The following is a 114,436-nucleotide window of genomic DNA, read 5'->3' as shown; positions in this document are numbered from 1 at the left end:
CCGCCCGTGCCCCGTGCGCGCCGCCGCGGGCAAGGTCGGCCGCATGCGCGGCGATCCGGTAGGCGATCAGCCCCTGCTTGACGTCCTCCGCGTCGGGGAGCCCGAGATGCTCCTTCGGGGTGACATAACACAGCATCGAGGTCCCGTGCCAGCCCACGACGGCCGCCCCGATCGCCGACGTGATGTGGTCGTAGCCGGGCGCGACGTCCGTGACGAGCGGGCCGAGCGTGTAGAAGGGCGCCTCGCGACACACGCGCTGCTGGCGCTCGACGTTCTCCTGCAGCTGGTGAAGCGGCACGTGACCCGGACCCTCGACCATGCACTGCACGTCGGCGTCCCAGCAGCGGCCGACGAGGTCGCCGAGCGTGTCGAGCTCGGCGAACTGCGCGGCGTCCGAGGCGTCGGCGATCGAGCCGGGGCGCAGGCCGTCGCCGAGGGAGATCGTCACGTCGTGCCGTGCGCAGATCGCCAGCACGGCGTCGAACTGCTCGTGGAGCGGGTTCTGGCGCTCGTGGTGGACCATCCACCGCGCGAGCAACCCGCCGCCGCGGGAGACGATCCCCGTCGTGCGGTGCTGGCAGAGCGCGAGGTGCTCCAGCAGCACGCCGGCGTGGATCGTCATGTAGTCCACGCCCTGCAGCGCCTGCTCCTCGATCACCTCGAGCAGCAGTCCGATCGACAGGTCCTCCGGGCGCTTCACACGCTCGAGCGCCTCGTAGATCGGAACGGTGCCGATCGGCACGGTGGCCGCGGCGAGGATCGCGCCGCGCGTCTGTGCGATCCGCTTGCCGGTCGAGAGGTCCATCACCGTGTCGGCCCCCCAGCGCTGCGCGAGCGCGAGCTTGTCCACCTCGTCCTCCAGCGAGCTGGTCGTCGGGCTCGACCCGATGTTGGCGTTGATCTTGACCCGCGCCCGCAGGCCGATGCCCATCGGGTCGAGCGCCCCGTGGTGGAGGTTGGCGGGCACGACCATGCGGCCGCGGGCCACCTCGGCGCGCACGGTCTCGGGCTCGAGGCCCTCCCGCTCGGCGACGCGCGCCAGCTCCGGCGTCACCGTTCCCTCGCGCGCCGCCCGCAGCTGCGTACGCGGCGCTCCCCCGTCGTCGAAGACGTGGCGTTCCATGGATGCTCCCTCCGCCGGCATGAACCGGATCAGGTCGTCGGGTCGGCGCGGCAGCGCCCTCTCAGCCCCTCCATGGGACTCCCCGGATGTGTGGTGCGGCGACCCTAGCGCAGGACGGGGACGTCGACCAGGGCGTCCGCGACGCCGGCGCCGACGCCGGACTCCGGACGGGCCGTCTCCGGGCCTGCCGCCGTGCGCGGCAGGACCCCGAGGCGGGTGTAGGCCGCCAGCGCCTGCTCGGCGGCCTCGTCCCACGAGAACCGCGCCGCATGGCGGGCGCCGGCGGTCACGAGCCGGTCGCGCAGACGCGGCTCGTCGAGCAGCCGGCGCAGGGCCGCGGCCAGGGCGCGGGCGTCGTCGGGCGGGACGCGGATGCCGGTGCCGTCGACCACGACCTCACGCAGGCCGCCGGTCGCGCCGGCCACGACCGCGCAGCCGCCCCGCATCGCCTCGAGTGCGACGAGGCCGAAGGGCTCGTACAGGGACGGCACCAGGCAGACGTCCGCCGCCCGGTAGAGCGCCGGCAGCGTGCCGTCGTCGCTCCAGCCCAGGAAGGTGACGTCGTCGTCGAGCCCCAGGCGGGTCGTCTGTGCGCGCAGCTCGTCCCCGTGGGGTCCGGAGCCGGCCACGACCATCCGCGCCGGCGGCGCGGCGGGCGCGGTGGCCGCACGGACGCGCGCGAACGCCTCGAGCGCGACCTGGAACCCCTTCTCGTAGACCAGCCGTCCCGCGAGCAGGACGAGCGTCTCGCCCCCGGGCGCCAGGCGGTCGCGCAGGGCGCGCACGCGATCCTCGTCCACCGGCGGCACCGGGTCGATGCCGTTGCGGACCACGAGCACGTCGTCCGGGGCCGCGCCGAACACGTCGAGGACGTGCCGGCGCATGAACGCGGAGCAGACGAGCACCGCGTCCGCGCGGTCCATCATCGCCTGCTCCTCGGCGTGGACGTGCGACTGCGGGTGCTTCTGCACCCACCCGCGGTGCCGGCCGTGCTCCGTGGCGTGGACCGTCGTGACGAACGGGACGCCGAGGGCGTCCGCGAGCGCGGCCGCCGGCCGGGCCACGAGCCAGTCGTGGCCGTGCACGACGTCGGGGCGCCGGGTGCGCGCCGCGACGAGCCCCGCTTCGAGCAGCTCGTCGCCGAGCGCGTCGACCCAGGCGAGGAACGCGTCGAGCCCCGCGGGCGGCGCGGGCCGCGCCACCCGCTGGACGACCACGCCGTCGGCGGCCGGCGTCGGGGGCTCGGCGTCCACGCCCCGCGTGAGGACGTGCACGCCGGCACCGCGGCGGACGAGGCCGGCCGAGAGCCCGGCGACGTGCCGGGCCAGACCGCCCTCGACGACCGGTGGGTACTCCCAGGAGAGCGTGAGAACGCTCGGTGCCGTCACCGGGCGTCGGCGACCCGCTCGAGCAGCGCGATGCCGGACCCGTCCACGACGTCGGCGACCGCGACCGAGCCGTCGAGCCGGACATCGGCCGCGCCCAACACGCTGCGCCACGTGCCGGAGAGCCCGGCCGGCGCGTCGATCCGGGCGTCGGCCCAGTCCCGCACGCCGACCACCACGAGCACGTCGTCGCCGCGGGTGAACGCGCAGACGCCGTCGCCGGCGTCCAGCGGGCGGTACTCGCCGGTGGCGAAGGCCTCCTCGCGCCGGGTCCGGAGGTCCAGCGTGCGCGCGATGAGCGCGAGCTTGCGGGTGTCGGCGTCGTCGAAGGCGTCGAGTCCGGTGGCGTCGGCCCCGCGGACGGTCGTCAGCAGCTCGGCTCGACGGGCCCAGTCGACCGGCCGACGGTTGTCCGGGTCGACGAGGCTGAGCGACTCGAGCTCGTCGCCGTTGTAGATGTCCGGGACGCCGGGGACGGTGAGCTTGAGGAGCGTCTGGGCCAGCGCCGAGCGGCGCCCCTCCGCGGTCACCCGGGCCACGAACGGCTCGAAGTCGTCGAGGAAGGGGCGGTGCGTGAGCAGCGCGGTGGCAAACGCCTTCACGCGCGACTCGTGGGCCTCGTCGGGGTCCGCCCACGTGGTGTTGCGCTTGGCCTCGCGCATCGCCTTCTCGAGGAACTGCTCCAGGCGCTCCCGGTCGATCGGCCAGACGCCGACGAGCGTCTGGTAGATCGTGAGCTCCTCCGTGCCGTCCGGGATGCCGTCCGGGCGCAGCTCGCCGTTCAACTCGCGCCAGCGCAGCACGCGCTCGCGCCACTCGTCGGCGATCGAGGCCAGCGCCCCGATGCGGGCGCGGGCGTCACCGGAGCGCTTCGTGTCGTGGGTCTGCGTCGCGAGCAGGCCGTGCGGCGTGCGCTCGGCGCGCTGCAGGTTGCGGTCGTGGAAGTCGACGACGGAGAGCGAGAAGCGGTCCGGTTCGTGGCCGACCTCGTTCAGCGCCAGCAGCCGGACGTAGCGGTAGAACGCGGTGTCCTCGACGCCCTTCGCGGTGACGGGCGGCGATGTCTGCTGGAACTTGACGACGAAGTCCTCGTGCCCGCCGTCCTGGAGCAGCAGCGCGCGCTGGAGCGCCTCGGGGGCGCCGGACGCCGCGATCACGGCGCGGTCGGCGGCGGAGACGGCGTCCGGACCCGCCGCCGGCTCGACGTAGGTGCGGTAGACGGGCAGCGTCGCGAGTGCGTCGGCGATGCCGGGCACGTCGAGCAGCGTGCGCAGCCGGGCGACCTCGCGGGCGAAGGTCGTCGTGGCCTGCTCGATCTGGGTCTCGAGGGCCACCTCGGGAAACGGCCGGGCCTCGCCCGTGATGTCGGCGGCGAGGTCCGTGAGGACGCCCTCCCCCGCCGGGTCGACGAACAGCGCCGTGGCGTCGCCGAGGAACTCGTAGCCGACGGTGCCCTCCACGGGCCACTCGGGCAGCTCCTCGACGGGGTGCTGCGCGCTCAGGATCTTCTCGACCCAGACGTGCTCTACGCCCTCGTCGCGCAGCCGGCGCAGGTAGCCGGCCGGGTCGGCGAGGCCGTCGGGGTGGTCGATCCGCAGGCCGTCGACCACGCCGTCCTTCACGAGGTCGAGGACCTTGCGGTGCGTGAGCTCGAAGACCTCGGGGTCCTCCACCCGCACGCCGGCGAGGTCGTCGATGTCGAAGAAGCGGCGGTACCAGCCGTCCTCCGGGTCGTAGTCGAAGACGCGCACGCGCTCGTCCTCGTCGGACCACCAGCGGTTCTCGTCGCCCGTCCCCATGTGGTTGGGGACGATGTCCAGCACGATCCCGAGCCCCTGACGCGCCAGCTCGCGCAGCCCCTCCTCGCCGCCGAGCGCCTCGGAGACCGTTGTCGGGTCGACGACGTCGTAACCGTGCGTCGAGCCCGAGCGGGCCGTCAGCGACGGCGACAGGTAGAGGTGCGAGATCCCGAGGTCGCGGAGGTACGGGACGAGGTCCGACACCGCCGTGAAGTCGAGGTCGGGCGTGAGCTGGAGGCGGTAGGTGGCCCGGGGGATGCTCATGGGGTGCGCTTGAGGACCTTGATGGAACGACAGGGGACGACGACCTCGGAGCGGGCCTCGAAGCGGCCCTCTCCCGGCTCGATCGCCGGATCGAACGTGCACAGCTCGTGCGTCCAGGCCTCGCCGTAGGTGGCGTTGGGCAGCACGAACGTGGCGTCCTCGTGGTGGGCGTTGACCAGCAGCACGAACGAGTCGTCCTGCAGCGGCTCGCCCTTCAGGGTGCGGTCGGCGATCGCCTCGCCGTTGAGGAACACGCCGAGCAGGTGGCAGTCGGCGTCGTCCCACTCGCGCTTCGTCATGCGGTGGCCGTCGGGCCGGAACCACCAGACGTCCGGCAGCGTGTCGCCCTCGGGGTCGCGGCCGCGGAGGAACTCCTGGCGGCGGAAGACCGGGTGATCCTTGCGCAGCTGGATCAGCCGACGGGTGAAGGCCAGCTGCTCCGGCTGGTCCTCCTCCTCGGACCACGAGTACCAGGAGATCTCGTTGTCCTGGCACCACGCGTTGTTGGAGCCGTGCTGCGTGCGGCCGATCTCGTCGCCGCCCAGGAGCATCGGGGTGCCCTGGGAGAGCAGGAGCGTCGTCAGCATGTTGCGCTGCTGGCGCCGGCGGAGCTTGTTGATCTCCGGGTCGTCCGTCTCGCCCTCGACGCCGCAGTTCCAGGAGCGGTTGTCGTCCGTCCCGTCGTTGTTGTCCTCGAGGTTGGCCTCGTTGTGCTTCTCGTTGTAGGTGACGAGATCGCGCATCGTGAAGCCGTCGTGCGCCGTGACGAAGTTGATGGACGCGAAGGGATCGCGGCCGTCGTTCTCGTAGAGGTCGGCGGAGCCCGAGAAGCGCTCGGCGAACGCGGCCGCGCCGGCCTCGCCGCGCCAGAAGTCGCGGATGGCGTCGCGGTAGATGCCGTTCCACTCGCTCCACAGCACCGGGAAGTTGCCCACCTGGTAGCCACCGGGACCGACGTCCCACGGCTCGGCGATGAGCTTGACCTGTGAGAGGACCGGGTCCTGGTGGATCGTGTCGAAGAACGCCGAGAGGCGGTCGACGTCGTAGAGCTCGCGGGCCAGGGCCGACGCGAGGTCGAAGCGGAAGCCGTCGACGTGGCACTCGATGACGAAGTACCGCAGCGAGTCCATGATCATCCGCAGCACGGCGGGCTGCCGGGCGTCGAGCGTGTTGCCCGTGCCCGTGTAGTCCATGTAGTGGTGCAGGTCGTCCGGGACGAGGCGGTAGTACGTCTTGTTGTCGACGCCCTTCATGGAGAGCATCGGCCCGAGGTGGTTGCCCTCGGCCGTGTGGTTGTAGACCACGTCGAGGATGACCTCGATACCCGCCTTGTGCAGGGCCTTGACCATGCCCTTGAACTCCGTGACCTGCTGGCCGCGGGTGCCACTGGCGGAGTAGCCCGAGTGCGGGGCCAGGTAGCCGATCGAGGCGTAGCCCCAGTAGTTCGACAGCCCCATGTCGTGGAGGAACGACTCGTCGGCGATGTGGTGCACGGGGAGCAGCTCGACCGCGGTGACGCCGAGGTCCTTGAGGTAGCCCAGAGCCGCGTCGGACGCGAGGCCCGCGTACGTGCCCCGCAGGTCCTCGCGGACCTCGGGGTGGGTCATCGTGAAGCCCTTGACGTGGGTCTCGTAGATGACGGTCTCGTTCCACGGACGCTCGGGACGGCGGTCGCCCTCCCAGTCGAACGCCTCGTCCACCACGACGGACTTCGGGATGGCCGGGGCCGAGTCCTCGTCGTCGATCTCGAGGTCGGCGTCGTCCGTCGTGTCCGGGCCCCCGGGGACGTAGGGCAGCGTGTTGGCGGCGTCCCACTGGACGCTGCCGTCGATCGCCTTGGCGTACGGGTCGATGAGCAGCTTGGCGGGGTTGAACCGCTGGCCGTTCTCGGGGTCGTACGGGCCGTAGACGCGGTAGCCGTAGCGGGTGCCCGGCCGAGCGTCGGGCAGGTAGCAGTGCCACTGGTGGGCGGTGCGCTGCTCGACGGGGACGCGGGTCTCGTTGTCGTCGTCGTCGAAGAGGCAGAGCTCGACGCGATCGGCGTTCAGCGAGTACAGCGAGAAGTTGACGCCCTGCCCGTCCCACATCGCACCAAGTGGGAAGGGTCGGCCGGGCCAGACGGTGACGCTCATCCGAGCAGTATCCCGGCGTGGGCGGCCAGAAGCAGCGCGCCCTCGGGGCCGTCGTCGCCCGCGGGCGAGACCCCTCCGGGCGTGTGCAGGACGACGGAACTGCCCTCCCCCGCGACCGTGGCGGGAGCCGTGCCGAAGTTGGCGACGAGCGTGTAGGTGCCACGCTGCACGCGCAGGAGCCCCGCCTCGTCGTCGTACTCCGCGGCGTCGACGTCGCCCGCCGGCAGATCGCGGCGGACACGCAGGAGGTCGCGGTAGAGCTTGGCGAGCTCGGGGTCCTCCTGCCGGGTGAGCTTGGACCGCACGAACGTCTCCTCGGCCTGGGGATCGGGGACCTCCTCGCCGGCGAACGCGGCGAAGGAGGCGAACTCGCGGCGGCGCCCTTCTCGCGTCGCCGTGGCGATCTCCTCGTCGATGTGGTCCGTGAAGAAGAGGAACGGGGCGTCCTCGCCGTACTCCTCCCCCTGGAACAGCATCGGCACGAACGGCGAGAGCAACGTCACGAACGCGGCGAGCGGGCGGATCTCACGCGGGAGGCGGTCGCCCACGGCGCGGTTGCCGACCTGGTCGTGGTTCATGTCGAAGACGACGAACTGCTCGACCGGGCGGTCGTCGTGCGGCGCGCCGAAGCGCTTGCGACGCAGCGTGGAGTACGTGCCGTCGGGCAGCACCGGGCGGCGGAAGGCCTTCGCGAGGTCGGCCAGCGCGCCGAACTCCTCGTAGTAGCCCTCCTTCTCGCCCGTCAGCAGCACGCGCACGGCGTGGTGGAAGTCGTCGGCCCACACGGCGTCGCAGCCGAGGCCGCCCTGCTCCCGCGGCCGGATCACCTTGGGATCGTTCAGGCCGCTCTCCGCGACCACGAAGGGGGCCTGCGGCGTGCGGCCGGCGGCGTGGGCCCGGGCGGCGACCTCGGCCACGATCGGCCGCGCGGAGTCGTCCGAGATCGCGTGGATCGCGTCGAGGCGCAGGCCGTCGAGGTGGAAGTCGCGGATCCAGCCCTCGGCGCTCTGCAGCACCCACTCGCGGACCGGATCGCAGTCGGCGTCGTCGTAGTTGACGGCCTTGCCCCAGAACGTCTCGTGCTTGTCCGTGAGGTACGGGCCGTAGGCCTCGATGCTCTGCACCCCCGACGCGCCGAGGTGGTTGTAGACCACGTCGAGCACGACGCCGAGGCCGGCCGCGTGGGCCGCGTCGACGAACCGGGCGAACGCCTCGGGCCCGCCGTAGCTCGACTGCGTGGCCGAGAGGAAGACGCCGTCGTAGCCCCAGCCCCGGCTGCCCGGGAACTCGGCGACCGGCATCACCTCGACGGCCGTGACGCCGATCTCGGCCAGGCCGGCCAGGTGCTCGATCGCCGCGTCGAAGGTGCCCTCGGCGGTGAACGTGCCGACGTGCAGCTCGTAGAGCACCATGCCCTGGCGCTCGATCCCGGCCCAGCTCTCGTCCGTCCAGCGGAAGAGGTTCGGGTCGACCACGCGCGACGGTCCGCGGATGCCCTCGGGCTGCCAGCGCGACGACGGGTCCGCGTGCGCCGTGCCCTCCAGGACGAACCGGTAGTCCGTCCCGTGCGGCGCGTCGACCGTGGCGGTGTGGAACCCGAAGCCCTCGGCCTCGAGCGCCTCGGTGCGGCCGTCGACCTGCAGCTCGACGCGCTCGGCCCGTGGCGCCCAGACGCGGAACTCGGTCAGCCCGTCGCCGAGCGGGGTGGCGCCGTGGCGGCGCTCCCACACGTAGCCGCTCACGGGGCGGGGGTCTCCGGCACCAGCCAGAGGACGCCGAGGGGCGGCAGGGTCAACGCGGCGGAGCACGGCTGCCCGTGCCAGGGGGTGTCGTCGGGGATCACGCGGCCACCGTTGCCCATTCCGGAACCGCCGTACTCGGCGGCGTCCGTGTTCAGTGCCTCACGCCACGCACCACCGCGGGGCAGGCCCACGCGGTAGCCCTCGCGCGGGACCGGGGACAGGTTCGCCACGCAGACGACGAGGTCACGGTCCTCGAGCGTCTTGGGATCGTCCGGGTCGAACGCCGCTCCGCGGGCGAACGCGACGATGTTGCGCTCCGCGTCGTTGGGCTCGAGCCACCAGAAGCCGGCCGGGTCGACGTCGCGCTCCCACAGCGCGGGGTGCTCGCGCATCACGTGGTTGAGGTCGCGCACGACGGCCTGGACGCCCGAGTGCGTCGGCGGCGTCGAGGGGTCGTGGCGCTCGTCGAGGAGGTGCCAGTCGAGCGAGCGCTCGTGGCTCCACTCGCGCTCCTGGGCGAACTCCTGGCCCATGAAGAGCAGGTTCTTGCCCGGGTGCGCCCACATGTAGCCGTAGAGCGCGCGGAGGTTGGCGAGCTTCTGCCACGGGTCGCCCGGCATCTTCGTGAGCAGGGAGCCCTTGCCGTGCACGACCTCGTCGTGGCTCAGCGGCAGCACGAAGTTCTCGGAGAACGCGTAGTGCAGGCTGAACGTGAGCCCGTGGTGGTGGTAGCGCCGGTTGACCGGGTCCTGCTGGAAGTACTCCAGCGTGTCGTGCATCCAGCCCATGTTCCACTTGAACCCGAAGCCCAGGCCGCCCAGGTACGTCGGGCGGGAGACGCCGGGCCAGGAGGTCGACTCCTCGGCCGCGGTGATCGTCCCCGGCTCGCGGGCGTAGACGACCTCGTTCATCTCCTTGAGGAACTCGACCGCCTCGAGGTCCTCGCGCCCTCCGTGGACGTTCGGGACCCACTCGCCCTCCTTGCGGGAGTAGTCGAGGTAGAGCATGGACGCCACGGCGTCGACCCGCAGGCCGTCGACGTGGAACTCCTTGACCCAGAAGAGGGCCGAGGCGAGCAGGAAGTTCCGGACCTCGTTGCGCCCGAAGTTGAAGATCAGCGTGCCCCAGTCGGGGTGCGACCCGCGGCGGGGATCGGCGTGCTCGTAGAGCGCCGTGCCGTCGAACTGCGCCAGTGCCCAGGCGTCGCGCGGGAAGTGCGCGGGGACCCAGTCGAGCAGCACGCCGATGCCGCGCTCGTGCATGCGGTCGACGAACGCGCGGAAGTCGTCCGGCGAGCCGTGCCGCGGAGTCGGGGCGAAGTACGAGGTCACCTGGTAGCCCCAGGAGCCCGGGAACGGGTGGCCCATCACGGGCAGCAGCTCGACGTGCGTGAAGCCCATCTCGACGCAGTACTCCGCGAGCTGGTCGGCGAGGTCGGCGTAGCTCAGGAGCTCGTCGCCGGCACCGCGGCGCCACGAGGGCAGGTGCACCTCGTAGGCCGACATCGGCGCGGCGAGGTGGTCCGTCTTGTCCCGCTGCTCCATCCAGGCGTCGTCTTGCCACTCGTGGCGGGACTCGTGGACGACGGAGTCCGTCTCCGGCGGGATCTGCGTCTGGAACGCGAACGGGTCGGCGTGCAGCACGAGGGTGCCGTCGGCGGTGCGGATCTCGTACTTGTACGGGACGCCGTCGCCGACGCCGGGGACGAAGAGCTCCCACACGCCGGACGGCCCGAGGGACCGCATGGGGTGCAGGCGGCCGTCCCAGCCGTCGAACTCGCCGACGACGGACACGGACCGCGCGTTGGGCGCCCACACGGCGAAGGCCGTGCCGCGCTCGCCGTCGAGCTCGGTCACGTGCGCGCCGAGCTTCTCCCACAGCGCCTCGTGGCGGCCCTCTCCCATGAGGTGCAGGTCGAGCTCGCCGACCGTCGGGCTGTGGCGGTACGGGTCCTGGACCGGGAAGCTGCCGTGCTCGCCGTAGTCCACGGCGAGGCCGTATCGCAGGGGCAGCTCGGCGCCGGGGAGCGTGGCCTCGAAGAGACCCGCGTCGTGCACGAGGCGCGCGGTGACGGCGTCGCCCCGCTCGGGGTGGACGGTCACGCCGGCGGCGTCGGGCCGCCAGGCCCGGACGACCACGCCGCCCTCCACGGGGTGCGCGCCGAGCAGGCGGTGCGGGTCCGCGAGGTCGCGGTGCACGAGCGCCTGGACGTCGCGCTCGTAGACGGCGGGGTCGACCGTCGCGGGCGCGGGCGGCGTGGGGGTCGGTGCGGCGAGCTGGGCCAGGGACGCGGGGTCCTCCGGCGTGGCGACGGCGGTGTCGACGGCCTCGGCGGCCGCGGCCCCGCTGCCGTCGGTCTTCGGCGCGCGCTTCGGCTTGCGGTCCTTGGGGCTCATGCGATCGGCTCCTCGAGCAGGCGGGCGATGGCAGCCGCGGGGATCGGCACCCAGTCCGGGCGGTGGTCGAGCTCGTAGCGCAGCTCGTAGACGGCCTTCTCGAGCTCGAGGATCGAGAGCAGCGTCTTCGTGCCCGACGCCGTGGGCGGCATCAGGGACGGCTCGATCTCGGCGAGGTAGTCGTCGAGGAAGGCGGTACGGGCCCGCTCCTCCCAGTCGGCGGGCGCCTCGACGCCGCGCTGCAGGCGGGCGGCGGAGACCGCGTAGGCCAGGGAGCGCAGGAGGCCCGCCACGTCGCGCAGCGGCGAGCGCTTGCGACGGCGGTCCAGGAGCGCCCGGGCGGGCTCACCCTCGAAGTCGAGGATGATCCAGGAGGGGCCGGCGTCGCCGTCGGCGACGCGCAGCGTCTGGCCCAGGTGGAAGTCGCCGTGGTGGCGGATGAGCCGCCCGGCGCCGCCGATGTGGGACACGAGGCGCAGGCGGTCCCGGGCCTCCTCGCCGCGGCCGGCGATCTTGGCGAGGCGCTCGTCGCCCTCGGGCAGGTCGAGGAACAGGCGCTCGATCTGCTCGTCGATCGTGGCGGTCATGATCGCCAGGGCCTCGTCCGTCGGCTCCTCCGGCGCGAAGGCCGGGTCGTTCGCGTCGGACGCCAGCGCGTTGTGCAGGCGGGCGACGACCACGCCGAGCGCGGCGAGCTGCGGGAGCAGGCCCTCGGGGTCCTCGGAGAGCTGGTCGAGCACCATCTCCCAGCCGTCGCGGCCGCCGGGCACGAAGCGCTGGACCACGCCGAGCGTGCCCTCCATGACCTCCCCCGTGTAGTCGTACCAGCCACCGAGCTCCGCGATGTGCGGGAACGCGCGCTCGGAGAGGAAGCGCGTCATCTCGAGCTCGGGGTTCTCGCCCGGCTCGAGGCGGCGGAACGTCTTCAGCACGTACGCGTCGTCGATGACGATGGAGGAGTTGGACTGCTCCGCCCCCATCGGCCGCGCGGTCGGCTGGGCGGCCGGGGGCTCGACGCCCTCGACCCAGTGGAACTCGATCCTCGGATCCTCGCCCGCGACGACCTGGTCGCGGAGCATCCCCGCGATCAGCGCCGCGGACTCCGGGTCGGCGAGCGCGTCGTACACCGTCGCGCCGTCGATCTCCTGCAGGACCTCGGTGTCCCAGCCCTCGGCCGCCGGCCGGATGGCCAGGGGCAGCTGGTAGAGGTCGTGCGTGCCGCCGGGGAAGCGGGCCTCGACGATCGCCACGGCGAGGCCGAGCCGCTCGTCCTCGCGCAGCGTCACGACGTCGACGACGTGCACGTGCGAGAGCTCGCGCGACTTCGCGCCGAACCAGCGGCGACCGGGCAGCCACTCCTCGAGCAGCGCCTCGTCCAGGCGGGTCAGATCAGGCGTCATCGGTGGCCTCCAGGGTGTCGACGGACTCCGTGTCGCGCAGGAGGAACCAGAAGAACCCCCGGGGCGCGAGGGTCAGCAGGTACGGCAGCTCGCCGATGCGCGGGAACAGGGTGCGCCCGAACATCTCCTCCGGGCACCGTCCCTGGAAGGCGGAGAGGTCGAGCTCGACCGCCTGTGCGCTGCGGGCCATGTTGTGCACGCAGACGACGATGTCGTCCTCGTAGCGGCGGATGTGCGCGAACACCTTCGAGTTGGACGGCGAGAGCGGCTCGTACGTGCCGACGCCGAACACCGGGTGCTCCTTGCGCAGCTGGATGAACCGCTTCATCCACCGCAGCAGCGAGGTCGGGGTCCGCAGCTGGGCCTCGACGTTGACGGCCTGGTAGCTGTAGACCGGGTCCATCAGCGGCGGCGCGTAGAGCTGCGCGAAGTCGGCCTTGGAGAACCCGCCGTTGCGGTCGCCCGTCCACTGCATCGGCGTGCGCACGCCGTCGCGGTCGCCCAGGTAGACGTTGTCGCCCATCCCGATCTCATCGCCGTAGTAGAGGACCGGCGAGCCGGGGAGCGAGAACATGATCGCGTTCATCAGCTCGATCTCGTCCCGGCCGTTGTCCAGGAGCGGGGCGAGGCGCCGGCGGATGCCGACGTTGAGCTTCATACGCGGGTCCTTCGCGTACTCCCCGTACATGTAGTCGCGCTCCTCGTCCGTGACCATCTCGAGCGTCAGCTCGTCGTGGTTGCGGAGGAAGATGCCCCACTGGCAGTTCTCCGGGATGTCCGGCGTCTGCTCGAGGATCTCGTACATGGGCGTCGCGTCCTCGCGCCGCACCGACATGAACATGCGCGGCATGACGGGGAAGTGGAACGCCATGTGGCACTCGTCGCCGTCGCCGAAGTACTCCACGACGTCGGCCGGCCACTGGTTGGCCTCGGCCAGCAGGACGCGGTCCTGGTAGCCCTCGTCCACCTCGCGCCGGACCCGCTTGAGGAACTCGTGGGTCTCGGGGAGGTTCTCGCCGTTGGTGCCCGGGCGCTCGAAGAGGTACGGCACGGCGTCGAGCCGGAACCCGTCCAGGCCGAGGTCGAGCCAGAAGCGCAGCGCCTCGAGCATCGCCTCCTGCACGGCCGGGTTGTCGTAGTTGAGGTCCGGCTGGTGGGCGAAGAAGCGGTGCCAGTAGTACTGGCCCGCGACCGGGTCCCACGTCCAGTTCGACGGCTCGGTGTCGATGAAGATGATCCGGGCCTCCTGGTACAGCTCGTCCGTGTCGGACCAGACGTACCAGTCGCGCTCCGGCGACCCCTTCGGGGCGTTGCGCGCCTTCTGGAACCACTCGTGGTCGCTCGAGGTGTGGTTCATCACGAGGTCGGCGATGATCCGGATGCCGCGCTCGTGCGCCGCCTCGATCAGGGACCGGATGTCCTCGATCGTGCCGTAGTCCGGGTGGACCTCGTAGAAGTCGGCGATGTCGTAGCCGCCGTCCTTCAGCGGGGAGGCGTACATCGGCAGCAGCCAGATGCAGTCGACCCCGAGCCACTGCAGGTAGTCGAGCTTCTCCGTCAGACCGCGGATGTCGCCCGAGCCGTCGTTGTTGCCGTCGAAGAAGCCGCGCAGGTGGATCTCGTAGAAGACCGCGGTCTTGAACCAGAGCGGATCGCTCTCGAACCACTGGGTCGGGTGGTACGGCGCGTGCTCCACGACCGCGCCGGCCGAGCCGGGGGTCGGCAGCGAGGTCGTGTCGGAGGCCTTCGTGCCCGGCAGACCCGTGGCCTGGCCGCTGCCCGGCGTGGGCAGATCGCTCATCGGGCTCATCGGGTGTCCACCCGCAGGACGTGGCCGGCGCGTTCGCCCGGCACGAGCCGGACGTAGTTCCCTCCGTGGTGCCAGTCGAAGCGCTCCACGCTCAACAGGTCGGTGACGGTGAAGGACTCGGGGAATCCGAGGTCGTTCGGGATCTCCACGAGACCCTCCTGGGCGTGTTCGAAGTCGATGTTGACCACCGTGATGACGACGTTGTCGCCACGCCGCTTGGCGTACGCGATCAGCGCCTCGTTGTGGGTCTCGAGGAACCGGAGGTCCCCGAGGTGCTGCAGCGCGACGTTGTCACGTCGCGCGCGGTTCAGCGTGCCGATGAGCGGCAGCAGGGGGCCGTCGAGCCGCCGGTCGTGCGCCTCGTACTTCTCCGAGTCGAGGTACTCCTCACTGTGCGGCTTGACCGCCGTGTGCTCGAAGTTCTCGAACCCGGAGTAGACGCCCCAGCTCGGCGAGAGCGTGGCGGCGAGGATCGCGCGGACCGGAAACGCGTTCGGTCCGCCCACCTGCAGGTACTCGGGGAGGATGTCCGGCGTGTTGACGAACGCGTTGGGGCGGAAGTACTCCTCCTCGCCCGAGTGCGCGAGCTCCGAGAAGTACTCCTTGAGGTCCCAGGACGAGTTCTTCCACGTGAAGTACGTGTAGGACTGCTGGAAGCCGACCTTCGCGAGCGCCTGCATCACGCGGCGGCGGGTGAACGCCTCGGCGAGGAAGATCACGTCGGGATCCGTCTTGCGGATCTCGCCGATCATCCACTCCCAGAAGGGGAGCGGCTTCGTGTGCGGGTTGTCGACGCGGAAGACGCGGACCCCGTGGTCGACCCAGAAGCGGACGACGTCGAGGAGCGCCTGCCAGAGCCCCTGCCAGTCCTCGCAGGCGAAGTCGACGTTGTAGATGTCCTGGTACTTCTTGGGCGGGTTCTCCGCGTACTTCAGGGTGCCGTCCGGGCGGCGGTTGAACCACTCGGGGTGCTCCGTGAGCCACGGGTGGTCCGCCGAGCACTGGATCGCGAAGTCCAGCGCGAACTTCATCCCGTACCGGTCGAGCTCCGCGACGAGCGCGTCGACGTCCTCGATCGTGCCGAGCTCGGGGTGCACGGCCGTGTGCCCCCCGTCCTCCGAGCCGATCGCGTACGGGCTGCCGGGGTCGTCCGGGCCCGCGACGAGCGTGTTGTTGCGGCCCTTGCGGTTCTTGAGGCCGATGGGGTGGATCGGCGGCACGTAGAGGACGTCGAACCCGAGCTCGGCGAGCTTCGGGACCTGGTCCTTCGTGCCCTTCAGGCCGCCGAACGAGCGCGGGAACAGCTCGTACCAAGAGCCGAAGCGCGCCAGGACGGGGTCGACCTGGATCCGGAGCACGTCGCCGACGGCCTGCTCCGCGCGGTCGGGGTGGTCCGTCAGGACGGCGGCCAGGTCCGGGTCCAGCGCGACGGTCACGCTCGCGTCGGGCCGCTCGAGCGCGTCCGCGGCCTCCTCGATGCGGCGGCGGGCCTCGCCCTTCGCGTTCTTCGCGGCGTCGCGCAGGACGAGCACGCCCTCGGAGAGCTCGCCCGAGAGGTCCTCCTGGCCCGCCGCGTGCTTGCGGTCGATCTCGTGGCGCCAGGTGGCGAAGCGGTCGACCCAGGCGAGGACCTGCCACTCCCACATCCCGAGGGTGTCGTCGAGGCCGAAGGTGCCCTCCCACCGGACGCCGTCCTCGTGGGCGTCGACCGGGAGCATGGGCACCTCGCGCCACCGGCGGTCGCCCTCGGGGCGGTAGCGGGCGACGGCCCTCAGGGTGTCGTGGCCGTCGCGGAAGACGTCGGCGCCGACGTGGACGACGTCGCCGGCGGTGCGTTTGATGGGGTAGCGCCCGCCGTCCACGACGGGGCCGGGCCGCTCGATGCGGATGCGGGACGGTGGGGATTGCGAAGATGTGGTGCTGGGCACGTGTGCGGTCCACTATCCACGACGCAGCACCCCGAAACGTCAACGACATGCGAATCCCCCGATCCAGCGGCGTACAGCTGCACCTCACCTCGCTCCCCGGCGGGCGGCTCGGCCCGGAGGCGTACTCCTTCGTCGACTGGCTGCAGGCCGCGGGCCAGTCGTGGTGGCAGACGCTGCCGCTCGGTCCCCCCGACGAGTACCGCTCGCCGTACAAGTCCGCCTCCGCCTTCGCCGCCTGGAACGGGTTCCTCGCGGAGCCCGACGCCGAGGTGACGCCCGAGGAGGAGGCCGCGTTCCGCGAGCGCCACGGCTTCTGGGTCGCGGACTGGGAGGCCTACGCCGGAGCGGGCGCCGTGGCCGACCAGGTCCGGTTCGACCGCGAGTGGAGCGCCCTGCGCGCCTACGCGCAGGAACGCGGCGTCCAGCTCATCGGCGACGTCCCGATCTACGTGGCCCCGGACGGCGCCGACCACCGGGCCCACCCCGAGCTCTTCCGCGAGGGCGTCGTCTCGGGAGCCCCGCCGGACGCCTACTCAGAGAAGGGGCAGCTCTGGGCCAACCCGGTCTACGACTGGCCCGCCGTGCGGCGCCGACGCTACCGCTGGTGGACGGAGCGCTTCGGCCGCACCTTCGACCTCTTCGACCTCGCGCGGATCGACCACTTCCGCGGCTTCGTGTCCTACTGGGCCGTCCCGGAGGACGCGCCCGACGCGTCCCACGGCACGTGGGCCCGCGGTCCGGGCAAGGCCGTCTTCGACGCCGCGGCGCGCGACCTGGGCTACGAGGCCGGCGGTCTGCCCCTGATCGCGGAGGACCTCGGGGTCATCACCCCCGCGGTCGAGCGGCTGCGCGACGGGCTCGAGCTGCCCGGGATGGTCGTGCTGCAGTTCGCGTTCGATCCGAACGACCCGGACGGCCCGCACTGGCCGAAGAACCACCACGAGCACCAGGTGCTCTACACCGGCACGCACGACAACGACACGCTGCGCGGCTGGTGGGACTCGATCCCGCAGTCGCACCGGATCAACGCGCAGGCCGCGATCGAGACCGCCGGCGCGGACGAGGACGAGCCGTGGTGGTCGCTCGTGCACCTCGCGCAGAGCTCCCCCGCGGCGCTCTGCATGGTCCAGGTGCAGGACCTGCTCGGACTGGGGAGCGAGTCGCGGATGAACGTCCCCGGCGAGTCGGGCAGCTCGTGGCGGTTTCAGCTGGAGCCCGGCCAGCTCACGGACGAGCACGCCGAGCGGCTGCGGGTCATGACCCGCGAGGCCGGGCGTTGAGCCCCTTCTCCGGGGTGCCGGGCGACGTGCCCGACGTCCCGCCGGTCGGTCCGGACGACACGGTCGACCCCGACGGCCCGGCGACCCCGCCGATCCTGCGCGGGCTCGTGGCGCTCGGCGACTCCATCACGGTCGGCGAGGGCGAGCCGCTGCAGGGCGTCGTGATGCAGTCGTGGGCGCAGTGGACGGCCGAGGCGCTGGACCTGCCGTTCCACAAGCTGGCCCGCAACGGCGCCACCGCGCCCGAGATCCTGCGCGACCTGGCCCCGCGGATGCGCGGCGCCTACGACGTCGCCTGCGTCTACGCGGGCGTGAACGACGTCCGCTCGGACCCGTGGGACGAGGGCGCCTACCGCGCCACGCTGGACGAGCTGCTCGTGCGGGCCGGCGACCATGCCGCCCGCGTCGTGGTCTGCACGCTGCCGGCCGACCTCGGCCGGCCGAGCTCGGGACGGAAGGCCACCGAGGCCTCGGCGGTGGTCCGCGAGCTCGCCGACGCCCGCGGCGCGCTGCTCGTCGAGCTGGACGACCTGGGCGGCCGCCGACTCGTGCTGCCCGACGTCGTCCACCCCACCGCGCTCGGGCAGGTCGAGATGGCGGCGCGCGCCGTCCGCGTGCTCGCGGCGGACGGCCTGACCCCCCGGGAGGACCCGTGGACGGCCGCGGACCCCTACGACTCGCTGCGGGCGAAGTTCGCGAGCGAGCGGCGCTGGGCCCGGGGCCTCGTACGCGACGTGGGTCGTCGCGGGGTCGAGGCGGCCGGGCGGCGGCTGCGGGGCTGAGGGCCGGGCCCGGCGGGCGGGCCGGGCGGTCCGGGCGCGGCGGGCGGGCCGGGCGGGCCGCCCATCCGCCCGCATCGGCCGCCGTGCGCCGAAACCGCCGGCTCAGCCCTGCGGCTTGTGGCGGTGGTGGAGCATGAGGTCGTTGCCGTCGGGGTCCTGGAAGATCGCCATGCGGCAGACACCGGTGTCGAACGGGTCGCCGAGGAACTCGACGCCCTTGGCCTCCAGCTCGGTCCGGGCGGCGTCGACGTCCTCCACCTGCAGGGCCAGGTGGGCGTTCTTCTGCGGCTGGAACGGGCCGCCGCCCATCTCCTCGGGGTTCCAGATGCCGAAGCAGGTCTCCCCCACCCAGAACTCGAAGCGGGCGTGCTCGTCGGGGCGCAGCCCGAGCGTGTCGACGTAGAAGGCGCGGGAGCGCTCGGGGTCGCGGCTGGGGACGCCGACGAAGTCGAGGCCGAGGACGGTGGCAGAGGACATGGTGGGACTCCGGTGATCGGGTGTGCGGAGGCCCGACCCTCCCACCGATCGAGGACACCGACGGTCCGCATGGGGCCCGGCCGGGAGGCGCCCGACCGCGGGGACGCGCGCCCCGCTTGACCTTCCCCTCGGGGGAGGGGTGATGATCGTGGCGATGATGACCGTCGGCGAGTTCGCGAGGTTCACGCGCCTGAGCGCCAAGCAGCTGCGGAGCTACGACGCCCTGGGCCTCCTGGCGCCGGCCGCGACCGACGAGCGGACGGGCTACCGCCGCTACCACCCGGCGCAGGCGCGGACCGCCGTGACGATCGGGCTGCTGCGCAGCCTCGACGTCCCGCTCGCGACGATCCGGGACCTGCTCGTCGCGGGTGACGACGACGCCGAGCGCCTGCTCGAGGCGGAGCGGTCCCGCATGCGTCGGGAGCTCGCGGCGGGCGAGCGGGCCCTGTCCGCGCTCCGCCGCATCCGCGCGGACCGCGACCTCATGCCCCACGCCGTCGACCAGGCCCACGCCGAGCCCTGCGCCCTGCTCGCGCTCCGGGCGACGAGCACGGCCGAGCGGCTCCACACCGACGCGGCCGCGCTCGTCGCGCGCCTGACGGACGCCGTGCCCTGGGCGGCGGCCCCCGACGCCGCCATCGTCGGGCTGTATCCGCTCGACCTCGACGGCCCGATCGGGTTCGCCGTGGGGGCCGAGCGCCCGCCGGGCGCGCCGCCGCCGGCCGCCGGGGACGCCCCGGACCTCGAGCGGGTGCTGCTCCCGGCGGGCCCGGTGGCGCGGGTCCTGCACCGCGGCCCCCACGAGGAGCTCCCCCTTGCGTACTTCCCGCTGCTGGCGTGGGTCCGCGAGCGCGGCCACGCCGTGGCCGGTCCCGTGCGCGAGCGGTACGTGGACGACCCCGCGGTCGTCCCCGGCCCGTCGCTGCGCACGGAGCTGACGATCCCGTTGCCCCACCCCGGAGACCCGACACCATGACCACCCCCAGCGCCCTCTACCCCGTCCTGATGACCGACGACGTCGCCCGCGACGCCGCGTTCTACGGCCGCCTGCTCGGACTCGAGACCACCTTCGCCGCCGACTGGTACGTCAGCCTGGCCGCCCCCGGCGCGCCGGCCGTGCAGCTCGCGTTCGTCGACGGCGCCCATCCGAGCGTGCCGGCCGCGTTCCGCGCCCAGGCCGCGGGCGTGCTCGTCACCGTCGAGGTCCAGGACACCGACGCCGTGCACGCCCGCGCCGCCGCGGACGGGTTGCCGATGCACGTCCCGCTCCGCGACGAGGCCTGGGGCCAGCGTCACTTCGTGACGGAGGACCCCGCCGGCGTGCTCGTCGACGTCGTGACGGTGATCCCCGCCGGGGCGGAGTACGCGGCGCTCTACGCCTCCTGAGGCCCGTCCCCACGCGGACTCCCGAGGCGCGTCCTCGGGAGTCGCGCCCCCGCGCCCTACGCCAGGCGGCCGCGCACGGCCGCCAGCGCGTCGGCCGTCGTGGCCGTCCCGCCCAGGTCGCGCGTGCGCAGGCCGTCGCCCAGGGCGCCGTCGACGGCGGACTCCAGCGCCGTGGCCTCGGACTCGAGGCCCAGGCCGTGGCGGAGCATCATCGCCGCGGAGAGGAACATCGCCAGGGGGTTGGCGACGCCCTGGCCGGCGATGTCGGGGGCCGAGCCGTGCACGGGCTCGAAGAGGCCCGGGCCGTCCGGGTTGCCGACGGAGGCCGAGGGCAGCATGCCGAGCGAGCCGGAGAGCATCGCGGCGGCGTCCGAGAGGATGTCGCCGAACAGGTTCTCCGTGACGATCACGTCGAACTGCGTCGGGCGGGCGATGAGCTCCATCGCGCAGGAGTCGACGAGCTGGTCGCTCAGGCCGACGTCGGAGTACTCCTCCTCGTGCACGCGGTGGACGACCTGCCGCCACTGGCGCGAGGTCTCCATGACGTTGGCCTTGTCGACGGAGGTCACGTGGTTGCGACGCTTGCGGGCCGTCTCGAACGCGGAGCGCGCGATCCGCTCGACCTCGGCGACGGTGTAGTGGCAGAGGTCCGACGCGTCGGTCTCGGTGCGCGTCTTCTTCCCGAAGTAGATGCCGCCCGTGAGCTCGCGGACGACGAGCAGGTCGGTGCCGTCGAGGACCTCGCGCTTGAGCGGCGAGGCGTCGTAGAGCGCCGGCAGCGGGCGGACCGGGCGCAGGTTGGAGAACAGGCCCAGCTCCTTGCGCAGGCCGAGCAGGCCCTGCTCCGGGCGGGGCTTCGCGGGGTCCGTCGTGTCCCACTTGGGGCCGCCGACCGCCGCGAGCAGCACGGCGTCGGCGCCCTTGCACGCCGCGAGGGTCTCGTCGGTCAGCGCGGTGCCGTGCGCGTCGATGGAGGCGCCGCCGAAGGGGTGCTCCTCGAACGTGAAATCGCCGAGCTCGTTCAGGATCTCGAGCGTCGGGGCGGTGATCTCCGGGCCGATCCCGTCTCCGGGCAGCGTGACGATGGCGTGGGGCATGGGGTCCTCGGTGTCGGGTGGTACGGGCGGGACGGCGCCGGTCAGCCGCCGCGCAGGCGGGCGGCGATCGACTCGGGAGTCTCGGCCGGCGGACGGTCGTCGGCCCGCCGGGCGCTCATGTTCAGGCGGACGTAGTCGAGCACGACGCCGTCCGGGCCGTCGAGCTCGCGGCGCACGTCCTCGACGAACTCGTCGTGCGCCTCCTCCGGGAGCCGCTCCAGGTAGCTGCCCAGGACAACGGTGCGCAGGAACGCGTGCGGGTCCTCCAGGCGCACCGGGCGCGGCTCGAGCCAGCAGGAGACGTCGACGAAGCCGGCGTCCTGCAGGCGCCGCGTCGTCTCCTCCGGGCCGGCGAAGTTCCAGTCGTCCTCGAAGCCGACGAACGCGTCGTCCCACGGGGCGCGGGAGCGCAGGCGGGCGATCGCGGCCACCACGGAGGCGATGTTGCCCGCGCCGCCGCACTGCGCCTGCAGCTGCCCGCCGGGCTTCAGCGCCGTGGCGAGCCGGCGGAAGAGCCGCTCGTGGTCGGCGATCCAGTGGAACGTGGCCGTCGAGACGATCGCGTCGACCGGCGCGGCGAGGACGAGCTCGGTCAGGTCCTGGACCTGCAGGTCGACGCCCGGGGGCAGCACGTTGCGGGCCTGCGCGATCATCGACGGCGAGCCGTCGACGCCGATGACCCGCCCGCGCGGCACGAGCGGCACGAGGGTCGCGGTGACGCGCCCCGTCCCGCAGCCGGCGTCGAGCACCGACTCGTGGCCGTGCAGCTCGAGGCGGCCGACGACGTCGGCGCCCCAGGCCTGGTGCGGGACGGCGACGCGGTCGTACGTGCTCGCCTCCCAGTCCCGCGGGCCGTCGGCGTTCTCGGGGGCGGACACGGGCGGCCTCAGCCGACGGGGGTCGTCGCGATCGGCTCCGGCGGGAGGTCGAGCGAGCTCGGCTTCCGCACGCCGGCGGCGTCCTGGCGCTCCTCGAACTGCGCGACCATCTCGACCTGGCGCAGCGTCAGGCCGATGTCGTCCAGGCCGTTGAGCAGGCGGTACTTCGTGTCCGGGTTGATCTCGAACGGGAAGACGTCGCCGCCGGCCGTGACGGTCTGCGCCTCGAGGTCGACCTTCGCCTCGCCGGCCGCCGCGATCTTGCGGACCTGGTCCTCCGGCAGCTCCACCGGCAGCAGGCCGATCTTCGTGGAGTTCGAGTAGAAGATGTCGGCCAGCGAGGTCGCGATGATGCAGCGGAAGCCGGCGTCCTCCAGCGCCCAGGGGGCGTGCTCGCGGCTCGAGCCCGAGCCGAAGTTCGCGCCGGCGGTGAGGATCGGGTTGCCGATCTCGACGTTCCAGTCCGGCGCCTGCTTCGCGTCGTGGAAGAGGTACTCGCCGAAGCCGGTCCGCTCCACGCGCTTCATGAAGCGCGCCGGGATGATCTGGTCGGTGTCGACGTCGTCGCGGGGCAGGTCGGAGACGCGGCCCTCGACGATGTTCACGGGATCCATGGTCTGGTCTCTAGCTCTCGTGGTCTCGGCGCGCGCCTAGACGGCGGCCGGCTCGGGGGACGGGACGTCGGCGGCGGACCACTCGCGGATGTCCACGAAGTGGCCGGCGATCGCCGCGGCGGCGGCCATCTGCGGCGAGACGAGGTGCGTGCGCCCACCCTTGCCCTGACGGCCCTGGAAGTTGCGGTTGGAGGTCGACGCGCAGCGCTCGCCGGGCTGCAGGACGTCGGGGTTCATGCCCAGGCACATGGAGCAGCCCGCGCCGCGCCAGTCGAAGCCCGCCTGCGTGAAGACCTTGTCGAGCCCGAGCTTCTCGGCCTCGATCTTCACCTGCACGGAGCCCGGGACGACCATCGCGTAGACGTCGTCGGCGACCTTGCGGCCCTGGATGACGTCGGCCGCGGCCTGCAGGTCGGCCAGGCGGCCGTTCGTGCAGGAGCCGAGGAAGACGCGGTCGATCTTGATGTCCTCGATCCGCTCGCCGCCCTCCAGGCCCATGTACTCCAGGGCGCGCTGGAACTGGCCGCGCTGGGCCTCGTCCTCGGCGGCGTCGACCGTCGGGACGGCGCCGTCCACGCCGACGACCATGTCCGGGGTCGTGCCCCAGGTCACGCGCGGGGAGAGCGTGGTGACGTCGACGTCGATCTCGCGGTCGAAGGTCGCCCCCTCGTCCGTGTAGAGCTCGCTCCAAGCGGCCACGGCCGCGTCCCACGCCTCGCCGGTCGGCGCGGCGGGCTTGCCCTGCACGTAGTCGAACGTGGTCTGGTCCGGGGCGATCATGCCCGCGCGCCCGCCACCCTCGATGGTCATGTTGCAGATCGTCATGCGGCCCTCCATCGAGAGCGCCTCGATCGCGGGACCCGCGAACTCGACGGCGTGGCCGACGGCGCCGTCGACGCCCATCTGGCCGATCGCGCCGAGGATCATGTCCTTCGCCGTGACACCGAAGGGCAGGTCGCCGACGAAGTTGATCCGCATGGACTTCGGCTTCTTCTGCACGAGGCACTGCGTGGCCAGCACGTGCTCGACCTCGGAGGTGCCGATGCCGAAGGCGAGCGAGCCGAACGCGCCGTGGGTGGCGGTGTGGGAGTCGCCGCAGACGATCGTCATGCCCGGCTGGGTCAGGCCCTGCTCGGGACCGACGACGTGAACGATGCCCTGGCGGTCGGAGCCCAGCGAGAAGACGGGGACGCCGAACTCGGCGCAGTTCCTCTCGAGCGTCTCGACCTGGGTGCGCGAGAGCGCGTCCTTGATCCGCGAGGCGACCGGCGTGCCGTCGGTCGGCACGTTGTGGTCGGCCGTCGCGAGCGTCTTGTCGGGTCGACGGACCGGGCGGCCGGCGAGGCGGAGGCCGTCGAAGGCCTGCGGGCTCGTGACCTCGTGGACCATGTGGAGGTCGATGTAGATCAGGTTGTCGGCCACCTCGTGGCTCTCCCAGATCTTGTCGAACAGCGTCTTCGGCATGGCGTTCTCGTGGCTTCTTCGGGGTGTGCGGGTGCAGGCTGGTGCGGCGGGGGCTCAGGAGCGGCGCAGGCCGGCGTTGACGACGGCGAGCATGACCGCCGGCTCGGGGCCGGGGTTCTCGAAGTGGTGTGGCAGGTCCGCGTCGAACGTGACGCAGTCGCCCTGCTCGAGCGGGTGGTCGACGCCGTCGCAGCAGAGGACGATGCGCCCACGCTCGACGAGCGCGATCTCGCGGGTGCCCGGCTCGTGCATCGGCGGGTCCCCCGGGTTGCCCGTGCGGGCGCCCGCATCGAGCTCGTGCCGGGTCAGCTCGCTGCGCTGGCCCGGGAGCGGCGGGGTGAGGATCTCGACGAGGTGGCCGCGCTCGGGCGAGCCGCCGCTGCGACGCTCGTCCCGACGCACGACGGTGACGGATCCACCCTCGTCCAGGCGCAGGAGCTGGCTCAGCCGCAGGTCCAGGCCCTGGGCGATCCGCGCGGCCACTTGCAACGTCGGCGAGGTCTCCCCCCGCTCGACCTGGCTCAGCGTCGTGGCGGAGACGCCGCAGCGCTCGGCGAGGTCGCGCAGCGAGAGGCCCATGTTGTCCCGCAGAGCCCGGACGCGCGGTCCGATGCGGATCCGCTCGTCCTCGCTCGGCGGGATCTGCGTCCCCTCGGGTGTCACCGTCGCGGCCATCTGGCTCCGTACGGTATCACGTACAAGCGTGCGGTACGACGGACGGCGGGGCGGTGGACGGGTGTCGGGCTCCCGCCGCTGCGGTGGGCGCCAGAGGGCCGAACGGGCACCCCGCCCCCGCCACCAACGGCGGTCGCGCCGCTCAGGGCTTCTCGGGCGGGACCGTGCGGCCCCCGCTGAGCGCGTCGAGCAGCGCGAGCGCCCCACCCGTGTTGCCCGCGGGTGCCGCCACGCCGAGCACCGGGCGCGGGCGCGGGCCGAAGGCGGCGCGGACGGCGAAGACGTCGACGCCCGAGCGCACCGCGTCGAGCGCCTCGGTCTCCCCCCGCTCCTCCGCGTAGGGCTGGAGGTCGTAGAGGCCGCCCTCCGCCGCGAGCGCCGGCACGTCGGCCTCCGGGACCACCACGACGTCGCACTCCTCCGACGCCGCCGCGATCCGGGCCTGCAGCTCGCGCAGCGTGCGTCCCCGGCCCGCCGGGAAGCCGAGGGTCGAGGCCTGCAGGCGCGGGCGCTCCACGTTGAAGCGCGCGATCGCCGGCGCAGCCGCCGCGACGTCCCCGTCGGCGCCGCACAGGGTCACGACCCCGCCGGCCCCCTTCGCCTCGCCCGGGGCCAGCGCCCCGGGCTCGTCCGGCCGCTCGACGACCGTCGTGGTCGGCGGCGCGATCTCCTCGGGGGCCGTGAGCGTCGTGGCCGCGTCCCCGCCCCCGCCGCAGCCGGTCAGCCCGGCGAGCGCGAGGAGGACGAGCGCCGGCGCGGGGCCGGCCGTCAGGCCACGACGGCCGGCCACGGCTCAGACGGTCCCGTTGGCGAAGTACCAGACGAACACGGCAGCGACGGCGGCCAGCAGCGGGTGCACGTCGCGCCAGCGCCCGCGGAGGACGGCGATCAGGACGTAGAGCACCATGCCCGCGCCGACGCCGTTGGCGATGGAGTACGTGAACGGCATGAGCGTCACCGTCGCGAAGACGGGGAGCGCGACGCCGATGTCGTCCCAGTCGATCGTGGCGAGCTGGCTGATCATGAGCGCGCCGACGACCACGAGCACCGGGCCCGTCGCGGCGGACGGGATGACCGCGGCGAGCGGGGCCAGGAACATGGCCAGCAGGAACAGCACGCCGGTCACGACGTTGGCCAGGCCCGTGCGGCCGCCCTGGGCCGCACCGGCGGTGCTCTCCACGAAGATCGTGTTCGACGAGGCCGACGCCGCGCCACCCGCGATCGCACCCGCGGACTCCACGAGCAGCACGCGGCGCATCATGGGCAGGCGCCCCTCGTCGTCCGTCAGGCCCGCGCGGCGACCGACGGCGAGCGCGGTGCCCATGGCGTCGAAGAAGTTCGCCATGAGCGCCGTGAGGACCACGGCCAGCGCGGCCCCGAGGCCGAGCGCCCCGAAGAAGCCGAACGAGACGTCGCCGACGAGGCTGAAGTCCGGCGCGGCCGTGATCGAGCCCGGCAGCTCGGCGCCGGGGACGGGCGTGCCGCCGGAGAGGGCGTTGATCACGATGCCGAGGACGGTGGCGATGGCGATGCCGATCAGCAGCGCGGCGGGGACCCGCCGGGCCATCAGGACCGCGGTGCCGACGAGGCCGACGAGGAACACCAGGGTGCTCCAGCTCGCGAGGTCCGGGCTGATCGCGACGATCGTCCCGCCCCCCTCGGGGTGGACGACGATGCCCGCGTTCGTCAGGCCGATGAGGGCGATGAAGATGCCGATGCCCGCGCCGATCGCGCGGACGAGCGCGTTGGGGATCGCGTTCATGATCGCCTCGCGCAGGCCCGCGAGCACGAGGACGAGCATCACGATGCCCTCGACGACGATGACGCCCATCGCCTCGGGCCAGTCCAGGCCCTTGCCGGCGACGAGGCTGAACGCCACGAAGGCGTTGATGCCCAGGCCGGCGGCCAGCGCCATCGGCACGTTGGCGACGAAGCCCATGGCGATCGTCATGACGCCCGCCACGAGCGCCGTCACCGTGACGAGCTGGGTGTGGTCGAGCTTCAACCCCGACGCATCGGCGACGCCGCCGAGGATCGATGGGTTGACGACGAGGATGTAGGCCATCGTCGCGAAGGTCGCGAGTCCGGCGAGCACTTCCGTGCGCACGGTGCTGCCGCGCTCGGATATGCGGAAGAAGCGGTCCATGGGTCCTCTCGGGCGACGTACGGGACGGCCGCCCGGTGGCGGCCGCGACGGCGCGCCGCGCGCGCCGTGTGCCCCGAAAGGCTAGGGAGGAACGCGGCGGAAGGAGGGGCGCCCGCCCCACGGACGACGACGGGCCCCGGTCGCCGTGGCGACCGGGGCCCGTGGGACCGCGTGCCGGGCCTCCCGCGAGGGGGAGGACCGGCGGTGCGGGGACTAGAACTTGCTGGTGTCGGCCTTCGTGATCAGCGTCTTGCCGCCGCCCTTGAGGCCCGTGACGGCCTTGAGGATCGCGCCCTGGCTCTTGGCCTTGTCGTAGGCCGCCGGGGCCGGGAAGGCCGAGGCCGGGGCACCCGGGGCGCCGCCACCGAGGATGAAGCGGATCCAGGCCGCGTGACGGGCCTCGACGGAGTGGATCGCCAGGGCGACCTTCACGACCGCGCGCTGCTTGAGGTTCGGGCCCTGACCGGCGTACGCCGACACGCCCGTGTCCTCGAGCAGGACGGCCGTCGGACCGAACGCGGCCGGCGCGATGATCGCGGCGACGGCGTCGGGGTTGAGCGTCGGGGGCTTGACCGCGCCCTTGCCGATGGCCTTCTTCAGGTCCTTGACGTGCTGCGCCTCGTGCTGGGCGACGATCGTCGCGAACTGCTTGAGCTCGGGGCTCGCGAACTGGTTCTGCGCCACGGCGGCGGCGTAGAAGCTGGCCTCGAGGTACTCGAGCGTCAGCGCGTAGTTCAGGATCTTGACGTCGTTCTTCGCCGACGGGCGCTTCGTCGAGATCGCGGCGTTGGCGAGGCCCGGCAGACCGAAGACTGCGGCGACGCCGGCGGCGCCCACGGCACCCGTCTTCATGAAGGTGCCGCGATCGAAGCCGGCGGCCTCGGCGGTCTCGCGGACGTCGCCGTCGACGTCGAGCTTGTCCAGGTTGATGAGGTTCGACACGGGGGGCTCCTGAGAATCGTTGGATCGGAAGTCGCCAGCGGCGGGCTTCCGGGGGTCTCGACGTGTAGAACGCCGCGTTGCTCCGATCGGATGCACCCAATGTGCGCGAGCCCGGCCCCGAGCGTCTCGGGGCCGGCCGCTACGGCCCGGGGTCGGTGAGCGGGGCGTCGTCGGGGCGGGCCGCCGCAATCGCCGCCACGCCGGCGTTCAGGGCGCGGAGGTACGCGATCGCCGACGCGCGGATCGTGTCGGTGTCGACGGCCTGGCCCGCCCCCGTGACCCGCTCGCCGCGCTCCACGCCCGGCAGCTGCGTGCGCAACGCCGAGCCCGCCGTGCCGAGCTCCACGACCACGGAGACCTGCGCCAGGGCGTCCTGACCGCCCGTCACGGCCTCGACGCGGTACTCCCGCAGCCGCGCGTCGACGGCCACCGCGGAGTCCAGGGCCCGGAAGAGCGCGTCGACCGGTCCGTCGCCCGTGAACCCGCCGCTCACGCGGCCGCCGTCCGGGCTCTCGATGACGACGCTCGCGTGCGGCGGCCGGTCGTCCGAGCGCACCTCGACGGTGTAGGAGACGAGGGAGAACGCGGCGCCGTCGGCATCCGCGCGCAGCTCGTCGGCGACGAGCGCCTCGAGGTCCATCGCGGTGACCTGCTTCTTGCGGTCCGCGACCTCCTTGAACGTGTCGAACGCCTGGCGCAGCGCCTGGCCGTCGAGGCGGTAGCCGAGCTTCTCGAGCGCGTCCTTCAGCGCCGCGCGACCCGAGTGCTTGCCGAGCACGAGCTGCTCGGCGTCGTCGATCCCGACGGACGCCGGGTCCATGATCTCGAACGTCGAGCGGTCCTTGAGCACCCCGTCCTGGTGGATGCCCGACTCGTGCGAGAACGCGTTGCGGCCGACGATCGCCTTGTTCGGCTGGACCGCGTAGCCCGTCAGGCGGGAGACGAGGCGGCTCGTCCGCGCGATCTCCGTCGTGACCGCGCCCGTGGTGTAGCCGAGCAGGTCGCGACGGGTGTGGAGGAGCATGATGATTTCCTCCAGCGCCGTGTTGCCCGCCCGCTCGCCCAGGCCGTTGACCGCGCACTCGACCTGCCGCGCGCCGGCGCCGAGCCCCGCCAGCGTGTTCGGCACGGCCAGGCCCAGGTCGTCGTGGCAGTGCACGGAGAGCACGACGTCGCGCAGGCCCGGCGTCAGGGCGTAGAGCCGCGTGAGGAACGCCGCGTACTCGTCGGGGGTCGCGTAGCCGACGGTGTCGGGCACGTTGATCGTGGTCGCGCCCTCGTCGATGGCGACCTGCAGCACCTGGGCCGTGAACTCCGGGTCCGACCGGGTGGCGTCCATCGGGGAGAACTCGACGTCGCCGACTAGGGAGCGCGCGTGCGCCACGGCGGCCTTCGCGCCCTCGAGCACGTCCGCGCGGGTGTTGCGCATCTGGTGCTCGATGTGGATGTCGGACGTCGAGATGAAGGTGTGGATCCGCCCGCGGCCTTGGGCCGCGGCGTCGCGGATCGCCTCGCCCGCACGGTCGATGTCGCCGGCCTGCGCCCGGGCGAGCGCGGCCACGACGGGGCCACCCTCCAGGTCGGCCCGGGCGATCGCCTGCACCGCCGCGAAGTCGCCCGGCGAGGCGATGGGGAACCCGGCCTCGATGACGTCGACCCCGAGCCGTCCGAGCTGGTGGGCGATCTCGAGTTTCTCCGCCGTGTTCAGCGCGATGCCCGGCGACTGCTCGCCGTCGCGGAGGGTGGTGTCGAACAGGACGACCCGGTGCGGGTCGGCGGGCACGGTCATGGAGCGGCTCTCTCGGGGCGTGGTCGACGTGGGGAGTCCGCCGCTCCTCCCCGCCCCCGTCCCGCCCACGCAGCGGACGGGACGGCGGGCCGGGGCGGCGGACTCCGTCCTACAGGGAGATGCTGCGCCCGTCGGCGAAGCCCTCCTGGGCCAGGATCTCCTCGAGCGACTCGGCGGAGACCGGCTTGTCCGTGGTGATGACCATGACGGCGTGGCCCCCGCGGGTGCCCTCGGCGTCCTGGTGGTAGCCGACGGCGGCCTGCTCGATGTTCACGCCGCGGTCGCCCAGGAGCGCGCCGATGCGGCCGACCATGCCTGGCTGGTCGACGTAGCGGAGGATCACGAGGTTGCCCTCGAGCTGCAGGTTGAACCGCTGGCCCCACGCCTCGAGCAGGTGCGGGCGGTCGTTGCGGCCGAGCGTCGTGCCGACGACGCGGTGGCGCTCGCCGCCCGAGACGACGGTCACGCGCACGAGGTCCGTGAAGTCGCGCGCCTGGGTGCGCGTCGTCTCGGAGATCTCGATGCCGCGCTCCTTCGCGATGCCCGGGGCGTTGACGTCGTTGACGATCTCCTCCGTGCGGCCCTGCAGCGCGCCGCGCAGGACGGCGAGGGACAGCGGGCGGACGTCGCGCTCGGCGATGCGGCCGAGCGCCTCGACCTCGATCCGCTCGACGGACGAGCCGCCGGCGAGCTCGGTGGCGATGCGGCCCAGGCGGGTGGCGAGCGGGACGAACGGCGTGAGGACCTCGAGGTCCTCCTTGCCGACGGCCGGCGCGTTGACGGCGGACGTGACCGTGCCGCCGGTGAGCGCGGCGACGATCTGCTCGGCGGCCTGGAACCCGGCGCGGTCGTTGGCCTCGGCCGTCGACGCGCCGAGGTGCGGCGTGAGGATGACGTTGTCGTAGCCCTGGAGCACGTGCTCCGTGACCGGCTCGGACGGGAAGACGTCGAGCGCCGCGCCGCCGACCTGGCCAGCGTCGAGGGCGACCTTCAGGGCGTCCTCGTCGATGAGGCCGCCGCGGGCCACGTTGAGGACGCGCACGCCCTTCTTGACCTTCGCGAAGGCGTCCGTGCCGAGCCAGCCCGTGGTCTCCGGGGTCTTCGGCAGGTGGATCGTGATGAAGTCGGCGACGGCGTAGATCGCGTCGGAGTCCTCGGCCTTCTCCACGCCGAGCTCCTTGTAGCGCTCGGCCGAGACGTACGGGTCGTACGCGATGACGTTCATCGCCAGGCCCTGCGCGCGCTCGGCGACGAGCTGGCCGATGCGGCCGAAGCCGATGATGCCGAGCGTCTTGCCGTAGAGCTCGACGCCGGAGAGCTTCGAGCGCTCCCAGCGGCCCTGGTGCATGCCCTCGTTGGCGCGCGGGATGTTGCGAGCCAGCGACATCATGAGCGCGACGGTGTGCTCCGCGGCGGTCACGACGTTGGACTGCGGCGCGTTGACGACGATGATGCCGCGCTTCGTCGCCGCGTCGATGTCCACGTTGTCGACGCCGACGCCGGCGCGGCCGATGACCTTCAGGTTCGTGGCGCGCTCGATCAGCTCGGGCGTGAACGTCGTCGCGGAGCGGATCAGGACGCCGTCGTACTCGGGCAGCTTGGCCAGGAACGTCTCGTCGTCCCAGTCCAGGCCGAGGTCGACCTCGAAGCCCGCGTCGCGCAGCGCCTCGATGCCGGACGGGCCGACCTTCTCCTTGACGAGGACCTTGGGTGTCGTCTCAGTCATGTCTTGGGTCCTTCGGGTTCAGGCGTTCGGGAGGCGCTCGACGACGTACTCGATGCAGGCCGTGAGGCGCTGCACGTCGCTCGTGTCGACGGCGGGGAAGGTCGCCACGCGCAGCTGGTTGCGGCCGAGCTTGCGGTAGGGCTCCGTGTCGACGATGCCGTTGGCGCGCAGCGTCTTGGCCACGGCGGAGGCGTCGACGGCGTCGTCGAAGTCGATCGTCGCGATGACGAGGGAGCGGTTCTGCTCCTCCGTCACGAACGCGCTCGTGTAGTCGGTCTTCGCGGCCCACTCGTAGAGGTGACCCGAGCTCGCGGTGGTGCGCTGGACGGACCAGTCGAGGCCGCCGTTCCCGTTCATCCAGTCGAGCTGCTCGGCCAGGAGGAACAGCGTCGCCACGGCGGGCGTGTTGTACGTCTGGTCCTTCTTCGAGTTGTCCAGCGCGGTGGCGAGCGACAGGAAGTCGGGGATCCAGCGGTCGGAGGCGTCGAGCTCGACGATGCGCTCCTGGGCCTCGGGGCTCAGCAGCGCGAGCCACAGGCCGCCGTCGGAGGCGAAGCTCTTCTGGGGCGCGAAGTAGTACGCGTCGGCGTCCGCCGCGTTCACGGGCAGGCCGCCCGCGCCGGAGGTCGCGTCGATGAGGACGAGGCTGTCCTCGTCCCCCACGCGCTGGACGGGGACCATGACGCCGGTCGACGTCTCGTTGTGGGCCCACGCGACGACGTCGTAGGACTCCGTGGCGCCGGCGACGGCGGCCTGCGGGTCCGGGGCGGTGCCCGGGTCGGCGGAGACGACGATCGGGTCGCCGAGGAACGGCGCGCCCTTCGTGGCGCTCGCGAACTTCGAGGAGAACTCGCCGTAGGTCAGGTGCAGCGCGCGCTCGCGGACGAGGCCGAAGGCCGCGGCGTCCCAGAAGGCGGTCGCGCCGCCGTTGCCGAGGGCGACCTCGTAGCCCTCGGGGAGCGAGAAGAGGTCGCGCAGACCCGTGCGGACACGACCGACGAGGTTCTTGACCGGCTTCTGCCGGTGCGACGTGCCCATCAGGGCGGCGCCGCGCTCGGCGAGCGCCTGGATCTGCTCGGGACGGACCTTGGAGGGTCCGGCGCCGAAGCGCCCGTCGACCGGCTTGAGGTCGTCGGGGATCGTGATCGGCGAATCGGTGCTGGGTCCGGTCATGCTGCTCCTCGGATGTGGGGAGGGATGTCGGGTGCCCAGGCGCGCGGCGATATGAACGCCATCGCTCCCCGGTGGTCTGTTCCACCTGGATGCAACGCCAGTCGCGACGGCCGGGCGAGTCTATCGAAGCACCCCGGGTGGGCTTCGTGACGGACGCGTGAACCTGCACCGGGCGGTGGGCCACCGACGTGGGCGGTGGGGCCGCCGGCCGGGCGCGCTACCGTCGGGGGGATGAGCGATCCGATCCTCGTCGGCATCACCACCGCGGAGCTCTTCACCCCGGAGCAGACGATCCCCGCTCCCGAGTCCGAGCCGCCGCAACGCAAGCTGTCCCTCGGCATGGACTACCCCGCCGCCGTGTCCGCGGCCGGCGGCATCCCCGTCGTGCTGCCGCCGATGAGCGCCGGTGACGACGCGCTCCTCGAGCGTCTCGACGCCCTGGTGCTCTCGGGCGGCCCGGACATCGACCCGGGGCTCTACGGCGCGCACCCCCACCCCCACCTCGGGCCCGTCGAGCGCGACGCAGACCCGCGGGAGCGCGACGTCCTGCGCCGCGCCGAGGAGCGCGGCATGCCGGTCCTCGCGATCTGCCGGGGCATGCAGCTCCTGAACGTCTCGCGCGGCGGCACGCTGTGGCAGGACCTGCCGACGGAGCACCCCTCCGACGTCGACCACCGTCAGACGGCACCGGGGACCCGCACGACCCACGGCGTCGAGGTCGACCCCGAATCGCTGCTCGGGCGGCTGACGGGCGCGGCCGATCACGGCCCCGCGCTCGCGGTGAACACCTTCCACCACCAGGCGGTGCGCGACCTCGGCGAAGGCCTGCGCATCACCGCCCGATCCCCCGACGGCGTGATCGAGGGCGTCGAGGCGACGGACCACCCGTTCCTCGTGGGCGTGCAGTGGCACGCGGAGTCGCTCGTCGCCGACGCCCGCCACGCCGGGCTGTTCGCCGGGCTCGTGGAGGCGGCTCGCGCGGGACGGCCCGCGCCCGTCTGACCGCGTCGGCCGACGGCGTCGATCGACCGCTTCGGCCTGTCTCCTCGCCGGACGGCCGTGCCCGGCCCGCCGGTCACCCGTCCCCCTCCGTCGGGTGGTCCTCCCGATCCGACCGACGGTAGGTGGTTCGCCCCGCCCAGATCGGGCACCCGGGAGCAGCAGCATGCACCTCGACGCTGCCCTGCCCTACGCCCCGACCCCCGGAGCCTGGGACGAGGCCTTCGCCGCGGACGGCACGGTGCGGGAGCCCCACCGCTCCGCCCTCGAGGCCGTCGGGCGGCGCGGGCCACGCGCCGCCGCCGACGAGGCCGCCGCCTCCATCGCGGGGGCCGGCACGACCTTCGGCACGGACGACGCCCCCTACGTGGTCGACCCCGTTCCTCGTGCCATCGGGGCCGGAGACTGGGCGACGCTGGAGCGCGGCCTGGCCCAGCGGGTCCGTGCGCTGGACGCCTGGGTCGCCGACGTCCACGGCGAGCGGCGCGCGATCGCCGACGGGATCGTCCCCGCCGCGGCGCTCGACGGCTGCCGGTTCGTGGAGGACGACCTCGCCGGGCTCGGTGCCGTCGCCCCGGTGCGCATCGCCGTCGCCGGCCTCGACGTCGTCCGCGACGCCGAGGGCGGGTTCCGCGTGCTCGAGGACAACTGCCGGGTCCCCTCCGGTCTGGCGTACCTGCTCGCCGCTCGCGACGCCGTGACCGCCGCCCTCGGCGAGCCGCCCGACGACGTCGTGCCTCTCGCCGACCACGTGGGCCCGGCGCTGCTGCGCGCGGTGCGCGCCACGGCGCCCGCGTCCGCTGGGGAGGGCGCGTGCGTCGTCCTCTCGGACGGCCCGGAGAACACCGCGTGGTGGGAGCACGACGTCCTCGCCCGCCTGATGGGCGTCCCGCTCGTCACCCCCGCGGGTCTGCGGCTGCGCGGCGACCGGCTCGTGCTGGCCGAGACGGGTGAGCCCGTCGTCGCCGTCTACCGCCGCACGGACGTCGCGGCGCTGCGCGGCCCGGACGGTCGCCCCACGCCGCACGGCGAGCTGCTGCTCCCCGCCGTCCGCGCCGGGACCGTCGGCGTCGCCAACGGCTACGGCTGCGGCGTCGCGGACGACAAGGCGGTCTACCCCCACGTTCCCGCGCTCATCCGCTACTTCTGTGGTGAGGAGCCCGTGCTCGACGACGTGCACGTGCACGACCTCTGCGACGAGGAGACCCGTGAGCGCGTGCTCGCCACCCCCGAGACGCTCGTCTTCAAGCCCCGCGACGGGCAGGGCGGCCAGGGCGTGCTCGTCGGCCCCCGGGCCGGCGTCGGCGAGCTACGCGACGCGGTCGAGGCCGCCCGCCGCGACCCCGCCGCGTGGATCGCGCAGGACGCCGTGATGCTCTCGACCCACCCGACGGTGGTGGGCGACGAGCTCGTGCCCCGTCACGTCGACCTGCGCCCGTTCGCGCTCGCGGACGGCGACGGGGGTTGGCGGCTCGTGCCCGGTGGGCTCTCCCGGGTCGCGTTCGAGGAGGGCCAGATGGTCGTGAACTCCTCCCGCGGCGGCGGGGCCAAGGACACGTGGGTGCTGCGATGAGCGGCGAGGTGCACAAGGAGGCGTCCGGGACGGACTGGGCCGCCTGGCCGACCCGGTCGCCGGAGGACGCGTTCACCCTCGGCGTGGAGGAGGAGCTCATGCTGCTCTCCCCCGGCGGCTGGAACCTGGCGCAGGCGGCGGACGAGGTCCTGCCGCGCCTGCCGGAGGCCATCCGCTCGCGCGTCTGCCCCGAGACGCACGCCGCGGCGCTCGAGATCGAGACGGGCGTCGCGCGCACGGTCGCGGACGCGACGAGGGAGCTGCGCGGCCTGCGCGACGGCCTGCGGGAGACCGTGGAGCCGCTCGACCTCGCGGTGGCGTCCTCCGGCACGCACCCGTTCGCGGTGTGGCGCGAGACGGCGCTCGGCGGCGGGGAGCGGCAGGCCGAGGTGTACGGCTCGATGCGCGAGCTCGCCCGGCGCGAGCCGACCTACGCCCTGCACGTGCACGTCGGGATGCCGGACCAGGACGCGGCGGTCGCCGTGTTCAACCGCATGCGGGTGCACCTGCCGCTGCTCCTGGCGCTGTCGGGCAACTCCCCCTTCTGGCAGGGCCGCGACACCGGCCTGGCCTCCGCCCGGACGCCCCTGTTCCAGGCGTTCCCCCGCGTCGGGATCCCACGGCGGTTCGACGACTACGCGGAGTGGGTCGGCGCCGTCGACATGCTCGTCGCCTGCGATGCCTTCCCCGACTCGTCGTACCTCTGGTGGGACGTGCGGATGGTCCCGCGCCACGGCACGCTCGAGGTGCGGATCATGGACGCGCAGATCGACCTGGACGCGACCGCGTCGCTCGTCGCGCTCACCCAGTGCCTGGCGCGCATGGAGCTCGAGGAGGCGTGGGCCGAGGAGGCCTCGCACGCCCCGCAGGAGGTGTGGGAGGAGAACCGCTTCGTCGCCGCGCGCGACGGCATCGACGCCCGCCTCATCGTCGTCACGGAAGGCGTGCGCGTGCCCGTCGCTGACCGGGTCGACGAGCTGCTCCCCCGGCTGCGCCCGCACGCGCAGGACCTGGGGTGCGCGGACGAGCTCGAGGGCATCCTCGACCTCGTGCGGGAGAACGGCGCGAAGCGGCAGCTCGAGATCGCCCGCGACGAGGACCGGCTGCCCGGCCTGGTGCAGGCGCTCGCCGGGGCGTACTGAGCGGCGCCCCGGCGGCCGACCCGTCCCCCCCCCCTGTCGGCCCGCGCGGCGCCGGCCGGTCGGGCGACCGGGCGCCCGTCCGCCCCGACGGGCACGATGCAGGGGTGAACGACGACGCGATCGCGGTCCTCCGTGCCCGGCTGGCCGAGCTCTCCGACCTGGGCCACGCGGCCATGCTCCTGGAGTGGGACCAGCAGACCCAGATGCCGCCGCGGGGCGCCCAGGCGCGCGGCGGCGCTGCGGGCACGATCGAGCGGCTGGCCCACGAGCGGACGGCCGACCCCGCGCTGGCCGACATGCTCACGGCCGCCGAGGCCGCGGGCGAGGACCCCGGCCTGATCCGCGCGGTCCGCGAGGACCACGAGCGTGCCGTGCGCGTGCCCGCCCGGATCCTCGTCGAGATGACGGAGACCGCCGTCGAGGCCCAAGGCGTCTGGGAGCGCGCGAAGGAGGCCTCGGACTTCGCCGCGTTCGCGCCGCTGCTGCAGCGCCACGTCGCGCTGTGCCGGGAGTACGCCGCGTGCTTCCCGGAGGTCGAGCACCCCTACGACGCGCTCATGCAGCGCTACGAGCCGGGTGCGACGACGGCCGAGGTCCGCACCGCGTTCGCCCGCCTGCGCGAGGGCCTCGTCCCGCTCATCGCCGCGATCGCGGAGAAGCCGGACCCGGGCGACCTCGGGGGCCCGTTCCCCGTCGCCGACCAGCGCACGTTGGCACTCGAGATGGCCGCGTCCATGGGCTACGACCCCGAGTCCTGGCGGATCGACGAGGCCGCCCACCCGTTCATGGTCAACATGGGCCGCGAGGACGTGCGGATCACGACGAAGGAGGACGAGTCCCAGCTGGCGATGGGCCTCTTCGGCGTCCTGCACGAGACGGGTCACGGCCTCTACGAGCACGGGATCGACCCGCGCTGGGACCGCACGACCGTCGGCACCGGCACCTCGCTGGCGGTGCACGAGTCGCAGAGCCGGCTGTGGGAGAACATGGTCGGCCGCTCCCGCCCCTTCTGGGCGCACTGGCTGCCGCGGGCGCAGGAGCTCTTCCCGGAGCGCCTGCAGGGTCTCGAGGTCGACGAGGTGCTGCGCCGGATCAACGTCGTACGTCCGTCGCTCATCCGCGTGGACGCCGACGAGGCCACGTACTGCCTGCACGTGCTGCTGCGGTTCGAGCTCGAGCTGGCGCTGCTCGACGGCACGCTCGAGGTCGCCGACCTGCCCGCCGCGTGGAACGCGAAGATGCGCGACCTGCTCGGCGTGGACGTGCCGGACGACGCCCACGGCGTCCTGCAGGACGTCCACTGGGCGGCCGGCATCTTCGGGTACTTCCCGACCTACGCCCTCGGCACGATCGTCGCCGCGCAGCTGTGGGAGGCCGCGCACGTCGCCCTCCCCGACCTCGACCACCAGATCGGCGCGGGCAACCTTTCCGGCCTGCGCGCCTGGCTGCGCGAGCACGTGCACCAGTACGGGCGCACCCGCACCGGCGACGAGCTGCTGCGCGAGGCGACGGGCCACGGCCTCGACCCCGCGCCGCTGCTGCGGTACCTCAACGCGAAGTACGGCGCGCTCTACGACCTGTAGGCGCGCCGTCCGACGCCGGGCGTCGGGCGTCGGGCGTCGGGCGCCAGGCGTCGGCGGGTGCCCGGCCGTGCCGGCGTCCCGGGTGCCCGGCCGTCCCGGCCCCCCACCTCAGGGCGTCGCGGTGCCCTCGCCGGTGTCGCCGCCGGCGGCCGCGGCCGCCTGCTCGAGCGTCCGCACCTGCTGCTGCAGCTCCTGGACGTCGCCCTGGAGCTCGGTCACGGCCTCCGGATTGACCTCGGGGTCGCCGTCGTCCTGCGGTGCCGGCGCCGTCGTGGGCAGGGCGTCCACGCGCTTCGAGAGCGCGGCTAGGTCGCTCGACACCTTCTGGACGTCGCCGTCCGTGGCACGGTCGTCGATCCGGTCCTCGAGCTTCGACACCCGGTCGCGCAGCGCCGAGGTGCCCGAGCGGCTCGTGCGCGTCGTGTCCCCGTCGGAGTCGCCCTGGTCCAGCAGGGCCCAGAACGCGAGCCCGAGGGCGACGATCGAGACGGCCGCGAACGCCCACAGCGCCGTGCGCAGCGAGGAGAGGCGGTCCTCGATCGCCGTCAGCCGGGGGTCCTGCGCCCAGGCCACCGCGGGATCGACGCCCGGGGGCACCTGCCCGGGCGGCACGGCCCCCGCGACGGGCTGCCGCACGCCTGCCGGCGGGTGCGGCACGCGGGGTTGCCCGGCGGGCGGGGTCGGCTGGCCGGCCGGCGGCTGCGGGGCCCGCGGAGACATGCGGGTGGGCTCGTCGTCGAAGCTCATGACGCTTCGCGTACCCCGCCCGGACCCCCGCTAGCCGCCGGGTGGCCGGACGGCGTCGGGCCGAGAACGACGAAGACCCCGCGAGCGGGGCCTTCGGTGCCGCGTCCGGTCGGCGCAGGGCCGTCCGGCAGGGGTTACCCCTGCGCGAAGCCGGAGTCGTCGATCCAGTCCATCTTCGCGCGGAGCTCCTTGCCCGTCTGCTCGATCTGGAGGCCGGCCTGCTCCTTGCGGAGGCGGTCGAAGTTCTCGTTGCCGGCGCGGTGCTCGGCGATGAACTCGCGGGCGAAGGTGCCGTCCTGGATCTCGCCCAGGATCTTCTGCATCTCCTTCTTCGTCTCCGCGTTGACGACGCGCGGGCCACGGGTCAGGTCGCCGTACTCGGCGGTGTTCGAGATGGAGTAGCGCATGCCGGCCAGCCCCTTCTCGTACATCAGGTCCACGATGAGCTTGAGCTCGTGGAGGACCTCGAAGTAGGCCATCTCCGGGGAGTAGCCGGCCTCCGTGAGGACCTCGAAGCCCGTCTGCACGAGGGCGGACGTGCCGCCGCAGAGGACGGCCTGCTCGCCGAACAGATCCGTCTCGGTCTCGTCCTTGAACGTCGTCTCGATGACGCCGCCGCGGGTGCAGCCGATGCCCTTGGCGTAGGCCAGCGTCAGGTCGCGGGCGTTGCCGGTCGCGTCCTGGTGCACGGCGATGAGGCCGGGGACGCCGGAGCCCTCGAGGTACTGGCGGCGGACGAGGTGGCCCGGGCCCTTCGGGGCGGCGAGCGCGACGTCGACGTCGGCCGGCGGCTCGACCTCGCCGTAGAGGATGGAGAAGCCGTGCCCGAAGAGGACGAGGTTGCCCGGGGCGATGCCGTCCTTGGCCTCGGCCCACACGTCGCGGTGCAGCTCGTCCGGGACGAGGAACTGGACGAGGTCGCCCTTCGACGCGGCGTCGACGATCGACAGCACCTCGAGCCCGGCGTCCTTGGCCTTCTGGACCGACGAGGAGCCCTCGCGGAGGCCTACGACGACGTTGACGCCGGAGTCCTTGAGGTTCTGCGCGTGGGCGTGGCCCTGGGAGCCGAACCCGATGATGGCGACGGTCTTGCCGTCGAGCAACGTCAGGTCTGCGTCGTCGTCGTAAAACATGGCTTCGCAGCATACGCGCGCTCGGCGCGTGACGCGGCGCGGTGTCCGGGATACGGTTCGTTCGTCCCGGATCCTGTTCAGCCGATCGGCGTGCCGCCGGATCCTCCGGCGCCCGGACGGCTCGGGGTTTGCGCTCGCCGCGCCTGCACTGCCGCGACGGCCCAGGCCACCCCCGCGAGTCCGAGCTCGGCCGCGAAGACGCGCTTCGCGGCGGGCTGCCCTTCGTATCGGAGCTCTGCGCTCTCCCCGTCGATCAGGCCGGAGAGCAGGCTCCCGGCCTCGAGCGCGAGCACCGCTCCGACGACGAGCCACGGCCAGCTCCCACCGCGTCGGGCCACGGACCCCATGCCGCCGAAGACCGCGCCGACGCCGACGCTCGCCAGGCCCCACACCGCGAGTCGCACCGCGAGGGGCCCGGGAGCGATGTCCCCCTGGAGCACCTGCACGCCGTACTTCGCTCCCACGGCGGCGAGGAGTGCGACGGCGCCTGCGACGGCCGAGCGCGACCGCGCCCACCAGCCGATCACGAACGCCATCACCGCCCAGGGACCGCCGATGTTGACCGTCCAGGGCACCGCCCCCGCGCCGGCGTCGCCGAGCCGGGCCAGCACGCCGAACACCGCCCCGGCCGCAAGCGGAACGACGAGGCCGCCCGCCGGGGCGCGCGTGCGGATCACGTCGACGATCCGGGGATGGTCGCCGACGGGGCGGCGCCACCATCACGGGTGGTGATGCGGCCGCGCAAGCCGACCCCCCCATGACGTTCCTGGTCGGGCGGCCGCCGTCAGGCGTCGGCGGCCGCGACCAGCACCGCGCCCGGCACTGCGACGGCGCCCTCGGGGCCGTCCGGGTCGGGGAACGCGGCCAGCGCCGCCTCGATGTCCGCCTCGACTTCGGCGCGCCTCTCGGCCGGCGCGCCCTTCAGCGCAGTGGTCGCGCGGTCGGAGAGCCCCACGAAGTGCTCCCGCGCCTCCCGGGCACTCGGCGAGCGGAAGCGCACGTCGATGCGGTCGATCTCGGGCAGGATGAACCCCGTGTCGCCCAGGAGCTCGAGGACGCGCTCGCGGGGCAACGAGAACGGGCCCGGCTCGGGGGCGGCGGGGTCGAACGGCTCGGCCAGGCCGTGGCGGACGAGGACCTCGGTCCCGGCCGTCAGCCACGGGTTGTCCTCCGGGCGGTCCCAGACGGCCAGCGCGATGCGGCCGCCGGGGCGCAGCACGCGCCGGGCGTCGCGCAGAGCGGTCTCCGGATCCGGCACGAGCATGTAGCCGAAGCGCACGAGCAGCCCGTCGACCGAGGCGGCCGACATGTCGAGCCACTCGAGCTCCATCGGGGTGACCTCGACGTTGACGATCCCGCGCTCGGCGGCGTGGCGCTTGGCGGCCTCGACCATCCCCTCGGCGCCGTCGCTGATGATCACCTTCCCGCCCGGGTGGACGAGCTCCGCGGCCAGCAGACCGGTGTCGCCCAGCCCCGCGGCGGCCTCGAGGACGACGTGGCCGGGCTGCGGGCCGATCGCGTCGATCATGGCGTGCGAGACCGGGTCGACGGCCTCCTGGAACCACGCGCGCTCCCGCTCCCACGCGGCGGACGACCGCTCCCAGCGCTCGCGGGAGCCGGCCCGCAGGTCGTCGGGCGTCGGGGGCGTGGGATCGGGCGTCGCGCTCACCCGTCCATCGTCGCACGAGGACCGGGCCCGCCCGCAGCGGCCGCGCGGGTCCACCCGCGACGGGCCCACCCCCACGGGCCCACCCGCAGCGCCCCTTCCGGGCTAGGCGGGGCGGACGGCGCCCCGCTAGGCGAGCTCGCGACGCAGGAGCTTGCCCGACGGGGTCCGGGGCAGCACGTCGACGACCTCGATCTCGCGCGGGAGCTGGTGGCGCAGCAGGTGCAGCGCGGCGTGGCGCCGCAGCTCCTCGGGGTCGATCCGCGCGCCCGGGGCGGGGACGATCCGTGCGCACACCCGCTCGCCCCACTCCGGATCCGGCCGGCCGAAGACCGCCGCTTCGACGACGCCGGGCTGCGCCTCGAGTACGCGCTCGACCTCGAGGGGCAGCACGTTCTCGCCGCCGGTGATGATCGTGTCGCTCGAGCGCCCGACGATCGCCAGGTGGCCGCGTTCGTCGAGGACGCCGAGGTCACCCGTGCGCAGGCGGCCGTCCTCGCCCACGACCTCCCGGCAGACCGTTGGGCCGCTCACCAGCACCTCGCCCGTGACGCCCGGCGTCCGCGTCGGGCGCCCGTCGGCGCCGGCGATCTCGACGTGGGTGCAGAACAGCGGCGGCCCGAGCGTCGCGATTTGGCTCGCGGCCTCGCTCATCCCGTAGGTCGGGGCGACGGGGATCCCGGCCACGGCGGCCTCCTCGAGCATCCCTCCGGGGATCGCGGCGCCGCCGAGCAGCACCCACCGCAGCGCCGGGGCCTCCCCCGTGCCGGTCCCCGGTCCGCGCAGGCCCGCGTCGAGCAGCCGCCGCAGGGTCGTGGGCACGAGCGAGACGACGGTCGGCGCGGGGCGGCCGAGCTCACCGCGCAGCTCGGCGAGCACGCGGTCGGTGTCCCAGCCCTCGTGGACCACGGCGGTCGTGCCCGCGATCGCCGAGCGCAGCAGCACGCTGAGCCCGCCGACGTGGTTCAGGGGCAGCGCGCACAGCCACCGCTCGCCGGGCGGGCAGCCCAGCGTGGCGGCGGAGCCCAGGGCGCTCCACAGCCAGTTGCCGTAGGTCAGGGGGATCGCCTTGGCGGGGCCGCTCGTGCCGCTCGTGTGGACGACGATCGCGGCGGCGTCGAGGTCGTGGCGGTCCAACAGCTCCGCATCGGCGGCGGGAGCGAGCGCGCCCAGGTCCGTCCCGGCGTCGACGGCGAGGGTCGCGCCCTGCAGCCGCCGCTCCCGCTCCGCGGCCGGAAGCCGCGGGTCCAGGGGCACGACGACCGCCCCGAGCCGCAGCAGCCCGTGTAGTGCGACGACGAACGGCCGCCCGGGAGGCAACGCCAGGCCCGCGCGGCGACCCGGCCGGGCGCCGGCGGACCACAGGCGGCGGGCCGCGTCGTCCACCTCGGCGGCCAGCGCGCGGTACGTCGTGCCCACGAAGGCCTCGTGGTCGGGCCGACGGCGGGCGGAGCGCAGGAGCCAGGACTCGACGGAACGCACCTCCCGAGGGTAGCCGGCGCGGCGACGGGGCTGGCTGAACGGGCCGCCGCGTGTCGCGCGAGCGTCGCGTGCACCGTCCGCGCCCGGGGCTAGGGTCGGCGCTCCCACCCCGTCCCCGGCGTCCCCGTGAGCACCGACCACCACCCCGCCCTCGGCGGACCAGCAGGCTTCCTGCGCGCCCTCTTCGACCTGAGCTTCCGTCGCCTGATCACGCCGCGGCTGATCAAGGTCCTCTACGTCCTCTGGCTCGCGATCACCGTCGTCGTGCTCATCGCGATCACCGTCTCGATCTTCGACGGACAGGAACGGGCCCGCACCGTCAGCTTCGGGCCCGGCGGGTTCGTCTCGGACTCCGAGGTGGACGAGGGCGGCAGCGTCCTCGGCGGCCTGGCGTTCCTCTTCCTCGGCGCCCCGCTGCTGTTCCTCCTCTCCGCGATCGCCGGGCGCGTGCAGCTCGAGTTCCTCATCGCGCTGTTCCAGGTGGCGGAGAACACCGGGGCCATGCGGCAGGCCCTGGGCGCTCCGGCCGGCGCTCCGACGGGCGGCACCGGGGGGCCGCCGGCCGGAGGCTCCGCGCCCGGGGGCGGGCCGCGCGGTCCCGCACCCGCGGGCCCTGCGATGGGTGGCGGGGGTCCGGCCTCGCCGGGCCACGACGCCGGCCCGGACGACGGACCGCTCTTCGGCGGCCGCGGACCCCAGGGACCCCCGCCCGGCACGGGCCCCGTCGGTCCCGGCGGACCGCCCCGGGGCGCCTGAGCCGTGCCCGGGCCCGGCGTCCGGCGCGTGCCCGCGCCGTCCCGCGCGGCCGGCGCGCCCGGTGCGGGTCGGGCGGGTCGTCCCGCCCCGCACGGCGTGGCGCGGCCGGACGGGACTAGCCTTCCCCGCGCCCACACGGCGACCAAGAGGAGCACCCCGTGAGCGTCACCTGGACCGCACCCGCCGGCAGCGACTACACCGACATCCGCTACGAGCTGGCGGACACCGCCTCCGGCGACGCGGAGCACCCCGTCCGCATCGCGAAGATCACGATCGACCGGCCGGAGGTCAGAAACGCCTTCCGCCCGCAGACGATCATCGAGATCTCCCGGGCGATGGACGTCGCGCGCGAGGACCCGACCGTCGGCGTGATCGTGCTGACCGGCGAGGGTCCGCTGGCCTTCTGCTCCGGCGGCGACCAGCAGGTCCGCGGGGACTCGGGCTACCTCACCGACCCCGACAACCCGGACCGCCAGCCGTCCGGCTCGTCCGTCGGCCGCTTCCACGTCACGGACCTCCAGGTCCAGATGCGGCGCACGCCGAAGCCGATCGTCGCGATGGTCGCCGGCTACGCCATCGGCGGCGGCCACGTGCTGCACCTGCTCTGCGACCTGACGATCGCCGCAGACAACGCGCGCTTCGGCCAGACCGGCCCGAAGGTCGGCTCGTTCGACGGCGGCTTCGGCGCGTCGCTCCTCGCCGACGCGGTCGGCCCGAAGAAGGCGAAGGAGATCTGGTTCCTCTGCCGCCAGTACTCCGCGCAGGAGGCGCTCACGATGGGCCTCGTCAACACCGTCGTCCCGCTCGAGCGGCTCGAGGACGAGACCGTCGCGTGGTGCGAGGAGATGCTGCAGAACTCCCCCTTCGCGCTGCGGCTGCTCAAGGCGAGCTTCCACGCGGCCGAGGACGGCTACGCCGGCCTGCAGCAGCTGGCGCACGACACGAACCTGCTCTTCTACGGCTCGGAGGAGGCGCAGGAGGGCCGCGACGCGTACAAGGAGAAGCGGCGTCCCGACTTCTCCCGCTTCCCGCGGCGCGCCTGAGCGTCCGCTCCACCCCCGCGCCACCCACCCCAGCCCCGAACCGAGCCCATGAGCACCCACGCCGAGTTCACCGGGGGCGAGAGCCCCTCACCCCGCCCGAGCCCCGTCCGGATCTGGTTCCTGGCCGCCCGGCCGAAGACCCTCCCGGTCGGGCTGGCGCCCGTGCTCGTGGGTGCGGCGCTGGCGATCGAGCAGGACGAGTTCAGCCTCGGCCCGTTCCTCGCCGCGCTCTTCGGCGCCCTCTTCATCCAGGTCGGTGCGAACCTCGCCAACGACTACTCCGACGCCCGCCGCGGCGCGGACACGGACGACCGGCTCGGGCCGCTGCGGGTCACCGCCGGGGCGCTCGTGCCCCCGCGCCAGGTGCTGATCGCCACCTACATCACGTTCGGCCTGGCCGTCCTCTGCGGCGTCTACCTGATCGCGGTGGCGGGCTGGGTCATCCTGGCGATCGGCGCCGCGTCCATCGTCGCCGGACTGCTCTACACCGGAGGTCCGCGGCCCTACGGCTACGCGGGGCTCGGCGAGCTCTTCGTGTTCCTCTTCTTCGGGCTCGTGGCCGTCACGGGCACCTACTACGTGCTGACGAAGACGCTCGACGCCACGGCGATCGCGCTGGCCGTGCCCGTCGGACTCATGGCCTCCGCCGTGCTCGTCGTCAACAACGTGCGCGACATCGACACGGACCGCCGCGCCGGCAAGAACACGCTGGCGGTCCGCCTCGGCCGCAGCCGTACCCGCCTGCTCTACGCCGGCATGCTCGCCGCGGCCTACGTCATCACGGCGTTCGTCGGTGCGGTCGATCTCGAGCTGTCGTTGTGGCTGCTGATCGTCCTCGTGACCGTCCCCCTCGCCGTGCGCCTGGCGCGGACCGTCGCGACGCACACGGACGGCCCGACGCTCAACGGCGTGCTGGCCGGCACGGGCCAGCTCGAGCTGGCGTTCTGCGTGCTGCTGTCCGCCGGGATCCTGCTGTCCTGAGCCCCGTCCGCGCGGGGAGTGGCGCCCGCCGTCGCGGTGCGCCGACCCCACGCGACCGCGCCGGGAGCGTGGGCGGCGTACGCGACCGTACGGCCGTCCAGGGGCGCCGCCCGACCGCGCGAGCGCCTTCCGAATACGCTCCGCCGCGTGGATCTGCGCATCGAGGAGGTGGCGCTCCGGCTCGCGCAGCCGGTGCGCGCGGCCTGGGGCGAGATGACGGAGCGTCGCCTGCTCCTCGTCGCGCTCGAGGACGACGACGGGATGATCGGCTACGGCGAGGCCGCCCCGCTCGAGCCCTACGACGGCGTCCCCCTCGAGAGCTGCCGCGCCGCCCTCGAGGCGTGCCGCGCCGCCCTGCGCGACCTGCGCGGCGGCACGGGCGCCGAGGCGCTCGAGCGCTGCCGCGCCACCACCGACGTCCCCCACGCGCTGGCCGCCGTCGACCTGGCGCTCTGGGACCGCGCCTCGCGCCGCGAGGGCCGTTCCGTGTCCTCCATGCTCACGGAGGAGCCCCACCGCTGGGTGCCCGTGAACGCCACGATCGCCGGCCTCGAGCCCGAGGACGCCGCCGAGCTCGCGCGGGAGTGCGCCGACGCCGGCTTCGAGACCGTGAAGCTCAAGGTCGGGCTGCCCGACGACGAGGAGCGCGTCCGGGCCGTCCGCGAGGCGATCGGCCCCGACGTCGCCCTGCGGCTCGACGCGAACGGCGCCTGGACCGTCAACGAGGCGATCGCCGCGATCGCGACCCTCTCCCCCTACGGCGTCGAGCTCGTCGAGGAGCCCGTGCACGGCATTGAGCGCATCCGCACCGTCCGCGACCGCCTGCCCGTGCGGGTGGCGATGGACGAGACCGCCGACGTCCCCGGCGCCATCGCCTCCGGGGCCGCCGACGCCGTCGTCCTGAAGGTCGGGCGCTCCGGCGGGATCGGCGGGCTCCTGGCCCGCGCGACGCTCGCGCGCTCCACCCGCGCCGACGTCATCCTCGCCTCCGCCTGGGACGGCCCGCTGAGCGTCGCCGCCGCCGTCCACGCCGCCGCGGCGCTGCGCCTACGCGACGCGTCGGGCCTGGCCACGCTCACCCTCTTCGAGCCCGCCGCCCTCGATGCGGTGGGCATCGGGAACGAGAGCCTGGGCGACATGGCGGGCAGGCTCACCGCCCGCGACGGCACCATCAGCGTCCCCCGCACGCCCGGCCTCGTCTGAGAGGCGCGGCTCGGTAGGGTCGCCGCCCATGACCGGTCTTCCCCTCCTCGGCCTCCACGTCTCCCCCGCCGGCGGGCTGCCGAAGGCCGTCGAGCGCGGGGTCGAGCGCGGCTGCGAGTCCATCCAGATCTTCACGCAGAGCCCCCGCCGCTGGGCGCCGACGAACCACACGGACGAGTCCATCGCGGAGTTCCGCGAGGCCCTCGCGGCCTCCCCGATCCAGTCCGTCGTCATCCACGCGCTCTACCTCTCCAACGCGGCCACGCCCGACCCGGAGCTGCGGGAGAAGTCGCTCACCGCCATCACCCACTCCCTGCGCGTCGGTGACGCCATCGGCGCGGCCGGGGTCGTGCTCCACCCGGGCTCGGCGAAGGACGGCCACGTCGGCGAGGCGATCGAGCGCTGCGGCGACGTCTTCCAGGAAGCGCTCGCCGAGTCGGAGAACTGCCCGCTGCTGCTCGAGGACACCGCGGGCGCCGGCGGCACCCTCGGGCGGTCCTTCGAGGAGCTCGCCGCGCTCCTCGAGGTCTCGGGCGGCCACGAGCGGATCGGCTTCTGCCTGGACTCCTGCCACCTCCTCGCGTCGGGGTACGACGTGCGGACGGAGGAGGCGCTCGACGGCGTGCTCGCCGACGCCGACGCGCAGTTCGGCCTGGACCGCCTGCGCTGCATCCACGTGAACGACTCCCAGACGCCGCTGGGCTCCAACCGCGACCGCCACGCCCCCCTGGGCACCGGCGAGATCGGCGAGGTCGGCATCGCCGCGGTCGTCTCCGAGCCGCGCTTCGCGGGGCTGCCCGTGATCTTCGAGGGGCCCGGCATCGAGGGCAAGGAGCCGATGCCGGCCGACATGGAGATCATGCGCCGCCTGCGCGACGAGGGCCGCTCCGCCCGCGGCCTGGCGTGAGGCCCGGCGCAGAGATCTGCGCCTCCCGCACGAAGATTTCACCGAGACGGACCATCTCGCATAGGTCGTCTTGAGGATCGCCCGGCAGGATGGTCTCCACAACGGTTTCCGCTCCCAGGAATCGTCGTCCCCATCGTGTCCGCACCGTCCGAAGACCGTCCGCCCCGCACCGCCTCCCGCGCCACCCGGCGCGTGAAGGCCGCCGCCGCCCCGATCGCCGTGGCCGGCGCCGTGGCGCTGTCGGCCACCGGCATCGGCATGTCGGCGTCGCCGGCGGCCGCGGCCGAGCGCGTGCAGCAGCGGCTCGTGTCCGAGGGCTACCTCTCACCGACCGACGTCACCGGCGACTACGACCCGCGCACCGGCGCGGCCGTGGCCCGCTGGCAGGCCGCACGTGGCCTGCGTGCTCACGGGCTCGTCGACACGATTACGGCAGACGAGCTCCTGGGTACAGGCGGGAGCATCCCCCAGCGAAGGACCCCCTCATGAGCAAGGACCAGGAGCTCTCACCGCAGCGCGCCCAGCGCCGCAGCCACCGCGGCCGGCGCCTCGCGCAGCAGGCCATGGCCGGCGTCGGGAACAACGACCTCGCCCGCCGGCTGCGCCGCAAGTCCGAGGACGCGCGCGCCGATCGCTCGGTAGCGACGGTCTCGACCTCCGACGACGACCGTCAGCGGCGTCGCAAGCGTCGCCAGTCGATGCCCCACCGCGGGTACCGCGCCCGCCCCCAGGCCGCGTAGCGCCGCCGCCAGCCCGGCGGCGTCACCGTCGGCGATCGCCGCCCGCTGCGCCGCGCGCACGGCGGGAGGGTCGCCGTCCCACAGCGGCAGGGTCGCCCAGCGATCCGCGAACGCCTCGAGCCCTTCGCGCTCGAGGAACCGCGCCTGCTCCTCGTCCGCCGCCCGCCGCGCCGCCCGCTCCTCCTCGTCCTCCAGGCCCGAGGTCGAGGAGACGAGCACCACGTGCTCGAGCAGCTCGGGCCGCGCGAGCGCCAGGTGCAGCGCCAGCCGCCCGCCGAGCGAGTAGCCCGCCAGCGCGACCCGGCCGCACGGAGCGTCGCGGGCCGCGACCGCGAGCTCGCCCTCGAGGTCCGTCAGGGTCGACCTGAGGTCGACGGGCCGGCGCCCCGCCGCGGTGCCGTGCCCGCGCAGGTCGGGAGCGATCAGCACGACGCCGGCGGGCAGCGCGTCGCGCACCGCGTCCCACGAGCGGCTCGAGCCGCCGAACCCGTGGAGGGCGAGGACCGAGCGGGAGGCCATCGGCGCAGGCTCGCAGAGCGACGCCGGCCCGCGCTCTCTGGCACCCTCGGTGGGTGCCCGCGTCCGCCACCCCGCCCCGTGACGGTCACGGGAGCCGCGTCCTCGTCCAGGCCCTGATCGAGGAGCTCGGTCGCGCCGGCGTCAGCCACGCGGTGACCTCGCCCGGCTCGCGGAACACGCCCATCCTCATCGCGCTCGCCGCCGCCGACGGCCTGCAGGTCCACAGCGTCATCGACGAGCGGACCGCCGGGTTCGTGGCCGTCGGCGCGGCGAAGGCCAGCGGCCGGGCGGTCGTGCTCTGCTGCACGTCGGGGAGCGCCGTCGCCCAGTACCTGCCCGCGGTCGTCGAGGCGCACCACGCGCGCGTGCCGCTCGTGCTGCTCACGGCCGATCGGCCGGCGGAGCTGCGCGAGGTCGGCGCGGGCCAGACGATCGACCAGCTCGCCACGCTGCGGGGCGTGCTGCGCTGGCAGCACGAGGTCGCCGTCGACACGGCCGACATCTCCACCGTCCGCTACGCCCGCAGCCTGGCCGCCCGGGCGCTGCTCGCCGCGGAGGGGGCGGCCGGCGGCGGCGCGGGGCCCGTCCACCTGAACCTGCCGCTGCGCGAGCCGCTCGCCCCCACCGGCGACGTGCCCGCGACGCCCGTGCCCGCCCGCCCGGGCGCCGCGCCGTGGGTGACCCGCACCGGCCGCCTGGGGGCCCCGGACGACGACGCCGTCCGGCGTCTCGGCGGCCTGCTCGCCTCGCGTCCGCGTGCGGTCGTCGTCGCCGGTCGGCACGAGGCCGAGCCGCGGCTCGGCCCGGCGCTCGCGGCCCTCTGCGAGCTCCTGGCGATCCCGCTCCTGGCCGACCCGCTCTCGGGGGCCCGGCGCGGCACGGCCGCGATCGGGCGCTACGACGCGGTCCTCGCCTCGGGCGCGGTGCCGTCCGACGCCGAGCTCGTGGTCCGCGTCGGCGACCTGCCGACGAGCAAGCCGCTGCGCCGCTGGCTGACGGGCCTGCCGGTCGACGTCCCGCAGGTGCACGTCGCCGCGGACGGCGCGTGGCAGGACCCGGACGGCGTCCTCTCCGAGCTCGTCGTCGCCGATCCGCTGCCGCTGCTCGAGGCGCTGGCACCGCGCCTGGCGCACGCGCCCCGCGACCCGGAGTGGCTCGCGACGTGGCGGGCGGCGGAGGAGCGGGTGCGCACCGCACAGGACACGCTGCTGAACGCCGCCGGCGACGCGCGCCCGACGGAGCCGTGGCTCGCCCGCGAGCTGACCGCGCTCCTGCCGCCGGCGGCGACGTTGCTCGTGGCGGCGTCCATGCCGATCCGCGACGTGGAGTCCTTCATGGCCCCGCGCGACGCGGTCCGCGTGGTCTCCAACCGCGGCGCGAACGGCATCGACGGCACGATCGCCACCGCCTGGGGGCTTGCCCTGGGCAAGGCGCCGGGCGACGGCGAGGTCCTCGTCCTCGTGGGCGACGTCGCCCTGCAGCACGACGTCGGCTCGCTCCTGGCCGCCGGTCACGCCGGCGTCGACCTCACCGTGGTGCTCGTGGACAACGACGGCGGGGGCATCTTCCACTTCCTCCCCATCGGCGAGGACCGGGGGCCCGACGTCGAGCGCCTCGTGATGACGCCGACGGGGCTCGACGTGCCCGCGATCGTGGGGGCCGCGGGTGGGCACGTGCACGCCGTCGCCCGCCGGGACGAGCTGGTCCCTGCGCTGCGGGCCGCGACGGCCCAGCGCGGGCTGTCCGTGGTCCACGTGCGGACGGACCGCGACGAGAACCGCGCGCTGCACCGCGCGCTCGCCGAGCGCGCGGCGGCGGCGACCACCGGCGACTGACGTCGCTCGCGGGGAGCGGACGCCCGGGTCGTCGGCTCGGCTCCTCAGGCCTGGGGGCGCTCGGCCACGCGGGTGACCCACGCGGTCAGCCGCGGGTGGCTCTCCGTGTCGAACCCGCCGAGCTCGTGCAGCACCCGGTGGAAGGGGTCCGTGTCCTCGGGCGTCGGGGCCTGCACGCCGTAGCGGAGGAACGGGTAGGCCGTCACGTCGCAGATCCCGAACGCGTCGCCGCCCAGGAAGTCCTGGCCCTCCAGCCGCTCCTCGAAGCGGTCCAGCCAGGTGCGCAGGCGCCCCGTGTCGTCGACGACCGCGCGGGCCTCGGAGTCGCCAAGCCGGCCCCGGTCGAACTCCACGGGGCCGAGCAACGCGGCGATCCGGTTCGGCGGGCCCTTCCACACCTCGTTGAAGCGGTGGCAGAAGACATCGGCCAGGGCCGCGTCGCCCGGGTCCGCGGGCCACAGCGGCGGCGTGGGCCACTGCGCCTCGATCCGCGCGAGGATCCGCGGCGAGTCCGTGATGACCTCGCCGTCCTCGGCGATCAGCACGGGCACGAGGTCCTGGCCGCTGAGCTCGCGGACCTGGCGGCGGTCGTCCGGGTCGACGTCCACCCAGTCCACCGTGAGCCCCTTGTGCCCGGCCGCGAGCGCGATGCGCTCCACGTTCGTCGAATCGGGGATGCGCAGGACGCGGAGATCGGCCATGGGCAGATCCTACGGCGGGTCGTACCGGGACGCCGATCCGCGTCGTTCTGTCTATTCTCGACGCCCCGATCGCCCCGATCGGGGCGAATCGTATGAATTTCGACGGAACGACTTGACGTGGGCCCTTCCAACCGACAGGATGGCGCGGCTTCATGGTGACCGAGCGCACACACCGCCTGGGACGCGGATCGTCCCAGCGCATCGTCGACGCCCTGCGGGCGGAGCCGGAGGTCACCCGTGCGTCGCTCGCCGAGCGCACGGGCCTCTCCCGCGCCACCGTCTCGGCGCTCGTCCGCGACCTCGAGCGCGACGGCCTCGTCGAGGTGGCGATCGGTTCCGCGGAGAACGGCCGCACGGGCCGGCGTCCCGAGGTCGTCCGGCTGACCCGCCGGGCCGGCGCGGTCCTGGGCGTCGACTTCGGCCACGCCCACGTGCGCGTGGGCATCTCCGACCTGGCCGGCCGCATCCTGGCCGCGGAGACGGAGCGGGTCGACGTCGACCGCGGCATGGAGGAGGCGCTCGACGCCGCCCGGCGGCTCACGGACGCCGTCGCGGAGCAGGCGGGCGTCGACCGCTCCGAGCTGCTGGCGTGCGGCGCCGGCGTCCCCGGTCCGGTGGACCGCATCACCGGCCGCATCGGGTCCACGTCGCTGCTCCCGGGCTGGAGCGGCACCACCCTGTCGACCGTGCTCGAGTCGCGGCTGGGCATCCCCGTCGCCATCGACAACGACGCCAACCTCGGCGCCCTCGGCGAGCAGGCCGCCGGTGCCGCCCGCGGGATCGACGACGTCATCTACGTCAAGATCTCGTCGGGCGTCGGCGCCGGCATTATCAGCGGCGGCCGCCTGCTGCAGGGCAACTCGGGCATCGCGGGCGAGGTCGGCCACATCGCCGTCGTCCCCAACGGGGTCCCCTGCCGCTGCGGCGGCCGCGGGTGCCTCGAGACGATCGCCTCCGCTCCCGCCGTCCGTCGACAGCTGCTGCAGACCACCGGTGAGGACCTTCCCGGTGACGATCTGCTGCGCGCGATGACGAGCGGCGACCCCCGCGTCACGCGCCTGCTCGCGGACGCTGGCCGTGGTCTGGGCCGGGTGCTGGCCAACGCCTGCCACCTGCTCGACCCGGCGATGATCGTCCTCGGCGGCGACCCCGCCTTCGCGACGGAGCCGGTCCTCTCGGGCCTGCGCGAGGAGCTCGACCGGCATCGCCTGCCGGGCACGGGAGCCGACGTCCGCGTCGTCCCGGCCCAGCTCGGCAGCCGTGGCCAGGTCGTGGGCGCGTTGCGCCTCGCGGCCCGGTCGCTGGACGGGCACGCACCCCTCACCTTCGATCCCACCACCACCCCATCCCTCCCTGGAGGAGCATCGTGAACAAGACGCTACGCACCGCACTGACGGTCGGCACCCTGCTGCCCGTCACCCTTGGTCTCGCCGCATGCGGCGGCGACGACGACAAGTCTTCGAGCAAGGGCGGCGAGTCCGCCGGCTCTGGGGGCGGCGCCAAGAAGATCGCCCTCCTGCTGCCCGAGTCGAAGACCGCGCGCTACGAGGCGCAGGACCGCCCGGGCTTCGAGAAGGCCCTCAAGGCCCTCTGCTCGGATTGCGAGATCATCTACTCCAACGCCGATCAGGACGCGGCGAAGCAGCAGACGCAGGCCGAGGCCGCCATCACCAACGGCGCCAAGGTGCTCGTGCTCGACCCGGTCGACGCCGCGTCGGCCGGCGCCATGGTCCAGCGTGCCAAGCAGTCCAACATCCCGGTCATCTCGTATGACCGCCTGATCGCGGACGCGCCGGTCGACTACTACATCTCGTTCAACAACGAGAAGGTCGGCCAGCTGCAGGGCGAGTCGCTCGTGAAGGCGCTCGGCGACCCCCAGGGCAAGTCGATCGTGATGATCAACGGCGCCCCGACGGACTCCAACGCCGCGATGTTCAAGAAGGGCGCGCACTCCGTCCTCGACAAGTCCGGCGTGAAGATCGCCAAGGAGTACGACACGCCGGACTGGTCGCCGGACAAGGCCCAGACGCAGATGGAGCAGGCCATCACGGCCGTCGGCAAGGACAACATCGACGGCGTGTACGCGGCGAACGACGGCACGGGCGGCGGCGCGATCGCGGCCATGAAGGGCGGCGGTCTCGACCCGACGAAGGTCCCCGTCACCGGTCAGGACGCCGAGCTCGCCGGCATCCAGCGCATCCTCAAGGGTGAGCAGTACATGACGGTCTACAAGGCCCCGAAGCCCGAGACCGAGGCCGCCGCGAAGCTCGCCTACGCGCTCGTCATGGGCAAGGAGGCCCCCGCCGGCCTCATCAACGGCGAGACCGACAACGGCTCGGGCAAGATCCCGTCCGTCCTGCTGGACCCGGTCGCGGTCACGAAGGAGAACGTGAAGGACACCGTCGTCGCCGACGGCACCTACACGGTGGACCAGCTCTGCAAGGGCTCCTTCGCCTCCGCCTGCGAGTCGGCCGGCCTCACGGGGACCCGCTGACCGACATGGCAACCGAAACGCAGGCCGGCGCCCCCGTGGCGCCGGCCGGCGCCGGTCCGCTCCTGCGCCTGCGCGGCGTTTCGAAGCGGTTCGGTGCCGTCCAGGCACTTGCAGACGTCGACCTCGAGGTGAACGCCGGCGAGGTCGTTGCGCTGGTCGGAGACAACGGCGCGGGCAAGTCCACGCTGATCAAGGCCATCTCCGGCGCATTCCCCGCCGACGAGGGGACCTTCGAGTTCGCGGGTCACAACGTCAAGATCAACACCCCGGGCGACGCCACGCAGCTCGGGATCGCCGTCGTCTACCAGGACCTCGCGCTCTGCGACAACCTGGACGTCGTCGCCAACCTGCACCTCGGCCGCGAGGCGCGCCGGGGCCCCTTCATCGACGAGATCGCCATGGAGCGCGAGGCGCGCAGCCTCCTCGACTCCCTCGCCGTCCGCACGCTGCGCTCCGTGCGCGCCGAGGTCGGCATGCTCTCCGGCGGCCAGCGCCAGACCGTCGCCATCGCGCGTGCGATGACCGGCAACCCGCGCATGGTCATCCTCGACGAGCCGACCGCCGCCCTGGGCGTCGCCCAGACCGAGCAGGTCCTGCAGCTCGTCTCGCGCCTGCGCGAGCGTGGACTCGGCGTCATCCTGATCTCGCACAACCTCGCCGACGTGTTCCAGGTCGCCGACCGCATCGAGGTCCTGCGCCTCGGTCGCAACGGCGGCTCCTACGCCGCCACGGCCGACCAGCGCCAGGCCGTCGTCGCCGCCATCACGGGCGTGGGCCAGGACTCAGAGCCGGCCGCGCCGATCACCACCGACAGCGGGGAGACCGCATGAGCACCGCTGCTCCCGAGTCGGCGCCCGCCGCCGACCAGCCCGACCCGACCGCCTCGGCGGTCTCGCTCGAGGCCCGCGACGGCCGCCAGACCGGCCTGAAGGCCATCTTCGGCGGTGGCGGCGACGTCTCGACGCTTCGCGTCCTGATCGTCCTCGCGTTGATCTGGGCCATCTTCGCGATCGCCAACGATCGGTTCCTCACGGCCGGCAACCTCACGAACCTCACGCTGCAGGTCGCCGCCACCGGCACGATCTCCGTCGGCGTCGTGCTCGTGCTGCTGCTGGGCGAGATCGACCTCTCCGTCGGCGCCGTGTCCGGCGTCGCGGGTGCCGTCGTCGGCGTCCTGTCCGTGCAGCACGAGTGGAACGGCTGGCTGGCGATCCTCGCCGCGCTCGCCGTCGGCGCCTGCATCGGCCTGCTCCAGGGGTCCATCGTGACCTGGCTGGGGATCCCGTCGTTCGTCATCACCCTGGCCGGGCTGTTGACCTGGCAGGGAGTGCAGCTGAAGGTCCTCGGCGAGGCCGGCACCATCAACATGGCCGACCCGACGATCACGAACCTGGCCAACACGTTCCTCGCCGAGGGGCTCTCCTGGATCGTGGCGCTCGCGGCGATCGCGCTGTTCGTCGGCGGCACGATGCTCAGCCGTCGCCGGCGGGCCGCGGCCGAGCTCGAGCTCGAGCCGTTCATCCGCACGGTCGTCCGGCTCGCGTCGGTGTCGATCGCGATCCTCGTCGCGGTCTACGTCGTGAACCAGGACCGCGGCGTGCCCGTCTCGCTGTGCATCCTGATCGCGCTCGTCCTCATCGTCGACACGGTCGTCCGTCGCACCCGCTACGGCCGTCACGTGCTCGCCGCGGGCGGCAACGAGGAGGCCACGCGTCGCGCCGGCATCCCGACCCGCCGCGTGAAGACGATCGTCTTCGTCCTCGCGTCGACGCTCGCCGCTGCCGGCGGCATCCTCGCCGCTTCGCGCCTCCTGGCCGTGAACCAGTCCTCCGGCACGGGTGACGTGCTGCTCCTGGCGATCGCCGGCCCGGTCATCGCCGGCGTCTCGCTGTTCGGCGGTCGCGGCTCGGTCTGGGCGGCCCTCCTCGGCGCCCTGGTCATCGGCTCGATCTCCAACGGCATGGACCTGCTGGCGTTCGAGTCCTCGGTCAAGTTCATCGTCACCGGCTGCGTCCTGGCCGGCGCGGTGATCCTGGACGCCCTGGCGCGCAAGCGCCGCATGGCCCACGGCCGCGGCTAGGGCCCCGGCCGGCTCCCCGGGCGCTCCGGTGCCCGCGGGGCCGGCCGGCCCCGCAGCACCATGAACGACGAAGGGCCCGCGCACGCGGGCCCTTCGTCGTTGTGGGCCGCCGTCGGCGGCAGCGGTGGCCGCGCTCGTAGCGGCCGACGCGGTGGGCGCGGCGACCGGGGCGGGGCGAGCCGAAGACGGCCGCTCAGGCGCTCAGCAGCGGCAGGAGGGCCTGGAGCTTGACCTCGGTCTCCGCGAGCTCCGAGGCGGGATCCGATCCGGCGACGACCCCGACACCCGCGAAGCAGCGGGCGGTCTCCGGCTCGAGCAGGGCCGAGCGCAGGGCGACGGAGAAGTCGCCGTCGCCCGCAGCGTCGATCCAGCCGACCGGGCCGGCGTACCACCCGCGGTCCATGCCCTCCGTGGCGGGGATTCGCGGCAGCGCGGCCTCCTCCGGGAAGCCGCCGACCGCCGGGGTCGGGTGCAGGCGCTCGACGAGGTCGAGCACGCCGACGGAGGAGGCGAGGTGCGCACGGATCGGCGTGGCGAGGTGCTGAGCGCTCGCGGCCTGCACGACCTGCGGTGCCGGCGGGTGGGTCGTCCAGATCGCGACGTCGTCGAGGCGGTCGACGATGCGACGCACGACGATCGCGTGCTCCTCGCGGTCCTTCGCCGAGCGCAGCAGGTGCTCGGCGAGGTGGACCTCGACGGCCGGGTCCGAGCTACGACCCGTGGTGCCCGCGAGCGCGAGCGTCGCGACGCGGTTGCCCGCGCGCCGGACGAGCAGCTCCGGCGTGGCGGCGATGAAGGTGCGCGGGCCGCGGCCGACGGCGAGCACGCAGCAGCCGGCGTAGGCCTCGCGCATCACCCCGAGGACGGCGGCGGGGTCGGGCGTCGGGCGCCCCGTGACCTGCACCTCGCGGGCCAGCACGATCTTCTCGAACTCCCCCGCGCGGATCCGCTCGACGCTGCGCGCGACGGCGTCCTCGTAGTGGGCGGGCGGCAGGGCGGAGTCGACGCGGGCCCGGCGGACGGGCTCGGGGTCCAGGAGCGGCGGCCGGGCGGGCGCCAGCCCGTCGACCCGCGCCAGGGCGGCCTCGACGACGGCCGCCGGGTCCTCCCCCGCGGTCACGCGCACCGCGATCGTCGCGCGGACGCGTCCGGAGCGGCCGGCGAGCGCGAGCAGCGGCACGTGCAGCGAGGCGGGCGCGAACCCGTCCCACGCCGGGGCCGTGGCGCCGTCGTCGGCGAACGCGAAGCCGCCGGTCGCCACGAGGCCCTCGGCCTCCTGGCCCGTGCCGAGGTCGCCCACGGCGTCGCAGGAGCGCGACGCCCACGCCTGCGCCACGGTCGAGAAGCGGTTCGGGCCCGACGCCTCGAGCGCGTCGACGACGCCGAGCGTCGCGAGCACCTGGCCGTCGCGGTCGCGCTGCTCGTAGACGGACCACGGCTCGTCCGCGCGCCGGCCGCAGCCGACGACGGCCATGGGGTCGATGCCCGCCGGCGCGTCGACGGTGATGGACGCCAGCACGGCGGCGAGGTGTCCGCGGCTCGCGCGGCGCGCCGCCGTCCGGGCGTGGCGGTGCAGTCGCTCGCGGTCCGCCGCGGTGAGCGGGACCGCGCGGTCGTCCGGAGAGACGACGGAGGCGCTGGACGGGACGACCGTAGAGGTCACCCGTCCAGTCTCGCAGGGGAGGCGCGCCGCCCGGGTGGGACGGCGCACACGCCGCGCACGGCAGTCACCGTCGCGGCGCCGGTGCGGGAGGCCGCGTGCGGCCACCCCGCCGTGGCGGTTCGGAAGGCCGGCGCCGCGGCACCGCGACCTCCCGCGCGGGGCTCAGGTCTCTTCGCGGCCCCGCGAGATCGCGACCTCGCCGGTGCGGATCATCTCGACCAGGCCGTAGGAGCGCACGAGCTTCTCGAACGCCTCGATCTTGGAGCGCTCGCCCGTGATCTCGACGATGATCGAGCGCTTCCCGATGTCGACGACCTTGCCGCGGAACACCTCGGCGAGCTCGCGGACCTCGGAGCGCGTCTGCGCGTCGACGGAGACCTTGAACAGCGCGAGCTCGCGCGCGACCGTCTCGGCCGGCTCGAGGTCCTTGATCTTCAGGACGTTGATCAGCTTGTGCAGCTGCTTCGTGACCTGGTCGATCGGCTGCGAGGCGCCGTCGAGCGTCAGGGTGATGCGCGAGATCCGCTCGTCGTCCGTCGGGCCGACGGAGAGCGTGTCGATGTTGAACCCGCGCCGGGTGAACAGGCCGGAGACGCGCGTGAGCACGCCCGGCTTGTTCTCCACGAGGACGGAGAGGACGTGCTTGCGACCGGTGCGGATGCTGCCGGCGGCGTGCAGGTCGTCGAGGCTCAGGAGCTCGTTCGTGTCGACCATCGCTCAGCCCACCATGTTCCGCGCGGGCTCGCCCGGCGCGATCATCGGATACACCTTCTCGTCCCGGGTGACCCGGACGTCGATGAACGCCGGGCCCTCGGCCTCGAAGGCGGCCCGCAGGTCGTCCTCGAGCGAGGTCGAGTCCGTCAGGCGCACGCCGCGGATGCCGTAGGCGTCGGCGAGCTTGACGAAGTCGGGGAACGCCTCCTCGCCGCCGAACGTGTTCATGTCGACGCTCGAGTAGCGCTCCTGCCAGAACAACTCCTGCCACTGGCGGACCATGCCGAGGTAGCCGTTGTTCAGGATCACGACCTTGATCGGCAGCCCCTCCTGCCGGATCGTCGCGAGCTCCTGGATGTTCATCTGGATCGAGCCGTCGCCCGTGATGACCACGTTGAGCCGGTCCGGCACGCCCATCTGCGCGCCGATGGCGGCGGGCAGGCCGAAGCCCATGGTGCCGAGGCCGCCGGAGTTGATCCACCGGCGGGGCTCGGGGTAGTGGTAGTACTGCGCGCCCCACATCTGGTGCTGGCCGACGTCGGAGGAGATGATCGCCTCGCCGCCGGTGACGGTGTAGATCGCCTCGACGACGCTCTGGGGCTTGATCTCGGTGCCCTCGGCGGGCTCGTAGCGCAGCGGGTGGCGCTCCTGCCAGGTGCGGATGCGCTGCCACCAGGCGTCGAGCCGGGCCTTGTCGGCGTCGAGGGCGCGGTACTCCTCCAGCAGCTTCGGCAGGACGAGCTTCGCGTCGCCGACGAGCGGGATGTGCGCCGGGATGTTCTTCGAGACCTCGGCCGGGTCCACGTCGATGTGCACGAACTTCGCGCGGGGGGCAAACTCGGAGAGCTTGCCGGTCACGCGGTCGTCGAAGCGGGCGCCGATGACGACGACGAGGTCGGCCTCGTCGATCGAGTAGTTCGCCGTGCGGGTGCCGTGCATGCCGAGCATGCCGAGCCACTGCGGGTCGGGCGCGGGGTACGCGCCGAGGCCCATGAGCGTCGACGTGATCGGGAACCCGCCGTAGCGGACCAGCTCGCGCAGCTCCTCGTGGGCGCCGGCGGAGATGACGCCGCCACCCGTGTAGAAGACGGGGCGCCGGGACGCGGCGAGGGCGCGGGCGGCCTGGCGGATCTGCTTCGCGTTGCCCGTGGTGCGCGGCTGGTAGCCGGGCAGGTGCACGTCGGTGACCGGCTCGTACGGGATGTCGGCCTTCGACAGGTCCATCGGCAGGTCGATGACGACCGGGCCGGGGCGGCCCGTGCCCGCGATGTGGAACGCTTCGTGGATCGTCCGCGGCAACTCGCGCGGGTCCGTGATGAGGAAGGAGTGCTTCACGGCCGGCATCGTGATGCCGATCGTGTCGGCCTCCTGGAAGCCGTCCGTGCCCAGGAGCTCCGTGCGGACCTGGCCCGTGAAGAACACGACGGGGACGGAGTCCATCATCGCGTCCATGATCGGCGTGACGAGGTTCGTCGCCCCGGGGCCGGACGTGCCGAACGCGACGCCGACCTTGCCCGTGGCCTTCGCGTAGCCCTCGGCCGCGTGGCCGGCGCCGGCCTCGTGGCGCACGAGCACGTGGTGGATGCCGGCGTCGTAGAACGCGTCGTACGTCGGGAGGTTGGCACCACCCGGGTAGCCGAATACGACGTCCACGCCCTCTGCTTTCAGGCACTCCATGATCGCGTCGACTGCGCGCATTCGCCCAACCCCCTCCCCGATGTTCTCGGGTTCCCTCGTGGAAGACAGAAGGCCGCCCGGACGGACGGCCTCGAATCCCGATGGTAGCAGTGGGTTCCGGGCCCCCGACGAGGGCCCGGGGGCGGATCGACCGCCGACGGGCCGCGGCGGGCGGCCGGGCTCCCGGGCGTCGACCCGCGGACCTACTCGGCGGTCGGGACCGAGGTGCGGCGGTCGTCGCCGGCCGCCCGGGCCGGGACGGGACCGTCGCCGTCACGCACCGGTCCGTCCTCGGCCGCCGTCAGGTCGTCCCGGGCACGGGAGGCGGCGCCGTCGTCCGGCTGCGCACCGTCCTCGTCGTCATCCTCCTCGGCCACCGGCCGCCTTGCCGGCGGGCGGACGTCGGCGGGCAGGTAGCGGACCTCGGGGAAGTCCAGATCGGTGCCGCAGCCCATGCACATCGTGTCCGTGATCGGCAGGAGCCGGCCGCAGCCGTCGCACTGGCGGCGCAGCTCGGAGCGGTGTCCCGGGTAGACCACGGCGGCGATGAACCCGAACAGCGGCACGCAGGCCGAGATGAAGAACCACAGGACGAACGAGCTGCCCTTGGAGCGCCCCTGGAGCCCGCCCGCGACGCCGAAGAGGGCGAGGATGAGCAGGAAGAAGGCGAAGGAGCCGTCCACCCCTCTAGCCTAGACGGTCCGGTCGCCACCCGGGCGGCCTCCATCGAGCCCGACGTACGGAAGGCATCACCACGTTCCGCTGGGACAGTCTGAGGGAGCCCGCCGCCGCCGTCCTGGACGAGCGGGTGCTGGCCTGTGCGCCGGTGTCGCCCGTCGCCCGCCGCGCCCCCGGCCGTGGTGCCTGGGGGCACGAGCCGCTGCTGGGCGCCCAGGTGCGCCTGCTCGCGGTCACCCCCACGCGGGTCGCGGTGCTGTCCCTGGACCGTGACGTCGGCGGTCCGTACCTCTACCGCATCACCCGGGTCGAGATCGCCACGGAGCGCGACGCGGTGCGCGGCGCCCGGCTCGGCGGCCTGCGCCCCTCGCGGCGGCTCACGATCTTGCTCTCCGGGCGACCCGCCTGGGAGCTCGAGGTCTCCGCACGCGACCGCCGCCTCTGGGGTCCGGTGCTCGGCGAGCTCGGCGACGCCCCGGAGCGCGAGGGCGCGACGGACGGCACCGTCGTCTCGCCCGACGCCTCGGCCTGAGCGCGCCGCTAGAGCTCAGGCGCGGCGGCGTCGGCCTGGAGCGCGACGCTCTGGCGGTGCCGACCCTCCCGCGATTCGGGGAGGGCCGGCCGCGCGCCGCTAGAGCCCGAGAATCTCGCGGGTCAGGCGGGTGACCTCGCCGCCGTCGGCGCGGCCCTTCGTCTCGCGCATCACGTGGCCGACGATCGCGCCGATCGGCTTCATGTTGCCCGTCTTCAGCTTCTCGACCGCGTCGGGGTTCGCGTCGAGCGCGGCCTGGACGACGGGGCGCAGCTCGTCGCCGCCGCCGATGGCCGCAAGACCCTCGCGCTCGACGATCGGGCCCGGCGTGCCTCCTTCGGCGACGAGGACGTCCAGGACCTTCTCGCCCGCCTTGCGGTTGATGGTCTTCGCGCCGACGAGGGCGACGAGCTCGGCCAGCGAGGCCGGCTCCACCTTGGACTCGGCCGGATCCGGATCCGTGTCCTCGCCGGCGTCGAGGCGACGCACGAGGTCGTTGCCGATCCAGTTCGCGATCTGCTGGCGGTCCGCCTCCGGGCCACCGGCCGCGACGGTCGCCTCGAAGTAGTCGCCCAGCGCGCGCCGGAAGGCGAGGAGGCGGGCGGACTCCTCGTGGAGGCCGAGCTCGGTGCGGAACCGCTCCGCGCGCTGCAGCGGCAGCTCCGGGATCGATGCGCGCGCCGACTCGAGCAGCTCGGCGGGGACCTGCACGGGCGGCAGGTCGGGCTCGGGGAAGTACCGGTAGTCGTGCGAGCCCTCCTTGGACCGCAGCGACGTGATCGAGCCCGTGCGCGGGTCGAAGTGCAGCGTCTCCTGCTGGACGCGCTCGCCGGACTCGACGACGCGGATCTGACGGGCGACCTCCGCGTTGATGCCCTGCTCGATGAACCGGAACGAGTTCATGTTCTTCAGCTCGGTCTTCGTGCCGAGCGTCGTGTCGCCGACGGGGCGGATGGAGATGTTGGCGTCGCAGCGCAGCGACCCCTCCTCCATGTTCACGTCGGACACGCCGAGCTGGCGCAGCGTCTCGCGCAGGAGCCGCAGCCACGAGCTGGCCTGCTCGGCCGAGCGGATCTCGGGCAGCGTGACGATCTCGGCCAGCGGCGTGCCGCCGCGGTTGTAGTCCACGACCGAGCTCGTGGAGCCGCCGATGCGGCCGGAGGCGCCGGCGTGCGTGAGCTTCGCGGCGTCCTCCTCGACGTGCACCCGCTCGAGCCCGACGTCACCCAGCCGACCGCCGCTCACGAGCGGTTCGTCGAACTGGGAGATCTGGTAGCCCTTGGGCAGGTCGGGATAGAAGTAGCTCTTGCGGTGGAACACCAGCCGCTCGGCCAGCTCGCCGCCGAACGCCTCGCCGATCATCAGGCCCAGGCGGATCGCCTCGGCGTTGACCACCGGGAGCGTGCCCGGCATGCCGAGGCAGACGGGGCACGTGTGCGTGTTGGGCGGGTCGCCGAAGACGAGCTCGCAGCCGCAGAACATCTTGGTGCGGGTCGCGAGCTGGACGTGGATCTCCAGCCCGATGACGGGCTCGAACGCGGTCATCGGGAGGCCCCCCCGGTCGTGGCGGAGCCCGGCGTGGCGGCACCCGCGCCGCGCGCCGGATCGAAGGCGGCCGTCCCATCGAAGCCCAGCGCGCCCTCGAGCGCGTGGGCGGCGTCGAGCAGCGACTGCTCGGCGAACGCCGGGCCCGAGAGCTGCAGGCCGACGGGCAGGCCGTCGGAGAGCCCGCACGGGATCGAGATCGCCGGGACGCCCGCCAGCGACTGCGGCAGGGTCGTCACGTCGGCCTGGTACATCGCGATGGGGTCGTCCGTGCGCTCGCCGAGGCCCCACGCGACGGTCGGGCTCGTGGGCGTCGCGATCAGGTGCACGTCCTGGTGGACGGCCCGGAAGTCCTCCACGATCTTCGTGCGCACCTGCTGCGCGCGCCGGTAGTACGCGTCGTAGAAGCCGCTGGAGAGTGCGTAGGTGCCCAGCATGATGCGGCGCTTGACCTCGGGACCGAAGCCGTCGTGGCGGGTCTTCGTGTAGAGCTCGACCAGGCCGCCGTCGCCGATGTCGGCGCGGTTGCCGTAGCGCACGCCGTCGAAGCGGGCCAGGTTGGACGAGGCCTCGGCCGGGGCGAGCAGGTAGTAGGCGGAGAGCGCGTGGCGCGCGTGCGGGAGCGTCACCTCGACGATCTCGGCGCCGAGCGACTCGGCGAGCTTCAGCGCGGCGTCGAAGGACGCGCGGACCCCGGGCTCGATGCCCTCGCCGAGCAGGTCGGTCGGCACGCCGATGCGCACCCCGTCGAGGCGCACGGCCGTCGGCAGGTCGATCGCGCTGGCGCTCCCGGAGCCGCCGTCGCCGGCCCAGCCGATGGAGGTCGCGTCGTTGCGGTCCGCCGGGCCGGTCATCTGCCGGAACAGCAGCGCGGCGTCGGCCACGTTGCGGGTGATCGGGCCCGCCTGGTCCAGGGACGACGCGAACGCGATCATCCCGTAGCGCGAGACGGAGCCGTAGGTCGGCTTGAGCCCGACGACGCCGCAGAGCGCGGCGGGCTGGCGGACGGACCCTCCCGTGTCGGTGCCGATCGCGGCGGGCGCGAGGCCGGCGGCCACGGCGGCCGCGGAACCGCCGGAGGAGCCGCCGGGGACGCGGGTGCGGTCCCAGGGGTTCAGGACGGGGCCGAACGCGGAGTTCTCGTTCGACGAGCCCATCGCGAACTCGTCCTGGTTCGTCTTGCCCAGCACGGTCGCGCCGGCCTCCTGCAGCCGGTCGATCGCGGTCGCGGTGTAGGGCGGCAGGTAGCCGCGCAGCAGGTTCGACGCCGAGGCGGTGGGGACGCCCGTGATGCAGAAGAGGTCCTTCACCGCCAGGGGGACGCCGGCCAGCGGCGTGTCCGTCCCCGGCAGGCCCTCGCGGGCGCCGAGCGCCGTGGTGGCGTCGTCGGCGAGCCACGTGAAGCTGTTGGTGTCGTCGGCGGCCGCGCGGTCGCGGTAGGCCGTGAAGAGCTCGTCCTGGGACAGCTCGCCGCGGCGCAGGGCCGCCGCCGCGTCGACGACGGAGAGGGAGATCGGGTCGGTCATGTCAGGCCTGGGGGCTCGGGACGCGGAAGCCGTCGTCGGAAGCGTCGGGCGCCTGGTCCAGCGCGACCTCCCGCGGCAGGGAGGGGCTCGGCTCGTCGGCGCGGAGCGGGCTGCGCTCCGCGAGGACGTGGGCCGTCGGCTCGACGCCCTCGAGGTCGAGCTCGCCGATCGTCTCGAGGTGGTCGAGGACGGCCGAGAGCTCGCGGGCCATGGGCTCGATCTCGTCGTCGCGCAGCTCCAACCGGGAGAGCGTGGCGACGTGGAGGACGGTGTCGCGGTCGATCATGCGCCCCCGATAGTAGAGGCGGGGACCGGCGCGGGAGGTGCCGCGCCGGGCAGCCCCTACTCGACGGGTGGGGTGGTACCCGGCTCGTCGGGACGGAGCGGCGGCACGGGCCGCGCCGGCGGCGGCTCGTACGCACTCTCGGGCGCGGCGGTGCGGTCGTCGCCGAGCGCGACCCACAGGCCCACGAGGGCGACGAGTATCGAGGCGAGGCCGACGTAGGTGCCGACGGCGGGGTCGAAGCGCAGCGTGGTGTCGCCGAGGGTGAAGCCGGGGCGGAAGACCAGGCCGCGCAGCAGTGTCGTCAGCAGGACCAGCGCCCCCAGTGGGATCGCCAGCACGAGCGCTACGAGCGCCCCGTACGTGGGGCGCCCCGGCCGCGCCCGGACCGCCGTGCCGAGCACCGCGACGAGGGCCAGGACGAACAGGGCGACCAGCTCGAGCCACGGGTGGCCGAGAGGGTCCCAGCCGCGCCCCGCCTGCACCGTGACCCGGAACGCCGACACGCCGTCGGGGCCGCCGTCCATCGTCTCCCGGTCGCCGAACGTCCCGCTCTGAAACCAGTCCAGGAAGAGCGTCGCGAGCAGTCCGAGCAACCCGAGGAAGACGAGCAGCTCGCCGCGCCGCAGGGGTCCGACGCGCATCAGGCCGCCCCGCCCGTTCGCGGGGCCGCAGGGGTCCCGGCCTGGAGGCGCGCGGCCTCGACGGTGTTGGCGAGCAGCGCAGCGATGGTCATGGGGCCGACGCCTCCGGGGACGGGGGTGATGGCCGCGGCGTGTGCCGCGACCTCGTCGTGGGCGACGTCGCCCACGAGCGCGGAGGAGCCGTCGGTCGGCGCCGGGTCCCTCCGGTTGATGCCGACGTCGATCACGGTCGCGCCCGGCTTGATCCACGAGCCGCGCACCATCTCGGGGCGGCCCGCGGCAGCGACGACGACATCGGCGCGGCGGCAGACCTCGTCGAGGCCGACGGTCTTGGAGTGCGCGATGACCACGGTCGCGTCGGCCTGCACGAGCAGCTGGGCCATGGGCTTGCCGAAGAGGTTGGAGCGGCCGATGACGACCGCCTCGGCGCCCTCCAGCTCGGTGCCCACGTGCTCCAGCAGCCGCATGACGCCCGACGGCGTGCAGGGCCGCAGGCCGGGCAGGCCGAGCGCCAGCCGGCCCGCCGAGGCGATCGTCAGACCGTCGACGTCCTTCTGCGGGGCGATGACGTTCGTCAGCTCCACCCCGTCGAGGTGGGCGGGCACGGGGAGTTGGCAGAGGATGCCGTCGACCGCCTCGTCGGCGTTGAGCTCCCGCAGCAGGGCGAGCACCTCGTCGCGCGACGCGTCGGCGTCGAGGCGGTGGTCGAAGCCGCGGATGCCGACCTCGGCACAGGCCCGCTGCTTCGCGCCGACGTAGACGGCGCTGGCCGCGTCCTCGCCGACCAGCACCGTCGCCAGGCCGGGTGGGCGACCGTGCTCGGCGGCGAAGGCGGCCACGTCGACGGAGAGCGCGCGGCGGAGCTCCGCCGCGGCCTGCGTGCCATCGATGCGCCGCGCCGCCACGCCGGGCAGGCTAGCTCGTGAACGCCCGTCGCCGGGTCGCGCGAGCGTCGGAGGTGCGGCAGCGGTCGCTCAGGTGATCGGCTCGAGCCGCGCGAAGCCCGCGATGAGGCGCTTCTCGCCGTGGCCGTCGAACCGCACCACGACCACGTCGCCGTCCATCCGCACGACCTCGCCGGCGTCGAACTTCACGTGGCGCACCCGCTGGCCGGGGCGCCAGTTCACCGCGGGCGGCGCGTCGTCGTCGCCGCCGGCCAGGGCGCTGCCGCGCTTGAGGCCGAGCGCGGCGAGGTTCGCCGCGCCGCCGCCGGAGCCGCCCGCCCCGCCGCCGGGCCCGCGGCCGACGCGGCCGATGGAGCTGAAGTCGCGACGCCCGCGCGTCGGCATCCCGCCGCCGGGCTGGCCCGACAGCGCGTCGGGCGACGTCTCGTCGAGCGCGTCGAGCGGCAGCTCTCGCAGGAACCGGCTGGGCACCTGCGACTGCGGCGGCCCGTAGAGCGCGCGGCGCCGCGCCCACGTCAGGGACAGGTGCCGGCGGGCGCGGGTGATGCCGACGTAGGCCAGGCGGCGCTCCTCCTCGAGCTCGCCCGAGTCGATCGCCCGGGAGTGCGGGAAGACGCCGTCCTCGCAACCGACGAGGAAGACCGCGTCGTACTCCAGGCCCTTCGCGTTGTGGAGCGTCATCAGCGTGACCTGGCCGTCCGGGTTGTCCGCCTTGCGGTCCGCGTCCGAGAGCAGCGCCGCCCCCTGCAGGAACCGGTCGAGCACGTGCTGGGCGTCGCCCTCGGCGGGTGCCTCCTCGTCGAACTCGTCGGCGAAGGCGTGGAGCTGGTCGAGGTTCTCCAGGCGCCCCTCGTCCTGCGGGTCCGTCGAGGCCTCGAGCTCGGCGCGGTAGCCCGTCACGCGCAGGACGTCCTCCACGAGGTCGGCGACCCGCAGGTCGCCGCCGTCGGCCGCGGCGCCCTCGGGGTGGCCGCCCGCGAGCGTCTCGTGCAGCTCCGCGACCTGCTCGGCGAACGTCGAGACGGCCTTGCAGGCGGCGGTCTTCAGGCCGGCCGCCGCCGGGTCCTTGATGACGTCGAGCGGCGTGGTGCCGGTGGCCGCGGCGTGGCTCAGGATCCGGCCGACGGTCGTGTCGCCGATCCCGCGCCGGGGGCGGTTGACGACGCGGGCGAAGGCGACGGTGTTGGCGGGGTTGTGGAGCCACTGGAGGTAGGACAGGGCGTCCTTGACCTCGGCGCGGTCGAAGAACCGCACGCCGCCGACCACCTGGTACTCCAGCTCGGCCTGCGTCAGCGCGGTCTCGATGCCGCGGGAGAGCGCGTTCGTGCGGTAGAGGACGGCCATCTGGCTGAGGGGGACGCCCTCCCCCGCGAGCCGCTCGACCTCGCCGACGACCCAGCGGGCCTCGGCGTGGTCGTCGGGGAGCGCGCGGACGCGGACCTCGTCGCCCGTCCCCAGGTCGGTGAAGAGGTGCTTCGGCCGCTGATTCGTGTTGTTGGCGATCAGGCCGTTGGCGGCGTCCAGGATGTGCTGCGTCGAGCGGTAGTTCTGCTCGAGCTTGATGACCTCGGCGTCGGGGAAGTCGTCCTCGAAGTCCAGGATGTTGCGGATGTCGGCGGACCGGAAGCCGTAGATGGACTGGGCGTCGTCGCCGACGACCATGAGGTTGCGGTGTCCGGGCTCCTCGCCCGCCAGCGGCGCGGTGAGCGCGTCCTGGCCCAGCGGCAGGCGCCCCTCGCCCGAGACCGCGTCGACGGCGCCTCCCGTGGCGTCGCGACCGCCGCCGCCCGACGGCCCGGCCTGGTGCATCGGGTCGTCCATGCAGAGCAGCTGCAGGAACCGGTACTGCGCCGGGTTCGTGTCCTGGTACTCGTCGACGAGCACGTGCTTGAAGGCGTTGCGGTAGCGCGCCCGGACGTCGGGATAGCGCTCGAAGAGGTCGACCGTGCGCCCCATGAGGTCGTCGAAGTCCATCGCGTTGTTCGCGACGAGCTGCTTCTGGTAGCCGGCGTACGCGTCGGCGACCGTGCGGTCGTACTGCCCCGCGGCGAGCTGCTGGGCCTGCTCCACGCTGCGCAGGCGGTTCTTGTGGTCCGAGATCTGGTTGCGCACGCCGTTGGGCGTGAACCGCTTCGTGTCGGCGCCGTCGGCCTCGAGCACCCGCTTGACGAGCCGCTTCGAGTCGTCGGAGTCGTAGATCGTGAACTGGCGGGTGTAGCCGAGTTTCTCCGCCTCGACGCGCAGGATGCGGGCGCAGGCGGAGTGGAAGGTCGCGACCCACAGGCCCTTCGTGGAACGGCCGAGGAGGTCGCCGACGCGGTGGCGCAGCTCCGCCGCGGCCTTGTTCGTGAACGTGACGGCGAGGATCTCGCCGAGCCCCGCCTGGCCCGTCCGCACGAGGTAGGCGACCCGGTGCGTCAGGACCCGCGTCTTGCCCGACCCCGCGCCGGCGATCACGAGCAGGGGGCCGCCGGGGTGCTCGACGGCGCGGCGCTGCGGATCGTTGAGCCCCTCGAGCAGTTCGGCGGCGTAGGCGTCCACGGAGGTCACCCACCGAGGATAGGAGGCCCGTCGGCCGACCCGCGACACGCCGGGCCGCGCGCCGCCGACCCGGGGCCGCGAGGACCCGCGCCCCCGCCGCCGCTGGGCCGTCGTGGCCCGGCGGCGCCGGTCCCCGCGCCGGTCCGGCCGGTACGGTGCCGCCATGCCCGTCCGCGGCCGCACGTCCATCCCGGCCGAGGCCCGGCGCCACGCGGCCGAGGTCGTCGCCGGCGCCCGTCGCGTGCGGATCGACCGGGAGGCGCTCGACGCGATGGACGCGGCGCCGGCGCTCGAGACGCCGACGCCCGACCCCGTGCGCCACTTCCACGACGGGGACCGCGCCGACGTCGCCGACTACGTCCTGGCCCTCAACGCGATCAACTTCGGCTCGGGCTGGTTCCCGACGCTCCACAAGCGACGGGACTCGAGCGGCTACTGGACGGTGGCCTGGGCGCTGGCCGACCGCTTCCGCGACCGCGGGCCGTGGACGGCCGCCCAGCTGCGGACCCTGACCGCCGCCGAGGTCGGCGAGACGCTCGGCCAGCCGACCGGGCACCACCTGATGGCCCTCTACGCCGAGGCGCTGCGCTCCCTGGGCGGCTGGCTCGGCCGGCGGCGCGCGATCGACGTCGTCGAGGCGCTCGGCGGCTCCGCGGAGCGGCTCTCCGCCGAGGTCGTCGACGGGATGCCGTTCTACCGCGACCACGGCCTGTGGAAGCGCGCGCAGATCCTCGCGGCCGACCTCGAGACGTTCGGCCTCGCCGAGCCGGCGGGCCTCGACGATCTGACGATGTTCGCCGACAACCTCGTCCCCCACGTGCTGCGCCACGCCGGCGTGCTGGTCTACGACGACGAGCTCGCCCGCACCATCGACGCCGGTGAGCTGCTGCCCCTCGGCGGCGTGGAGCACGAGATCCGCTGCAGCGCCCTGCACGCCGTCGAGCTGCTGGCCGGGCGGACCGGCGTGGCGCCGCGGCACCTCGACGCGTGGCTGTGGCACGCGGGTCAGCGGCCCGAGGTCAAGGCCCACCCGCGCCACCGCACGCGCACCGTCTTCTACTGAGCGGTCCGAGCGGGCCGGCCGGCCCCGTGGCCGGCCGCCTCAGCGCGGCTGGAAGAACGGCAGGCTCGCGTAGCGCTCGCCGCCGTCGGGCAGGATCACCGCGATCCGCTTGCCCTGCGACTCGGGCCGCTTCGCCACCTCGATCGCCGCGTGCATCGCCGCGCCGCAGGACAGGCCCGCGAGCACGCCGCAGCGCCGGGCGAGCGCCCAGGCCGTGTCGATCGCGTCGTCGTCGGAGACCGGCACGATCTCGTCGACTACGCGGCGGTCGAGCACCGGGGGCACGAAGCCCGCGCCGATGCCCTGGATGCGGTGCGGCCCCGGGGTGTTGCCCGAGAGGACCGCGGAGGACGCCGGCTCGACGCCCACGACGAGCGTGGAGTCGTCGTGCGTCTTCAGGACGTGGCCGACCCCGGAGATCGTGCCCCCCGTGCCGATGCCGGCGACGAGGATGTCGATCCTGCGGTCGAGCTGCTCGAGGAGCTCGGGGCCCGTGGTCTTGCGGTGCGCGGCCGGGTTCGCGGGGTTCGCGAACTGGTCGGGCATCCAGACGTCGTCGCTCTCGGCGAGCTGCCGGGCCGTCGCGACCGCCTCGGTCATCCCGCCCATCGACTCGACGACCTCGACGCGGGCGCCGAAGAGCCGCAGCAGCGTCTCGCGCTCGCGGCTCATGCCCTGGGGCAGCGCGATCACGAGCTCGTAGCCGCGCGCGGCGGCGACGAACGCCAGGCCGATGCCCGTGTTGCCGCTCGTGGCCTCGACGATCGTCGTGCGGCCCGGGGCGATGCGCCCCTCCTTCTCCGCCGTCAGGACCATCGCCAGGGCGATCCGGTCCTTGATCGACCCGCCCGGGTTGTAGGACTCAAGCTTGCCGTAGAGCTCGACGCCCGAGCCCTCCGGCTCGAGCTGCGCGAGGCGGACGACCGGCGTCTTGCCGATGAGGCCCGTGATGTCGGTGAGGACGTCGCCCATGTCAGATCCAGTACATCGTCTGGCCCTGTTCCCGGGCCTCGCGATCGATGACGTCCTGGATCGTCGTGCTCGCCAGGACCTGGCGGGCCGCCGCGGCGACCTCGGCGAAGACGCCCGTGGCGTCCTGCCCGAGCGGGCCGTCGAGCATCTCGACGACCTCGAGCACGGTGATCTCGCGGGCGTCACGCGTGAGGACGTACCCGCCGTGGACACCGCGCTGCGACCGCAGCAGGCCGGCGCGGCGGAGCGTCGCGAAGAGCTGCTCGAGGAACTGGCCCGGGATCTCGCGGCGCCGCGCCAGCTCGGCCACGGGGACCGGCGTCGTGACGCCGCCCGCCCGACCGAGCTCGGTGAGCGCCTGCACGGCGTACGGGGACTTGGCGGTGATGGACAGCATGGAGGCGAAGAACCCGCAGGACCGGAGGACGACGGGGCGGCATCGCCCGTACCCTCAGGATCCTATGGCAGGCGTCGGACCACGCGCCCCGCGGCGTGCCGACGCCCCCGCGGGCCCTCCCGCCCCGGCCGGGCGCGGTACCGCGGGCGCTCCCACCCCGGCCGGCCGCGGTACCGCGCCCGCCGTGCGCGCGCTGCGGTTCGTCCCGCCCCTCGCGCTCATGGGCCTGATCTGGTTCCTCAGCTCGCGGTCGCACATCGGCACCGACCTGGGCTGGATCGACACCGTGCTGCGCAAGGGCGCGCACATGACGGAGTACGCCCTGCTCGCGCTGCTCTGGACGTGGGCGCTCGTGCGGCGCCCCCTGCCTCCCCCGCACGCCGACGCGGTCCCGGGCCGTCGCGCGGTGGTGGTCGCCGCGGCGATCGCCCTGACGTGGGCGGCGGTCGACGAACGGCACCAGACGACGGTCCCGGGGCGCTATGGCACCCCATGGGACGTCGCGATCGACGCGGCGGGCGTCGGGGTCGCGGTGCTGCTGTGGCGGGCCTGGACGCTGCGGCGGCAGCGACCAGGCGGGCCCGCGACCTAGAGCCAGCCGCGCTCGACGGCGATGAGGACCGCCTGGGCGCGGTCGACGGCGCCGAGCTTGCCGTAGATGTTGTGCAGGTGGGTGCGGACCGTGCTCGTCGACAGGCCGAGCTCGGAGGCGATCTGCTTGTAGACGCGGCCCGCGGCGAGGCGACGCAGGACCTCCATCTCGCGCCCCGACAGCGGGCACGGGGCGGAGCTGCGCGAGCGGCGGGTGGCCGGGATCGCCTGGTCGTAGAGCAGCGCGCGGAGCTGGGCGGCGTCGACGCCCATGGAACGCGCGACGCGCATGAGGACCTGCGGCGAGACCTCGTCGCCGTGGCCGTGGTGCGCGATCAGGTCGGCGAGGCGCAGCGTGGCGACGTCGCGGTCGACGTCGTCGGCGTGGTGGCGCTCGACGAGGCGCGCCAGCTCGCGCGGCAGGCCCCAGCGGCGCACGAGGACGCCGCCGACGAGGGCGTGGTCGACGCCGAGCTCGCGGCGCTCGGCCACGATCCGCTCCTCCGGGGTCGCGTCGCGCGGGAGGACCTTCTCGGGGTAGCCGGCGTGCGCGTGCAGGAGCACGAGCTTGCCGACGTCGTGCAGCAGGGCGGCGGAGCAGAGCGTCTCGACGTCGACGTCGTCGAGGATCGCGGCGATGCGGTGGATCGCGGCCTGGACGGCGGCGACGTGCCGGCGGTGCGCGTCGGCCTCGCGGCCCCAGGAGCCGGCGCGGTCGAAGAAGTCGACGGTCCGCGTGCGCTCGGCGAGCACCCGCAGCGACGGCGGGGTGACGACCTCGATGGCGGCGGAGATCGAGGCGATCCGGCCCGACGACGTCGTGTCGAGGCGGTTGGCGACCCGCAGGACGCCGAGGCCGAGCCCGAGGTCGGACTCCAGCGCCGCGATGATCGCGGACGGGTCGACGGGGTCGGCGTCGAGCGCGGCGACGAGCCGCGTCTGCGACTCCGCGAGGGCTGGGAACCCCTCGAGGGCCTCGAACGCCGCCGTCAGGCGACGGCCGTGCTGCTCGTTCGGCCGGGTCGGGATCGCCGACGAGGTGGTACGCGCACCGGACGCCGCAGGGGCGCCGGACGTGGGCGGGAAGATCGGGGCGGCGGAGTGGTTCACGAGCGACGGCGAGGGTGAGTTTTAGGGCCTCTCTGGACGTATCGGCAGGGAGACCGTCGAACTTGAGTCCGTATGTCCTACGGATTTCGAAACCGTGGGCACTCCGTGTGCTAAAGGGGCGGATCCCCCCGAAGCGGGCGGTCCCCCCGGTCGGCGGGGCGCGCCGCAGGGGCGGCCACGGCGAGACCGGCGGACCGCAGGGCGGCGGCTGCCGCGCCGGGGGAGGCGTCGGCCGCCGCTCAGCCCTCGAGTGCGAGGTCGACGCGGCGCAGCGTCTCCTCGCGGCCGAGTGCGGCGGCGGACTCGAAGACGCCCGGCGAGATCGCCCGGCCCGCGAGCGCGACCCGCAGCGGCTGGAAGACGTCCTTCGCCTTCACCCCGCGCTCGCCGACCAGGGCGCGCAGGGCGGCGTCGACGTGCTCCGTGTCGAAGGGGTCGACACCCGCGAGCGTCTCGCGGACGGCCGCGAGGTGCTCGCGGTGCGGCTCGTCGAGCCACTTCTCCCGCGCCTGCAGGTCGTCGGCGGGGCCCGTGAAGAGGAACCCGGCCAGCGGCCAGAACTCGTCGACGGTCGTGATCTTCTCCTGCGAGATCTCGACGGCCGTGCGCAGCAGGTCCTCCTTGCCGGCCACCATGTGGCCGTGGCCCGCCTCGATGAGGTGGCCCTGCACCGCGGCGACGAGCGCGTCGAGGCCCTGAGCGCGGAGGTAGCGGCCGTTGAGCCAGCGCAGCTTCTGCTCGTCGAACCGCGCCGGGTTCTTCGAGACGCGAGCGATGTCGAAGCGCTTGACGAGCTCGTCGCGCGGGATCTCCGTCTCGTCGTCGACGTCGCCCCAGCCCAGGAGCGCGAGGTAGTTCACGACGGCGTCGGGCAGGTACCCGGCGTCGCGCAGCTCCTGGACGGAGGCGGCGCCGTGGCGCTTCGAGAGCTTCTTGCCGTCGGGGCCGTGGAGCAGCGGCAGGTGCGCGTAGAGCGGCGCCTCGGCGCCCATCGCCTGCAGGACGAGCAGCTGCTTCGGGGTGTTGCTCAGGTGGTCCTCGCCGCGGACGACGTGCGTGATGCCGGCGTCGAGGTCGTCGATGGCGACCGCGAGGTTGTAGAGCGGGCTGCCGTCGGCGCGGGCGACGACCGGGTCGTCGAGGTGGACGTTCTTGAAGGTCGTGTCGCCGCGGACGAGGTCGCGGACGACCGTCTCGCCCTCGGGCACCCGCAGCCGGACCGCGCCGACGCCGCGGGCCGCGTCCTCGGCGGACACGCGCGTGGGGTGGTCCCCGCCGCGGAACCCGCGGTCCGCGCCGTGCTCGGCCTTGAAGGCCTTCACGTCCTCGGCCGTCGCGGTCGAGCGGTACGCCTTGTCCTCGTCCAGCAGCGTCTGCACGACGGCGCGGTGGCGCTCCTCGTGCGTCGTCTGCAGGACGGGCTCGCCGTCCCAGTCCAGGCCGAGCCAGCGCAGGGCGTCGAGGATCTGCTCGATGTTCTCCGGCGTGGACCGCTCGCGGTCGGTGTCCTCGATGCGGAGCAGGAACTCGCCGCCCGAGCCGCGGGCCATGAGCCAGTTGTAGAGCGCCGCGCGGGCTCCCCCGACGTGCAGGAGACCGGTCGGCGAGGGAGCGAAGCGGACGCGCATGACGGCCAAGGCTAGGGCAGGCCCGGCGCGCACGCCGGGCCGCCACGGCCCGGCCCGCGCTACACCAGCGCGGGGACGGGCTGCGCGCCGTCGGTCGCCACGGCCGGGACGGCGGCCGCCGGGGCGGCGCCGGCGCTCAGCGCGCCCTCGCCGAAGAGTCGCTCGAGCTCCATCGTCAGCGTCGGGCTCGGCGTCACGCGGAAGCCCTCCCCCAGCCGCAGCGTGCGCGGCCCCGAGGAGGTGCCGATCGTCAGCACGATGGCCGCCTCGCCCTCGTGGTCGCGGAGCAGGTGCTTCAGCCGGCCGAGGGCCGACTCGCGGATCGCGGAGCCGTCCACCCGCACGTAGAGCTCGGTCGGCGCCGCGGCGGCGACGCGCTCGGCCCGGCGGGCGTCCGCGGCGCCGGAGGCGGCCTCGATCTCCTTCGCGGAGGGCTCGAAGACCTTGGCCGAGCTCACGAGCAGCGCGGCCCGCTCGTCGTCCTTCAGGTCCAGCCGGCCGCGCAGGAGCACGACGCTGTCGGGCTGCAGGATCGGCTCGAGCTCGGGGACGCCCTTCGGGAAGACGACGAGGTCGATCGAGCTCTCCGTGTCCTCCAGGATCCCGCGCAGCATGACGTCGCCCTTGCGGGTGTTGATGCGCCGCATGTCGGCGACCATCCCGCCGACCTGGACCCACGAGTCGTGCGGGCGGCCGCGGAGGTCGGCCAGGCCGCACTCCGTCTTCTTCGCCAGGGCGTCGCGGACGTCCTTGAGCGGGTGGGCGGAGAGGAAGAGGCCGATGGTCTCCTTCTCCATCGCGAGCAGCTCGCGCTGGTCGAACTCGGCCGTCGGGATCGGCGGGTGCGTCGACGCCTTCGACCCCGAGCCGGCGCCCGCGCCGTCGTCCAGGCCGTCGCCGAAGTCGAAGATCGAGCCCTGGCCGGCCGCCGCGTCCTGCTGGACCTTCTTGCCGACCTGCTGGGCGTCCTCGACGACGGCGAGCATGCCCTGGCGGGTCGCGCCCGTCGACATGAACGCGCCGCAGCGGATCAGGGAGTCGAGCGCCTTGCCGTTGACGCACTTGAAGTCGACGCGCTCGCAGAAGTCCCACAGCGAGGTGAAGGGGCCCTCGTCGCGGGCCTCCTTGATCGCCTCGACCGCGGAGTGGCCGACGCCCTTGACGGCGTCGAGGCCGAACCGGATCGCCCCGTCGTGCACCGTGAACTCGTGGTCGGACTCGTTCACGTCCGGGGGGAGCACCGGGATGCCCATCTCCTCGCACGTGTTGAGGAAGAACGGGACCTTGTCCTTCGTCGACATGACGGAGGAGAGCAGCGCCGCCATGTACTCGGCGGGGTAGTTGGCCTTGAGCCAGGCCGTGCGGTAGGAGACGAGGCCGTAGCAGGCGGCGTGCGACTTGTTGAAGGAGTAGTTGGCCGCGTTGAGGTTCGTCTGCCAGAGCCAGTCGACGACCTGGGCGTTCGTACCCGATTGGAGGCAGCCCTCGCGGAAGGCCGGCTCGAGCTCGGCCATCTTGTCGAGCTTCTTCTTGCCGATCGCCTTGCGGAGGTCGTCCGCCTGACCCGGGGTGAACCCGGCCAGGTCGCGCGCGATGCGCATGGACTGCTCCTGGTACAGGATCACGCCCTTGGTCGGACCGATGATCGGCTGCAGCCGCGGGTCCGGGATCGAGATCGTGTTGGGGTCGTGCTTGCCCGCCGCGTACGTCGGGATCTGGTCCATGGCGCCCGGGCGGTACAGGGCCACGAGGGCGATGAGGTCGTCGAACTCGGTCGGGTTGACCTGGCGCATCGCCTTGCGCATGCCCTCCGACTCGAACTGGAAGACGCCGACGGAGTCGCCGCGGGCGAGCATCTCGTAGGTCTTCGGGTCGTCGAGCGGGATGTCGGCGATGTCGATCTTCTCGCCGGAGGAGCCGGCGATGATCTTCAGGGCGTCCTGGATGACGTCCAGGTTCCTGAGGCCCAGGAAGTCCATCTTGAGCAGGCCGAGCTCCTCGACCGGGCCCATCGGGAACTGGGTGACGCGCTTGAAGATCTTGTCGCCGCGCTCGTCGACCGTGCGGGAGTCCGCGATCTGGATCGGGACGACGGAGGAGAGGTCGCGGTCCGAGATCACGACCGCGGCTGCGTGGATGCCGGCGTTGCGGACGGTGCCCTCGAGGCCCATCGCGACGTCGAGCACCTGCTTGGCGACGGGGTCGGAGTCGTAGGCGGCGCGCAGCTCGGTGCCCTCGGCGAGGCACTTCTCGAGCGGCGGGGTCTTGCCCATGATCGGGTCGGGGATGAGCTTCGCCAGGCGGTCGCCCGTGGCGTAGTCGAAGCCCTGCACGCGCGCGGAGTCCTTCGTCGCGTTGCGCGGCAGCATCCGGCCGAACGTGACGATCTGCGCGACGCGCTCCTTGCCGTACTTGTCCGTCACGTACTTCATGACCTCTTCCCGGCCACGAACGGAGAAGTCGATGTCGATATCCGGCATCGACACGCGGTCCGGGTTGAGGAAGCGCTCGAACAGCAGGTCGTAGTGCAGCGGGTCGAGGTCGGTGATCCCCAGGACGTAGGAGATGATCGAGCCCGCCGCCGAGCCACGGCCCGGGCCGACGGAGATGTCGTGGTCCTTCGACCACTTGACGAAGTCGTGGACGATCAGGAAGTAGGCGTCGTAGCCCATCTTGTTGATGACGCCGAGCTCCATGTCGGCGCGCTCGCGGGCGGCCGCGGGGATCGGGTCGCCGTAGCGGGCCTTCAGGCCCTGGTCCACGAGGTCGTGGAGGTACGCCTGCTCGTCCTGGCCCTCCGGGAGGAACCGCGGGAGCAGCGAGCCCTCGTTCAGCGGGATGTGGACGTCGCAGCGCTCGGCGATCTCGAGCGTCGTGGGCAGCGCGTCGGGCCACTCCGCGAACTGGGCGGCCATCTCCTCCGTGCTCTTGACGTAGAACTCGTTCGTCGAGAACGACATCTTCGGGTTCGCCAGCGTCGACTGCGTCTGCACGCAGAGGAGCGCCTCGTGCGTGTCGTAGTCGTGCTTGTGCAGGTAGTGCACGTCCGTCGTGCCGACGAGCGGGCGGCCCGTCTCGCGGGCGATGCGGACGATGCCCTCGTTGCACTTGTCCTGGAGGTCGATCCCGTTCTTCTGGACCTCGAAGTACACGTTGTCGCGGCCGACGACGTTGAAGAGGTCGTCCGCGTGCTGGCGGGCGCCGTCGACGTCGTCGTTGGCCAGCGTCGTGCACATCTTGGACGCCAGGCAGCCCGTGAGGACGATCAGCCCGGAGCCCATCTCCTCCATCTGCTTGAGGTCGACGCAGGGCTTGCCGCGACGGTAGCCGTCCGTGAAGCCCAGGGAGGAGAGCCGCATGAGGTTGCGGTAGCCCTCCGTGGACTGCGCGATCACCGTGAGGTGGTTCGGCTTCGCCTTCTCCTTCGACGCGTGGTCGTCGACGAGGTAGAGCTCGCACCCGATGACGGGCTTGATGCCCTCCTTCTTGGCGGCCTTGTAGAGCTCGACGGCGCCGTTCATGACGCCGTGGTCCGTCAGTCCGATGGCCGGCTGATCCAGCTCCGCCGCCCGCTTGACGAGCTTGCCGATGTTCGGCTGGCCGTCGAGCAGGGAGTACTCGGAGTGGACGTGCAGGTGGACGCAGGAACCGGAACTCACCCGAGGGAGAGTAGGTGGCGGACCGGACGGCGTGGCCCCCCTCGCGGACCCCGCCGGAGCCCTCCCGGGAACCCCCTGGAAATCGTGCCCGAGCGTCGCCCGCGCCGCTGCCCGGCCGCGCGGGCGGGTCAGCCGCCGAGCGCCGCGAGCGCGTCCTCGTGGCCGGCGAGAACCCGGACCGGGCCCGTCGCCGGGACGTGGAGGAAGCGGTCCAGCCGGGCGAGGAACGCGCGGTCGTGGGAGACGGCCACGACCGTGCCCTCGAAGCCGTCCAGGGCCGTCTCCAGCGCCTCGCAGCTCTCCACGTCGAGGTTGTCCGTCGGCTCGTCCAGCAGGAGCAGGTTGTGCCCCGCCAGCTCGAGCAGCAGGATCTCGAGCCGCGCCTTCTGCCCGCCCGACAGCGTGCTCGCCGGCCGCCGCGCCGCGTCCACGAGCCCGTAGCGCGCGAGCGCCCGCATCGCCGGCTCCGTCGCGCCGTTCGTGGCCTCCAGGGCGATGTCGAACACGCCGCCGTCGGCCAGCTCGTCGCGGTCGTTGTGCTGGGTAAACAGCCCCGCGTCGACGCGGGGACCGTGCTCCACGGTGCCCTCGTGCTCCAGCTCGCGCCCGGCCATGAGCCGCAGCAGGTGCGACTTGCCCGAGCCGTTGGGGCCGATGATCCCGACGCGCTCGCCAAAGTGCACCTCGTCGGTGACCGCGGGCAGGATCCCGTCGATCGCGACGCCGCGCAGCCGCAGCACGCGCCGGGCGCTGTCGCCGCCACGCAGGCGCATCGTCGGCGCGTGGTCCTGCACGGGCGGCGGGGGCGGCCCGCCGTCGACCCAGCGCCGCCAGCGGGACTCCATCGCGTCGGCCTTGCGCGACCAGGAGTCGGCGTAGCGGGCGCGCTCCTTGAACACGCGGACGAGTTCGCGCAGGCGCTTCTCCTCCTCGTGCCAGCGCTCGAGCCGGTCACCGAGGAGCTGCTGCCGCCGGTCCCGGGCCTCGGCGTAGGTCGCGTAGGAGGCGCCGTGCACCCAGCACCCGCGCCCCTCGACGGTCAGCACGTGCGTCGTGCAGGCCGAGAGCAGCGCCCGGTCGTGGCTGATCAGGACGACGGTCTTGTCCGTCCCCCGGATCGCCCGCTCGAGCTCGCGCTTGGCGGGGATGTCGAGGAAGTTGTCGGGCTCGTCGAGCAGCAGCACGTCGGCGTCGCCACGGAACAGCACGTCGAGGACGAGCCCCTTGCGCTCGCCGCCGCTGAGGCTCGCGCAGGGACGCGGGCCGACCTCGTCCAGGCCGCCTCCGACGATCCGCCGGCACGCGGCGTCCCACTCCGCCTCGAGCGCGTAGCCGCCGAGCTCGGACCAGTCGCCGATCGCCTCGCCGAGCGCCACCCCGGCCTGCTCCGGCGGGGCGCCCCCGGCCAGGGCGCGCTCCGCCTCGAGCATCCGCACCCCCGGGGCCTGCAGCGCCTCGGGCGCGATCGAGAGCAGGAGCTCGCGCACCGTCCGCTCCGGGTCGCCCTCCCCCACGTCCTGCGCCATCCGCGCGACCCGCCCGCCGACGGTGGCGGCGCCCTCCTCCGCGGGGAGCTCGCCGACGAGGACGCGCAGGAGCGTGCTCTTGCCCACGCCGTTGGCGCCGACGACGCCGACCTTCTGGCGCGCCGCGATCGAGAAGCTCAGCTCCTCGAACAGCAGGTCGCCGCCGGGGTGGGCGTAGGCCAGCCCGGAGACGCTGACGTGGCTCATCGCGGGGACTCCATCGGGCCAGTGTGTCGGTCCGGACCACGACCTGCGTACGGGTGCCCCCCCCCGGGACCCGGCCCCGGGGTTCGAATCCTCCGTCCGGGGACCGCGGTCGAGCGCCCCGGGGGAGCTCCGCCGCGGTCGACGGCCCACCGGTCGGCGTCCCGGGGCCCGGACGCGGCGCGTCAGTCCGCGTCGGGCGGTGGCGCCTGGGCGCGCAGGCGCTCCGCGGCGTCCTCGAGTCCGCGGATGACCTCGTCGGCCGCGTCGAGCCGGCCGCCGGCGAGCAGCTCGCGGGCGCCGCGGGCCAGCTCGCCCATGCGCACGGACGGATCGGTGGCCGGCCGCGTCGGCCGGGGCGCGTCCGAGCCCGGGGACGCGCTGTCGAAGGACGCCCGCGCCCCGCCGCCGGAACCGACGCTCGGGTCGCCCGCGGACGGGCGGTCCGCCGACCGTGCGTCGGCCGCACGGGCGTCGCGGGCCGCGGCCTCGGCCAGCGGCCGCAGGGCGTCGAGCTCGTCGCGCAGCGCCCGCAGGCCGGCGCGGATGGTCGCGGCGACCTCGTCGCGGCCACAGTCCTGCTCGGCGCGTCGCTCGGCCTCCTGTGCCGCGCGCGCCTCGAGCAGCGCGGTGCGGGCGGCGGCGACCTCGGCCAGCGCCTCGGCCGAGGCCGCGCGGGACTCGGCGCGCTCGCGGCGCAGCACCTCCTCGCGCAGGCGCAGCTCGAGCTCGGCGGCGCGCGCCAGCGGTCCGGCGCCCGGGGCGCCGGGCGCGTGGGCGTCGGGCGTCACGGCCGGAGGATCAGGCGCCGCCCGTGCCGCCGCGACGGCGAGCGACGGAGAACGCGCCGCCACCGGCCGCAGCCAGCAGCAGCACGACCGCGCCCTTCCTCGCCTTGGAGCGCAGGCCCAGCTTGCGCGCCACGTACCACTTGGCGCCCTTCCAGCCCACCCACCCGATCAGGGTGTAGAAGCCGCGCTCCGAGCCCCTCATGCCTGCTTCTCCTCGGTGCCGGTGCCCGTGTCGAGCATGCCGTTGGCCAGCTGCCACGCCAGCCGCGACTGCAGCGACCACAGCTCGATGAAGCCCGGGGAGGCGTCCTGCGCGAACAGGCCGCCCGAGTGCGAGAAGGACGCGAGCTGCGCGTCGTAGACGGCGTTGGGCGACTCGCGCGTGACGACCCGCGCGGAGCCCTTGTAGAGCTTCATGCCGATCGTGCCCGTCACGCGGGTGTTGACGTGCTCGATGTAGGCCTGGATGTCGGTGCGCAGCGGCTCCCACCAGAGGCCGGCGTACACGAGGTAGGCCCACTTCTGGTCCAGCCCCGGCTTGAACTGGTTCTGGTGGATCGTGCCGACGAGCCGCTCGAGCTCCTTGTGCGCCGGCAGGATGACCGCGGCGGCGGGGATCTCGTAGATGTCGCGGACCTTCAGGCCCACGATGCGGTCCTCGATGTGGTCGAGGATGCCGACGCCGTGCTTGCAACCCAGGCGGGCGGCCTCCTCGAGGAGCGGCACGATCTCCATCCGCTCGCCGTTCAGGGCGACGGGGACGCCGGCCTCGAACGTGATCGCGACGGTCTCGGCCTCGTCCGGGGCCTCCTCCGGGCGGGTGACGAGCTGGAACACGTCGTCCTCGGGCGCGTGGCCGAGGTCCTCGATCCAGCGACCCTCGGAGGAGCGGCCCCAGAGGTTGTCGTCGATGGAGTACGGGGCCGGCGCGCCGTCGGGCGTGTTCTTGATCGGGATGTTGTGCTCGCGGGCGTACGCGATCTCCTCGTCGCGACCCATCGCCCAGGAGCGGACGGGCGCGATGACCTTCAGCTCGGGCGCGAGCGTGGCGATCGTCGCCTCGATGCGGACCTGGTCGTTGCCCTTGCCGGTGCAGCCGTGGGCGATCGTGTCGCAGCCGTGCTCGCGCGCGTACTGGCAGGCGAGCTTGGCGATGAGCGGGCGGCCGAGGGACGTGAAGGCCGGGTAGCCGTCGCCGTAGTTGACGTTCGCCTTGATCGCCGGGATCAGGTACTCGTTGGCGAACTCGTCGCGGGCGTCGTGGACGATCGCCTCGACGGCGCCGAGCAGGCGGGCCTTGCCCGTGACCTCGTCGTAGTCCTCGCCGGGCTGCCCGAGCTCGACCGTCAGCGCCACGACCTCGGCCTGGTACTCGTCCTGGATCCACTTGAGCATGACGCTCGTGTCGAGACCGCCCGAGTACAGCAGGAGGACCTTGCGGACCTCGTCCTTGTCGGCCAGGTACGAGGCGACCCGGGTGCGGCCCGGGTCGGCCACGCGTCGGACCTGCGTGTGCTCGGCGGAGGGGTCGGACGCGGAGGGCTGGTCGGTCATACGCGCCGAAGCGTACCGGCGGCACGGCCGCCCGGGACTCCGGGGCTCTGGGCCCCTCCGGGCGGCGGGCGGTCGGGGCGGATACCCGCCGGGTCGCGGCGGGGAACGCCGGGCCGCCGTGGCCCGGGCGCGCGACGGCTCAGCGCACCTGCAGCGTGGCCTTCATGCCCATGCGGGCGTGCCCGGGCAGCGTGCAGGTGAGCCGCCACACGCCCTTGGCCAGGCGGAACTCGCCCTCGCCCAGCCCATCGGGCGTGACCCGTGGGATGTGGAGCGTGCGGCCCGTCGGGCGGCCGCGGCGGTCCAGCCGCTGCAGGGCCAGGTCGTGCGGATCCTCGCCCGCGACGAGCAGCTCGACGACGACGACGCCGCGGTCGACGGCCGGCCGGGAGAGCGCGAGCCGGAACTCCGTCGCGGTGACGAGCAGGCGTCCCGGGTTCCGGCGCGTGCCCGCGGCCCGCAGCACGGTGCCGATGCGGGCGGCGGCCCCGCCGACGGGGTTACGGGCGAGGGCCGGCGCGTCCGCTTTCCGGGCGTGCTCCGCGTGCCCGGCGGCGCGGGCGAGGGTCGCGCCGCCGACCGCGGGGATGAGCAGCCCGCCGGCGACGAGGCCGACGAGGGCGGGGCGCACCCGGGCCACGCGACTCACCGGAGCACCTTCGGCCGGCCGAGGCGCGCGGCCCCGGGGATCACCCGCGCCGCCTCCGTGCCGAGGAAGCCTTCGATGAGCGAGCAGTAGACGGCGCGGAAGTCGCTCGTCGCGCGCAGGTTGCCCTGGGCGTCCAGCCGCGTGAGGCCGGGGAACTCGCCGACCATCCGGCCCGACGCGCGGGCACCGATGAGGAACGAGACGCCGGCGGCGCCGTGGTCCGTCCCCCGGCTGGCGTTCTCCTCCGGCCGACGGCCGAACTCGGACCAGACGTGGATCAGCACGCGGTCGGCCAGCCCGCGGGACTCGACGTCGCGCTGGAACGCGGCGAGCGCCGCCATCGTCAGCTCGAGGCCGGAGCGCAGCTCGGCGGCCTGGCCGTCGTGGGTGTCGTACTGGCCCGGGGCGGTGACGGAGACGCAGCGCAGCGGCAGGCCCGCGGCGAGCATCGCGGCGAGGCCCTGCAGGCGCTCCGGGAAGTCGGAGTCCGCCGACTTCGGGTAGGGAACCGGGGCCGTGATCTCGGCGCCGCGGAGGCCGCCCAGCTGGCCGTAGAGCCGCCCGGACTGCTGCGCCGCGCGGCCCGCCTGGGCCAGCCCGGGGTCGGAGGACCCGGCGTGCGCCGCACCGAGGCCGGCGAAGCCCTCGATCATCATGTCCTGCACCTCGCCCCACATGCCGGGCGCCCAGAAGTCGTACTCCTGCGGGCGGTCGACGGCGGCCACCGGCACGCGCGACGTGGCGAGCTGCGGCATGTTCATGCCGTCGAGGGAGAGGCCCTGCAGCGGGTTGTCGGGCGCGCCGACGACGTCGAGGTAGCGGCCCATCCAGCCCGTCGTCATGCGCGGGTCCAGCGCGCCGACCTCCCAGAAGTGGCGCGAGGCGAAGTGCGACTGGTCCGGGTCGTCGTAGCCCACCGCCGGCATCACGGTGACCTTGCCCTCGGCGTGCAGGGCGGCCAGCGGCGCACACGCGGGATGCCAGGTCAGCCGCTCGTCCTCGGAGAACCGCGGGCCGTCGCCGGCGCGCAGCGCGAGCGTCGGGCGGCGCTTGCGGTAGACGTCGTCGCCGGTCGGCGCCAGGACGGAGAGCGCGTCCGCGCCCCCGGGCAGGAAGACGGACAGCAGCACGGGCGAGGCGGGTCCGGTGGCGGCGGCGGCGCGCTCCACGCCGAGGTCGAGCGCGCGCGGGCCACCGGTCAGGGCGGCGCCGCCGTAGACGGCGACCGCGGCGCCGAGCGCGCGGGCGGTGAAGACGCGGCGGCTCATCCCGGTGCCGGCCGGCACGGGCTCGTCGCGGTGCATCCGCGGCTGCGCACCCCGGCGCAGCTGCTCGACGCGGACGCAGTCGTCGCAGGCGGTGGAGGTCATGTCAGCTCGTCTGGAGGTCGGGGCTGGTGGCGATGAGGTAGCGCAGGGCGTTCTGGCGCATCGCCCGGTACGGCCGCGCCTTCCACGTCTTGTCGACCGCGCCCTCGACGCGATGGGCGAAGGCCCGCAGCGCGTCGACGGTCGTCGGCGTCAGCGTCGGGCTGCCCCAGAAGCGGATGGCGGCCTGGAGCGCCTCCTCGGCGGACTCCGTCGGCGAGTAGGCGGCGACCTGGTCGTCGCCCTGGACCACGAGGCCCTGGAGGATCGTCGGCAGCGCCTGCCAGCGGCCGCGCCAGGTCGAGGTGTCGAGCCAGCGGGTCTCGTCCCACCCGGACACGTTCGGCGGCTGGAACAGCGTCTGGCCGGAGAGCCCGGAGAGCCACGCCCAGGCCGACGTGCTCACGCCGCGGTCGACGGCGCGCAGGAGCCCGGCGGCGTGCACCACGGGCGGCGTGACCATGCGGGGACCGGTATGCAGCGCGGGGTGGCGGAGGATCGCGGCGACGACGGGCCGGATGCGGTGACCGCTCTGCCGGTAGAGGGCGGAGAGCGCCTTCGACGTCGCGGCGTCGGGCGGCGTCGGCACGAACTGCGACCACAGGCGGTGCACGAAGAACGAAGGGTGCATGCGGTGCTCCACGCAGATCCGGCAGGCGTCCTCCCAGTCCAGGCGCCCGCGCACACCCAGCGCGGTCTTCACGCGCGCGTCGTGGCGGCGGCGGTCGAAGCGGAACCCGTGCGGGCCGCGCGACGACGACCACTGGTTCGTGAACCCCGTGAGGGCGGAGGCGAGCTCGCGGACGTCGCGCTCGCGGTACGCGCCGCGGCCGGCACCGAGCGTGAAGAGCTCCATGAGCTCGCGGGCGTAGTTCTCGTTCGGGTTCTTCGGGTCGCTGCCGGACCCGGAGAGCCAGAGCAGCATCGCGGGGTCCCGCGTCATCTCGCGCAGGAGCAGGTCGAAGCGGCCGAGCGCGTGGGTGCGCTGCGTGGCGTTCTGGCGCAGCGCGAGGTTCTTCGGCACCTCGCGCGTCGCGAACCAGTCGTGCCACACGAGCGTCATCCGCTCCACGAGCGGCTGGTCGCTGCGGACCATGCGGTCGAACCACCAGCAGTGGTCGTGGCCCCACGCGTCGGTCGGCGCGAGCGGGCGGCCCTTGTCGTCCTTGGGCTGGGGCCCGACGAGCTTGGCGGCGCCCGACGGCCGGACCAGCGCGTCGACGGTGCGGTCCAGGCCGGCGGCGACCGCGCGGTCGACGTCGCCCGGGCGCGGGCCGAAGCCGGCGCGCCACAGCAGGCGCTCGGCCTGCGGGCGGCCGAAGGGCCCGCGGTAGACGGGGACGGCCGGCGCGGCGGAGCGCGACGGACGGGATGAGGCGGAACGGCGGCGCGGCATGGGGAGGAGAACGTGCGGGCCCCGCCCGGTGCGGCGCGGGTTGCACCCGCGGCGGACGTCGGCGGGCACCGGACACCCGCACGGGTGCACGGGGCACGATCCGTCTATCGGCCGCTGGGCGCGGCCTTGAACCCCCGCTCGAACGTCCGGCCCCGGCGGCGGGCCGCCGGCCGGGCACGCCGCTCGGCCTCGGCTCAGGCCTCGGGGTCGCGGCCGTCCGCCGCGCCGAGCATCCGCAGGGTGCGGATGCGGCCGTCGGCGACCTCCTCGACCCGCACGGGTCGCCCGAAGAGCTCGAGCTCCGTGCCCGGGTCCGGCAGTCGCCCCTCGCTCTCGAGCAGGTGGCCGCCCACCGTGGCCTGGTGGATCTCGAGCGCGCCGGGGTCCGCGCCGGGCAGCCGCACGAGCACCTCGTGCACCCCCGCCTCGCCGTCGACGAGCAGGTCGTCCCCGTCCTCGCGCACGAGCCGCTGCACGTCCCTGTCGAACTCGTCCTCGATCTCGCCCACGAGCTCCTCGAGCACGTCCTCGACCGTCACGAGCCCGACGGCCGTCCCGTGCTCGTCGATCACGACGGCCAGGTGCATGCGGGCGCGGCGCATCTCGCGCAGCGCGACGCCGACGAACGCCGCGTCGCCCACCCGGACCACCGGACGGGCCAGCGAGCGCAGGTCCGGCCGCTCCGGCTGCAGCATCGCCGCCAGCAGGTCCTTGGCGTGCAGAACGCCCTCCACCCCGTCCAGGCCCGTGTCCTCCGGGCAAAGGGGCAGGCGCGTCACGCCGGTCCGGACGGCGAGCTGCGCGGCCTCCTCGACGGTCAGGTCGTCCGTGGCCAGGACGGCTCGCAGCCGCGGGACCATGACCTCGCGGACCCGCCGGTCGTCGAACTCGAACACGTTCTCCGTCAGACGCCGCTCGACGGGGTTGATCTCGCCCCCCTCGTTCGACTCGCGGATGATCTGCAGGAGCTCGCGCTGGCTGAACGGCGAGGACCCGGCCTCGCTCGCGGGCGGGATGCCGAACGGCTTGAGCAGCAGGTTGCCCAGCCCGTTGAAGAGCTGCACGACCGGGCGGGTCACGAGGTAGAAGACCCGCAGCGGGGGGACGACCGCCAGGACGATCCGGTCCGTGCGGGCGATCGCCGCGCTCTTCGGGGCCAACTCGCCGACGACGACGTGCAGCAGCGTGATCAGGGCGAACGAGAGGATCCCCGCGATGCCGACGCTGCCGATGCGCGCGGACTCGCCGAGCGCCGGCTCGAGCAGCTCGTGCAGCGCCGACTCGCCGAAGGCGCCCAGGCCGAGGGACGCGAGCGTAATGCCGAGCTGGCAGGCCGCGAGGTACGAGTCGATGTGGGTCACCGCGTGCTGCACCGACCGGGCTCCGGGGCGGCCGCCCGCCACCCAGTCATCCGTCTGGCTCTGGCGCACGCGGGCGATCGCGAACTCCCCCGCGACGAAGAAGGCGTTGGCGAGCACGAGGAGCGCGGTGCCGACGAGCTCGGCGGCGACGGTCCCTCCGGAGGCGAGCAACATCGGCAGGGACGCTACCCACCCGCCGACGGCGGCACCCGTGGGGCGGCCGGGGCGGCGGCGCGGGCGTGGAACCCGCGGTGGCCGCATCTGGGGGTGGCGGACCGCCCGGCGCTTGCCCCATGATGTGCGCCATGGCAGCCCCCCGCCCCCTGACCCCGCGCGCCCGCGTCCTCCGCCGGGCGATCGCCGCCGTGGCGGTGCTGCTCGTCCTCGTGACCGCGGTCTCCGTCGTCGCACGTTCTCGCTCCGGCTCGTCGCTCCCCCCCGTCGAGGTCTCCCGGGCCGACGTCGAGGGCACCGTCGTGCTGCGGTACGGGCTGAAGAGCGAGGCCGCGGGGCGACGGCTCGTGCAGACCGTGGTGGCGCCGAAGGGCGACGTCGCCGGCCGGCCGCTGCTCGTCTTCCTCCCGGGCAAGGGGCAGGACCCGGCGCGCCTGGCCGGCGACGCGCTGCGGGCCGCGGTCGCGAAGCAGGGCGCGAAGGCCCCGGTCGTGCTGCTGCCTGCCGACGACGGCGGGTCCTACTGGCACGACCGGCGCAGCGGGAAGTGGGCGCGCTACGTGCTCTACGAGGCGATCCCGAAGGCGATCGCGCGCTTCGGACTGGACCCCGAGCGGATGGCGATCGGCGGTATCTCGATGGGCGGCGCCGGCGCGTTCGCGCTGGCCCAGGACGCCCCGGGCCGGTTCTGCGCGGTCGGCGGCCACTCCCCCGCCCTGTGGACCTCGCACGGCGCGACGGCCCCGGGCGCCTACGACGACGCGAAGGACTTCCGGCGCAACGACCCCGTGGGGCGGGTCACGCGCCGCGAGCGGCAGCCCTACCGCGTGCCGCTGTGGATCGACGCCGGCCGGGAGGACCCGTTCCTGACGGCGAGCCGCACGTTCGCCTCGGCGCTGGACCGTCGCGGCGAGGACGTCCGCCTGCAGCTCTGGTCCGGCGGCCACGAGGGCCGCTACTGGCAGCGCCACATGGCGCGGTACCTGCGCTTCTACGCCGACGCGCTCGCGGGCTGCGAGCGCGCCGGCTGAGCCCGGGTCAGTCCGACGGGGTCCCGTACGCACCCGCCGGCGCGCGGTCCGCGGCCCCCGGGGCGTCCGGGTGCAGCCCGGACGCATCGAACGACGGGAAGGACTCCGTCAGCAGGAACGCGTAGGCCATCGCGCGCGACTGGTACGAGACGCAGAACGCCATCACGTCGTGCATGCCGCGCGGCAGCCTCCCGACGATCACGATGACGAACCACGCCACGAGTGCCACCAGGCTCAGCGCCAGGTTCAGGAGGTAGGCGATGAACCAGACGACGAGGAGCGGCAGGATGCGGATCAGCGCCGAGAGCCGGCTGTAGGACTCCTTCGGCGGCCCGACCTCGAGCCCCGCGGGGTACGGCGACTCAGGACCGCCGCCGAACGGCGGGTAGGCGTCGCTCAGCAGGTACAGGTAGGAGGACACGCGCGAGGCGTAGCGCACGAACCCGGCGTTGAACGTGAAGAGGCCCGCGGGGTAGCGGCCCGTGAAGACGATCGCGAACCACGCGATGACGCCCGCGAAGTAGGCGACGAAGCCGTAGAGGGCCACGACGACGAAGTGCGGGATGGCCAGGAGATAGCGGAAGAAGGTGGTGAGCCGGCTGTGGCGCTCGACGTATGGTGCGTCGAAGGTGGTCTCGCCCGGTAGGGGCATGGGGTGCTCGATTCGGTGTGGTGGTGACGGAACCCCACCTTCCTACCATGCGTAGCGGCGTACACGGAGACGCAGCGGTGAACGGCGTCCGGCCTCCGTGCCCCATCCGCCCACCTCGGGACACGCCCGACGCGGCGGTCCCGGCCGGGCAGGCCGGTACCGTGGCGCCGGTGGAGCCGATCCCCATCCAGCAGGCCCGTGCGCGCTACGCCACGCTGATGGAGGCCCCGCGCGGCCTGCTCGAGCTCGACGACCCGGACGATCCCCGGGCGGCCCTGGTGCCGGCCTCGGCGCTGGTCTTCGCACTCGGGGCGTGGGAGACGTTCTGCGAAGAGGCCCTGCGGGCCGCCGCGGTCGGCGTCGTCGGTGCCGCGCGTCGCCCCGAGGACCTCCCCCGTGCGATCCGCGAGACCGTGGTCGAGATCGTCGGCGAGCCGGGCGAGCCCTGGGAGCACGTGCTCCGTCGCCTCGGCGGGAGCTGGCACCGCGTCGCGATCCGCCACCTCGGCACCTCGCTGGAGTACCGCTTCCGCCACTTCAACACGCCGAGCGGCGGGGGCGTCGACCGCCTGGCCGACGTGGTCGCCGGGATGGCGCCGATCTCGCCGCGCTGGCCCGTCGTCGACGGCCACCCCGGCGCCGACGTCCTCGACGACGCGATCCGCCGCCGCGGCGAGGCCGTCCACCTGGCCCGCGTCGCGTTCGGCGTCGACGTCGTCGTCCCGGTCCTCGACCTCCTCGACGGCATCGTCGACGTCACGGCCGAGACGGTCGCCCGCCGCATCGGCCACCTTCCGCCCGTCGCCTCCGGGTGAGAGGGAAGGGACCCGGCGCCACCCCGAGCGTCTCGGGCCGGACCCGGACGGCTAGCGGGCGGTGAGCCCCGCCGCGATGCGGCGGACGCCCTCGTCGATCTGCTCGTCGCGGATCGTGAGCGGCGGCAGCAGGCGCAGCGAGGTCGGCGTCGGGGCGTTGACCCAGACGTCGTGCTCCGTCATCAGGCGGCCCGCCAGCTCGGCCGTGGTGCCGTGCCGCTCCACGGCCTCCGGGGTCAGCTCGGCGGCGAGCATCAGGCCGCGGCCGCGGACGCCGGCGACGTCGGGCAGCGACTCCAGGCCGGCAGTGAGCCGGGCGCCGGCCTCGCGCACACGCGGCAGGAAGCCCGGGTCCCCCATCACGTCGAGGACGGCGTGGGCGGCGGCCGCGGCGAGCGGGTTGCCCGCGAACGTCGAGCCGTGGTCGCCCGGCCGCAGCACGTCGAGCAGGTGCGGTCCCGTGATCAGCGCGCCGATGGGCAGGCCGTTGGCCAGCGCCTTGGCCACCGTGATGGCGTCGGGGACGACGCCCGAGGCCTCGTAGCTCCACATGTCGCCGGTGCGGCCCATGCCGGACTGCACCTCGTCCACGATCAGGAGCGCGCCGTGGGCGTCGCAGGCCGCGCGGGCGGCGCGGAGGACGTCGTCGGGGATCGGCAGCACGCCGCTCTCGCCCTGGATCGTCTCGAGCAGCACCGCGGCGGTGTGGTCGCTCACCGCCGTCTCGAGCGCCTCGACGGTCGGAGGGACCGCGCGGAAGCCGCCGACGAGCGGGGCGAACGGCTCCTGCTTCGCCTCCTGCGGCGTGGCCGAGAGCGCGCCGTAGGTCCGGCCGTGGAAGCCGTTGTGGAGCGAGACGACCTCTCCCCCGCGCTTGTGACGCCGGGCGAGCTTGATGGCGGCCTCGTTGGCCTCGGCCCCCGAGTTCTGGAACAGGACGCCGCCGCCGAGCGAACTCTGCGCCAGGCGCTCCGCGAGCTGGACGGGGCCCTGCAGGTGCACGAGGTTGCTCGCGTGCAGCAGCTTCCCGGCCTGCTCCGTGATGGCCATCGTCACGTTCGGGTGGGCGTGGCCCAGCGAGGTGACGCCCAGGCCGCAGAGCAGGTCGAGCACGCGGCGACCGTCCGTCGTGTGCAGCCACACGTCGGCGCCCGAGGCGACGGCCACGGGCAGGCGCGCGTAGTTGCGCAGGACGTGGCGGGCCTCGATCTCCTCGAGCTCGGCCAGGGACAGCTGATGCGTCATGCGCTCACCGTGCGGGTCGGATCTGGGTGCCGCAGCCGTCGTCCGTGAACAGCTCCAACAGGACGGAGTGCGGCTTGCGGCCGTCGACGATGGACGCGGCGCCGACGCCGGAATGCACCGCGTCGACGCACGCCTGCAGCTTGGGCCGCATGCCGCCGGCGATGCCTTCGAGCGCGGCCTCGACCTCGTCCGTCGTGGCCTGCACGACGAGGCTGTCCGGGTCGGCGACGTCGCCGAGCCAGCCCGCGACGTCGGTGAGGAAAATCAGGCGCGTGGCGCCGAGCGCGCGGGCGACGGCGGCCGCGGCCTCGTCGGCGTTGACGTTGTGGGACTGGCCGTGCTCATCGGTCCCGACGGACGCGATCACGGGGACGTAGTCCTCGGCGATGTGGTCGATCACGCCGGTGTCCACCCGGGTGACGCGGCCGACGAAGCCGACGTCTTCGCCGCCGGGACCCGTCGTCGTCTCGACGCGGAAGAGGTTGCCGTCGTCGCCGGAGAGCCCGACCGCGGCCTGGCCGTGGCGGCCGATCCGCACGACGATGTCCTTGTTGACCTTGCCGACGAGGACCATCTTGGCGACCTCGACGGTGGCGGCGTCCGACACGCGCAACCCGCCGCGGAACTCCACGGGCAGCCCCAGGCGTCCCATGAACTCCGTGATCGCGGGCCCACCGCCGTGGACAACGACGACGTTCACGCCGACGTACTTGAGCAGCGCGATGTCGCGGGCGAAGTCCTCGCGCAGCTCCGGGTCGGTCATCGCGGCGCCGCCGTACTTGATGACGACGGTCCGGCCGCGGAACTGCCGGATGTAGGGCAGCGCCTCGAGCAGCGTCCCGACGTCGCGCACGCCGAGCCCCGTGGAGGCGTCGGGCGTCGGGGCGTCAGGGGCGTTCACATCGAGGACCCTAGCGCGGGATCCCCAGTGCCCGACGGGCGACCGCGGGCCTTCGGGCCCCGTTCGCACCCCGACCGGACGCCCGTCGGGGCGTCCGACCGCCCCTTCGTGGCCCGGCGCACGCGAGGCCAGCCGTCGCTAGGTCGTGTACTCGGCGTTCAGCGTGACGTACTCGTGGCCGAGGTCCGAGAAGTACACCTCGGACTCGTTCGCGTACTGCCCCGCCGCCTCGGGGGCGCCGAGCACGATGTCGTAGTCGACCTCGGGCCCGGAGACGAGGGTCGCGAGCGCCTCGCGGTCGAACGGGACCTCCTGGCCGTCCCGGCACACCTCGACGCCGGCGATCCGCACGCCGACGGGGTTCAGCGCCGGGCCGGGCAGGACCGCGCCGACGGCCTGCACGATGCGGCCCCAGTTGGGGTCGCCGCCGTAGAGCGCGGTCTTCACGAGCGGGGAGTTGGCGACCTGGCGGGCGACGCGCTCGCAGGCCGGGCCGTCCGGCCCCTTCACCGTCACGCGGCCGACGCGGCGCGCGCCCTCGCCGTCGGCGGTGATGAGCAACGCGAGCTGGCGCAGCAGCGCGTCGAGCGCCAGGCCGAAGCGCTGCTCGTCCGGCGTCCGCGGCTCCACCCGGACGCCGCTGGCGCCGGACGCGATGAGGACGGCCGTGTCCGAGGTCGAAAGCTGGCCGTCGACGGAGATCCGGTCGAAGGAGCGCTTGACGCACACGCCGAGCAGCAGGTCGGCCGTCGCGGCGTCCAGGCCGGCGTCCGTCGTGACGAAGCAGAGCATCGTGGCGAAGCTCGGCTGGATCATCCCCGCGCCCTTGCAGACCCCGTGCAGCGTCACGTCGCCGCCGTCCAGGCGGACCGTGAGGCTCGCGGTCTTCGGGAACAGGTCGGTCGTCTCGATGCCCCGGCGGAAGTCGTCGTCGCCGTCCGCGCGCAGTTCGGTGCCGGCCGCCGCGACGCCGCTCGGGACGACGTCCATGGGCAAGGGCACGCCGATGACGCCGGTGGCGGCGACGGCCACCTGGTCCTCGGGCACGCCCGCGGCCCCGGCGGCGGCGGCGCGCACCTGGCGGGCGGTCTCGAAGCCGTCGCGGCCCGTGCCGGCGTTGGCGTTGCCGCTCGTCACGACGACGGCGCGCAGGGCGTCCAGTCGTGACTCGTCGCGGGTGACGAGCACGGGCGGTGCCGCGGTGCCCGAGCGGGTGAAGCGCGCGGCGGAGACGGCGTCGGGGGCGTCGCACACGAGGAGGGCCACGTCGGTCGCCCCCGACGGCTTGATCCCCGCCGCCACGCCGGCGGCGCGGAAGCCCCGCGGCAGCCCGCGGCCGGCGACGCGGACGATCGAGTCGGGCACCTCCACCCACCCCGAGCGGAAGAACGGGGCGTCGGCGTGCGGGACCGGGGCGTCGGACATCGCGGGCGAGTCTAGAACGGCGGCACCGGTGGCCGTCGCTCAACGGGTGAGCAGCGCGACGCCGGCCACCAGCGCGAGCAGGAGCACGTAGCCCCCGCCGATGATCAGCCCGGTGGTCAGCGCGGTCCCGCCGATCGGAGCGCCGGTACGCGGGTCGCGCGCCGTCCCCGCCCGCCGCGCCAACCCGGCGATGACGGGGACCGCCAGGAGGACGCTGACCGCCAGGCAGACCGCGGGCGGGATCCCCAGGAACGACTCGTCGTAGACGAGCCCCATCGCGCCCATCGCTCCCAGCAGGCCCACCACGGCGCCGATCGCCGCCTCGCGGGCGTTCAGCAGCCGGCGTCGGGCCGGCGGCGTGTCGTCCAGCGGCGACGGGAAGCGGCGGGCGTACTCGCGGGCCGGACCGAACGCCTCGCGCGGGTCCTCCCCCGTCTCGGCCACGTGGGCCTCGACCTCCGCCACCGCCTCGCCGATCCGGTCGGCATCGACGCGCCGCAGGCGCAGCGCCCCCAGCAGCTCCTGCCGGTACGTCCTGACGTCCTTCGTGGTCATCGCGGGTCCTCCGTCGTCGTCTGCAGCAGGGCATCCACCCGGGCGGTGAAGGCGTGCCAGCGCTCCGTGCGCTCGCGCAGCGCCTCCTGGCCCGCCGGCGTGGCGACGAAGAACTTGCGGCCGGGGCCGCCGTCGCCCTCGCGCCAGCTCGCCGTCACCAGGCCGTCGTCCTGCAGGCGACCCAGCAGCGGGTAGAGCGTGCCGCCCTTCACCGTGCCCAGCCCGGCCTCCTCGAGCCGCCGCGCGACCGAGTAACCGTAGGTCTCACCCTCGGCCACGATGCGCAGCACGCTCGTGAGCAGCACCGCCCGCATCCACTCCGCGGGCCATCGCTCGTCACCGGACATGACTAGATCGTACCGCTGACTAGTCAGTGGCGCAACCTAGACGTCCTGCCCGATTGGCCGCTTAGTGGTGAACTCGAGACAATGAAGCAAGTGCTCGCAGCTGACCAGACACTGCTCGTGCGAGCCGGATCGACCGGCGGCGCCTGACCATCCATCGGACCCCCACGAGACTGAGCTGGCGCGACCCCAGGCCTCCCCTGCTACCCAGGGTCATGTATTGGTATACACCGACCATGTGCAGACAGTCGGGATCGGAAAACGAAAGTCAGCGTCGACCCAACACTTACGGCGCACTACGAAGTGCCATTTGTTCCGGGGATCCGATTGTTGGTGGGCCACCCGTCTCCGCGTCTGACCTTCGGGATGCCCTACTCCGGCTAGGGGACCCCGACCCGCTCGACGCCGCGCTGCCACGTCGCCTCGTCCTGGCTGGCGTCTTCGTAACGGGACGGCTCGCACTCAACGGGGATGCTGTCGACGTCCCGGTGCAGTTCAGCGACTGTACCTTCGACTCGGCCCTCGCGTTCGAGGGCGCCAAGGTCAGATCGCTCGTCATCGACCACTGTCGGCTTCCGGGGTTCGCGGGCGAGTCGCTGAAGGTTGAACACAGCATCCACATCACGAACACCGCGACCTCGTACATCGACTTGTCCGGAGCCGCGGTCGGCGGTGATTTGTACCTTCACGGCTCAGTTGTTGAAGCTCCTACGCGCTTTCGTGAATCGAACAACCCCGAGCTCGATCCATCTTTCGCGGAGTCGATACTAGGCTGCGTCGCCCTGCACGATGCGCAGGTCGAGGGCGTGGTGTGGGCGTCAGGGGGTCGTGCTGAGCAGTTCTTGGCCGTCAAGGCTCGCTTCGGAGGCCTCGACTTTGACGGGACGCTCATCGGTTCGCACTCCTCCTCAGCTCCGGCCGCGGTGCTCGACCGTGCCGTAATCCGCGGAGACCTCTCGGCCGCGAACGGGTTCAGGTCGTGGGGCGAATTCCGGATGCTAGGCGCGAGCATCGAGGGCGTCGCGAGCTTCATCGGGGCCGTGATCGAGAACTCGGCTGGGTACTCACTATCCGCCGACCGGACAGTATTCGGCCAAATGCTGGACCTAGAAGAGTCCCGCCTGCGCGGTGAGCTCCGGCTGCCCGGCTGTCGTGTCGAAGGCAATCTGGTGCTGCGCAAGTCCACACTCGAGAGCCCATCTGGCACTGCGATCCGCGCCACCCGACTTCGGGTCCTTGACGATCTGCAGTCCGAAGCGGTGCGCGTCATCGGTGCGATCGACCTAGCGGGTTCTCAAATCGACGGCACTGCCTACTTCACGGCGGCTCGGATAGATCACGGGGGCGGCGTCGCGATCAAGGCGGACCACCTCACCTGCGGCGGAGATCTCGTCTTTGCCGGCAATACCTCGATTCTGGGCGGCGTAGTCCTGGACCAGGCGACCGTGTCGGGGGCGCTGCGGCTCGCGCGGGCCAGCATCAGTCAACCCAACGGCGTGGCCTTCTCAGCGAATGGCGCGCGGCTCGACGGTGGGGCTTGGTTCGGCAACCTGAGTTGCGACGGGGGCGTTTCGCTGATATCCGCCAGCGTTGACAAGGTCTGTACTTTCACCGGCGCCAGCATCACCGTGCAGAGCGGTCCGGCGGTGGCCCTCGATCATGCCGTCATCAATTGCGGCGTCCGATTCGACGCCCTATTTGCGAACGGGGCGTTGCGAGTCGCAGGCGCCAGCATCCGTGGCCAGACGTCCCTGCGGGATGCGCGGGTCCCGGCCGCCGGCCCTTATGCCATCTCGTTCGACGGGACGACCATCAGCGGCGACTTGCTCTGCCAAGGCATGGCCGTCAGCGGAACCGTTCGAATCCCGTTCGCCCGAATCGACGGGATGCTCGACATATCAGGCGCGGTGATGCACAGCGCCGACGTGGCTTTCCTCGCCGAGCGAACGCACGTAGCCAAGAACGTTCTGCTGAGACAAACGAGCACGCGTGGCGACGTGCTCTTGATCGGGTGCGAGACGCCTGGAGCAATCGACCTGCGACTGAGACGCCACAGCGCTGAGTCGATCATCGACCTAGGTTCGACAGCATGTGAAGAACTCGACATTCGAGGGCTCGGGGCAATCCGCAGCTTGAACCTAACGGCGTCGCGCGTGCGAGGTCTATTCGATTCCGGCACAGAACCGATGGCCATAGGACTGAGAGGAGCCGACATCAATCGATTTGTCGGGACGTCCGTGGACGCGAAGCAGCGTCGGTCGTGGATCCGTCGATCCGTCGACAACGATGGGTTCTCGCCTGAGCCGTACGACGCGGTCGCGGCAGCTTTCCGACGCACCGGACATTCGAGTGAAGCCAGGACCGTGTCGCTGTTCCGTGAGCGAGACCGGCGGCGCTTTCTTCCGTGGTGGCATCGCGTGGTGCCCGTGCTGTTCGACGCCACCGTCGGCTACGGATATCGGCTTCGCTATACCCTCGGCTGGCTCGCGGTGCTTGTCACCATCGGGGCCTATGTGTTCGGCCAGGCGTTCGATAAGGACCAGTTCATCGCCGCCCGCGCGACGGTCCAACCTTTTTCGGGTTTGATCTACACCATGGACCGAATGATTCCCGTCGTGAGTTTCGGGATGCGGGATTCTTACGCGCCGACGGCTGGAACGCGCTATTGGGCAGTCGCGTACGCCATCGTGGGCTGGGTCCTTACGACCGCCGTCGTGGCCGGGCTCACGAACCTGATTCGGCGAGACTAGCTTCAGACGAGCAGGCCCTCGTCCTCCGGCCGCCCGAACGCGACGTTGAGCGACTGGATCGCCTGGCTCGAGGTGCCCTTCCACAGGTTGTCGATCGTCGCGAAGACGAGGACGTGCCCCGAGCGGGGGTCGACGTGGGTGCGCAGGCGCGCGACGTTGCTGGCCAGCACGTCGCGCATGCCCGGCTCGGCGCCGGTGAGCTCGACGAAGGGTTCGCCCGCGTAGGCGTCGCGGTACAACGCGGCGACCTCGTCGGGGTCGACCGGCCGCGTCGTGCGGACGTAGGCCGAGACGAGCTCGCCCTGGTCGACGGGCACGAGGTGCGGCACGAAGACGGGCTGCACCCCGGTGTCCATGCCCTGGGCGACGAGCTCCTGGCGGATCTCGGGCTGGTGGCGGTGGCCGGCGACCCCGTAGGCGTGCACGTTCTCGGAGACGTCGACGTAGTGCGTGGTCCGCGCGAGCTTGCGCCCGGCACCCGAGACGCCGGTCTTCGCGTCGAGGATCGCGTCCTGCACGAGCCCCGCGCGGGCGAGCGGCGCCAGCGCGAGGATCGACGCCGTCGGGAAGCAGCCCGGGCCGGCGATGAGCCGGCCGCCGTCGCGGACGCCGCGCAGGGCGTCGCGGTGGATCTCGGGAAGCCCGTACACGGCGGTGCCGAACAGGTCCGGGGCCACGTGGACGTCGCCGTACCACTCGCGGTAGACCGCGGGATCCGTCAGGCGGAAGTCGGCGGAGAGGTCGAGCACCACCAGGCCGCGGGCGTGCAGCGCGGCGACGGCCTCGCTCGAGGCGCCGTGCGGGTAGGCGACGACCGCGACGTCGTGGCCCTCGGCGATCCGGTCGACGTCCGGCGTCGTCAGCTCGACGGGCACGCGGTGGTGCGGGTAGAGCTCGTCCAGCCGCATCCCCGCCTCGGCCCGGGCGGTGATCGCCCCGAGCTCGAAGTGCGGGTGACGGTGCAGCAGCCGCGCCGCCAGCGCGCCGGCGAACCCGGACGCGCCGAGGACGGCGACCCGCGGGGCGGCGCCGGAGCCGGGCGTGCCGGCCACGGGTGCCGCGGCGTCGTCAGCCACGGAGCACCCCACCCACCTTCTCGGCCAGCGCCGCGACGATCTTGTCGCGGGTGCCGCCGATCTCCTCGTCCGTCAGCGTGCGGTCCGCCGCGCGCAGGCGCACGTGCAGCGCCAGGGAGACCTGGCCCTCGGGCACGCCCTTGCCGCGGTAGGCGTCGAACACCGCGACGTCCTCGAGCAGCGCGCCGCCGGCCTTGCGGGCCGTGGCGACGGTGCGGGCCGCGGTGACGTCGTCGGGCACGAGCACGGCCAGGTCGAACCGGGCGTCGGGGAACTGGCCGACGGGGCGGAACGGCCGCGACTCCGGTGCGAGCGGGAGCGTCTTGTCGAGGTCGACGAGGAACGTCGCCACGCGCGGCAGGTCCCAGGTGCCGGCCACGCGCGGGTGGACCTCGCCCAGCAGGCCGACCTGCACCTGCTCAGCGCCCGAGCCGACGAGCACCTTCGCGGCCCGGCCGGGGTGCAGGAACGCGACCTCGTCCGTCGCCTCGACGGACCAGTTCTCGATGCGGAGCGCCGAGAACAGCGCCTCGAGCAGCCCCTTCGCGGCGAAGACGTCGTCCTGCACGAGCGCGGCGATCGCCGTGTGCTCGAAGGGCATGTCGGGGCGCGTCGGGTCGGGCGCGTCGCGGAAGACGGTGCCCGTCTCGAAGATCCGCAGACCCTCCACCCCGCGCGTGCGGTTGTGGCGGGCGATGTCGAGCAGCGAGACGAGGATGGTCGGCCGCAGCACGGCCTGGTCCTCGCTCAGCGGGTTCTGCAGCACGACCGCGGCGGCGCGCGGGTCGTCCGCGGTCAGGCCGAGGCGCCCGGCGGCGCCGGCGTCGGTGAACGACCAGCCGACGACCTCCTGCAGACCGCGGCCGACGAGCGCGTCCTCGGCGCGGCGGCGGGCCTGCTGGCGCGGCGTCAGGCGGGCGGAGCTCGGGCGACGGCGCGCCGGGAGCGTCGGCTCGAGGTCGGCCACCACGCCGAGGCGCGCGACCTCCTCGATCAGGTCGACCTCGCGGGTCACGTCGGCCCGGCGCTCGGCCGGGACGATGACCTGCAGCGTGCCGGCGCCCGCGGGTGCGTCGGGCTCGGCGTCGGTGACCACGAAGCCGAGGGCCTCGAGCAGCTCGGTCTGCCGCGGGCGGCTCACGGCCGCGCCGAGCAGCCGCTCCACGCGCGCCTCGCGGACCGTCAGCGGCGGGGCCACGACGTTCGGGTCCCAGGTGCCGGCCTCGATCGTGCCGCCCACGCGGGTCGCGCCGACGGTCTCGCGCAGCAGGCGGGTGGCGAGCGCCTGCGCCCAGGACGCCTGCTCGGGCGCGAGCCCCTTGGCGTTGCGGGACGCGGCCTCGCTGAACAGGCTGAGCCGCTGCGCGGTCCTGTGGATCGTCGGACCGTCCCACGAGGCGACCTCGAGCAGCACCCGGGTCGTTCCCTCGTGGACCTCGGACCGCGCGCCGCCCATGACGGCGGCCAGCGACGTCGGACCGTCGGCGTCGTCGATCACGAGCTCGCCGGCACGGAGCGCGCGGGTGGTGCCGTCGAGCGTCTCGAGCTCCTCGCCCTCGGCGGCCTCGCGGACGACGAGGGTCCCGCCGGCCACGCGGTCGGCGTCGAACGCGTGCAGCGGCTGTCCCGTCACGAGCATCACGTAGTTCGTGACGTCCACGACGTTGTTGATCGGGCGCATGCCGGCGGCGGACAGCCGGGCCTGCATCCACAGCGGCGACGGGCCCACCGTGACGCCCTCGAAGAGGCGGGCGGTGAATCGCGGGCAGAGGGGCGTGCGAACCTCGACGGCGAACCCGTCGATCGCGTCGCCCGCGGGATCGGGCGCGTCGGCGTCCTCTCCCGGGCCGGGGGCCGACGTCCCCGAAGCGACGGCCGCAGGGGCCCCCGCGGCCGTCCACGGGGCGGGGCGCAGCTCGGCGCCCGTGGCCGCGGCGACCTCCCGGGCGATCCCGTACAGGCCCAGGCAGTCCGGACGGTTCGGGGTGATCTCGAGGTCGAGGACCTCGTCGGCGTGCTCCAGGACGGAGGTCAGGGGCGTGCCGGGCGCGACGTCCTCGGCGCCCGGCAGCGCCTCGTTCAGCGCCAGGATGCCGTCGTGCTCCTCGCCGATGCCGAGCTCGCGGGCGGAGCAGATCATCCCCAGGGAGACCTGGCCGCGGAGCTTGGCCTTCTTGATCTTCATGCCGCCGGGCATGACGGTGCCGACGGTCGCCACGGCGACGGTCAGGCCCTGCGCGACGTTCGGCGCGCCGCAGACGATCTGGCTGGGCTCCTCGCCGCCGATGTCGACCTGGCAGACACGCAGGCGGTCGGCGTCGGGGTGCTGCTCGGCGGAGAGCACGCGGCCGACGACCACCGTCTCCGGCGTCTCGACGCCGTGGTGGATCAGCCGGTCGAGCTCCGTGCCGGTGACGTTGAGCCGGGCCGCGACCTCCGCCGCGTCCAGGCCGGTGAGGTCGACGTACTCGCCGAGCCACTTCAGAGGCGCCTTCATGCGTACTGCTCCAGCAGTCGGACGTCGTTCAGGGGTCGTCCGTACGCGCTCATGCGTACTGCTCCAGCAGTCGGACGTCGTTCTCGTACAGGGTCCTGAGGTCGGTGAGGCCGTAGCGGAGCATCGCGATCCGCTCGATCCCCATGCCGAACGCGAAGCCCTGGACCCGCTCGGGGTCGTACTCGGGCCGTCCCACGGCGGAGAGCACGTTGGGGTCGACCATGCCCGACCCGAGGATCTCGATCCAGCCGGTGCCCTTGCACAGCGGGCAGCGCTCGCCGCTGCGCAGCCGGCCGGTGCCGCCGCAGAGGTGACACGAGACGTCGATCTCGACGCTCGGCTCGGTGAACGGGAAGAAGTGCGGGCGCAGCCGGATGTCGCGGTCGGCGCCGAAGATCGAGCGCGCGACGCTCAGCAGGACGCCCTTGAGGTCCGCCAACGTGATGTCCACGTCGATCCACAGGCCCTCGACCTGGTGGAACTGCGGCGTGTGCGTGGCGTCGGAGTCGGGCCGGTAGACGCGGCCGGGCACGACCACGGCCACGGGCGGATCCTGCTCCTCCATCGTCCGCACCTGCATCGGCGAGGTGTGCGTGCGCAGCAGCCGCTGGATGTCGCCCGAGAGCCGCGGCGAGGGTGCCAGGTAGAACGTGTCGCCGGGGTCACGCGCGGGGTGGTTGGCCGCGTGGTTGAGCGCGTCGAAGTTGTAGTGGACCGTCTCGGTCTCGGGCCCCTCGACGACGTCGAACCCGAGGCCGAGGAAGATGTCCTCGATGTCGCGCCGCACGCGCGTCAGCAGGTGCAGGCCGCCGACGGGCTCGGGCTTGCCCGGAAGCGTGACGTCGACGCGGTCGGCGACGAGCTTCGCGTCGAGCTCGGCCTCGGCCAGCTCCGCGACACGGGCGTCGATCGCCGCCTGCAGCGCCTGACGGGCCTGGTTGGCCGCCTTGCCCACGATGCCGCGCTCGGCGGGCGGCAGGTCGGAGACGTTGCGCAGCAGGTTCGGCAGCTCCGCCTTGCGGCCGAGGTGCTGGACCCGCAGCTCCTCGAGCTGGTCCGTCGTGGTGGCCGCGGCCACGGCGGCTTCCCCCGCGGCGCGGAGCTCGGCGATCCGTTCTTGCATCACGCGGGAGGGTATCGAGGCGCCCCCGACGCCCCGGTCTCCCCCGGCGGCGGTTCGCCTGCGCCCGCCCGGGGTTCGAGTCCGACACCGCGGCCCTCCCCCCCGTGGGGCGCTCCTCCGGCGCTACGCCGTCGTGCGCGCCAGCTCGTACAACGCGACCGTCGCCGCCATCGCGGCGTTCAGCGACTCCGCACCGGCGATCGGCAGGTGCGCGGTGCGGTCGCAGGCGGCGACCACGTCGTCGGGCAGCCCCTCGCGCTCGGCGCCGACCAGCAGCGTGACATCGCCCTCGATCGTGCCGCCGCGCAGCTCCTCGCCCTCCCGCAGGACGAGGGCGACCGTCGTCCCGGGCAGCTCCTCCGGGCCGGCGACCCGGACCACGGGCACCGCGAAGATGGATCCCATGCTGGCGCGCACGGCCTTCGGGCCGAACGGGTCGGCGGTGTCGGGACCGATGGAGACCGAGGACGCGCCCAGCGCGTGGGCGGCGCGGATCGCCGTGCCGACGTTGCCCGGGTCCCGCAGCCCGTGCAGGTGCAGGCAGCGCGGCCCGGCCGCCGTGTCGGCCCACCGCTGGCGGTAGATGCCCACCGCGCGGGTGCCGGAGCCGAGGGAGGACGCGCCGGCGAGCAGGTCGGCGTTGACCTGCGTGCCGCCGAGCGCCTCGAGGGCGTCGGCCCCCGGGAGCGCGTAGGACGGGCCGGCGGCGATCAGGACGTCCTCCGCCTCCCAGCCGGCGGCGTGCGCAGCGAGGACCAGGTCCTCGCCCTCCGCGACGAACAGGCCGCTACGCAGCCGCTCGCGCTTCTTGGCCAGCAGCATGCGGAGCTGCTTCAGCCGCGGGTTCTGGTGGGAGTTGATGACGCTCAAGACACGCTCCGGGAACGAGAAAGGGCGCCCCGTGGGACGCCCTCTCAAAGACAACGGCTGACCGGCGGTGCCGGTCGGGCGCTACGCCTTGGCGGCGATGGCGTCCTTGGCGACGGCGGTGAAGGCCGTGAAGGCCTCCGCGTCGCGCACGGCCAGGTCGGCCAGGCTCTTGCGGTCGACCTCGACGCCGGCCAGGATCAGGCCGTGGATGAGGTTGCCGTACGTGATGTCGTTCAGGCGCGCGGCGGCGTTGATGCGCGTGATCCACAGGCGACGGAAGTCGCGCTTGCGGTTGCGGCGATCGCGGTAGGCGTAGACGCCGGCCTTGAGCTGCGTCTCCTTGGCCTGCCGGTACGTGTTGTTCGCGCGACCGACATACCCCTTCGAGCGCTCGAGGGTTGCGCGCCGCTTCTTGCGGCCGTGGACGGAACGCTTTACGCGGGTCATCAGCGGTCTCCGAGAAGCCGCTTCGCGCGGGCCGTGTCGGCCTCGCTGAGAATGGCGGCGGTGGCGAACTTGCGCTTACGCTTCGGCGACTTCTTCCCGAGAATATGGGAGGACATCGCGTGGCGGGCCTTGATCTTCCCGGATCCGGTGGCCTTGAAGCGCTTCTTGGCGCCCGAGTGGGTCTTCTGCTTGGGCATGCGAATCGGAAATTGTGCCAGAAGGCGGGTGGACGTGCGTACTGGTGGCACCGGCGAGCCGAACGCCCCGTGGTGCAGGGCGATCGGCGGTCGGCCGGGGCCGGGCCGGCGGAGCGCGGTGGCTCCGCCGGAGGGTCCTAGGACGCCGGAGCGTCCTGCGTCTCGGGGACGTCCGCCGTCTCGGCGTCGTCCTCCGGGGCGTCGTCGTCCGTCACCTCGGCCGCGACGTCGTCGTCGGACTCCGGGGCGTCGTCGGCAGCTGTGGCGTCGTCGACCGCGGGCGCGTCGGCGTCCTCGGTCGTGTCGGCCTCAGCCTCGGGGGTGTCAGCGTCGACCTCAGCCTCGGCGTCGGCCGCGGGGGCGTCGGCCTCGGGGGCGTCGGCCTCGGGGGCGTCGTCCTCGTCGGAATCGGGCGCGGCCGGGCGCTCGGAGGCGTCCGTGTCGTCCGGGTTCGTCGGGGCGTCGCCACCGACCACGATGCCGGCCTCGTCCTCGGCCTGCGCCTCGGCGGCGGCCTGCTCCTCGGAGATCGGCTCCGTCGGCGTCCAGGTGCCGTTGATGACCTCCTTGGACGGGCTGAGCATCATGGTCATGTTGCGACCCTCGAGCGAGGGGCGCTGATCGACCTGGCAGATGTCACCGAGGTCGATGACCAGCCGCTCGAGGAGGTCGCGACCGCGCTCCGGGTGCGTGACCTCACGGCCACGGAACATGATCGTGACCTTGACCTTGTCCTTGCCCTTGAGGAACCGGATCACGTGCCCCTTCTTGGTGGCGTAGTCGTGATCCGCGATCTTCGGCCGGAACTTGATCTCCCGGGTGACGACCTGCGTCTGGTGCTTCTTGGCCGTCTTCTTCTTCTGCGCCTGCTCGTACTTGTACTTCGAGTAGTCGAGCACGCGGCAGACGGGCGGCCGCGCCGTCGCGGCCACCTCGACGAGGTCGAGGTCCCGTGACTGGGCGTAGCGGAGGGCTTCGTCGGTCCGCATCACGCCCGCCTGGTTCCCGTTCTCGTCGATGACGCGAACTTCGGGAACCCGGATCCGATCGTTGACACGCGTGGTGTCACGTTCGGGCGGACGGCGGTCAAACCTACGCGGAACCGGCACTAGGAGTTGCTATTCGCGGTACGCACCGAGTGCGCACGCGAGGCATCGCGAGTAAACAAGGACCGAATGATAGCGCAGAGGCGCCAGCGCGCCAGGCCGATCTCCCCGCACCCGGCGGAAGTTCCCCGCCCACCGGCGCTTCGGGCCCGCCGCGCGACCGGGTCGGCACGGCGGTGCAGCGGGGCTCAGGCGGCCTCCCCTACCCTCGCGCTCGTGCGTCTGCTCTTCGTCTGCCTCGGGAACATCTGCCGCTCGCCCACCGCCGAGGGCGTCATGGCCGACCTGCTCGAGCGCGAAGGATTGGCCGACCGCGTCACGGTGGACTCCGTCGGCACGGGCGACTGGCACGTCGGCGGTCCCCCGGACGAGCGCGCCGTCGCCGCCGCCGCGCGGCGCGGGATCGCGCTCACGAGCATCGCCCGGCAGGTCACGCCGCAGGACCTGGAGGACGCCGACCTCGTGCTCGCGATGGACGAGAGGAACCGGCGCGACCTCCTCGCGCTCGCCCCCACGGACGCCGCGGGCGCGAAGGTCCGGCTGCTGCGCGAGTTCGATCCGGCCGCCGTCGGCACGGGCCAGCTCGACGTGCCCGACCCGTACCTCGGCGACGGGGACGGCTTCGCTGCGGTTCTCGAGCAGATCCAGGCGGCGTGCGCCGGGCTGCTGGAGGACCTGCGGCCGGCGCTCGCCGACGAGCGGCGCTGAACCGCCCGCCGGCCCGGTCGGCCCGGTGGTCGGCCGCGCACCGTCCGGCGCGGCCGCCGACCGCCCCGCCGCTCAGGCCGAGGCGGGCGCCGGGTCGGCGGGTGCGGCGTCGCCCGCCGAGCCCTGGAGCGCCGTGCGCTCCTTGACCGCGGCGCCGAGCCGGACGGCGACCTCGCTCACCGGGGCCGCCTCCTCCTCACGCCCGCCGTGGTGGCGCAGCGTGAGCGTGCGCTCCTCGGCCTCGCGGTCGCCGATGACCGCCATCAGCGGCTGCTTCGAGATCTCCGTCTCGCGGATCTTGCGGCCGACGGTCTCGGTGCGGTCGTCGACGACCACGCGCAGGCCGGCGGCCTTGAGCTCGGCCGCGATCTCGCGCGCCGCGTCCGCGTGGCGGTCCGAGACCGTCAGCAGCGTGAGGTGCGCCGGCTGGAGCCAGAAGGGCAGCTCGCCGCCCGTGTGCTCGAGCAGGATGCCGATGAAGCGCTCGTAGGAGCCCAGGAGCGCGCGATGCAGCACGACGGGCCGGTGCTCCGAGTTGTCCGCGCCGGTGTAGACGAGGTTGAAGCGCTCGGGCGCGAGGTAGTCGATCTGGACCGTGCCGAGCTGCCAGGAGCGGCCGAGCGAGTCGCGGAACTGGATGTCGATCTTCGGCCCGTAGAACGCGCCGTCGCCCTCGTGCACCACGTACGGGAGGTTGTTCGCGTCGAGCGCCGCGCGCAGGTCGCTCTCCGCCTTGTCCCACATCGCGTCGGAGCCCAGGCGGTTGTCCGGCCGCGTCGACAGCTCGTAGGTGAAGTCCTCCGGCGAGAACCCGAAGAGGTCGTACGTGTCCTTCGCGAACGCGAGGCAGTTCGTCACCTCCTCCTGGATCTGCTCCTCCATGACGAAGAGGTGACCGTCGTCCTGGCAGAACTGGCGCACGCGCATGAGGCCGTGCAGCGCGCCCGAGAGCTCGTTGCGGTGCAGCAGGCCCGGCTCGGAGAAGCGCACGGGCAGGTCGCGCCAGCTCCACCGCGTCTGGCGGTAGAGCTCGTAGTGGCCCGGGCAGTTCATCGGCTTGAAGCCCATGGTCGGCCCGTGCGGCTCCCCGTCCTCGTGCCCGTGCTCGGGGTCGTGCGTCGAGGTGAGGAACATGTCGTCGCGGTACTTGTCCCAGTGGCCCGACGTCTTCCACAGGGAGGCGTCGAACAGCTGCGGCGTCTTGACCTCGGTGTAGCCCCGGTCGTCGCCCATCTCGCGGGAGAGCCCGACGAGGTCGTTGAAGACGCGCGTGCCCGACGGGCTCCAGAAGGTCGAGCCCGGGGCGGCCTCGGAGAAGTAGAAGAGCCCGAGCTCCTTGCCCAGCTTGCGGTGATCCCGCTGGCGCGCGAGCTCGAGCCGCTCGAGGTACGCCGTCAGGTCCTTCTTCTTGAAGAACGCCGTGCCGTAGATGCGCACGAGCTGCTGGCGGTCGGAGTCGCCGCGCCAGTAGGCGCCCGCGAGGGACTGGAGCTTGAACGCGCCGATCCGCTTCGTGCCCGGGCCGTGCGGGCCGCGGCAGAGGTCCGTGAAGGGGCCGTTCGTGTAGAGCGAGACCGTCTCGACCGGCGCGTCGGCCGGGGCGTTCTTCACCAGGTCCTCGATCAGCTCCACCTTGTAGGGCTGATCCTCGGCCTTGAAGCGCTCCAGGGCGTCGGCGACGGAGACGTCCTCGCGCACGAAGTGCTCGTCGGCCTTGACGTGCTCCTTCATCTTCGCCTCGATCGCCGCGAAGTCGCCGTCGTTGAGGACGACGCCCTGCGGGAACTCGAAGTCGTAGTAGAAGCCGTTCTCGATCGGCGGGCCGATCGCGATCTTCGTCCCGGGATAGAGGTCGAGGATCGCCGCGGCGAGCACGTGGGCCGTGTCGTGGCGCAGCAGCTCGAGCGCCTCGTCGGAGCGCTCCGTGATGATCCCGATGTGCGCTCCCTCGGGCAGCGGCCGGTCGAGGTCGCGCTGCTCGCCGTCCACCGTGATCGCCAGCGCGGCCCGGGCGAGCCCCTCCCCGATGGCCATGGCCGCGTCGGCCCCCGTCGCCCCGTCGGGGAGCTCGAGCACCTTGCCGTCGGGAAGCGTCGCCTGCATGTCCTCCAGATTACGGGTGGGCCGCAGCCCGCGTGGCCGCGGGGCGACTTCGGGGCGCTCGTATGCTGCGGCGATGGACCACGAGCTGCTGCGCGCGGAGTTCCCCGTCTTCCAGGAGACGGCCTACCTGAACGCCGGGACGTGCGGACCGCTGCCCCGCGCGGCCGGCGCCGCCGCCGTGGGGCTGCTGCACGGCGCCGAGCACCAGGGGCGCGCGATGCCCCACTTCGAGACGATGCTCGCCGCCCAGGAGGAGCGCCGGGCGCGCTACGCCGAGGTGCTGCACGCCCGGACGGAGGACGTCGCGCTGACGACCGCCACGACGGACGGGATCGTCCACGTGCTCCAAGGGCTGTCGTGGCGGGCCGGCGACGAGATCCTGATCGCGGAGCAGGAGCACCCCGGTCTGCTGGGGCCGCTCGGCGTGCTCGTCCGCCAGCACGGCGTGGTGGTGCGCTCCGCACCGCTGGAGGACATCGTCGAGGCCGTCGACGCGAACACGAAGCTCGTCGCCTGCTCCCACGTGCGGTGGACCGACGGCGCGCTCGCGCCCGCCGGACTGGCCGAGGTCGGCCGGCAGATCCCCGTCCTGCTGGACGGCGCGCAGGGCCTGGGCGCCGTGCCCGTCGACGTCGAGGCGCTCGGCTGCGCGTTCTACGCCGCCCCGGGGCAGAAGTGGCTCTGCGGCCCGATCGGCACCGGCACGCTGTGGATCCATCCCGAGTGGCAGTCGCGGGTCGAGCCGCGGGCCGTCGGGTACCTCAACCTCGACACCCCCTCCGCCGGCCTCCAGTCCCGCCCGTGGCCCGACGGCCGCGGCCACGACGCGATCGCGACCTCCGCCGAGGTCACCGTCGCCGCGGTCCGCGCGATGGACGTGCTGGCGGACGTCGGCTGGGACGCCGTGCTCGAGCGTGCCGCGACGCTGGCGGGCACGCTCGCCGACCGCCTGGCCGAGAGCGGTCGCACCGTCGCCCCGCGCGGGCGCACCACGCTCGTGTCGTGGAGCGAGGCGGACCCGAAGGCCGCCGTCGCCCGGCTGAACGAGGCCGGCGTCGTCGTGCGCGACCTGCCGGGGACCGACCTGCTGCGCGCCTCGGTCGGCGCATGGAACGACGAGGGCGACCTCGACCGGCTGCTCGGGGCACTCGGGTAGGGGGCGACCCTGGTGGCCGCCCACGAGCCGGCGCCCCACCTTCGTCCCCCACCACCATTGCGCGGGCCACGCGCGTCCGCGAGCGTGCCGCCATGAGCACGAACCCCGAAGCCGTCGACCCCACCGCCGCTCCGGCCGCGCCGTCGCCGGCCGGTGACGAGGCCGACCAGCGCGCCGAGGTCCTGCAGGCCGCCGCCGCGCTCGTGGCCGCGTTCGGCGCGCACCGGACGGCGGACTACTTCGCGGCCTTCGCCCCCGAGGCGACGTTCGTCTTCCACGACGCGCCCGCGCCGCTGCCCGACCGCGCCGCGTACGAGGCGGAGTGGGCGGCATGGGAGGCCGACGGGTTCCGCGTGCAGGGGTGCGAGACGAGCGACACCGCCGTGCAGCTCGTGGCGCCCGGCGTCGCGGTCCTCACCCACGCGGTGCGCACGACGCTCGCCGGGGCCGAGGCGCCCACGGCGGAGCGCGAGACGATCGTGTTCCGCCGCGAGGACGACGGCCGCTGGCTCGCCGTCCACGAGCACCTCTCCACCGCGCCGACGGCGTAGGGCGCCCCTCAGCCGCCGTAGATCTCGGACCGGCGGTCGGCGTGCACGTCGTTGCGCGGGCCGATCGCCTTCGTGCGGGCGTCGTCGAGGCGACAGTCCGCCACGAGGACCGTCGACCGCCCCGACTGCGCCGGTCCCGCCAGCGGCCAGCCGTCGGGGTCGACGATCACGCTGCCGCCGACCCAGTCGACGCCGCGCTCGGTGCCGCAGCGGTCGGCCGCGGCGACGAACACGCGGTTCGCGCCCGCGCCGGCCTGCACGCGGACGACCTCCATCGGCCGCTCACCGGCGGGGCGCGGGGCGTCGGGCCAGTTCGTCGGGGCCGCGATGAGGTCGGCCCCCGCGAGGCCGACGAGGCGCACCCACTCCGGGAACTCGAGGTCGTAACAGACGAGCAGGCCGATCCGGCCGACCGCGGTGTCGACCACGGGCGGTGCGTCGTCGCCGGGGACGAAGACCTCGGACTCGCGGTCCCACAGGTGCGCCTTGCGGTAGACCGCGCGCAGCCCGGAGGGGTCCACGAGGACGGCGCTGTTGCGCAGCACGCCCGCGGCGTCCTGCTCGCAGAGGCCGCCGACGATGACGAGGTCGAGCTCCGCCGCCAGCGCCGACCAGGCGCGGACGGACGGGCCGTCGGCGGTGGACTCCGCCAGACCCGCGGCCTCCGCCACGTCGGCGAACACGTAGCCGCTGCGCACGAGCTCGGGCAGCACGACGATCCGGGCGCCGGCCGCGGCCGCCTCGCGGACCGCCCGCTCGGCGGCCGCGAGATTGTCGTCCGGCCGGCCGACGGCCAGCGCGACCTGGGCGACGGCGACGCGCGTCGTCCCGGGGTCGGCGGCCGTCGGGGCGTCAGCGGCGGTCGGTTCTTCAGCGGCCGTCTGGGCGTCGTCCGTCATCGTCTCTCCGTCCTCATGCCGCCAGCTCCGCCAGCGCCTCGGCGAGCACCCGGGTGGCCGCGGTGGCGTGCGCGGGCTCGATCGCCTCGTCGGGGTGGTGGCTCAGGCCGTCCCGGCACGGGACGAAGAGCATGCCGGTCGGGCAGACCCGGGCGACGTGGCCCGCGTCGTGGCCGGCGGGGCTCACGAGCTCGACCGCTTCCTCGCCCAGCCGTGCCGCGGCGGAGCGCAACGGATCCAGCACCGCGTCGTCGAACGCGATCGGTCCGTAGACCAAGCGGCGCTCGTCGATCTCGACGGTCAGGCCGAGGTCGCCCACGGCCTCCTCGATCGCCCGCACGGCAGCGGCCACGAGGGGCGCGGGGTCGTCGAGGTCGCCCGGGCGGACGTCGGCGACGAGGTGCGCCCGGCCCGGCACGACGGAGGGGGCGTTCGGGTCGAGCTCGAGCCGGCCGACGGTGACGCTCGCGGCGCCGTCCTCCTCTGCCACCCACGCCAGCGCCTCGATGACCCGCGCCGCCGCGCGTCCGGCGTCGAGGCGGCCCGTCATGCGCGAGCCGGCGTGCCCCTCCTTGCCGGCGATGCGCACGTCGAGCTGGCGGATCCCGCGGATCCCGCGGACGATGCCCACCGGCACGCCGCGGGCCTCGAGCTCCGGGCCCTGCTCGATGTGCAGCTCGAGGTACGCGGCGGGACGCGTGGCGCCCGGCTCCTCGCCCGTCGACCACCCGAGGCGGTCGAGCTCCGCCCCGTAGGTCGGGCCGTCGAAGGCCTGGAGCGCACGGACCTCGTCCAGCGGGGTGACGCCGGCGAACGCCGCTGAGCCGGTGCAGAAGCGCGGGAACCGCCCACCCTCCTCGTTGCTCCACACGACGATGTCGATCGGCGCGGCGCTCTCCACGCCGGCGCGGTCGAGCGCCCGTACGGCCTCGAGCCCGGCGAGGACGCCGAGCACGCCGTCGAAGCGGCCGCCGTCGGGCTGGGTGTCGAGGTGGCTGCCGACGAGCACCGGCGCGCGCGACGGGTCCGTCCCCGCGCGCCGCAGGTAGAGGTTGCCCGCCCGGTCGGTTCGCGGGACCAGCCCGGCGGCGGCCGTCCAGCGCAGGAACAGCTCCCGGCCGGCGGCGTCCTCGTCCGTCAGCGCGAGCCGCCGCGAGCCGCCGGCGGGCGTCGCGCCGACCTCGGCCATCGCCATCAGGTCGGCCCAGAGAGCGTCCCCGTCGACGTGGGCCGCGACGTCGGCGCTCATCGGGCCGGGTCGCGGACGAGCTCGATCGTCGAGCAGTGGACGCCGCCGCCGTTCTTCTGGATCTCGTCGTACGGCACGGTGACGACCTCGATGCCCGCGCGCTCGAGCCGCTCGCCGGTGCGCGGGCTGCCCTCCGCCATCAGCACCCGCCCCGGCCGCAGGCACAGCAGGTTCAGGCCCCACTCCTCGCCCGGGGCGGCGGTGATCGTCTCGATGCCCAGCGCCTTCAGGTCCTCGAGCAGGTCGAACGGCAGCCCGGTCGGGTCGACGAGCGCACGCTCCGCGTCGACCATCGCGAGGTGCAGGTCGAGGTGGATGCTGTAGCCCGGGATCGGCACGAGCCGCAACTCGACGCCCTGCAGCGCCAGCAGGGTGCGCAGCTGCTCCGCGCCCGCCCGGTTGCAGCGGATGGAGGTGCCCAGGAGCGCCAGGTCGCGGCGGAGCTTCACGAAGCTCCCGCCCTCGAGCGTGCCCGTGCCCGTGATCGTGCCGAGGATCGGCATGCCCGCGTTCGCCAGTGTGCGGGTCGTGTGCGGCTCCTCGCCGCGGCGCATCCGCACGCCCATGCGGCCGACGATCGCGCCGCCCGGCACCGTGATGGACGGGTCGCGCGTGTAGACGGCCTTGACGTAGCCCCCGCCGAGCGGCGGCGCCACGTCGACCTCGATGCCCTCGGCCTGCAGCGCGGCGACCAGGCCCGCGTGCTGCTCGTGCACCAGGTCGAGGTCCGGCGCGGAGCGGTCCGTCCAGTACCAGCGGCCGTCGGGGTCGACGAGCGCGCCGCGCTCCGGGTCCCACGCGTCCTCGCGGACGGCGGCGAGCTCCTGGCCGGGCTGGCGGACGAGCACGCGGCGCAGCACGCCGACCTCGTCCTCGGCGCCCCAGCGGGCACCCCAGACCTCGGTCAGCTCGTCGTGGAAGGGCGGCTCGGCGGCCGTGGCCATCGCGGCCTGGTGGGCCTGGGCGGTCGCCTGCTGGGTGTCGGTGCTCATGCGGGGATCCTCTTCGGAGAGACGGTGGTGCGTGCGGGTCCGGTCACGGGACGAGCACGGTGCGCAGGCCGACGGCGGCCTGCAGGTCGGCGAGCGCGCCGTCGACCTGGTCGAGGGGGCGCCGGTCGCCCAGGAGGCGGTCCAGGGGGAGCCGCCCGGTGGCGTAGAGCCGAGCGATGCGCGGGAAGTCGACGTCGGGGACGCTCGAGCCGTAGTTGCAGCCCAGGACGCGCTTGCCCTGATCCGCGAGCACGAACGGGTCGAACGTGGCCTGCACGCCGGCACCCGGCATGCCGACGAGCACGGCGGCGCCGCCCCGCCCGGTCATGGCGATCGCGGACTCGATCGTGCGGCCGGAGCCGATGGCCTCGAACACGAAGTCGGCGCCGCCCGTGGCGCGCTGCACGTGCGCGGCCAGGTCCGGGTCGTCACCGCGCAGGGTGACGGTCGCGCCCAGGGAGCGGGCGACCTCGAGCCGCTCGTCCGACAGGTCGACGGCCACGATCGGGTCGGCCCCGACGAGCGCGAGCCCGAGCACGGTGGCCAGGCCGACGCCGCCGCAGCCGAGGACGACGGCGGAGCGGCCGGGCCGCACCTCGGCGGTGTTCGTGACGGCCCCGATGCCGGTCGTGACCGCGCAGCCGATGAGCGCGGCGACCTCGAACGGCACGTCGTCGGGGGCCCGCACGACCGCGGAGCGCGGAGCGACGACGAGCTCGGAGAACGTGCCGAGGCCGAGGTACGGTGCGACGACGGTGCCGTCGGGGCGGCTCAGGCGCGAGCTGCCGTCCGGCAGGACGTTCTCCAGCGCGCGGGTGTCCTCGCACAGCCATGCCTCGCCCGCCGAGCAGCGCCGGCAGGCGCGGCATGGGGCGAACCACGAGAGCATCACGCGGTCGCCCACCGCGAGTCCGCCGACGCCGGGACCGACGCGCTCGACGACGCCCGCGCCCTCGTGGCCGAGGACCGTGGGGCCGTCGACGGGCCAGCCGCCGTCGACGACGTGGAGGTCGGAGTGGCAGACGCCGCTGGCGTGGATCCGGACGAGCACCTCGCCCGGTCCGGGGTCGGCCAGGCGCAGATCCTCGAGCGCCAGCGGGGCGCCCGGGGTCGAGAAGACGGCGGCGCGGGTCGTCGTGCTCATGCGGGTGCCCCGGGGGCCGCGGTGGCGCCGCCGGTCGTGCCGGAGCCCCCGGTGGTGCCCGGCCCGCCGGTCGTGCCGGACCCACCCGTGGTGGCGGGTCCTCCGGGCGTGCCGGAACCGTCGTGCAGCGCCAGGCGGAGGGCCTCCTCGCTGGCGGCGATCGCCGGCTCCTCGGCGGCGACGTCGAGCGAGCGGGTCAGCACGAGGTAGACCACCGCGGTGACCGCGAGGCCGACGATCGCGGAGACGTCGATGTCACTGATCCAGCTCGCCACGAACCCGGTGTAGAACGACGTCACGAGGAACGGCAGCGTCACGAGCAGCCCGACGGCGTAGGCGACGAGGCCCCGCCACGCCCAGGCGCCGTAGATGCCCGTCGGCGTGAACAGGTCGGTGATGGCGTAGTGCCCGCGCCGGACCCAGAAGAAGTCGACGAGGTTCACCGCCGTCCACGGCACCAGGAGGTAGAGCATGATGATCAGCGTGTCGCCCAGGGCGGTGCCGTAGCTCTGGATGAGCCCGATGCCGACCACGGACCAGACCACGGCCAGCGCGAGGATCACGACGACGCGCAGCCGGCGGGTCGGCGTGATGGGCCGCAGCGAGTCGATGCCCGTGATCACGGTGAGCATGCCGCTGTAGGCGTTGAGCGCCATCGTGGCGACGAGCGCGGCGACGGCCAGCAGCGCCAGGACGGACCCGACCCAGCCCGCGATCTGGTTGCCGGCGTCGTGGATGCCGACCAGGGCGTCCGAGGCGCCCAGCTTCGAGGCGAGGAACGCGCCGATCGCGATCAGCCAGATTGCGGAGAGGGAGGCCCCGCCGAACACGGCGCCGACGATGGCGCCCGTCTTCGTGTCCTTCGGCAGATAGCGCGAGTAGTCCGACACGTACGGCGCGTAGGTCACGTTGTAGGACAGCGCCACCGTGAACTGGACCATGAACGCGACGAACGTGAAGTCGCCGGACACGGCCTTCGGGGTGTCGATGCCGCCCGTGACGATCGCGATCGTCAGCACGATCCAGAACGGGAACGAGATCACGAGCAGGACCTGGAACGCCCGGTGCAGCCAGTCGTGGCCGTAGATGGCGAGGACCACGGCGACCACGGTGATCACGAGCCCGACGATCGCGGCGTCCCAGCCATAGATCGCCGAGAGGCCCTCCTTGATGATCACCGTGTCGATCACGTTGAAGCCGACGAACGTGAAGACCGTGCCGAAGAGCGCGATCACCACGCCGCGATGGCCGAGCTGCGCGCGCGACTGGATCATCTGCGGCAGCCCGAGCACCGGCCCCTGCGAGGCGTGGAACGCCATGAACAGCGTGCCGCTGAGGATGCCGAGCGTGGCGGCGAGGATCGTCCACCAGAGCGAGAGCCCGAGCGCCGGGCCGACGAGCCCGATGGCGACGGTGAAGGGCTGGAAGTTGCCCAGGAACCAGAACGGTCCCTGCTGC

The 114,436-nt window shown here is 73.7% G+C and carries 98 protein-coding genes and 2 riboswitches (2 of these 100 only partly in view); of the genes, 28 read left to right on the top strand and 70 right to left on the bottom strand.

The features are described from left to right. The 9 genes from thiC to F593_RS0109660 form a co-directional block, all read right to left on the bottom strand. Positions 1–1,123, bottom strand: the 5' portion of a protein-coding gene (thiC, locus tag F593_RS0109700) for a phosphomethylpyrimidine synthase ThiC (RefSeq protein WP_022928556.1). 260 nt of this gene lie to the left of the window's left edge; the window shows 1,123 of its 1,383 coding nt (coding positions 1–1,123); the start codon lies at positions 1,121–1,123; the stop codon falls past the left edge of the window. Continuing rightward, a riboswitch (TPP riboswitch) is annotated at positions 1,112–1,218 on the bottom strand. (Overlaps the previous gene by 12 nt.) A 9-nt stretch (positions 1,219–1,227) precedes the next feature. Continuing rightward, positions 1,228–2,511: a glycosyltransferase family 4 protein gene (locus tag F593_RS30335; RefSeq protein ID WP_022928555.1), complete on the bottom strand. Its 1,284-nt coding sequence runs from the start codon at positions 2,509–2,511 to the stop codon at positions 1,228–1,230. Then, positions 2,508–4,571 (bottom strand): malto-oligosyltrehalose synthase, encoded by a 2,064-nt coding sequence (gene treY, locus F593_RS23950; protein WP_022928554.1) that lies wholly within the window; start codon positions 4,569–4,571, stop codon positions 2,508–2,510. The genes F593_RS30335 and treY overlap by 4 nt, the downstream gene beginning before the upstream one ends. Further along, on the bottom strand, positions 4,568–6,703 hold the full coding sequence (glgX, locus tag F593_RS0109685) for a glycogen debranching protein GlgX (RefSeq protein ID WP_022928553.1): 2,136 nt from the start codon (positions 6,701–6,703) through the stop codon (positions 4,568–4,570). Before glgX ends, treY begins: the two co-directional genes overlap by 4 nt. Beyond that, complete coding sequence (gene treZ, locus F593_RS23945) at positions 6,700–8,445, bottom strand: malto-oligosyltrehalose trehalohydrolase (RefSeq protein WP_022928552.1); 1,746 nt, start codon at positions 8,443–8,445, stop codon at positions 6,700–6,702. Before treZ ends, glgX begins: the two co-directional genes overlap by 4 nt. Further along, positions 8,442–10,841 (bottom strand): 1,4-alpha-glucan branching protein GlgB, encoded by a 2,400-nt coding sequence (glgB, locus tag F593_RS23940; RefSeq protein ID WP_022928551.1) that lies wholly within the window; start codon positions 10,839–10,841, stop codon positions 8,442–8,444. Before glgB ends, treZ begins: the two co-directional genes overlap by 4 nt. After that, complete coding sequence (locus tag F593_RS23935) at positions 10,838–12,241, bottom strand: maltokinase N-terminal cap-like domain-containing protein (RefSeq protein ID WP_022928550.1); 1,404 nt, start codon at positions 12,239–12,241, stop codon at positions 10,838–10,840. The genes glgB and F593_RS23935 overlap by 4 nt, the downstream gene beginning before the upstream one ends. Then, positions 12,231–14,042: a maltose alpha-D-glucosyltransferase gene (treS, locus tag F593_RS23930; protein WP_022928549.1), complete on the bottom strand. Its 1,812-nt coding sequence runs from the start codon at positions 14,040–14,042 to the stop codon at positions 12,231–12,233. The genes F593_RS23935 and treS overlap by 11 nt, the downstream gene beginning before the upstream one ends. Before the next feature lie 5 nt (positions 14,043–14,047). Further along, a complete protein-coding gene (locus F593_RS0109660) occupies positions 14,048–15,979 on the bottom strand; it encodes an alpha-1,4-glucan--maltose-1-phosphate maltosyltransferase (protein WP_022928548.1) in 1,932 nt (643 codons plus the stop codon). 47 nt (positions 15,980–16,026) lie between these two features. Between F593_RS0109660 and F593_RS0109655 the strand changes: the two genes are divergently transcribed. Together F593_RS0109655 and F593_RS0109650 are read left to right on the top strand one after the other, a co-directional pair. After that, on the top strand, positions 16,027–17,259 hold the full coding sequence (locus F593_RS0109655) for a 4-alpha-glucanotransferase (protein WP_028721572.1): 1,233 nt from the start codon (positions 16,027–16,029) through the stop codon (positions 17,257–17,259). Next, positions 17,256–18,041 (top strand): SGNH/GDSL hydrolase family protein, encoded by a 786-nt coding sequence (locus tag F593_RS0109650; protein ID WP_169449179.1) that lies wholly within the window; start codon positions 17,256–17,258, stop codon positions 18,039–18,041. The genes F593_RS0109655 and F593_RS0109650 overlap by 4 nt, the downstream gene beginning before the upstream one ends. A gap of 102 nt (positions 18,042–18,143) precedes the next feature. Here the strand turns inward: F593_RS0109650 and F593_RS0109645 are convergent, their stop codons facing one another. Then, a complete protein-coding gene (locus F593_RS0109645) occupies positions 18,144–18,518 on the bottom strand; it encodes a VOC family protein (RefSeq protein WP_022928546.1) in 375 nt (124 codons plus the stop codon). A gap of 154 nt (positions 18,519–18,672) precedes the next feature. Here F593_RS0109645 and F593_RS0109640 point away from each other — a divergent pair, with 154 nt between their 5' ends. Then, positions 18,673–19,494, top strand: coding sequence for a MerR family transcriptional regulator (locus tag F593_RS0109640; RefSeq protein ID WP_051160480.1), 822 nt, complete (start codon positions 18,673–18,675; stop codon positions 19,492–19,494). Then, positions 19,491–19,904, top strand: a complete 414-nt coding sequence (locus tag F593_RS0109635) for a VOC family protein (RefSeq protein WP_022928544.1) — start codon at positions 19,491–19,493, stop codon at positions 19,902–19,904. Before F593_RS0109640 ends, F593_RS0109635 begins: the two co-directional genes overlap by 4 nt. Positions 19,905–19,960: 56 nt before the next feature. Here F593_RS0109635 and leuB read toward each other — a convergent pair whose 3' ends face one another. From leuB to serC, 11 genes are all read right to left on the bottom strand, one after another. Then, on the bottom strand, positions 19,961–21,001 hold the full coding sequence (gene leuB / locus F593_RS0109630) for a 3-isopropylmalate dehydrogenase (protein ID WP_022928543.1): 1,041 nt from the start codon (positions 20,999–21,001) through the stop codon (positions 19,961–19,963). 41 nt (positions 21,002–21,042) lie between these two features. Next, on the bottom strand, positions 21,043–21,879 hold the full coding sequence (locus F593_RS0109625; RefSeq protein ID WP_022928542.1) for a class I SAM-dependent methyltransferase: 837 nt from the start codon (positions 21,877–21,879) through the stop codon (positions 21,043–21,045). A gap of 8 nt (positions 21,880–21,887) precedes the next feature. Continuing rightward, positions 21,888–22,493, bottom strand: coding sequence for a 3-isopropylmalate dehydratase small subunit (gene leuD, locus F593_RS0109620; protein ID WP_022928541.1), 606 nt, complete (start codon positions 22,491–22,493; stop codon positions 21,888–21,890). A gap of 36 nt (positions 22,494–22,529) precedes the next feature. Continuing rightward, positions 22,530–23,957: a 3-isopropylmalate dehydratase large subunit gene (gene leuC / locus F593_RS0109615; protein ID WP_022928540.1), complete on the bottom strand. Its 1,428-nt coding sequence runs from the start codon at positions 23,955–23,957 to the stop codon at positions 22,530–22,532. A gap of 54 nt (positions 23,958–24,011) precedes the next feature. Then, positions 24,012–24,632: a helix-turn-helix domain-containing protein gene (locus F593_RS0109610; protein WP_022928539.1), complete on the bottom strand. Its 621-nt coding sequence runs from the start codon at positions 24,630–24,632 to the stop codon at positions 24,012–24,014. Positions 24,633–24,774: 142 nt separating this feature from the next. Beyond that, positions 24,775–25,422, bottom strand: coding sequence for a hypothetical protein (locus F593_RS0109605; protein WP_022928538.1), 648 nt, complete (start codon positions 25,420–25,422; stop codon positions 24,775–24,777). A 3-nt stretch (positions 25,423–25,425) separates the two neighbouring features. After that, positions 25,426–26,778 (bottom strand): NCS2 family permease, encoded by a 1,353-nt coding sequence (locus tag F593_RS0109600; protein WP_022928537.1) that lies wholly within the window; start codon positions 26,776–26,778, stop codon positions 25,426–25,428. Between the two features lie 213 nt (positions 26,779–26,991). Beyond that, positions 26,992–27,720 carry a ferritin-like domain-containing protein gene (locus F593_RS28090; RefSeq protein WP_022928536.1) on the bottom strand — a complete coding sequence of 243 codons (729 nt, stop codon included), beginning with the start codon at positions 27,718–27,720 and terminating at the stop codon, positions 26,992–26,994. A 139-nt stretch (positions 27,721–27,859) separates the two neighbouring features. Beyond that, positions 27,860–29,509 (bottom strand): 2-isopropylmalate synthase, encoded by a 1,650-nt coding sequence (locus F593_RS23920; protein WP_022928535.1) that lies wholly within the window; start codon positions 29,507–29,509, stop codon positions 27,860–27,862. Between the two features lie 109 nt (positions 29,510–29,618). Beyond that, entirely contained in the window at positions 29,619–31,235 is a 1,617-nt protein-coding gene (gene serA / locus F593_RS0109585; protein WP_022928534.1) for a phosphoglycerate dehydrogenase, read from the bottom strand. Positions 31,236–31,253: 18 nt separating this feature from the next. Continuing rightward, positions 31,254–32,408: a phosphoserine transaminase gene (serC, locus tag F593_RS0109580; protein WP_022928533.1), complete on the bottom strand. Its 1,155-nt coding sequence runs from the start codon at positions 32,406–32,408 to the stop codon at positions 31,254–31,256. A gap of 26 nt (positions 32,409–32,434) precedes the next feature. Continuing rightward, positions 32,435–32,523: riboswitch (ZMP/ZTP riboswitch) on the bottom strand. Positions 32,524–32,639: 116 nt separating this feature from the next. On the opposite strand from serC, the gene F593_RS23915 reads away from it, so the two are divergent. From F593_RS23915 to F593_RS0109560, 4 genes are all read left to right on the top strand, one after another. Then, complete coding sequence (locus tag F593_RS23915) at positions 32,640–33,410, top strand: gamma-glutamyl-gamma-aminobutyrate hydrolase family protein (protein WP_022928532.1); 771 nt, start codon at positions 32,640–32,642, stop codon at positions 33,408–33,410. A 163-nt stretch (positions 33,411–33,573) separates the two neighbouring features. Further along, the gene (locus tag F593_RS23910) at positions 33,574–34,980 is read left to right on the top strand and encodes a circularly permuted type 2 ATP-grasp protein (RefSeq protein WP_022928531.1); all 1,407 of its coding nucleotides are present in this window, start codon (positions 33,574–33,576) and stop codon (positions 34,978–34,980) included. After that, complete coding sequence (locus F593_RS23905) at positions 34,977–36,122, top strand: carboxylate-amine ligase (RefSeq protein WP_022928530.1); 1,146 nt, start codon at positions 34,977–34,979, stop codon at positions 36,120–36,122. Before F593_RS23910 ends, F593_RS23905 begins: the two co-directional genes overlap by 4 nt. 104 nt (positions 36,123–36,226) lie before the next feature. Then, positions 36,227–37,705, top strand: a complete 1,479-nt coding sequence (locus F593_RS0109560) for a carboxypeptidase M32 (protein ID WP_022928529.1) — start codon at positions 36,227–36,229, stop codon at positions 37,703–37,705. Between the two features lie 108 nt (positions 37,706–37,813). Here F593_RS0109560 and F593_RS0109555 read toward each other — a convergent pair whose 3' ends face one another. The 5 genes from F593_RS0109555 to F593_RS23895 form a co-directional block, all read right to left on the bottom strand. Next, a complete protein-coding gene (locus F593_RS0109555; RefSeq protein ID WP_022928528.1) occupies positions 37,814–38,452 on the bottom strand; it encodes a hypothetical protein in 639 nt (212 codons plus the stop codon). 134 nt (positions 38,453–38,586) lie between these two features. Beyond that, complete coding sequence (gene ilvC, locus F593_RS0109550; RefSeq protein WP_022928527.1) at positions 38,587–39,585, bottom strand: ketol-acid reductoisomerase; 999 nt, start codon at positions 39,583–39,585, stop codon at positions 38,587–38,589. Positions 39,586–39,662: 77 nt separating this feature from the next. Further along, positions 39,663–40,262: a DUF6518 family protein gene (locus F593_RS0109545; protein ID WP_022928526.1), complete on the bottom strand. Its 600-nt coding sequence runs from the start codon at positions 40,260–40,262 to the stop codon at positions 39,663–39,665. Between the two features lie 107 nt (positions 40,263–40,369). Beyond that, positions 40,370–41,254, bottom strand: a complete 885-nt coding sequence (locus F593_RS28085; protein WP_022928525.1) for a class I SAM-dependent methyltransferase — start codon at positions 41,252–41,254, stop codon at positions 40,370–40,372. Between the two features lie 126 nt (positions 41,255–41,380). Then, on the bottom strand, positions 41,381–42,733 hold the full coding sequence (locus F593_RS23895; protein WP_022928524.1) for a class I adenylate-forming enzyme family protein: 1,353 nt from the start codon (positions 42,731–42,733) through the stop codon (positions 41,381–41,383). A 126-nt stretch (positions 42,734–42,859) separates the two neighbouring features. Between F593_RS23895 and F593_RS30330 the strand changes: the two genes are divergently transcribed. The 6 genes from F593_RS30330 (at position 42,860) to F593_RS0109505 (ending at position 48,112) form a co-directional block, all read left to right on the top strand. Continuing rightward, a complete protein-coding gene (locus tag F593_RS30330; RefSeq protein ID WP_051160479.1) occupies positions 42,860–43,489 on the top strand; it encodes a DUF4282 domain-containing protein in 630 nt (209 codons plus the stop codon). Positions 43,490–43,647: 158 nt separating this feature from the next. Further along, a complete protein-coding gene (menB, locus tag F593_RS0109525) occupies positions 43,648–44,532 on the top strand; it encodes a 1,4-dihydroxy-2-naphthoyl-CoA synthase (protein WP_022928523.1) in 885 nt (294 codons plus the stop codon). A gap of 48 nt (positions 44,533–44,580) precedes the next feature. Continuing rightward, on the top strand, positions 44,581–45,513 hold the full coding sequence (locus F593_RS0109520; protein WP_022928522.1) for a 1,4-dihydroxy-2-naphthoate polyprenyltransferase: 933 nt from the start codon (positions 44,581–44,583) through the stop codon (positions 45,511–45,513). 147 nt (positions 45,514–45,660) lie between these two features. Continuing rightward, on the top strand, positions 45,661–46,716 hold the full coding sequence (locus F593_RS23885) for a mandelate racemase/muconate lactonizing enzyme family protein (RefSeq protein ID WP_022928521.1): 1,056 nt from the start codon (positions 45,661–45,663) through the stop codon (positions 46,714–46,716). 28 nt (positions 46,717–46,744) lie between these two features. After that, on the top strand, positions 46,745–47,623 hold the full coding sequence (locus F593_RS0109510) for a deoxyribonuclease IV (protein WP_022928520.1): 879 nt from the start codon (positions 46,745–46,747) through the stop codon (positions 47,621–47,623). 135 nt (positions 47,624–47,758) lie between these two features. Then, a complete protein-coding gene (locus F593_RS0109505) occupies positions 47,759–48,112 on the top strand; it encodes a peptidoglycan-binding domain-containing protein (RefSeq protein ID WP_157251695.1) in 354 nt (117 codons plus the stop codon). A 17-nt stretch (positions 48,113–48,129) separates the two neighbouring features. Here F593_RS0109505 and F593_RS23880 read toward each other — a convergent pair whose 3' ends face one another. Then, a complete protein-coding gene (locus F593_RS23880) occupies positions 48,130–48,882 on the bottom strand; it encodes an alpha/beta fold hydrolase (RefSeq protein WP_022928519.1) in 753 nt (250 codons plus the stop codon). Positions 48,883–48,935: 53 nt separating this feature from the next. Between F593_RS23880 and menD the strand changes: the two genes are divergently transcribed. Next, positions 48,936–50,717: a 2-succinyl-5-enolpyruvyl-6-hydroxy-3-cyclohexene-1-carboxylic-acid synthase gene (gene menD / locus F593_RS0109495; RefSeq protein WP_022928518.1), complete on the top strand. Its 1,782-nt coding sequence runs from the start codon at positions 48,936–48,938 to the stop codon at positions 50,715–50,717. 44 nt (positions 50,718–50,761) lie between these two features. Here the strand turns inward: menD and F593_RS28075 are convergent, their stop codons facing one another. Next, positions 50,762–51,418: a glutathione S-transferase family protein gene (locus F593_RS28075; RefSeq protein ID WP_022928517.1), complete on the bottom strand. Its 657-nt coding sequence runs from the start codon at positions 51,416–51,418 to the stop codon at positions 50,762–50,764. A 155-nt stretch (positions 51,419–51,573) separates the two neighbouring features. On the opposite strand from F593_RS28075, the gene F593_RS0109485 reads away from it, so the two are divergent. From F593_RS0109485 to F593_RS0109470, 4 genes are read left to right on the top strand one after another with little or no spacing between them, the layout of a single operon-like run. After that, positions 51,574–52,788 carry an ROK family transcriptional regulator gene (locus tag F593_RS0109485; protein ID WP_169449178.1) on the top strand — a complete coding sequence of 405 codons (1,215 nt, stop codon included), beginning with the start codon at positions 51,574–51,576 and terminating at the stop codon, positions 52,786–52,788. After that, positions 52,785–53,912, top strand: a complete 1,128-nt coding sequence (locus tag F593_RS23870) for a sugar ABC transporter substrate-binding protein (protein ID WP_022928515.1) — start codon at positions 52,785–52,787, stop codon at positions 53,910–53,912. The genes F593_RS0109485 and F593_RS23870 overlap by 4 nt, the downstream gene beginning before the upstream one ends. 5 nt (positions 53,913–53,917) lie before the next feature. Then, a complete protein-coding gene (locus F593_RS0109475) occupies positions 53,918–54,742 on the top strand; it encodes an ATP-binding cassette domain-containing protein (protein WP_051160478.1) in 825 nt (274 codons plus the stop codon). After that, positions 54,739–55,992, top strand: a complete 1,254-nt coding sequence (locus F593_RS0109470; protein WP_022928513.1) for a sugar ABC transporter permease — start codon at positions 54,739–54,741, stop codon at positions 55,990–55,992. The genes F593_RS0109475 and F593_RS0109470 overlap by 4 nt, the downstream gene beginning before the upstream one ends. A 193-nt stretch (positions 55,993–56,185) precedes the next feature. Here the strand turns inward: F593_RS0109470 and F593_RS23865 are convergent, their stop codons facing one another. The 4 genes from F593_RS23865 to F593_RS30580 all read right to left on the bottom strand — a co-directional run bounded on the left by F593_RS23865 (position 56,186) and on the right by F593_RS30580 (position 60,729). Beyond that, positions 56,186–57,655, bottom strand: a complete 1,470-nt coding sequence (locus F593_RS23865; protein ID WP_022928512.1) for an isochorismate synthase — start codon at positions 57,653–57,655, stop codon at positions 56,186–56,188. A 162-nt stretch (positions 57,656–57,817) separates the two neighbouring features. After that, on the bottom strand, positions 57,818–58,369 hold the full coding sequence (ilvN, locus tag F593_RS0109460; protein WP_022928511.1) for an acetolactate synthase small subunit: 552 nt from the start codon (positions 58,367–58,369) through the stop codon (positions 57,818–57,820). Positions 58,370–58,372: 3 nt separating this feature from the next. Next, positions 58,373–60,067, bottom strand: coding sequence for a biosynthetic-type acetolactate synthase large subunit (ilvB, locus tag F593_RS0109455; RefSeq protein ID WP_022928510.1), 1,695 nt, complete (start codon positions 60,065–60,067; stop codon positions 58,373–58,375). Between the two features lie 182 nt (positions 60,068–60,249). Then, entirely contained in the window at positions 60,250–60,729 is a 480-nt protein-coding gene (locus F593_RS30580) for a hypothetical protein (protein ID WP_022928509.1), read from the bottom strand. A gap of 143 nt (positions 60,730–60,872) precedes the next feature. Here F593_RS30580 and F593_RS0109445 point away from each other — a divergent pair, with 143 nt between their 5' ends. Beyond that, positions 60,873–61,256: a hypothetical protein gene (locus tag F593_RS0109445; protein ID WP_022928508.1), complete on the top strand. Its 384-nt coding sequence runs from the start codon at positions 60,873–60,875 to the stop codon at positions 61,254–61,256. Positions 61,257–61,355: 99 nt separating this feature from the next. Here F593_RS0109445 and gatB read toward each other — a convergent pair whose 3' ends face one another. The 6 genes from gatB to F593_RS31070 form a co-directional block, all read right to left on the bottom strand. Then, positions 61,356–62,801: an Asp-tRNA(Asn)/Glu-tRNA(Gln) amidotransferase subunit GatB gene (gene gatB / locus F593_RS0109440; RefSeq protein ID WP_022928507.1), complete on the bottom strand. Its 1,446-nt coding sequence runs from the start codon at positions 62,799–62,801 to the stop codon at positions 61,356–61,358. Continuing rightward, the gene (gene gatA, locus F593_RS23855) at positions 62,798–64,327 is read right to left on the bottom strand and encodes an Asp-tRNA(Asn)/Glu-tRNA(Gln) amidotransferase subunit GatA (RefSeq protein ID WP_022928506.1); all 1,530 of its coding nucleotides are present in this window, start codon (positions 64,325–64,327) and stop codon (positions 62,798–62,800) included. The genes gatB and gatA overlap by 4 nt, the downstream gene beginning before the upstream one ends. A 1-nt stretch (position 64,328) precedes the next feature. Next, positions 64,329–64,613: an Asp-tRNA(Asn)/Glu-tRNA(Gln) amidotransferase subunit GatC gene (gene gatC, locus F593_RS0109430; protein WP_022928505.1), complete on the bottom strand. Its 285-nt coding sequence runs from the start codon at positions 64,611–64,613 to the stop codon at positions 64,329–64,331. Between the two features lie 56 nt (positions 64,614–64,669). Next, positions 64,670–65,254, bottom strand: coding sequence for a hypothetical protein (locus tag F593_RS0109425; RefSeq protein ID WP_022928504.1), 585 nt, complete (start codon positions 65,252–65,254; stop codon positions 64,670–64,672). Beyond that, a complete protein-coding gene (folD, locus tag F593_RS0109420) occupies positions 65,254–66,159 on the bottom strand; it encodes a bifunctional methylenetetrahydrofolate dehydrogenase/methenyltetrahydrofolate cyclohydrolase FolD (RefSeq protein ID WP_022928503.1) in 906 nt (301 codons plus the stop codon). The genes F593_RS0109425 and folD overlap by 1 nt, the downstream gene beginning before the upstream one ends. Before the next feature lie 69 nt (positions 66,160–66,228). Next, positions 66,229–68,709, bottom strand: a complete 2,481-nt coding sequence (locus F593_RS31070) for an ATP-dependent helicase (protein ID WP_022928502.1) — start codon at positions 68,707–68,709, stop codon at positions 66,229–66,231. Positions 68,710–68,863: 154 nt separating this feature from the next. Here F593_RS31070 and F593_RS0109410 point away from each other — a divergent pair, with 154 nt between their 5' ends. Then, positions 68,864–69,763 (top strand): queuosine salvage family protein, encoded by a 900-nt coding sequence (locus F593_RS0109410; RefSeq protein WP_022928501.1) that lies wholly within the window; start codon positions 68,864–68,866, stop codon positions 69,761–69,763. Positions 69,764–69,802: 39 nt separating this feature from the next. Here the strand turns inward: F593_RS0109410 and cysK are convergent, their stop codons facing one another. After that, complete coding sequence (cysK, locus tag F593_RS0109405) at positions 69,803–70,735, bottom strand: cysteine synthase A (RefSeq protein WP_022928500.1); 933 nt, start codon at positions 70,733–70,735, stop codon at positions 69,803–69,805. A 1-nt stretch (position 70,736) separates the two neighbouring features. Further along, entirely contained in the window at positions 70,737–71,132 is a 396-nt protein-coding gene (locus tag F593_RS0109400) for an RrF2 family transcriptional regulator (protein WP_022928499.1), read from the bottom strand. Between the two features lie 184 nt (positions 71,133–71,316). Here F593_RS0109400 and F593_RS23845 point away from each other — a divergent pair, with 184 nt between their 5' ends. Then, entirely contained in the window at positions 71,317–71,724 is a 408-nt protein-coding gene (locus tag F593_RS23845; protein WP_022928498.1) for a VanZ family protein, read from the top strand. Here the strand turns inward: F593_RS23845 and F593_RS0109390 are convergent. From F593_RS0109390 to F593_RS23825, 11 genes are all read right to left on the bottom strand, one after another. Beyond that, positions 71,721–72,833 (bottom strand): HDOD domain-containing protein, encoded by a 1,113-nt coding sequence (locus F593_RS0109390; RefSeq protein ID WP_022928497.1) that lies wholly within the window; start codon positions 72,831–72,833, stop codon positions 71,721–71,723. The two genes, F593_RS23845 and F593_RS0109390, sit on opposite strands and share 4 nt — an antisense overlap. Before the next feature lie 239 nt (positions 72,834–73,072). Continuing rightward, positions 73,073–74,461, bottom strand: a complete 1,389-nt coding sequence (gltX, locus tag F593_RS0109385) for a glutamate--tRNA ligase (protein WP_022928496.1) — start codon at positions 74,459–74,461, stop codon at positions 73,073–73,075. A gap of 59 nt (positions 74,462–74,520) precedes the next feature. Then, positions 74,521–78,120 carry a DNA polymerase III subunit alpha gene (gene dnaE / locus F593_RS0109380; RefSeq protein WP_022928495.1) on the bottom strand — a complete coding sequence of 1,200 codons (3,600 nt, stop codon included), beginning with the start codon at positions 78,118–78,120 and terminating at the stop codon, positions 74,521–74,523. Positions 78,121–78,248: 128 nt separating this feature from the next. Then, positions 78,249–79,853, bottom strand: a complete 1,605-nt coding sequence (locus F593_RS23840) for an ABC-F family ATP-binding cassette domain-containing protein (protein WP_022928494.1) — start codon at positions 79,851–79,853, stop codon at positions 78,249–78,251. 182 nt (positions 79,854–80,035) lie between these two features. Then, positions 80,036–80,641, bottom strand: coding sequence for a hypothetical protein (locus F593_RS0109370; protein ID WP_022928493.1), 606 nt, complete (start codon positions 80,639–80,641; stop codon positions 80,036–80,038). A 10-nt stretch (positions 80,642–80,651) separates the two neighbouring features. Further along, positions 80,652–80,843 carry a hypothetical protein gene (locus tag F593_RS0109365; protein ID WP_022928492.1) on the bottom strand — a complete coding sequence of 64 codons (192 nt, stop codon included), beginning with the start codon at positions 80,841–80,843 and terminating at the stop codon, positions 80,652–80,654. Further along, on the bottom strand, positions 80,840–82,195 hold the full coding sequence (locus F593_RS23835; RefSeq protein WP_022928491.1) for an argininosuccinate synthase: 1,356 nt from the start codon (positions 82,193–82,195) through the stop codon (positions 80,840–80,842). Before F593_RS23835 ends, F593_RS0109365 begins: the two co-directional genes overlap by 4 nt. A gap of 139 nt (positions 82,196–82,334) precedes the next feature. Beyond that, positions 82,335–82,844 (bottom strand): hypothetical protein, encoded by a 510-nt coding sequence (locus F593_RS0109355; RefSeq protein ID WP_157251691.1) that lies wholly within the window; start codon positions 82,842–82,844, stop codon positions 82,335–82,337. Next, entirely contained in the window at positions 82,841–84,214 is a 1,374-nt protein-coding gene (locus F593_RS0109350; RefSeq protein ID WP_022928489.1) for a DUF1501 domain-containing protein, read from the bottom strand. The genes F593_RS0109355 and F593_RS0109350 overlap by 4 nt, the downstream gene beginning before the upstream one ends. Before the next feature lies 1 nt (position 84,215). Beyond that, on the bottom strand, positions 84,216–85,607 hold the full coding sequence (locus F593_RS23830) for a DUF1800 domain-containing protein (protein WP_157251688.1): 1,392 nt from the start codon (positions 85,605–85,607) through the stop codon (positions 84,216–84,218). A 194-nt stretch (positions 85,608–85,801) separates the two neighbouring features. After that, positions 85,802–87,142: a hemolysin family protein gene (locus F593_RS23825; RefSeq protein WP_022928487.1), complete on the bottom strand. Its 1,341-nt coding sequence runs from the start codon at positions 87,140–87,142 to the stop codon at positions 85,802–85,804. Between the two features lie 131 nt (positions 87,143–87,273). On the opposite strand from F593_RS23825, the gene F593_RS28070 reads away from it, so the two are divergent. Further along, complete coding sequence (locus tag F593_RS28070) at positions 87,274–88,173, top strand: alpha/beta hydrolase (RefSeq protein ID WP_022928486.1); 900 nt, start codon at positions 87,274–87,276, stop codon at positions 88,171–88,173. Positions 88,174–88,180: 7 nt separating this feature from the next. On the opposite strand, the gene F593_RS0109330 is transcribed toward F593_RS28070, so the two are convergent. Next, positions 88,181–88,825 carry a DUF4389 domain-containing protein gene (locus tag F593_RS0109330; RefSeq protein ID WP_022928485.1) on the bottom strand — a complete coding sequence of 215 codons (645 nt, stop codon included), beginning with the start codon at positions 88,823–88,825 and terminating at the stop codon, positions 88,181–88,183. A gap of 170 nt (positions 88,826–88,995) precedes the next feature. Between F593_RS0109330 and F593_RS29840 the strand changes: the two genes are divergently transcribed. Next, positions 88,996–89,640 (top strand): hypothetical protein, encoded by a 645-nt coding sequence (locus F593_RS29840; protein ID WP_022928484.1) that lies wholly within the window; start codon positions 88,996–88,998, stop codon positions 89,638–89,640. 51 nt (positions 89,641–89,691) lie between these two features. Here the strand turns inward: F593_RS29840 and F593_RS0109320 are convergent, their stop codons facing one another. The 5 genes from F593_RS0109320 to F593_RS0109300 form a co-directional block, all read right to left on the bottom strand. Then, positions 89,692–90,885 (bottom strand): aspartate aminotransferase family protein, encoded by a 1,194-nt coding sequence (locus tag F593_RS0109320; RefSeq protein WP_022928483.1) that lies wholly within the window; start codon positions 90,883–90,885, stop codon positions 89,692–89,694. Between the two features lie 4 nt (positions 90,886–90,889). Further along, complete coding sequence (gene argB / locus F593_RS0109315) at positions 90,890–91,786, bottom strand: acetylglutamate kinase (protein ID WP_022928482.1); 897 nt, start codon at positions 91,784–91,786, stop codon at positions 90,890–90,892. Between the two features lie 138 nt (positions 91,787–91,924). Next, positions 91,925–93,211 carry a bifunctional glutamate N-acetyltransferase/amino-acid acetyltransferase ArgJ gene (gene argJ, locus F593_RS0109310; RefSeq protein WP_022928481.1) on the bottom strand — a complete coding sequence of 429 codons (1,287 nt, stop codon included), beginning with the start codon at positions 93,209–93,211 and terminating at the stop codon, positions 91,925–91,927. 39 nt (positions 93,212–93,250) lie between these two features. Further along, positions 93,251–93,766: a hypothetical protein gene (locus F593_RS0109305; RefSeq protein WP_022928480.1), complete on the bottom strand. Its 516-nt coding sequence runs from the start codon at positions 93,764–93,766 to the stop codon at positions 93,251–93,253. After that, positions 93,763–94,113 (bottom strand): PadR family transcriptional regulator, encoded by a 351-nt coding sequence (locus F593_RS0109300; RefSeq protein ID WP_022928479.1) that lies wholly within the window; start codon positions 94,111–94,113, stop codon positions 93,763–93,765. Before F593_RS0109300 ends, F593_RS0109305 begins: the two co-directional genes overlap by 4 nt. A 485-nt stretch (positions 94,114–94,598) precedes the next feature. Between F593_RS0109300 and F593_RS0109295 the strand changes: the two genes are divergently transcribed. Next, positions 94,599–96,860 carry a hypothetical protein gene (locus F593_RS0109295; protein ID WP_022928478.1) on the top strand — a complete coding sequence of 754 codons (2,262 nt, stop codon included), beginning with the start codon at positions 94,599–94,601 and terminating at the stop codon, positions 96,858–96,860. A 2-nt stretch (positions 96,861–96,862) separates the two neighbouring features. Here the strand turns inward: F593_RS0109295 and argC are convergent, their stop codons facing one another. The 7 genes from argC to infC all read right to left on the bottom strand — a co-directional run bounded on the left by argC (position 96,863) and on the right by infC (position 104,179). Beyond that, positions 96,863–97,936 carry an N-acetyl-gamma-glutamyl-phosphate reductase gene (gene argC, locus F593_RS0109290; protein WP_245540791.1) on the bottom strand — a complete coding sequence of 358 codons (1,074 nt, stop codon included), beginning with the start codon at positions 97,934–97,936 and terminating at the stop codon, positions 96,863–96,865. Continuing rightward, positions 97,929–100,433: a phenylalanine--tRNA ligase subunit beta gene (gene pheT, locus F593_RS0109285; protein WP_022928476.1), complete on the bottom strand. Its 2,505-nt coding sequence runs from the start codon at positions 100,431–100,433 to the stop codon at positions 97,929–97,931. Before pheT ends, argC begins: the two co-directional genes overlap by 8 nt. Before the next feature lie 49 nt (positions 100,434–100,482). After that, positions 100,483–101,556, bottom strand: coding sequence for a phenylalanine--tRNA ligase subunit alpha (gene pheS, locus F593_RS0109280; protein WP_022928475.1), 1,074 nt, complete (start codon positions 101,554–101,556; stop codon positions 100,483–100,485). Positions 101,557–101,679: 123 nt separating this feature from the next. Then, the gene (locus F593_RS0109275) at positions 101,680–102,426 is read right to left on the bottom strand and encodes a TrmH family RNA methyltransferase (RefSeq protein ID WP_022928474.1); all 747 of its coding nucleotides are present in this window, start codon (positions 102,424–102,426) and stop codon (positions 101,680–101,682) included. Between the two features lie 81 nt (positions 102,427–102,507). Further along, positions 102,508–102,873 carry a 50S ribosomal protein L20 gene (gene rplT / locus F593_RS0109270; protein WP_022928473.1) on the bottom strand — a complete coding sequence of 122 codons (366 nt, stop codon included), beginning with the start codon at positions 102,871–102,873 and terminating at the stop codon, positions 102,508–102,510. Next, positions 102,873–103,070 carry a 50S ribosomal protein L35 gene (gene rpmI / locus F593_RS0109265; RefSeq protein ID WP_022928472.1) on the bottom strand — a complete coding sequence of 66 codons (198 nt, stop codon included), beginning with the start codon at positions 103,068–103,070 and terminating at the stop codon, positions 102,873–102,875. The genes rplT and rpmI overlap by 1 nt, the downstream gene beginning before the upstream one ends. A 137-nt stretch (positions 103,071–103,207) precedes the next feature. Further along, positions 103,208–104,179: a translation initiation factor IF-3 gene (infC, locus tag F593_RS29245; protein WP_022928471.1), complete on the bottom strand. Its 972-nt coding sequence runs from the start codon at positions 104,177–104,179 to the stop codon at positions 103,208–103,210. Positions 104,180–104,392: 213 nt separating this feature from the next. Between infC and F593_RS0109255 the strand changes: the two genes are divergently transcribed. Then, positions 104,393–104,884 (top strand): low molecular weight protein-tyrosine-phosphatase, encoded by a 492-nt coding sequence (locus F593_RS0109255; RefSeq protein ID WP_022928470.1) that lies wholly within the window; start codon positions 104,393–104,395, stop codon positions 104,882–104,884. Positions 104,885–104,956: 72 nt separating this feature from the next. Here F593_RS0109255 and thrS read toward each other — a convergent pair whose 3' ends face one another. Then, positions 104,957–106,987 (bottom strand): threonine--tRNA ligase, encoded by a 2,031-nt coding sequence (gene thrS, locus F593_RS23810; protein ID WP_022928469.1) that lies wholly within the window; start codon positions 106,985–106,987, stop codon positions 104,957–104,959. A 73-nt stretch (positions 106,988–107,060) separates the two neighbouring features. Between thrS and F593_RS0109245 the strand changes: the two genes are divergently transcribed. Continuing rightward, positions 107,061–108,143, top strand: a complete 1,083-nt coding sequence (locus F593_RS0109245; RefSeq protein WP_022928468.1) for an aminotransferase class V-fold PLP-dependent enzyme — start codon at positions 107,061–107,063, stop codon at positions 108,141–108,143. 92 nt (positions 108,144–108,235) lie between these two features. After that, positions 108,236–108,694, top strand: a complete 459-nt coding sequence (locus F593_RS0109240; RefSeq protein WP_022928467.1) for a nuclear transport factor 2 family protein — start codon at positions 108,236–108,238, stop codon at positions 108,692–108,694. Between the two features lie 8 nt (positions 108,695–108,702). Here F593_RS0109240 and F593_RS23805 read toward each other — a convergent pair whose 3' ends face one another. The 5 genes in view from F593_RS23805 to F593_RS23800 are tightly spaced (at most 43 nt apart) and all read right to left on the bottom strand, a layout consistent with a single transcriptional unit that may run on beyond the window. Next, on the bottom strand, positions 108,703–109,593 hold the full coding sequence (locus F593_RS23805) for a nitrilase-related carbon-nitrogen hydrolase (RefSeq protein ID WP_022928466.1): 891 nt from the start codon (positions 109,591–109,593) through the stop codon (positions 108,703–108,705). 13 nt (positions 109,594–109,606) lie between these two features. Next, positions 109,607–110,842, bottom strand: coding sequence for a hydantoinase/carbamoylase family amidase (locus F593_RS0109230; RefSeq protein WP_022928465.1), 1,236 nt, complete (start codon positions 110,840–110,842; stop codon positions 109,607–109,609). Beyond that, complete coding sequence (locus tag F593_RS0109225) at positions 110,839–111,834, bottom strand: dimethylarginine dimethylaminohydrolase family protein (protein WP_022928464.1); 996 nt, start codon at positions 111,832–111,834, stop codon at positions 110,839–110,841. Before F593_RS0109225 ends, F593_RS0109230 begins: the two co-directional genes overlap by 4 nt. 43 nt (positions 111,835–111,877) lie before the next feature. Then, positions 111,878–112,978, bottom strand: coding sequence for an alcohol dehydrogenase catalytic domain-containing protein (locus tag F593_RS0109220; RefSeq protein WP_022928463.1), 1,101 nt, complete (start codon positions 112,976–112,978; stop codon positions 111,878–111,880). Continuing rightward, positions 112,975–114,436: the 3' portion of a purine-cytosine permease family protein gene (locus F593_RS23800; RefSeq protein WP_022928462.1), read on the bottom strand. 140 nt of this gene lie beyond the right edge of the window; 1,462 of the gene's 1,602 nt are visible here — the last part of the coding sequence; its start codon lies off the right edge, out of view — the gene reads right to left on this strand; the stop codon is at positions 112,975–112,977. Before F593_RS23800 ends, F593_RS0109220 begins: the two co-directional genes overlap by 4 nt.

Source organism: Patulibacter americanus DSM 16676 (assembly GCF_000420025.1).
Taxonomy (GTDB): Bacteria; Actinomycetota; Thermoleophilia; order Solirubrobacterales; family Solirubrobacteraceae; genus Patulibacter; species Patulibacter americanus.
The sequence above is the reverse complement of the archived record's forward strand: the minus strand, read 5'-3'. Positions and strand labels throughout refer to the sequence as shown.

What these genes read in the sequence shown, in the direction of transcription:
- treY (WP_022928554.1), bottom strand. Translation starts at nt 4,571, where the DNA reads ATGAGCATCCCCCGGGCCACCTACCGCCTCCAGCTCACGCCCGACCTC.
- glgX (WP_022928553.1), bottom strand. Translation starts at nt 6,703, where the DNA reads ATGAGCGTCACCGTCTGGCCCGGCCGACCCTTCCCACTTGGTGCGATG.
- glgB (WP_022928551.1), bottom strand. Translation starts at nt 10,841, where the DNA reads ATGAGCCCCAAGGACCGCAAGCCGAAGCGCGCGCCGAAGACCGACGGC.
- F593_RS23935 (WP_022928550.1), bottom strand. Translation starts at nt 12,241, where the DNA reads ATGACGCCTGATCTGACCCGCCTGGACGAGGCGCTGCTCGAGGAGTGG.
- treS (WP_022928549.1), bottom strand. Translation starts at nt 14,042, where the DNA reads ATGAGCGATCTGCCCACGCCGGGCAGCGGCCAGGCCACGGGTCTGCCG.
- F593_RS0109655 (WP_028721572.1), top strand. Translation starts at nt 16,027, where the DNA reads ATGCGAATCCCCCGATCCAGCGGCGTACAGCTGCACCTCACCTCGCTC.
- F593_RS0109645 (WP_022928546.1), bottom strand. Translation starts at nt 18,518, where the DNA reads ATGTCCTCTGCCACCGTCCTCGGCCTCGACTTCGTCGGCGTCCCCAGC.
- F593_RS0109640 (WP_051160480.1), top strand. Translation starts at nt 18,673, where the DNA reads ATGATGACCGTCGGCGAGTTCGCGAGGTTCACGCGCCTGAGCGCCAAG.
- F593_RS0109635 (WP_022928544.1), top strand. Translation starts at nt 19,491, where the DNA reads ATGACCACCCCCAGCGCCCTCTACCCCGTCCTGATGACCGACGACGTC.
- leuB (WP_022928543.1), bottom strand. Translation starts at nt 21,001, where the DNA reads ATGCCCCACGCCATCGTCACGCTGCCCGGAGACGGGATCGGCCCGGAG.
- leuD (WP_022928541.1), bottom strand. Translation starts at nt 22,493, where the DNA reads ATGGATCCCGTGAACATCGTCGAGGGCCGCGTCTCCGACCTGCCCCGC.
- leuC (WP_022928540.1), bottom strand. Translation starts at nt 23,957, where the DNA reads ATGCCGAAGACGCTGTTCGACAAGATCTGGGAGAGCCACGAGGTGGCC.
- F593_RS0109610 (WP_022928539.1), bottom strand. Translation starts at nt 24,632, where the DNA reads ATGGCCGCGACGGTGACACCCGAGGGGACGCAGATCCCGCCGAGCGAG.
- F593_RS0109600 (WP_022928537.1), bottom strand. Translation starts at nt 26,778, where the DNA reads ATGGACCGCTTCTTCCGCATATCCGAGCGCGGCAGCACCGTGCGCACG.
- F593_RS23920 (WP_022928535.1), bottom strand. Translation starts at nt 29,509, where the DNA reads ATGACCGTGCCCGCCGACCCGCACCGGGTCGTCCTGTTCGACACCACC.
- serA (WP_022928534.1), bottom strand. Translation starts at nt 31,235, where the DNA reads ATGACTGAGACGACACCCAAGGTCCTCGTCAAGGAGAAGGTCGGCCCG.
- serC (WP_022928533.1), bottom strand. Translation starts at nt 32,408, where the DNA reads ATGACCGGACCCAGCACCGATTCGCCGATCACGATCCCCGACGACCTC.
- F593_RS23915 (WP_022928532.1), top strand. Translation starts at nt 32,640, where the DNA reads ATGAGCGATCCGATCCTCGTCGGCATCACCACCGCGGAGCTCTTCACC.
- F593_RS23910 (WP_022928531.1), top strand. Translation starts at nt 33,574, where the DNA reads ATGCACCTCGACGCTGCCCTGCCCTACGCCCCGACCCCCGGAGCCTGG.
- F593_RS23905 (WP_022928530.1), top strand. Translation starts at nt 34,977, where the DNA reads ATGAGCGGCGAGGTGCACAAGGAGGCGTCCGGGACGGACTGGGCCGCC.
- F593_RS0109555 (WP_022928528.1), bottom strand. Translation starts at nt 38,452, where the DNA reads ATGAGCTTCGACGACGAGCCCACCCGCATGTCTCCGCGGGCCCCGCAG.
- ilvC (WP_022928527.1), bottom strand. Translation starts at nt 39,585, where the DNA reads ATGTTTTACGACGACGACGCAGACCTGACGTTGCTCGACGGCAAGACC.
- F593_RS0109520 (WP_022928522.1), top strand. Translation starts at nt 44,581, where the DNA reads ATGAGCACCCACGCCGAGTTCACCGGGGGCGAGAGCCCCTCACCCCGC.
- F593_RS0109510 (WP_022928520.1), top strand. Translation starts at nt 46,745, where the DNA reads ATGACCGGTCTTCCCCTCCTCGGCCTCCACGTCTCCCCCGCCGGCGGG.
- F593_RS23880 (WP_022928519.1), bottom strand. Translation starts at nt 48,882, where the DNA reads ATGGCCTCCCGCTCGGTCCTCGCCCTCCACGGGTTCGGCGGCTCGAGC.
- F593_RS28075 (WP_022928517.1), bottom strand. Translation starts at nt 51,418, where the DNA reads ATGGCCGATCTCCGCGTCCTGCGCATCCCCGATTCGACGAACGTGGAG.
- F593_RS0109475 (WP_051160478.1), top strand. Translation starts at nt 53,918, where the DNA reads ATGGCAACCGAAACGCAGGCCGGCGCCCCCGTGGCGCCGGCCGGCGCC.
- F593_RS0109470 (WP_022928513.1), top strand. Translation starts at nt 54,739, where the DNA reads ATGAGCACCGCTGCTCCCGAGTCGGCGCCCGCCGCCGACCAGCCCGAC.
- ilvN (WP_022928511.1), bottom strand. Translation starts at nt 58,369, where the DNA reads ATGGTCGACACGAACGAGCTCCTGAGCCTCGACGACCTGCACGCCGCC.
- ilvB (WP_022928510.1), bottom strand. Translation starts at nt 60,067, where the DNA reads ATGCGCGCAGTCGACGCGATCATGGAGTGCCTGAAAGCAGAGGGCGTG.
- gatB (WP_022928507.1), bottom strand. Translation starts at nt 62,801, where the DNA reads ATGACCGCGTTCGAGCCCGTCATCGGGCTGGAGATCCACGTCCAGCTC.
- gatA (WP_022928506.1), bottom strand. Translation starts at nt 64,327, where the DNA reads ATGACCGACCCGATCTCCCTCTCCGTCGTCGACGCGGCGGCGGCCCTG.
- gatC (WP_022928505.1), bottom strand. Translation starts at nt 64,613, where the DNA reads ATGATCGACCGCGACACCGTCCTCCACGTCGCCACGCTCTCCCGGTTG.
- F593_RS0109425 (WP_022928504.1), bottom strand. Translation starts at nt 65,254, where the DNA reads ATGCGCGTCGGACCCCTGCGGCGCGGCGAGCTGCTCGTCTTCCTCGGG.
- F593_RS0109410 (WP_022928501.1), top strand. Translation starts at nt 68,864, where the DNA reads ATGCCCGTCCGCGGCCGCACGTCCATCCCGGCCGAGGCCCGGCGCCAC.
- cysK (WP_022928500.1), bottom strand. Translation starts at nt 70,735, where the DNA reads ATGGGCGACGTCCTCACCGACATCACGGGCCTCATCGGCAAGACGCCG.
- F593_RS0109400 (WP_022928499.1), bottom strand. Translation starts at nt 71,132, where the DNA reads ATGCTGTCCATCACCGCCAAGTCCCCGTACGCCGTGCAGGCGCTCACC.
- gltX (WP_022928496.1), bottom strand. Translation starts at nt 74,461, where the DNA reads ATGCGCGTCCGCTTCGCTCCCTCGCCGACCGGTCTCCTGCACGTCGGG.
- F593_RS23840 (WP_022928494.1), bottom strand. Translation starts at nt 79,853, where the DNA reads ATGAGCCACGTCAGCGTCTCCGGGCTGGCCTACGCCCACCCCGGCGGC.
- F593_RS0109365 (WP_022928492.1), bottom strand. Translation starts at nt 80,843, where the DNA reads ATGAGGGGCTCGGAGCGCGGCTTCTACACCCTGATCGGGTGGGTGGGC.
- F593_RS23835 (WP_022928491.1), bottom strand. Translation starts at nt 82,195, where the DNA reads ATGACCGACCAGCCCTCCGCGTCCGACCCCTCCGCCGAGCACACGCAG.
- F593_RS0109350 (WP_022928489.1), bottom strand. Translation starts at nt 84,214, where the DNA reads ATGACCTCCACCGCCTGCGACGACTGCGTCCGCGTCGAGCAGCTGCGC.
- F593_RS23830 (WP_157251688.1), bottom strand. Translation starts at nt 85,607, where the DNA reads ATGCCGCGCCGCCGTTCCGCCTCATCCCGTCCGTCGCGCTCCGCCGCG.
- F593_RS23825 (WP_022928487.1), bottom strand. Translation starts at nt 87,142, where the DNA reads ATGTTGCTCGCCTCCGGAGGGACCGTCGCCGCCGAGCTCGTCGGCACC.
- F593_RS28070 (WP_022928486.1), top strand. Translation starts at nt 87,274, where the DNA reads ATGGCAGCCCCCCGCCCCCTGACCCCGCGCGCCCGCGTCCTCCGCCGG.
- F593_RS0109330 (WP_022928485.1), bottom strand. Translation starts at nt 88,825, where the DNA reads ATGCCCCTACCGGGCGAGACCACCTTCGACGCACCATACGTCGAGCGC.
- F593_RS0109320 (WP_022928483.1), bottom strand. Translation starts at nt 90,885, where the DNA reads ATGACGCATCAGCTGTCCCTGGCCGAGCTCGAGGAGATCGAGGCCCGC.
- argJ (WP_022928481.1), bottom strand. Translation starts at nt 93,211, where the DNA reads ATGTCCGACGCCCCGGTCCCGCACGCCGACGCCCCGTTCTTCCGCTCG.
- F593_RS0109305 (WP_022928480.1), bottom strand. Translation starts at nt 93,766, where the DNA reads ATGACCACGAAGGACGTCAGGACGTACCGGCAGGAGCTGCTGGGGGCG.
- F593_RS0109300 (WP_022928479.1), bottom strand. Translation starts at nt 94,113, where the DNA reads ATGTCCGGTGACGAGCGATGGCCCGCGGAGTGGATGCGGGCGGTGCTG.
- pheT (WP_022928476.1), bottom strand. Translation starts at nt 100,433, where the DNA reads ATGAAGGCGCCTCTGAAGTGGCTCGGCGAGTACGTCGACCTCACCGGC.
- pheS (WP_022928475.1), bottom strand. Translation starts at nt 101,556, where the DNA reads ATGCAAGAACGGATCGCCGAGCTCCGCGCCGCGGGGGAAGCCGCCGTG.
- rplT (WP_022928473.1), bottom strand. Translation starts at nt 102,873, where the DNA reads ATGACCCGCGTAAAGCGTTCCGTCCACGGCCGCAAGAAGCGGCGCGCA.
- rpmI (WP_022928472.1), bottom strand. Translation starts at nt 103,070, where the DNA reads ATGCCCAAGCAGAAGACCCACTCGGGCGCCAAGAAGCGCTTCAAGGCC.
- thrS (WP_022928469.1), bottom strand. Translation starts at nt 106,987, where the DNA reads ATGCAGGCGACGCTTCCCGACGGCAAGGTGCTCGAGCTCCCCGACGGG.
- F593_RS0109245 (WP_022928468.1), top strand. Translation starts at nt 107,061, where the DNA reads ATGGACCACGAGCTGCTGCGCGCGGAGTTCCCCGTCTTCCAGGAGACG.
- F593_RS0109240 (WP_022928467.1), top strand. Translation starts at nt 108,236, where the DNA reads ATGAGCACGAACCCCGAAGCCGTCGACCCCACCGCCGCTCCGGCCGCG.
- F593_RS23805 (WP_022928466.1), bottom strand. Translation starts at nt 109,593, where the DNA reads ATGACGGACGACGCCCAGACGGCCGCTGAAGAACCGACCGCCGCTGAC.
- F593_RS0109230 (WP_022928465.1), bottom strand. Translation starts at nt 110,842, where the DNA reads ATGAGCGCCGACGTCGCGGCCCACGTCGACGGGGACGCTCTCTGGGCC.
- F593_RS0109225 (WP_022928464.1), bottom strand. Translation starts at nt 111,834, where the DNA reads ATGAGCACCGACACCCAGCAGGCGACCGCCCAGGCCCACCAGGCCGCG.
- F593_RS0109220 (WP_022928463.1), bottom strand. Translation starts at nt 112,978, where the DNA reads ATGAGCACGACGACCCGCGCCGCCGTCTTCTCGACCCCGGGCGCCCCG.